The organism is Vibrio sp. V23_P3S9T160, assembly GCF_963886625.1.
GTDB lineage: Bacteria > Pseudomonadota > Gammaproteobacteria > Enterobacterales > Vibrionaceae > Vibrio > Vibrio anguillarum.
In genome coordinates, this window is the sequence record NZ_CAWPDB010000105.1 from 1 (window position 1) to 115,343 (window position 115,343).

A 115,343-nucleotide genomic window follows, 5' to 3' on the forward strand; every position below is an offset into this window, starting at 1 on the left:
TGTATTTATCTTCTATTAAAGCAAAAAATATAAGCTGACGCGTATTTTATTCTCTCTATCTCACCTAAAATAGTGAGGATGAATCGTAAATCATACCCAAAGAGATTGGTGTTACAGTCTGGCCATCCGTACATAAATCCTAATGTATATAGAAAACTCTACGCTTAGGAAAATGAACAAAGCCAATACTACTGTAGCTTCAAGTGAAAAGGGGATCACCAAACCAACGGGTTTTTGACATGGATTTAATTCTTTCCTTACTGCAACAGATGTGTGTTTACCTCGTTCTCGCTTATATGTTGAGTAAAACACCCATTTTCTTGCCGCTGCTTAACATTTCCAGTCGAATTAGCCACAAAATCAGCACCTATGTTTTGTTTTCCCTCTTTTGCATCATGGGCACCTATTTTGGTTTGCAGATCAACGATGCGATTGCCAATACGCGGGCGATAGGTGCCGTCATGGGTGGGTTATTTGGTGGCCCCATTGTGGGGTTTGCGGTTGGATTTACTGGCGGTATGCATCGCTACACTTTAGGCGGTTTTACCGATGTGGCATGCGCCATTTCAACCACTGCAGAAGGGTTGATTGGTGGATTGCTGCACACCTATTTACTGAGAAAGGGCAAAGGGCGACTCCTGTTTAGCCCCAGCATTGTCTTTGCCGTAACACTGTTTGCTGAGATAGTGCAAATGTTGGTAATTTTGTTAGTCGCTAAACCGTTTGTTGATGCATACGCCTTAGTCTCGACCATCGCCGCGCCCATGATCATCGCTAACTCAGTCGGCGCGGCGCTATTCATGAGCATTTTACAAGACAGAAAAACCATTTTTGAAGAGTATTCCGCCACCTTTTCTCGTCGCGCACTGAATATTGCTGAGCGTTCAGTTGGCATTTTGGCCAACGGTTTTAATCCACACAATGCAGGTAAAGTCGCTCGAATTGTTTACGAAATGACCAATGTTGGCGCGGTATCGATCACCGATAGAGAAAAAATACTCGCGTTTATCGGTATTGGTGACGATCACCACAAACCCAATACACCGATCTCATCACAAAGTACACTCGATGCGATCACCAAAAACCGCATTATTTACCTCGACGGAAAAGATTCCCCTTATCAATGCTCACTCTCTAAAAACTGCAAACTCGGTTCAGCGCTAATCATTCCACTTAGAGCAGGTGATCGCGTAATTGGAACCATAAAGCTGTACGAGCCGAAGCGTAAACTTTTTTCAACCATTAACATGTCAATGGCGGAAGGGATTGCACAATTACTGTCGAGCCAAATTCTGTACGGCGAATACCAACAAAAGCAGATGCTGCTTTCTCGCGCCGAGATCAAACTGCTGCATGCTCAAGTCAACCCTCACTTTCTGTTTAATGCGCTCAATACCATTAGTGCCATCACCCGCCGTGATCCCGACAAAGCGCGAGAACTTATCCAGCATCTTTCGCACTTCTTTCGTAGTAACCTCAAACAAAATATTGAGACAGTGACTCTTAAAGAAGAATTAGCACATGTCAAAGCTTACTTAACCATAGAGCAAGCGCGTTTTGCCGATCGCCTTGAAGTGGATATTGCCATCGATGATGCATTACTGCTTGAGCGCAATGTACCCAGTTTTACTCTACAGCCACTGGTAGAAAATGCGATAAAGCACGGCACCTCTAACTTGTTAGAAGGCGGACGGGTACGAATCTACAGCCAAGCGCAAACGGAAGGATACAAAATTGTAGTGGAAGATAATGCGGGCAGTTACCAAGCTCCGAATGAAGATTACGATGGTTTAGGCATGCAAATTGTCAATAAACGCTTAACTAATAAATTTGGCGAACAAGCCGCACTAAAAACGGAAGTATTGGCTAATCAATACACACGAATGAGCTTTCTCATTCCTCATCAAGGATTTAACTAAGGGAATAACATGCTATCGGCACTGGTTATTGATGACGAACTGCTCGCTCGGGAAGAACTGACTGAGCTACTAGAAGAGACGGGCGATGTTGATGTGATTGGTCACGCCAGTAATGCGATCGAAGGGTTAAAAAAAATCAATCAGCTAAAGCCAGACGTGGTGTTTCTCGACATTCAAATGCCACAAGTTACTGGCATTGAGCTGCTAGGGATGCTTGACCCAGATACGATGCCCAATGTGGTGTTTGTCACCGCTTATGATCAGTATGCACTGCAAGCGTTTGAGGAAAATGCGTTTGATTATCTACTCAAGCCAGTTGACCCTGAGCGCTTAAAGAAAACGCTGCAACGTTTAGTTCGCCAAGGGCACAAAAAGCAGGATTTTTCGATTTTATCACCAGCAGGGTTAGATCAAGTTCCCTGCATTGGATTAAATCGAATTGTGATCATTGCCACCAAAGATGTCGAGTTTGCTTTGAGCGACATCAGTGGTGTTCATGTGCAAACCCATTTACAACGAGCCACCAGCCAATTAACGCTCAAAATTTTGGAAGAAAGAACGCCACTGGTTCGTTGTCACCGCCAGTATTTAATCAATACTAGGGCCATTAAAGAGATCAAATTATTGGACAATGGGCTGGCGGAAATCATCACCCTTAGTGATCACAAAGTGCCCGTCAGCCGACGTTATCTAAAAAATTTAAAAGAAGTTCTGGGTTTTCACTAACCGCAACGAATAGAAAATAACGGCGCTGAAGCTTTCACGCACAGCGCCATTTTTTTACTCACCAAGCAGTCGTTTCATCGCTTCTGAGGCTTGTTTCCACTGTTCAGTGCTTTGCAGTTGAGGAAGATTAAAAGCACGACGTTTGAGTAGAGACTCAGCCGCTGGCACGTCCAAAATCGGCAAATTATCCAATACTTCAATTTGAGCTGCGCGTTGATTGCACACTAAAATCATGTCACATCCAGCGGCTAGCGATTGATGCGCGCGCTCGGCAGGACCGCCCATGACAGATGCCCCTTCCATTGTTAAATCATCAGAAAAGACTAATCCTTTGAACCCTAACTGCTGACGAAGTACTTGCTTCAACCAAAACCCAGAGCCGCTGGCCGGTTGATCATCATAGTGAGGATAAATTACATGCGCAGGCATCATGGCATCGAGCACTCCAGCTTCAATCTGCGCTTTGAATATCGCCATGTCTTCTTCCATCACCGTGCTGCGCTCATCATAGGGCGTCTCAAGATGCGAGTCAGCGATTACCCCGCCGTGACCGGGAAAGTGTTTACCTGTTGTTGCCATGCCAGCCTCTTTCATGCCTTGCATATAGGCTGAACTGTGGCGAATGATGCTCTGTACATCATCACCAAAAGCACGATTACCAATCGCTTTACACGCATGACCTTTATCCAGCACAGGAGCAAAACTGAGATCAATATCATGAGCAATCAACTCCGCCGCCATCAGCCAGCCGCCTTGGCGAGCTAATGCTTCACCATTATTCTGCTTGGCATACTGCTGCGCGGCGGGGATCAGCGAAAACCCATCACGAAAACGTTGTACTCGCCCACCTTCTTGATCGACACCAATTAAAATCGGACGTTTTGCTGCGTGGCGAATCGCTTTATTAAGCGCAAGCAACTGCGCGTTATCGTGATAATTACGCGCAAAAAGAATGACCCCGCCGACAGTCGGATGCTCAAGAATCTCGTTGTCTTCAGCGCTCAATTCACAGCCTGCCACATCTAGCCACAACGGTCCCATGCTCACTCCAAAAATTTACTTAAACAGTTAATTTAACGAGGTTATTCGCTTTGAATTTCTATTACAATGATTTTGTTTTCGAGTTGAAGGAGAAGCGAATGAAGAGCATTGAACGCTACATTGGTGTGATGTCTGGCACCAGCATGGATGGTGTCGATACAGCGCTGGTCGAAATGGATGGCAACCAAATTCGTTTATTGGCTCACGCTGATTTCCCAATGCCAGAAGATCTCAAACAGCGTTTGCTGAATGTCTGTATTGGGCAATCAACCAATGTGCAAGAGATTGGCGAGTTAGACCACTTGCTCGGCCATCTGTTTGCTGATGCAGTCATCGCTTTACTGGCTCAATCAGGCTATCAAGCGTGCGATATTCGCGCGATTGGCTGCCATGGCCAAACGGTTTTTCATCAACCCAACGGCAATACGCCTTTTACGATGCAACTCGGTGATGCCAATATTATCAGCAGCAAAACTGGCATCGACACGGTGGCTGATTTTCGGCGCAAAGATATGGCGCTCGGCGGCCAAGGAGCTCCATTAGTCCCTGCATTTCACGACACCATTTTCAAATCAATCGATTCGAGCGTTGTAGTACTCAATATTGGCGGCATCGCTAATATTTCGGTACTGCGGCCGCAGCAAAAAGTATTAGGCTACGATACGGGCCCGGGCAATATGTTGATGGATGCGTGGTGCTTTGAACAGACAGGCCATAAGTTTGATGATAATGGCATGTGGGCGAGATCGGGAAAGGTGCATCAGCCACTACTCGAACGTCTCAATCAAGAGCCGTACCTTGCGTTGAATGCACCGAAAAGTACGGGCCGCGAGCTGTTTAATCTCCCTTGGCTTCAGCAGATACTGGCTGAGTTTTCGTTAGCAGCAGAAGATGTTCAACGTACACTCTGTGAATACACAGCACTCACCATCGCCACGCAAGTCGCTCACTATCAATGTGGGCCTGCGCCGGAATTGCTGCTGTGTGGCGGCGGCGCCCGTAACCCGCTATTGGTTGAACGTCTGCAGGCCCATTTAGCACACTGGCGCATCATGCCCACCAGCGATAAAGGGGTGGATAGTGACTACATGGAAGCGATGGCTTTTGCTTGGCTTGCTCAACGTCGTCTGCATAATTTACCCAGCAATCTACCAGAAGTAACCGGATCAAGCGCTCTCGCTTCGTTGGGTGTGGTCTATTTTGCTCATTAATAAGTAAGGAATGGTATGACTAATGACGCGCTGCTCTCTGCGCTTTCTCACCTTATTTCCGAAGGTCGCAACCCTGACACAATGGATATTGACCTACTATCAGCACAAGAAATTGTAGAACGGCTCAATCAACAAGATAAGCACGTTCCGCTGGCCGTCGAAAAAGTCCTTCCGGAGATCGCCTTAGCCGTGGATCGAATTACCTATGCCTTCAAACATGGTGGTCGATTAATCTATATCGGTGCAGGAACCAGTGGCCGATTAGGCGTTCTTGATGCGTCTGAGTGCCCTCCAACATTTGGAGTTAGCGATCAGATGGTGATTGGTTTGATTGCTGGTGGGAAAGAGGCCATGTTCAGTGCTCAAGAAGGGGCGGAAGATTGCGCAGAACTCGGCATTCAAGATCTCAAAAGCATTCATTTTACGGATCAAGATGTGGTTGTTGGTATTGCCGCTAGTGGGCGCACACCTTATGTCATCGGTGCCTTGGAGTATGCTAATGATTTGGGCGCGACAACCATTGCCCTGTCGTGTAACCCGGACTCCCCGATTGCAGAATTGGCTCAAATAGCCATTAGCCCTGTCGTTGGGCCAGAAGCTCTGACCGGTTCAACGCGCTTAAAATCCGGTACAGCGCAGAAGCTGGTACTCAACATGCTCACCACCGCTAGCATGATCCGTCTTGGTAAGAGTTACCAAAATTTAATGGTCGATGTTAAGGCCACTAACCGAAAACTCATCGCCAGAGCGGTGCGAATTGTGATGCAAGCAACCGACTGTGAACGCGCTGAGGCTGAATACTTATTAGCCCAAAGCAACAACAATGTAAAAGTAGCGATATTGATGCACTTGACGGGATTAAGTTATGCAGAAGCTATGGATAAATTGACTGAGTCTGATGGTTTTCTTCGCCGGGCAATGGAAAGTGAACACGAGAGCCACTAGTGGCTCTCAATCAAAAAGTCAGTTAGAAAACTCATTCCAACCCCGTTGCCATTCCATGCGAAAGCGCTGTGCTTGCTCGGTTCCTTCGCACGCACCTTCATAATATAGTCCTGACAATCCAATTTGATAGGCAAAATTGGGGTTACAATACTCGCTTAGCCCTTTAACGTATCCCGCTTCGTAATCGGCTTGTTGCACCGAACCCAGCTCAGAAAGCTTTTTATAGCTGCGCTGAGTATGACCTGTGACTCCATCTTGATAACCAATTTGTTGCCAATCTCCGTTTTGTGCTAATTCAGCATCAGAGGCCGCACACCCAACCATCAATATAGCAGCGCACAATACACTTAATTTTTTCATTGTTGTCCTTAAGTTCTTATTTTCATTCAATTAGCCTAGCAGATTGCTTGTAAGATGCCACTCATTGCCTCCCAGCAACAAAGCATTATTGATCCAGATGATGAGACGAGCCCTAAACCACTTATTGTGTGAAATAGCCACTTAACTGGCTATAGTGCCGCTCACTGGAAAAGCAGATGTTTCTCGTCACAGAGCCCTTTATTATCCACAGTGAGCTTAATTCATTCATAAAGGACAATTGCTATGATGTGGTTTCTTACCTGTGTCGCAGCCCTACTGGCCGGATACTTTATCTACGGCGCTTTTGTAGAAAAAGTATTTGGTATTAACGAGAACCGTAAAACACCGGCCCACACCATGAGTGATGGCGTGGACTATGTTCCTATGTCGACCAAAAAAGTCTACTTGGTACAATTGCTTAATATTGCTGGCGTAGGCCCAATTTTCGGCCCAATCATGGGCGCACTCTATGGTCCTGCAGCAATGTTGTGGATTGTCGTCGGCTGTATTTTTGCAGGTGCGGTACATGACTACTTTTCAGGCATGTTGTCGGTACGCAATGGCGGCGCTTCAGTGCCCACCATTACCGGCCGCTACCTAGGCAATGGCGCAAAACATTTTATGAACATTTTTGCCATTGTACTATTACTGCTTGTGGGGGTTGTTTTCGTTTCTGCGCCTGCGGGGATGATCACCAATCTGATTAACGAGCAAACGAGTCTAACGGTGAGCATGACCTCAATGGTGGTGATTATTTTCGCTTACTACATTCTCGCCACCATCGTTCCTGTCGATAAAATCATCGGCCGTTTCTACCCACTGTTCGGCGCATTGTTGATCTTTATGTCGGTTGGCTTAATGACCGCGATTGCACTTTCCAGTGAACACACTGTGATGGGCGGTTTTGAAATGAGCGACATGTTCAGCAACATGAACCCGAACGACCTACCACTTTGGCCAGCGCTCTTTATCACGATTGCTTGCGGTGCTATCTCTGGTTTCCATGCAACTCAGTCGCCATTGATGGCTCGCTGTATGGAAAATGAAAAAAATGGCCGCTTCGTGTTTTACGGTGCCATGATTGGTGAAGGCATTATCGCACTTATCTGGTGTGCGATTGCACTCTCTTTCTTTGGCTCATTGGAAGGATTATCAGAAGCAGTGAAAAACGGCGGCCCAGGTAACGTTGTGTACAGCGCATCCTTTGGCTTATTAGGTGTGTTTGGCGGCATCATCGCCTTCTTGGGTGTGGTTATCCTACCAATCACCTCAGGCGACACTGCATTTCGCTCTAGCCGTTTGATCTTGGCTGAATATTTCAATATGGAACAAAAAACGCTGCGTAATCGCTTGTTCATGGCACTGCCGCTGTTTGTTTTGGGTGCCATTCTCACTCAAGTGGATTTCGGTATTATTTGGCGCTACTTCGGTTTTGCCAACCAAACCACAGCAGTAATGATGCTTTGGACCGCTTCCGCCTATTTACTACGCCACAACAAACTGCATTGGATTGCGACTATCCCCGCGATGTTTATGACCACGGTTTGTGCCACCTTCATTCTTAATAACAGTGCATTAGGCTTTGGCTTACCGATGCAAGCATCAACCATTGCCGGTATTTTGTTCTCACTGTCCGTAACCATATATGTAATTAGAATCTCCAAAGGTAAAGGCGACATCGAACTTACCGATGAAGAAAAACCGAAAGCAGTCACAGAAACTGCATAGTGTGAATGACGCTTCGCTTGCGTTATAGAAAAGGGCTTCCATTTGGAAGCCCTTCTTCTTTTATTGGTACGTCTAATTCAAATACTTTTTATTGACTAGTCGATTTGCTTGATTTGCAGCTCTTTGGGCACTTCAAAAAACATGTTCTCTTCTCGTCCAAGCACTTCTTCAACCGATTGAGCACCAAGCTCTTTAATTCGATCTAGGATCTGATTCACTAATGCTTCGGGTGCCGATGCGCCGGCCGTGACGCCAACGGTTTTCTTACCATCAAACCACGTTGGATCAATATCTTCAGGGCAATCAATCAAGTAACCCGGCGTTCCGAGCTTTTCCGCCAATTCTTTTAAACGCGTAGAGTTTGATGAGTTTTTCGAGCCCACCACCACCACCAAATCAACATCCAATGCAAGTTGACGCACCGCATCTTGGCGGTTTTGTGTCGCGTAACAGATATCATCTTTACGTGGTCCCTGAATATCAGGAAACACTTCACGCAATTTATCAATCACATCGGCTGTTTCATCCACCGACAAGGTGGTTTGGCTAACATAATGTAAATTAGTCGGATCTTTAACGATAGCTTTTAGTGATTCAACATCTTCCGGTTTTTCAACCAAGTACATGCCGCCTTTTTTACTGGCGTATTGGCCCATGGTTCCTTCCACTTCAGGATGACCTGCATGGCCAATCAGCACTACTTCCATACTGCGGCGACTGGCTCGAGCCACTTCCATATGCACTTTAGTCACCAAAGGGCAAGTGGCATCAAACACGGTTAATGCACGCGCTTTCGCTTCAAGTCTCACTGCTTGCGAAACGCCATGAGCAGAAAAGATCACAATATTGTCATCAGGTACTTCGTGTAAGTCCTCAACAAAAATGGCCCCGCGCTGCTTCAGCCCTTCCACCACAAAGCGGTTATGCACCACTTCATGTCGTACATAAATCGGAGGCTGATACAGCTCAAGTGCGCGTTCAACGATGCTGATCGCACGATCAACACCGGCGCAAAAACCACGAGGGTTGGCTAACAATATTTTCATTTCATTGCTCATTGAATAGGGTTATCGCAAGTTGCCAATTATTCTACAGACAAAATTTCAACATCAAAAATGACATCTTGTCCTGCAAGTGGGTGGTTAAAATCAACCGTCACCGAATCGCCCGCAATAGCGGTGATAATACCAGGAATTTCTAAGCCATCGCGGCCACTAAACGCCATAATCGTGCCAACTTCCACCTCAGTATTACCGGCAAATTTGGCGCGATCCATATGGTGGATGTTATCTGGGTTAGACAAACCAAACGCGTCTTCGGCTTTTAACTCAATGGTTTTGGATTCTCCGGCACTCAGACCGATTAAGCACAACTCAAAATTGTCGCTTAGACTGCCATCACCAATAACCAATTTCGCTGGTTTGCCCATATTATGAGTGCTATCCGCAATAGAGCCATCTTTTAATTTAATGGTGAAGTGTAGGGTTACCGCACTGTTTGCTTTTATTGTCGTCACGTGATTTCTCTTTATTTATTTTAGTGTAGAGACAAGTCATCCATAACGACATAAAAATGCCCGTTTTTAGTACGCCTATCGCCACCGTATTTTTAGAGATGAAGAGTAAACAAAAAGCGCCACCTGAATCAACAGACAGCGCTTAGGGTTATTCAACTATTTTAGCCATTATGAGTGCGCATCGTCTTTTTTACGAAAGCCATCAAGGATAATCATTGCTGCACCAAGGCAAATGGCACTGTCAGCCAAGTTAAACGCTGGCCAGTGATAATTGCCCCAGTAGAAATCAAGATAATCAACCACAAAACCGTGCACGATACGATCAAACACGTTGCCGATTGCGCCACCAATAATCATGGCATAAGCGATATTATGCCACTTCTCTTGCGCAGGCAGCTTACTCATCCAGTAAGTGAGGAGCCCCGTCACCGCAAAGGCAATAGCGGTAAACAACCAACGTTGCCAACCCGCTTGATCGCCTAAAAAGCTAAATGCCGCACCATAGTTATGTACATAAAGTAGGTTAAAAAAAGGCATTACTTCGATGCGATTTGCCCAACCATACCCCATGTTATCCATGACCATCAGCTTTATACCGACATCAAGGGTAAAGACCAGAAGCGCTAGCCATAGCCAGCGAACTCCTGATTGTTTCCAAGTAAGCGTCTGCTCTGCCATATTGAATCCCAATATTATTAAGCGAACTTACGAACTTCGCCTTCACCATCCACGTTCGACACACAACGGCCACAAATAGTTTCATGACCAGTGATAGTGCCAACGTCAGGAGTATGATGCCAACAGCGATCGCACTTCTCTGCTTCGGTTGCGCTCACCAACACAAACAAACCTGCAGTTTCCGTTGCTTGTGCCGCATCGCTTTTCTCAGCCAGAGGCTTCACTATCGCTTTTGATGTCAGCAGTACAAAACGCAGTTCATCTTCAAGCTTGTTTAACTGAGCCACTAAAGCGTCATCAGCAAACAGCACCACTTCAGCTTGTAATGAGCCACCAATGATTTTTTCACTGCGAGCAGTTTCAAGCAACTTGTTCACCGAGCTACGAACTTTTTGCATCTCTGCCCAAAATTCATTGTTCAACTCTTCGCCTTCAGTTAACCCAAACAGACCTTCAAACCACTCACCCGTAAAGACAAATTTTTCACGCGGCTCGCCATTAGCTTGCATCGCTGGCATTTCGTTCCAAATTTCATCAGCCGTAAATGACATGATCGGTGCCATCCAACGAACCAAAGCCTCAACGATGTAATACAGCGCCGTTTGACAGCTACGCTGTGCATGTGCACCTTGTTTAGCGGTGTATTGGCGATCTTTAATCACATCAAGGTAGAACGAACCCATTTCAATTGAGCAGAAGTGCATCAAACGTTGGATCACGCCATGCGTATTATACTCTTCATATGCTTTGACAATTTCTTGTTGCGCCGCAAAGGCACGGCCTACGGCCCAGCGATCCAGCGACACCATCTCGTCAGCTGCAACCATATCCGTTGCTGGGTTAAATCCATTGAGGTTGGCTAAGAAGAAACGTGCTGTATTACGGATACGGCGATAAGCATCCGCCGAACGTTTTAGAATTTCGTCAGAAACCGCCACTTCACCAGTGTAATCAGTCGATGCAACCCATAGACGCAGGATGTCTGCACCCAGTTTATTGGTGACATCTTTTGGCGCAACCACGTTGCCGATTGATTTTGACATCTTGCGGCCATGACCATCGACCACAAAGCCATGCGTCAATACTTGTTTGTAAGGCGCAGCACCTTTCATTGCTACCGATGAAATCAATGAAGATTGGAACCAACCACGATGCTGATCTGAACCTTCAAGGTACAGATCTGCACCGTGGCCATTGAACTCTTCACGCTTATCAACAACGGCGTAGTGAGTCACACCAGAGTCGAACCACACATCCAGTGTATCGAGTACTTTTTCGTAATGCTTGGCATCTTCCTCGCCCAAGATCTCAGCAGTGTCGACATCCCACCACGCTTGAATCCCTTTTTGTTCTACCAATTGCGCCACTGTTTCAATCAGCACAGGGCTATTAGGATGAAGTTCTGCCGTCTCTTTATGCACAAATAGCGCAATCGGTACACCCCAAGTACGCTGACGAGAAATACACCATTCAGGACGACCTTCAATCATTGCTTCGATGCGGCTTTGACCCCATTCCGGCATCCATTGTACGCCTTTGATCGATTCTAGAGCTTGGGCGCGCAGACCGGCTTGCTCCATAGAGACAAACCATTGTGGTGTTGCACGGAAAATGATTGGGGTTTTATGACGCCAGCAATGAGGATAACTATGCTCGTAGGCATGGTGGTGCAACAAAGCACCTTTTTCTTTCAGTACTTCAAGTACAGAGTCATTCGCTTTAAACACATGTTGACCAGCAAATAGCTCGGTGTCTGCTAGATATACGCCGTTTGAACCGACAGGGTTGGCTACTTCAAGGCCGTATTGCTGACCGACCACGAAGTCTTCTTGACCATGACCAGGTGCAGTATGAACGACACCAGTACCCGATTCAGTAGTTACGTGCTCACCCAAAATCGCAGGCACAGTAAATGCGTAAAATGGATGATTAAAAGGCATTAGTTCTAGGTCTGCACCTCGGCAAAAACCAAGGTTGTGGTAATGACTGATGCCAGCACGATCCATGACACTTTTTGCAAGTTCTGACGCAACGATAATGCGTTCAGCAGGGCGTTCACCGTCTGCTTCAATTTGCAACAAAACATATTCAAGATCATCACGTAAGCAGACTGCGCGGTTAGCTGGCAAGGTCCAAGGTGTGGTTGTCCAAATGACAATCGACACTTCACCGTGGCCGGCGTGATCAGCCGCGAGCGTGAACTTTTCAAGCAGCGCCGCTTCATCGGCTGCTTTGAATCGTACGTCAATCGAAGGTGACACTTTATCTTTGTATTCAACTTCCGCTTCAGCCAGTGCTGAACCACAATCAGTACACCAGTGAACAGGTTTGAAACCTTTCAGCAGGTGGCCTTTATCGGCAATTTTACCCAATGCGCGAATAATGTTCGCCTCGGTGGCGAAATCCATGGTGCGATAAGGTTTATCCCACTCACCCATGATGCCCAAACGCTTAAAGCTCTCTTTCTGGCCTTCCACTTGACCTGCTGCATATTCACGGCATTTTTCACGAAACTCAGCCGCGGTCACTTTCTGGCCCGGTTTGCCGACTTTTTTCTCTACCATCAATTCGATAGGTAGGCCGTGACAGTCCCAACCGGGGATGTAAGGCGCGTCAAAACCGGATAAGGTTTTCGATTTGATAATAATGTCTTTAAGAATCTTATTCAGTGCGTGACCAATATGAATATCACCGTTGGCATAAGGAGGGCCATCGTGCAATACGAAAGATTTTTTGCCTTTTTTGGCTTTACGGATTTCGCCGTAAAGATCTTCTTGATACCAACGCTTTAACATTTCTGGCTCACGTTTAGCCAGATCGCCACGCATTGGAAACCCTGTTTCAGGTAGGTTCAGGGTATCTTTATAATCACTCATCGATTCTTAATTCCGTTATATTGGGCGACGTTAGACATGATATTAATCGGTGGAATAATCCGACTAATTCTTTAGCTGATGCAACCACACCCTTGCCGCATCAGCATCCAATTCAATTTGTTGCTTTAACGCTCCAAAAGATTCAAATTTCTTTTCATCTCGAAGCTTATGTAAAAGTGCCACTTCTAGCTGTTTGCCATATAAATTGGCATGAAAGTCAAACAAGTGTACTTCAAGTTGTTGGCGAACCCCGTTGACTGTTGGCCTATTACCAATATTGGCAATTCCTCCGATGGGCGAATTATCAAGGCCATAGACATTGACGACGTAAACACCAGAGACCGGTGAAACACAGCGCTTAAGCGGAATGTTCGCTGTAGGGAAACCAATGGTTCGCCCTAACTTTTGACCATGCGACACTCGACCACTGATACCGTAATCACGACCGAGCATCTGCTTAGCTAACACTAAGTCATCGCTTGCTAAAGCGTTACGAATAGCAGTACTACTCACTCTTTGTTGTTGCAAGCAAAAACTGTGGGTACTTACCACCTCAAAACCGAACTGTTGCCCAGCTTGCTGCAGCATACTGAAATTACCTTGGCGATTTTTACCAAAACAAAAATCATCACCAATCACCAGAAACTTAACACCCAACTGAGCGACCAACAAGTCACGAATAAAAGCTTCTGCCGTTAAATTAGCAAAGTGCTGGTTAAAATTCACACATAACAATCTGTCAACCGACTGCTTGTTCAATTGCACAAATTTATCACGTAATCGAGTTAATCTAGCTGGTGCATTGTGCTTGGCAAATAATTCTAATGGCTGTGGTTCAAACGTCATGACCACCGAAGGTAAACCCAATAATTGCGCTTTCTTGGATACTTGCTTCAAAACTTGCTGATGTCCTAAATGAACACCATCAAAGTTTCCGATGGTTAATACACAGCCATGATGCTGTGGCTTGATATTGTGAATGCCGCGAATCAATTCCATTAGAAAATGCTTAAAACCTATAGTTCTCAATTAGCAAGGTGCGAAACCGACGGATTATATACTAATCACCATTAATCTGTCGCCGCTTTTAAGTCTTTTAAACGCACGCCAAGCACGGCTAGGCAAAGCAAATAACTGACCGCACCGATACTGATCAGCATCACCAATGATGTAGCCCTCTGTGTCAGGCTCCACTCTAGCCACGTTGACATTTCTTCCAATTGCCAAACAATGACCACAACCATCGCACTGCTGGCCACCATTAAGCGAATAATAAAACCAATAGTTTTACGGGTGATCTGATACACCCCTTGCACATGTAACCCTCTGTAAAGCAGTGCCATGTTGATAAAAGCAGATAATGACGTAGCTAACGCCAAACCAACATAACTTAAATGCCACGCTAAAAGCGCATTGAAGACCATATTAGAGATCATGGCGATAATGCCATAACGAACTGGCGTTTTGGTGTCTTGCCGAGAGTAGTACCCTGGTGCAAGCACTTTGATCAGCATAAAACTGATCAAGCCCAAACCAAATGCATAGAGTGACAACGCCGTTTGATTGACATCATTCGGGGTAAACTCACCTCGCATAAATAGCACCATAAGCATCGGTTTTGCCAACACAATCAGGCCTAACATCGCAGGAAAACCGAGCAGACAAACCATACGAATACCCCAATCCATAGTTTGCGAAAATCCTTCGCTGTGGGCATCAACATGTTTACGGGATAATGCGGGCAAAATAACGGTAGCGATCGCAATACCAAATAAGCCTAACGGAAATTCTAGCAAACGGTCTGAATAGTAAAGCCAGCTGATGGAGCCCGTTTGTAAGAAGCTGGCAATGAAGGTGTCCAGCAATAAGTTAATTTGACTGACCGATACCCCAAAAAGAGCGGGCAACATCAAAGTGCGAATTTTCACAACCCCCGGTTCATTCCAACCCCATTGAGGCCAAACCAATAAACCTGCTTTGAGCAAAAATGGAATTTGAAATAGAAACTGGACCAATCCCCCAAGAAGGACGCCAATCGCCAAGCCAATTTCCGGTTGCTGCAAGTGCGGCGACAAAAACCAAGCGCAACCGATGATCATCACATTCAAAAATACAGGGGTAAAAGAAGAGACGGCAAATTTGCCCAGGGTATTGAGAATCGCTCCTGATAAAGCAACAAAAGTGATGAACCATAAGTAAGGAAAAGTGATTTTTAATAATAAACTCGCAAGCTCAAACTTATGCGCATCAGGACCATCATTAAGCCAATCTAAAAACCAACCAGCCCCAAACAGTGCCGTGACCGCACCAGAGCATAAGATCCCCACAACAGTCACCAAAGTGACAATCACCCCCAATGTGCCAGATGCTTTAGCAATCAGCTCGCGTGTTTTATTGATATCTCCGGATGAATGGTATTCTGTCAGTACTGGAACAAATGCTTGAGAAAACGCCCCTTCGGCAAATAGCCGACGTAAAAAGTTAGGAATTTTATTAGCAAAGAAAAAAACATCGGCACTCGCACCTGCCCCCATCAAATTCGCAACAACTACGTCACGAACTAGACCCAACACACGAGAAATCAACGTCATAGCACTGACAATCAAGCCAGATTTGAGTAGGCGTTTGCTCACTATTACCTCGAAAAACAAGCCAAAACGTCATTATCCACAGCAACACATAAGGAATGTCAGTGCGAGATCAGATAAGTATTAGCATTGGAAAAAAAATACTGTTAGAATCCCCGCATCTTAACCGCGATGACCTTCCTATACCAAAATTTGTTTGGCCTAGAACGGTTTTTGCACAAATCATTTGACAATTGAGAGCAAATAAGGGATATTCCCCGCCCTTAAATTGTCACCGAACTAAGTTTTTGGGAGTTAGACCCTTGGCAAATAGTAAATCTGCTAAGAAGCGCGCTATCCAAGCTGAGAAACGTCGTCAGCATAATGCTAGCCGTCGTTCTATGATGCGCACTTACATGAAGAAAACCATCGCAGCTATCGCAGCTGGCGATAAAGAAGCTGCAACTGCTGCATTTGCTGCAGTTACACCAATCCTTGACCGTATGTCGACTAAAGGTCTTGTTCACAAGAACAAAGCTGCTCGCCATAAGTCTCGTTTCGCTGCAGCAATCAAAGCTCTATAATTTAGACTTGGTTCCACGCGAAAATAAAAACCGGCTAAGGCCGGTTTTTTTATATCTGCAGCGTCAAGTAAAGTATTTACTCTAATTTCAATATAAAAAAATCCGAACTATGTTACTGAAACATAATTTCGGATTGTGTATTTTTCAAAACACTAGCGGCAGTATAAACCGTGTAACAACTCAATCATCGCCTTGATCTCATGGCTGCTGAGTGTGTAGTAAACCGTCTGAGCTTCTTTTCTTGTATCCACTAACCCATCTCTTCTTAACCAAGCAAGATGCTGCGAAAGTGCCGATTGACTCAATTCTAATTTCCCACATAGCTCACCAACCGACAGTTCTTGATTGTGTAATAAACACAATATTTGTAGGCGTCTTTCGTTAGCCATAGCCTTTAACAACACCACTGCTTTAGCGGAATTTTTTTCCATTTCTTGTAGGTTCATGAATAAGCTCCCTTGGAACAACTTCTTACATCAAACGCATCACAAGTTTGCATCTTCCTTAACCCAACAGGTTATGAGTTTATAAGTAAGGTTAGTACCTTTTTCTACGTAGTTTAATTGTTATACCGTTTATGACGGCAACCATTCAATAGAGCGTCAATAACGGCATCAGAAGGCGTATAACCAGTTTAGATTAGTATTACTTGGCAAGCGATAATTAATAATATTGCTAGATAATGAGATAGTAATCTATTTATCGTTAGTAGTGAAAGCATCATACAAACAAATTATTAAAATCTGCATCGCAAACATTTTTCACTGCCGGATGTTGGATCATCCTCTCAGCAAAAATGACGTAGTACTCTTCTTTTAAATCATCAATCTGACCAATGAGTTGCAAAGGAAGATCATCACCAACTTCAGTCACATAGATTGAGGGCGCTAAAAAAATCACATCATGATGATAACGCGCAAAAGCTTTCATCAATGCCGCATCATCAAACTCCCCCAGAATATTCGGCTTCAGGCCTTGACGGTCAAACCATTGCAATAGATTACGCCCCATCGCGGTTCGGCTTCCCGGTATCAACAACTTTCTCTGCTCTAAAATGGCGGGAAAAGAGACATTTTCAACCTTGCCTGAACAAAAAAAACTCATGTGACTCTCACCCAATTTTTTGCTGAACAGGCCCGGGCTTTGGCTGGAATCGACGGGATAATCAGAGAGGATCATATCCAACTTGTGTTGTGAAAGTTGCTCTAACAACATTTCATGGGTCGATTCAAAACAACGCAAGTGGATACTGCTATCGGCCGGGACCGTCGTCATCAGTATTTTACTGACAAGCCGTTTAGAGAGGGCATCCGCCACTCCTACATCAAACAGCAGGTTAGAGCGCTGACTATAATTGACAATATCGAGCATCTCATAACTTAAGCCGAACATCCGGTCAGCATATTTAAAAACCAGTTGTCCAAGTTCTGTCGGTTCAATGCTACGGCCATTACGCTTAGTAAGCTTACCATCCATGCGCTCTTCAAAAGCCTTAATTTGCCCAGTGACGGTTTGCGGAGTCAAGAAGAGTGCTTCTGCAGCTTTAGTGACCGATCCCTGCTTGCATACCATCCAGAAGTAGTAAAGATGATTGTAGTTGAGGTGAAACATGATAAGGACACTCAATTTTATCTGGTCGTTGTTTATAACAAACCCAAACCAAATGAGCAATTAACTCGGAAAAACCGAACTTAAGAACGTTAGCTAATCTTAATACCGAGCAGTTAGAGTTCAAAAATGACAACTTCGTCATAAAATATCTAAAACTAGCGTCCCTCGCTCTCCTCCTCCACGTTGTTAACGTCGCATAACATCATGAAAACTCAATAAATAAAGAATTAAAAGTCACCGTGAAACTTGTTTTTATCAGAGTTATCAATGAGAAACTCACTGTCATATAAATGAAATAATTATTCTCTACTATCTCGCTCAGATTCAACAACAGACCGAACAACACTCAAAAGGTCAATGGAGAAAAGAAAATGAACCAAGCGACAACTACTGCTGCACCCATTGCGAGTACCACTCGTTGGCTGCGTTGGGCGAACTTGGCATTCATGCTCTACCTACTGCTACTTGCAGTGGCGATGGTAGGTAGTGGATTTAAATGGGCGACAGGTGATCAAGCTAAGGTACTGTTTGAGTTTGCCTCACACCCAATAGCGGGGTTGATGATAGGGTTAGTCGCCACAGCATTGATTCAATCTTCAAGCACCGTAACCTCTATCATTGTCGGTCTTGTGGCTGGCGGATTACCTGTTGAAATGGCGATCCCAATGGTCATGGGTGCCAATATTGGCACCACAGTAACCAACACGCTTGTTAGCCTTGGACACGTTCGTTGCCAAGTCGAATTTAAACGCGCTTTTGCAAGTGCAACAATTCACGACTTCTTTAATCTTTTGGCGGTACTGATTTTCCTACCGTTAGAGATGATGTTTGGTATTTTAGAGAAAATTTCTCATTGGCTTGTGTCACCTTTGCTCTCTACTGGTGATATGAGCATGAAAGGACTCGATTTTATCAAACCTATCACGAGCCCAATTATCACGGCACTAAAAGGCCAACTGATCACTTTTGGTGAAGTTGTAGGTGGCGTGATGTTGATTGTACTTGGTATTGCGACCATTTTTGTGGCTATCACTGTCATGGGTAAGCTCATGAAGAGTTTGATGGTGGGTCGTGCGAAAGAGATACTCAAAGATGCCATTGGGCGCGGACCGCTGCACGGTATCCTTTCAGGTTCAATCGTCACTGTATTGGTTCAATCTTCTTCAACCACCACCAGTTTAATGGTTCCGCTGGTCGGCACTGGTGTATTGAAAGTACGCGATGTTTACCCATTCACTTTAGGGGCTAATATTGGCACTTGCATTACCGCCCTACTCGCGGCAACGGCCGTTTCTGGTGAGTTTGCGGTATTTGCCTTGCAAATTGCTTTAGTCCACTTAACCTTTAATGTATTAGCCACTGTGTTGATCTATGGGGTTCCATTTTTACGCGAACTGCCAATTAAAGGCGCCGAAATGATTGCTGAGATGGCAACAAAGAATAAAGCGGTCGTTGCGGGTTATTTACTATCGGTCTTTATCATTATGCCTGGCGGTATACTGGCACTAACGGCTTAAGTAACGAACAAACCACACAACAGATCAAAAAAATCCCCGAGCAACGCTTCGGGGATTTTTTACAACTAGAAAACAGTACTTTTTAATAATGCGAGAGGGCAACTAAACCGAAAACGGGTACTGGATGGCATCATGGCATTGGTAGCCTTCAATCCAGAAATCATCCAAGGTAACCCAAGTTTCAAGATCTTCTAGCGTTTTAATTTTCGGGTTGATATAAAACTTCGCCATAGGGAGCGGTTCACGCTTAAGTTGTACATCTTTCATCAACGCCAGTTGGTCTTCATAGATATGTGCATTGACGATCTTATGGTAGGCCACACCCGCTTTTTTGCCGGTAATTTGCGCCATAATTGCGAGGAACACGTAGACCTGAACCATATTAAAATTCAAGCCAAGCGGGACATCACACGAGCGTTGCGTACTATTGAGATATAATGTATCGCCCAACAACGAAAAGTGATGACTGTACATGCAGGGGCGCAAGCAGCCCATATGAAACTCACCTGGGTTATAAAAGTTTAGGATTTCGCCTCTATCATCAACGCCACGTGAAAGATCATCAACAATCTTACGCAGTTGATCAATCTGCCCACCATCCGCCTTGGCCCACGCACGTCCTTGAACGCCGTACACGCGGCCCATATCATCTTCACCTTTGCGGTATGGATTGTTAAGCCAAGCTGCATTTAAATTCGCATTCGCATCCCACGTTTTGGTTCCTAAAGCGCGAAAATCGGCTGCATTATCGTAGCCACGAATATAACCAAGTAGCTCAGCAACTGCGGCTTTCCAGAAGCTTTTACGCGTTGTCACTAACGGGAATTGATTCTGACCTACATCATAGGTGAGATCAGCGTTAACCACCGTTAGGCAGCGTTTGGCGGTACGTTCATTTTCGATCCAAACGCCCTCATCAACAATTCGCTGACAAAGTTCAAGATACTGTTTCACAAACTATCCTTAACACTATTGAGTCACTTTATGGTTAACCTTGTACGCCCATACCATCATCAGCGCACCGACAATGATCATCGGTAGCGACAGGATTTGCCCCATGGAGATAAATCCAGCGAACAATCCTAATTGTGCATCAGGTTCACGAACATATTCGACAAGGAAACGGAATGTTCCGTAGCCTATCAAAAATAGCCCTGATACTGAACCAATTGGCCGATTTTTGCGGTTAAACAGGTTCAATATAATAAACAGCACAATCCCTTCTAAAAAAAACTCATAAAGCTGTGATGGATGGCGAGGCAAAGGCCCGCCGTTTGGAAAAATGATCGCCCATGGAACATCGGTTACTCGCCCCCACAATTCACTGTTCATGAAGTTGCCTAGTCGTCCCATGCCTAAACCAAATGGAACCAAAGGAGCCACAAAATCGGCGACACCAAAAAACGTTCGGTTATTTTTCCGTGCATACCAAAACATTGCACTGATCACGCCAAGTAGACCACCATGGAAAGACATCCCGCCTGTCCACACTTTAAAGAGATAGAGCGGGTCTTGGAGAAACAGATCAAAATTGTAAAACAACACATAACCGACACGACCACCAATGACCACCCCTAAAAATCCAGCAAACAGCAAATCCGAGACTTGCTCACGAGTCCAGCCACTATTTGGTTTGTCCGCTCTGCGATTGGCAAGCCACATTGCAAAAACAAAACCAACTAAATACATTAAGCCGTACCAGCGAATGGATATAGGGCCAATCGCAATCAGCACGGGATCAATATTTGGGAACTGTATAAAACCCTGAGACATAAACGTGTTCTCTTACTAAAAATGAGGTGAAGATAATAAGTGATTAAAACAGCATAGTTGCCGCTATAACCATCAGAAAAACGGAGAATATTTTTTTCAATACCACCGTCGGTAACTGAGTCGCGTAACGCGCTCCTAATCGAGTAGTGAGAATTGAGGTCGAAGCAATGGCGACTAACGCAGGTAAATAGACATAGCCAATGCTGTAAGGTGGTAAATTTTCCACTTGATAACCGTGCAAAATAAAACCAATCATGCCAGAGATTGCGATCACACACCCACAGACAGAAGAAGAACCGACGGCTTTACGCATTTCAACGCCATGACGATTCAAAAAAGGAACGGAGAGCGAACCGCCACCAATTCCCGCTAAACTAGAGACAATACCAATACCACTGCCACATAGCATGGTCACCCACGCACCGGGCATCGATCTTTGCATTTGCGCTTTTATCGATAAAAACATTTGAATCGCTAGGCAAAAAACAATCACGCCAAATACTTTCGGTAGATATTGAGTCGGGATCACGTCTGCGATCATTGAGCCAACAAACCCACCGACGATAACGCCGGGCATGAGCCACTTGACGACAAACATATCCACATTGCCCAATTTAAGGTGATTTAATGCCGAAGAAGCCGAAGTAACAATGATGGTCGCTAGCGATGTCGCTAACGCTAAATGCATACTAAGTTCGGGGGAAATACCCGCCTTGGGAAGCAAAAGAAGCAACGCCGGAACGACAATTAAACCACCACCAATGCCCAGTAAACCAGCCATAAAACCAACGACTGAGCCCAATAACACCAGCAAAACCATCAACTCAAAATTCACATTAGTTCCTATTTTTTGCCTGCGCGGATAAAGCCAGCAAAGCCTTTATCTTCAAAGTATGAGTGCATCATATTATAAATGTCGTTGCCGTAAGGTTGCATCAACGCTTTGTCAGCAAGTTGCCGTAACTGTCCTAATTGAGAGTGCCTCACCAAATATTTGACCTTGGCTACGTTGGAGGTATTCATACTTAGCATGCGATAACCCAAACCAATTAATAACAGTGAACCGATAGGGTCCCCGGCCAACTCACCACACACACAAACAGGTATACGATGAGACTGGCAAGTCTCTAAAATCTGTTTAAGCGCCATCACCACCGCTGGATGCATGGAGTCATAGACATCAGCAACATGTGCATTGTTCCGATCAACGGCCAACAAATATTGGGTTAAATCGTTGGTTCCAACCGAAACAAAGTCCACTTTGCTCGCAATCAATGGTAGAAGATAAATCATCGATGGTACTTCAATCATAATGCCAATCTTGGGCATTATGATCCGATCATCAACGCTAGAGACTTCTCGATACGCTTGCTCAATCAACCGCATTGCGTCGTCCAACTCTTTCGTTCCTGAAATCATGGGCAATAAAATGCTGAGATTTTGGTTATCGCCGCTGGCACGCATCATCGCCCGCAGTTGAATCAAAAAAATATCGGGATGATCGAGCGTAAAACGAATGCCTCGCCAGCCAAGAAAGGGATTGTCTTCTTCAATGGGTAGATAAGGCAGTGCTTTATCGCCACCAATGTCTAACGTTCTCATCACCACCCGTTTATCAGGATAAGCGTTCAAAACGCTGCGATACTGCTGCACTTGTTCTTCTTCTGATGGAAAGCGATGTTGCAGCAAAAAGGAAATTTCGGTTCGATACAGCCCGACACCATCAACCCCTTGGTTAATTGCGATGTTGGTATCCGCACTTAATCCAGCATTGAGCATCACTTCAATACGTGTGCCATCTTGCGTAAAAGGAGCTTCTGCAATGGTTTCATTAACCATTTGAGAAAGTTCGCTTTCTTCATAAGCTAAAGCACGATATTCCGCTAGAATTTGTCTATTTGGTGAGATAAAAACCTTGCCGCTATAACCATCGACAATGCCCTTTTTACCGTTGATCTCCTTGAGATTAAGTGAAATTCCCATCACTGCGGGAATGCCCAACGCCCGTGACAATATTGCTGCGTGGGAATTGGCAGCCCCTTCTAAAGAGACCACCGCCAGTAATTTATCTTTAGGAATAGCGGCGAGAATTGAAGCAGTAAGTTCGCGTACCACCAAAATAATCGGTTTATCAAGTTGCTGCTGCTCATGCTCAGTGTTGTGCAAAAAAAATAGCAGTCGCTGACCTAGCTCACGAATATCCTGTGCACGCTCACGTAAGTAAACATCTGACATCTTCGCAAAACGGTTGGAATAACTCTCCACAACCTGCCGTAATGCCCAATCTGCACGATCGCCTTTTTGGATCTGGCTTTTCAGATCGTTGCGTAGCATCGGATCATTGAGTAGATGAGTAAAGAGATCGAAGATGGCTAACGCATCTTTATTAATATCACTATCGAGTTTTTTTCTTAAACGACGAAAATCGTTCAAGGCGCTTTCTACCGCCAGCACTAGCCATTCTTGTTCTCGTTCAATATCGAGCGTTGAGGCGGGGTAAACATCAGACAGTTGAGGTTGGGTATCATCCCACCAAAACTCACCAATCGCGATGCCAGATGACGCAGCAATGCCACTGGTGGATAACTGCTTTTTCGAAAGCAGCCACTGCCCTTGTGTTTGAGCATGAGCAATAATCACGGCCACTTGCGCCGCCAGAGTGACAATAAAAGACTCTTCCATCTCACTAAATAAGCGAGGTGTTTTTTGCTGCACGACCAAGACACCCAATACTCGCTTGCGATGAATAATCGGCGTACCAAGAAAGCTTTGATACACCTCTTCGCCAAGCTGTTTGAAGTATTTAAAATTAGGATGTTTCGACGCTTCAGCAATGTTGATTGGCTCAGCTGAACGTTTCACTAAGCCCACTAAACCTTCGTCAAAACCGATGTGGATTTTGTCGCCTTTGAACTTTAAGCCTTGCGTTGCCATCAGTTCTAGACGATGTTTTTCTTCGTTAGCAAGATAGACAGTGCAACACTCGGTACTCATCGCATTGCACGTTTGCTTAACCAAAATATCCAAGGCTTGGTGTACATCTTCTACCTTGGATACTTGTTCAACTATTTCCCTTAGCTGAGAGAGCATGTCTATCCTCTTTTATTTTTGCGCTTACCTTTGTTATTACGTTCTTTAAATGGCATCGCGAATGATGCAAACTCTTTCATGGCGCGACGATAAACATCTCGCTTGAAAGAGACTACTTGCCTCACTGGATACCAATAACTGACCCAACGCCAACCATCAAATTCAGGGGTACTGCCGCGCTGCATGTTGATTCTTGATTCATCACACTCTAAGCGCAGAAGAAACCATTTCTGTTTTTGCCCAATACAGACAGGTTGAGAATCCCAACGAACGAGCCGTTTTGGTAATTTATATCTTAACCAATGACGGCTTGTTGCTATGATTTTCACATCTTTCTTTGTAAGCCCAACCTCTTCGTAAAGCTCTCTAAACATCGCTTGTTCAGGAGTTTCATCGTCGTCAATTCCACCTTGTGGAAACTGCCAAGAGTGTTGTCCGTATCGTTTCGCCCAGAATACCTGACCATGGTTGTTACAAATCACAATACCAACATTGAGTCGGTAACCATCGCCATCGATCACTGGCCAACCTCTAGTAAAATCTTAATTGCTTTGATTTTTCCACATATCCCCAATAGGAGCAAACTTACTAGTGTGATTAACACGAGATTTATGTGTTCCTAATCATTAATTGGATAACTTTTCATCAAATTTAAAGTTATCAACAAAATAATGCGACACCAGCCACATTTATTCACCTTTTCTGTGAGTAACTATGTGAAGAATCTCTAGATAGCGACTTACTTCCCCAAAAAGCAAAAGAATACGGACTAATACAAAAAAGATAATAATAAATTAAATACATTAAAAACAATGAATTAATTTGATTTTCTATTATTCACATTACGTTGCGATTAACAAAAAATTGATCCTTTCATAACATGCTCAAAGATCCACCAATTCGCTCGTTATCCACACCCCCACTCTAGTAGAAATAAGATTTACTGATTAAGAGGCCCACTCTCTCAAGCAAAACCCTGTAAATGCATACAGATAAACAAAAAATGGAATATTTTTCCGATCAACCTGTGGATAACTTGGATTGCGATGATCTTTTAAGCAAAAGAAACGACAGCACATTGTGTATAAGAATTTGCTACAATCGCGTTTTTATCATTCAAAGTATCATGAAACCTGCACCTAAAACTGAACATGAATTAATGCTTAGAGCCCAAGACATTGCAGGCTTAAGCTTTAGTCAACTGGCCGAAGAAGCCAAGATGACCGTGCCCCCTGACTTAAAAAAAGATAAAGGATGGGTCGGTCAGCTATTAGAGTGGCATTTGGGTGCAACAGCAGGCAGCAAACCTCAGCAAGATTTCGAGCAATTAGGCATCGAGCTCAAAAGTATTCCAATCAGTTACACTGGAAAACCACTCGAAACAACGTTTGTGTGTGTGGCCCCACTCACTGGTGTTCATGGTTTAACATGGGAGCAAAGCCACGTGCGAAATAAACTCTCTCGAGTACTGTGGATCCCAATAGAGGGTGAGCGAGAGATCCCCCTAGCCCAGCGCCATGTCGGCTCGCCATTGCTATGGAGCCCTTCACCAGCACAAGAACAGCAGCTAAAAAATGATTGGGAAGAACTGATGGAGTTCATCGTTCTTGGCAAAGTTGAGCAGATCACCGCTAAGCACGGTGAAGTATTACAGCTCAGGCCAAAAGCGGCAAACGGGCGAGCATTAACCGAAGCATACGGTGCTAATGGCAAACCTATCAAAACCCTGCCACGAGGCTTTTATCTTCGAACTCAATTTACCGCGAGCATTCTTGAACAACACTTTATTTAAAAGTGCTCGTTATTGCTCATGAAAAAACGTAACCGTTTGATCTTTCACTGCACAATTCGTTTCCGTTTCACTGCCATCTTCGCTTATAGTAAAAACGTCACACACTCCACCAGCGAGAGCATCAAGGAAGGAATATGCAATACACCAAACTGCCTCATTCCACACTGGAAGTGAGCAAGATCTGCTTAGGTACCATGACTTTTGGTGAACAAAATAGCCAACAACAAGCCTTTGAGCAGCTCGATTACGCCTTAGACCAAGGTGTGAATTTCATCGATACTGCGGAAATGTACCCAGTTCCCCCCAACGGTAAAACCCAAGGTCTGACCGAAAGCTATATTGGCAACTGGTTAGAAAAATCAGGTAAACGTGAAAAAGTGGTGTTAGCGACTAAAGTGGCAGGCCCGCGTAACGTGCCTCACATCCGCGAAAAGATGTCACTCGATAGACGCAACATTCATTTAGCGATTGATGATAGTTTAAGACGCTTAAAAACAGACTATGTCGATTTGTATCAATTACATTGGCCTCAACGCCAAACGAACATGTTCGGCCAACTTAACTACCCTTATCCTGATCAGCAAGAAGAAGTCACTTTAATCGAAACGCTCGAAGCGCTTAATGATCTCGTCAAGGCTGGAAAAGTGCGTTACATCGGTGTGTCAAATGATACCCCGTGGGGCGTAATGACGTTGCTAAAATTGGCAGAAAAACACGATCTAGCAAGAATTGTCTCTATCCAAAACCCTTATAATTTACTGAATCGTAGCTTTGAAATTGGCTTATCTGAGATTAGCCACTTCGAAGGTGTTCAACTGCTGGCTTACTCGCCACTGGCGTTTGGTTGCCTGAGTGGTAAATATTTAAATGGCGCAAGACCTGACGGCGCTCGGTGCAGCCTATTTGAACGCTTTTCTCGCTATTTTACGGCGCAAGGTGTACAAGCCACTCACGCTTATGTTGAGCTTGCTAACCAGTATGGCCTTGATCCAGCACAGATGGCGTTGGCGTTTGTCAATCAACGTCCGTTTGTCGCATCCAATATCATTGGCGCGACAAACCTAGAGCAGTTGAAAACAAATATCGATAGTTTAGATGTCGTACTCAGTAATGAATTGCTTCTTAAAATTCAAGAGATTGGGACGACTTACTCCAACCCTTGTCCGTAGATATCTTCGGGGCTAGCGAAGCCACTAGCCCCTCGTTTTACGTTGTTATTCGCATACTTAACACACGGCGAAGATGACGAATATGACGTTCAGCTTTAATTGAGTCAGGGACTGAAACGCCAATAGCGCGTCCATCACTTTCTAAGCCAATATCTTTAAGCAAGTGTTGGCTATTAAAAGGCAGCTCAAAAGCATGACGGCGAACATTTCGTTGCCATTGACGCTCTTCACGGCGTAAATCAGCACGGACCAGTAAAGTAGCAAGTTGTAAATAAATTGAATGACGCATGAGTATTCTCCAGTAGTAAACTAAACGTTGACTGCTGGAAAAATGGGGGCGAACAAGGTGGCTCAACACTTTGATAAGCTGCCATTTTTCCGCAGCCTATCTCAAGGTTACGGATTAACTAAAAATCGGTGCTTTTTTATCATCAAACATACGACAGGCGTCTGTAGTAAGAGACGATTTAGGCGCAGTAAGATCGATAGAAACGCGAACAGTATGAACAAAAACGAAATGATTCATGTTGCGCCTCCAAGCAAATAGTTAATCCAAAGTGAAATGAGTGTGTGAGCACGGCTCACGGTTAAATTCTATGCAACTGAGGTGATTATTCAACTCTTAATTTTCAAACAATTAAAAAACAATGCATTAACCTAAAATGAAAGCCGATGACAGCAAATAAGTGACATATTCAGCTAGAGAATAACTTATTCGCAAAAGATATGATTATAAAAAATGGCCACATGGATTAAATGTGGCCATTTTTACTTGAAGAATCATCAAGTTAATAGGTATTTTCAGTGATTAAGTTATGTTTATTAAGCAAGCGATACATAGTAGCTCTAGATACACCTAGCTCTTTGGCGGCCATTGATACTTGCCCTGAGTTCGATTCTAGAACCAGTAATAGCGCATCTCGCTCTGAACGCTCACGAATGCTTTTTAGGCTGCGCTTACCATCACTGCGTTTTGGTAAGTCGAGTTGCAATTCATCCAACATGACTGAATCGGACATCAGCACCACACGTTTGATCTGATTCATCAGCTCACGAACGTTACCCGGCCAGTGATAACGAGCCAATGAGCGCGCCGCTTCTTCAGTAAAACTGCGCGCCTGCGCGTTAAACTCTTTTGAATACTCCTGCAAGAAGTGGCGTGCCAGTAAAGCAATATCACCCGCCCGCTCTTTTAAGCTCGGGACATTAATACGCAATACGTTGATATAGTGGTACAGCTCTTCGTTAAAATTGCCATCAATCAGCGCTTTTTCAATATCGGAAGAGTTGGCGGCCAAAATACGCACATCCACCTCTTTGACACCCATTGAAGTTTCTATCGTTCCTTCTTGCAGGAAGCGCAAGAGGTTAGCTTGTTGGCTTTTAGGTAGCGTGAGAATATCTTTAAGTAGGATCGTCCCACCATCGGCCCGCTCCAATAATGAAGTTTGAGATGAGTCTTCACAACCAATACCGAACAGTTCACATTCAAAGCGGCTCTCCGATAAAGCTCGGCAATTCACTGAAATAAAAGGTTTTTGTGCACGAGATGAGGTTTTGTGTACCGCTCTCGCGACCGTCTCTTTGCCCGTTCCATTTTCCCCATAAATGAGGATACTGACATCTGTAGGGCCGATGCGTTTGATCTGATCACGCAAGCGCTTCATGGGAGTGGATTCACCAATTAAACCAATATCCCCTGTTGCTCCATAATGTGGCCATACTTTTTTCTCTAACTTAAGCATTCCAAGTTGGTGTCCAATGGTGCTCAGTAGCTGCGCATCGGGAATCGGCGCCGTAAAAAAGTCAATACAAAAGTTAACAATGAATTGGCAAATCGTATCCGAGCTCAACTGTGATTCGCGAATGAACGCCAACCAACGTACTTGTTTATGGTTGCTGACCAAATTTGCAATGCCATTGAGGCTGAATTCATCATGGCTCAAATCAACAATACCAATGCATGGGCCTGTTTCTGCAAACAAGGCATCCGCTTTACGTAAATCTGCGCATTGTGTACAACGCCAACCAACCTGTTCAAGTACAGATAACCAAGGCTCGTATGTCCCACCAACGACGACAAGCGAACCAGGGACAGAATCCATTCGGAATTGAGTGCCCATCTATTATTCCTTATCTTAAAATTTATATGCAGTGCTACTTTTGGCACATTAAACGGCTGTTACATTAACGAGACTTGGCGCTGTAGTCTGTCTCGATAATAAGACTAGACAACAAATAAGCGCTTTGCCATTTAATATAGGGAACTATTTCATAATCCTTTCGAAATTGTTGTCTGTTAGTCCACGCTAGTGAACAAAATTTTTCAAACTAATGCAAAAAAAAACCGCCTATTTAGGCGGTTTATCGGAACGAAAGTAGCAATTACTGCTGTGGGCGCATCGCAGGGAATAGGATAACGTCACGAATCGTATGAGTGTTGGTGAGTAACATCACCAAACGGTCAATACCAATGCCTTGACCCGCCGTTGGTGGGAGACCGTGCTCTAACGCAACAACATAATCAGCATCGTAGAACATGGCTTCATCGTCGCCAGCATCTTTGGCATTCACTTGCGCTAAGAAGCGCTCGTCTTGATCTTGAGCATCATTAAGCTCAGAGAAGCCATTGGCGACTTCACGACCACCGATGAAGAACTCAAAACGGTCGGTGAAGAATGGGTTGTTATCGCTACGACGCGCCAATGGTGAAATATCTGCAGGGTATCCAGTGATGAAGGTCGGTTGCATCAACTTAGGTTCAGCCGTTTCACCGAAGATCTCTTCAAGCAGTTGGCCACAAGTCCAGAAAGGTTCAACGTCTACATGAACCGATTTCGCGATAGATACCATCAGCTCACGGTTTTGCAGATCCTGTTCCGTTAACGCTTGGATTTGAGCGTGCTCTGGGTTGTAGTGTTTGATGGCTTCAAACATACTCATGCGAGCATATTGACCACCAAATTCTACCGTTTCATCACCATAAGGCATTGATGTTGAACCCAAAACTTCAAGTGCAACTGAACTCAATAGCTCCTCAGTAAAATCCATCAGATCATTGTAATCTGCGTACGCCATATAGAATTCCATCATGGTAAATTCAGGGTTATGGCGAGGAGAAAGACCTTCGTTACGGAAGTTACGGTTGATTTCAAACACGCGATCAAAGCCACCCACAACTAGACGCTTAAGGTAAAGCTCAGGTGCGATACGCAAGTACATTGGCATGTCGAGCGCATTGTGATGAGTGATGAATGGACGCGCACTAGCACCGCCAGGGATCACATGCATCATTGGCGTTTCTACTTCCATGAACTGTTTTGAGATCATGAAGTTACGAATTGCAGTCATTACTTTAGAGCGAACAATGAACGCATTACGTGAACTTTCATTAACAATCAAATCCACATAACGTTGGCGGTAGCGCATCTCTTGGTCAGTCAAACCGTGGAACTTCTCTGGTAATGGACGAAGTGCCTTTGTCAGCAATTCGTACTCTTCCATATTAACGTAGAGATCGCCTTTGCCAGATTTGTGCAACGCACCTTTCACGCCGATGATGTCACCAATGTCTAGACCTTGGTATTTTTCCTTCAGCTCAGTTTGAACCTCTTTTGAAGCATAAGCTTGAATACGACCAGAGGTTTCTTGAATAACAAGGAAAGGGCCACGTTTCGCCATGATACGACCCGCAATCGCCACAACATGGTTTAAGGCTTCTAACTCTTCTTTGCTCTTTTCACCGAATTGCTGTTGAAGATCGCTCGCAAGGCTGTCACGACGAAAGTCATTTGGGTGGCCATTCGCTTTACAGCTCTTACGGATGTGATCCAGCTTGCTGCGACGCTCTGCGATGAGTTTGTTCTCTTCTTGCGCAATTTGCTCTTGATTCATTTCGTTTTGAACAGCATCAGTCATTTTACATGTACCTTATATGTCGGTAAAAAAGCATTAAAGGCCTGATTTCAGGCTTGCTTCAATAAATTTGTCTAAATCACCATCTAATACCGCTTGGGTATTACGGTTTTCAACGCCAGTGCGTAAGTCTTTGATTCGGGAGTCATCCAATACATAAGATCGGATTTGGCTTCCCCAGCCAATGTCAGATTTCGCATCTTCATTGGCTTGCTTTTCTGCGTTCTGCTTTTGTAACTCAAGTTCAAACAGTTTTGCACGCAATTGTTTCATCGCTTGGTCTTTGTTTTTATGCTGCGAACGATCGTTTTGGCATTGAACAACGGTATTGGTTGGAATATGCGTAATACGCACCGCCGATTCGGTGGTGTTAACGTGCTGACCACCCGCTCCCGAAGCGCGATAAACATCGATACGAAGATCGGCTGGGTTGATGTCGATAGCAATATTTTCATCAATCTCAGGATAGATAAACGCAGAGGCAAAAGAGGTATGCCGGCGGCCACTCGAATCAAATGGCGATTTACGAACCAAGCGGTGTACGCCAGTTTCGGTGCGTAACCAACCATAAGCGTAATCACCGATAATGCGCACTGTTGCGCCTTTGAGACCAGCAACATCACCTTCAGACACTTCAATCACTTCAGTCTTAAAGCCTTTCGCTTCTGCCCAACGTAAATACATGCGTAGCAGGATTGATGTCCAGTCTTGAGCCTCGGTGCCGCCCGAACCAGACTGCAGATCAATATAGCAATCTGAAGAATCGTGATCACCAGAGAACATACGGCGAAACTCAAGCTGTTCAAGCTTAGTTTCCAGTTCATCCAGTTCAGGGCCAATTTCATCGAAGGTTTCTTGGTCTTCGGCTTCAATAGCCAGTTCCAGTAGCCCTTCCACATCATCCACACCTTGATCTAACTGATCAATGGTATCGACAATGGCTTCGAGCGAAGCGCGTTCTTTACCTAGCGCTTGTGCACGCTCAGGTTCGTTCCAGACATTAGGTTGCTCGAGTTCGGCATTCACTTCTTCTAAACGCTCTTTCTTAGCGTCGTAGTCAAAGATACCCCCTCAGGATATTTGTGCGCTCTGACACATCCTGAAGACGGTTTTTAATAGGATTGATTTCAAACATGTTTGCTCAACATTTATGAGTAGAATTTAACCGAAGAATTCTACTTAAAAATGTGATGAAGATACAGGAAAAATTAGTTTGAACTCTTGAAACAAAAGCTGGCACGCACTAAAAAAAGAGGCTGAACAATCATGCTCAGCCTCTTCGATACTAACGGATAAAAACTCGATTATGCCGCGTTTTTAGCCACACTTTGCTGCACGTTAGTAGCGATAAAAAACATGCAAATCATCGCCGCAAGTGTTGGGAGTAACCACCCCATACCGACTTCAAACAGTGGCAGCATATTAAACGCAGACACATCCACGCCAGCCACTTTTGCCGCATCGATCAACGCAAAAAGAAACGCAATCAACAATACCACACGGTATGCCACTGCTGGATTTGGTAGTTTCCCACGTAAAAAGGTCAACATAATCAGGGCAATCGCAACCGGATACAGTGCAAATAAAACAGGGATAGAAAGAGCGATCAATTGTGATAAACCAACGTTTGCCACGATAGCGCAAGCAACACCAATAATGATCACCCAAGATTTATAAGAAATTGGAGTCAATGTGCAAAAGTAATCTGAGCATGCTGAAATCAAACCAATTGCTGTCGTTAGGCAAGCCAGCAAAACTATAGTAGAGAGCACAACTTGACCATAAGGGCCAAACAGTGCTTGCACATATTGACTAAGCACCGCACCGCCATTTTCTGCGCCAAAAGCAACTACAGAGCTTGTCGCGCCAAGATAAAATAGTGAAATATAAACAAAAGCCAAACCAGCCGCCGCAATGCACGCCGCGCTGATTAAATACTTTGTGGTTGCCGCACGCTCAGTAATGCCTTTGCTGCGCAGTGCATCAACAATTAACATCCCAAACATCAGAGCACCAAACGTATCCATGGTGTTGTAACCTTCAAGGAAACCTTTCGTCAACGGCTGAGTCAAGTATTCACCTTGTGCAGCGACCATCTCACCTTGCGGATTAAGAAAAACAGCCACAGCGAGGACAAGCAAACCAATAAATAACGCTGGTGTTAACACTTTACCGATGACATCGATGAGTTTGCCTTGAGACCAGGCAAAAAACATCGCAATCACAAAAAAGAGAATCGAAAATAGTGTCAAATGCGATTGTTGCGCATCAATGAAAAATGGTTTCACTGCCATTTCATACGCCACAAGACCGGTACGCGGTGCTGCAAAGGCAGGACCAATGATGATAAAGATCATCACTGCCATGATAGTTGCAGCTTGTTTAGGCAGATCTTTGGTTAAATGCTCCCAAGAACCACCCGCGACAGCAATCGCAATAATCGTCATCAATGGTAAACCGACAGCGGTAATAAGGAAGCCTGTCATGGCTGGCAGTAAATGCTCTCCAGCAAGTTGGCCAGCGATTGGCGGAAAGATGATGTTACCAGCACCCAAGAAAAACGCGAAAAGCATAAAGCCGACCGCGATAATATCTGTTAGTTTTAACGTCTGCTTCACAGATAACCCTTAATTATTATTTGATAAATGTTGTGTATGCATTATTGATGAGGTTGAAACCGCATCTAAATCTAAAAATTAAGGGCGAATAATGACGAAACACTCAAGACTTCGCAAGGGCAAAGCAAAAAACGCTACATTAATTTATAATATCGGTGAAAAACCAGTTTAAAACTCTAAATGTTAAAAAATAGAAAGAATGATGTGTTGATCATTTCTTCATACACTATCATAACAGATAGAATAATAATCCGAACAAATAGATAACAATAGTGGTTATCACTTAATTAGAGCTATATTTTGAAATAATGATGAAAAGTCACACGCCCAAAAATAAGCGTTTCAAATTTAAACAATTTTCCATTGACGGTGGACAAGCGGGAATGCCTGTCAGTACCGATGGGGTTCTATTAGGCGCGTGGGCTTTCACGCAGCATCCCAAAACCATTCTCGATATTGGCACTGGTACCGGGTTATTAGCATTAATGTGCGCGCAACGTTTTAGCGATGCACAAATTACGGCCATCGATATCGATGCCTTTGCCTTTGAAGTGGCCCAATACAACGGTAATGCTTCTTCATGGGGGCAACGCATACAGGTTTTACAAGGTGATATTTTAGACACCTCTTTTACGCCGTCCTTTGATGCAATTATTTGTAACCCACCCTATTTCAACAGTGGTGAACTGTCTCATGATCCCCAGCGAGCTACTGCTAGGCACACCAATCAACTTGCTCATCACGCTTTATTAGTCAGAGCAAAAAGTCTTCTCAACGATGAGGGGCAAGCTTGTTTTATTTTGCCCGTGTATGAAGGGGAACAATTTATCGAGCAAGCACTCACGCTCGGCTGGCAGCTTAAGCGGCGCTGCACTGTACAACCCATAGCACACAAACCCGCTCATCGGCTATTGATTGAACTAAGTTTAGCCTCGGCTTCTGTGATTGATTCATCGTTGGTCATTCACTCATCAGGTGGTTATAGCGAAGCCTTTATTGCCCTAACTCAAGATTTTTATCTCAAGATGTAGAAATAACATGTGATCCTAATCACCAATCCCCCTATAATGTTCGACCTTAATTTTATAGCCAAATAAGCCTAACGGCTTGTGGAGTACTCACTGTGATCAAAACCTTTGCTGACCTCGATCTTGACCCTTGCATCATTGCGGCCATTGAAGATATGGGCTTTGAACGTCCCACCCAAGTTCAAGCTGAAGCGATCCCACAAGCCCTAGATGGTCGAGATATCCTTGCCTCTGCGCCAACGGGAACCGGTAAAACCGCTGCATTTGTTTTACCCGCTCTACAATATCTTTTAGATTTTCCGCGCAAGCGAGCCGGCCCTGCACGCGTCTTGATTCTGACCCCAACTCGTGAACTGGCGATGCAAGTGGCGGATCAAGCTCGTGAACTGGCGAAGAATACTCGCCTCAATATCGTCACCATCACTGGCGGCGTACAATATCAAGAGCACGCCGACATCTTAGCCAAAACGCAAGATATTGTGGTGGCAACGCCTGGTCGCTTGATGGAATACATTGAAGGCGAGCGTTTTGATTGTCGTGCGATTGAATGGCTTATTTTGGATGAAGCTGACCGCATGCTGGACATGGGCTTTGGCCCAATCGTCGATCGTCTCGCTGCTGAATGTCGCTGGCGTAAACAGACCTTGCTCTTCTCTGCAACGCTGGAAGGTCATGGTGTGGAAGGTTTTACTGCCGATCTCTTAAAAGAACCAGCAACAATCAATGCCGATCCTTCTCGTCGTGAACGCAAAAAAATCACTCAATGGTATCACCGCGCCGATACCATGGTGCACAAAGTTGAGCTATTGAAGAAAATCCTCACCGAGCAAGCCGAACGTTCTATCGTGTTTATCAAAACTCGTGAGCGCTTAGCTGATTTGCGTACAGAGCTAGAAAAAGCGCAAATTCCTTGCGCTTGGATTCAAGGCGAAATGCCACAAGATCGTCGCAATAACGCCATTACACGATTCCGTGAAGGCGCAGTCAACGTACTACTGGCAACCGACGTGGCCGCACGCGGTATTGACTTACCTGACGTAAGTCACGTGATCAACTTTGATATGCCACGCTCAGCGGATGTGTACTTACACCGCATAGGTCGTACGGCTCGTGCTGGTAAAAAAGGCAATGCGATCTCTTTGGTTGAAGCCCATGATCAAGTGATGATGGACCGCGTCGCGCGTTATGTCGATGAGGAGATCAAAGAGCGCTTCATTAAAGATATGCGCCCGCAGCACAAAAAGCCGGTATTCAAAAAGAAAAAGAAAACCGATGACAAAAAAGTCAAAGTGGTTTCTAAGAAGAAGAAAGCGAATAAAAAGAAAAAATAGTGTTCCAATACCACCTATAAAAAAATGCCGATACTGAAATATCGGCATTTTTTATCTTTAACATTTGAAGAGAGTGTCACTCTCTTCAAAATCACCAAGTTTTAATGTTCGCGTGTCGCACGGAACTCCACTTCAGGAAAACGCTCTTTGGCCAGATTCAAATTGACCATAGTCGGCGCGATGTAAGTCAGGTTATCCCCACCATCCAGTGCGATGTTACTTTGGTTTTTGCGCTTAAACTCTTCGAATTTTTTATCATCTGCGCACTCAATCCAACGTGCTGTTGCAACGTTAACACCTTCGTAAATCGCCTCAACGTTGTATTCAGATTTTAAACGAGACACCACCACATCAAACTGCAGCACACCCACTGCACCCACAATCAAATCGTTATTTTGTAGTGGGCGGAAGACTTGAACCGCTCCCTCTTCCGACAACTGCACTAAACCTTTAAGCAGTTGCTTCTGCTTCAGTGGATCGCGCAAGCGAATACGACGGAACAGCTCAGGAGCAAAGTTAGGAATACCTGAGAATTTCAACGATTCACCTTGAGTAAAGGTATCGCCAATCTGAATCGTTCCATGGTTATGCAAACCGATAATATCGCCAGCATAAGCATTTTCAGCACGAGAGCGATCGCCTGCCATAAAGGTAACCGCATCAGAAATACTCACTTGCTTACCAATACGCACGTGGTTCATTTTCATGCCTTGGGTATAAGTACCCGACACAATACGCATAAACGCAATACGATCGCGGTGTTTAGGATCCATGTTCGCTTGGATTTTAAACACAAAGCCTGAGAATTTCTCTTCCGTGGCTTCAACAATACGCTCATTAGCTTGACGTGGCATCGGCGCCGGAGCCCACTCAGTTAAACCATGCAGCATATGGTCAACACCAAAGTTACCTAATGCCGTTCCGAAGAAAACAGGGGTCAACTCACCTTTTAAAAACAGCTCTTGATCAAATTCATGAGAAGCGCCCAATACTAACTCAAGCTCATCACGCAGTTGAGCAGCAAGCTCATCACCCACTGCCTTATCCAGTTCAGGGTTATTGAGGCCCTTAACAATGCGCTCTTCTTGAATGGTGTGGCCTTGGCCTGTTGCGTATAGAATCGTCTCATCACGGTGAATGTGGTACACGCCCTTAAACTCTTTACCACAACCCACTGGCCATGAAATCGGGGCGCAGGCAATCTTCAGCTCATTCTCCACTTCATCAAGCAATTCCATTGGGTCTCGGATCTCACGGTCCAATTTGTTCATGAAGGTTACAATCGGTGTATCACGTAAGCGAGTCACTTCCATCAGCTTACGTGTACGATCTTCAACACCTTTTGCTGCATCAATCACCATTAAGCACGAGTCAACCGCCGTCAATGTGCGGTAAGTATCTTCCGAGAAGTCTTCGTGCCCTGGAGTATCGAGCAAGTTAACCAAACAATGATTGTAAGGAAATTGCATCACAGAGGTCGTGACCGAAATACCACGCTCTTTTTCCATTTCCATCCAATCTGATTTAGCATGCTGGTTAGAGCCGCGCCCTTTTACCGTTCCCGCTTTTTGAATGGCATTCCCGAATAGCAGAACTTTTTCAGTAATGGTGGTTTTACCCGCATCCGGGTGCGAAATAATAGCGAAGGTTCTACGTTTAGAAACTTCACTCAAAAAAGGAGTATTTGACATGAAACAGGTCTTCTCAATATGCTGATATAAGGGAGAGCCGAAGCGCTTACGCTGATCAGCAGTTCGATTCAAATTTGCGCGGTATTCTCCCCTATATTTGATCTGGGAGCAACTTTCGTCGCTACACAAATCAACAAGAGAATGACGACCTTTCTATTTGTAATTAAATTATCAATAAATATGAGCTATAACTAAAAAGGGCGAAGAGAATAAGCGAGTATTATGCTGATAACCAAACAAAGAAATTCTCTGGCATTTAAACAAGCCAAAACAGTGTTCCTAGTCTCGGTGATACTTGGGATAGGCTTTAGTTTATACCATACTTTGCTCGATCTACACCAAGAGCAAACACGCATTGAAGATCACTACCGTTTTAAGCTACTGCAAAATTATTCAAATGCCAGCCAGGCTGCTTATCACCTCAACAACTTATTAGCCAATCAAGTCGTCTCTAGCTTAATGGTTGACAATGCCATTTATCATGTTGAAATTATTGATGATTTTGGCGATACACTGGCAAAAAAAAGCAGAGAGATTCCAGCGCAGACGGCTTTTATTCGGCTCTTATCGAATTATCTGACACCTGAAATACCCATCTTTAAAACTGACTTGCATCAACCCAATTCGAGTGTGGTGGTAGGTAGCTTAAGCTTTTCCGTCAACGGCTCTTCCATTGCCAAAGAATTTATTGCAAAAACAACACGAGTATTGCTGTTTGATCTCTTTCGAAATGTGTTGCTGACTTCGATCCTTTTAGTCTTTTTTTACTACAAGCTGTCAAAACCCATCACCACGTTAATTTCGTGGGTTCGCTCATTGCAAAACAATCAACGCCCAACACAGCCGCCATTACAACAGCAAAAAAATGAGCTCAGTGAGTTAGCCGGTACTTTCTATACTTTATGGAAAGAGCGAGAGCTCGCGGATGCTAAACTTAACCAATTAGCCTACTACGACACGTTAACTGGCCTTGCTAATCGCAGCTTGCTGCTGCAACTGCTCACTGATGCGATTGATAACAGTATTCGCACCCACACTTCAGGTGTGTTGTTTTACCTTGATCTCGACCGCTTCAAAACGATCAATGATTCACTTGGACACACAACGGGGGATCATTTAATCAAAGCTATCGCCATGCGTATGGATGGCTGGCTTAAACACGATTACACCGCCGCACGCATCGGTGGCGATGAGTTTGCGGTGTTGATTCCTCATCTCTCTCGCCAACAAGCAAAGAAGGTAGCTCAGCAGCTTCTGGCTCTGATTTCCAACCCTTACTCGATTGATGACCACCAGCTTTATTGCACTGTGAGTATTGGTATCTCGATTTTTCCGTCAGTGGGCAAAACCAATATCGATGTCCTTAGACAAGCCGATACAGCGCTTTACCGCGCAAAAGCGAATGGACGCAATAAATACATGTTTTATGAGCCAGAAATGCAGGCTCAAGTCGAATCGTTTCTGGAAATTGAAAAAGGCCTCCATGAAGCCCTCAATACCCAACAGTTAGAACTCTATTACCAACCTCAAGTCGATGAGCGGCACAATATTGTCGGTGTGGAAGCCTTGATCCGCTGGAACCACCCAACCAAAGGTGTATTGCCACCGGGTGTGTTTATGACCATAGCAGAAGAAACGGGGCAAATTATTCCGATTGGAAACTGGATATTAGAGCAAGCGTGCTATCAATACGCCGCTTGGAAGCGCCAAGGAGTATTACCGCCCCATTTTCGCCGTTTAGCCATCAACATCAGTCCGTTGCAGTTTTCTCAAGATTCTTTTGTTGAACACATTAACCATGCAATGCAACAAGCAGGTATTACTGGTGAACATCTTGAATTGGAGATTACTGAAGGGCTATTACTGGAAAATGTAGAAAGTGCGATTCAAAAAATGGTGCAACTTAAAAAAAGTAAGCTGAGCATCTCGATTGATGATTTTGGCACTGGTTATTCATCACTGCGTTACCTCAAACTTTTATCGGTGGATGTGCTCAAAATCGATCGTTCTTTTGTCACTCAATTGCATCTAGATGAGAGTGACCAAGCAATTGTGGATACGATTATTATGATTGCGAAACGTTTAAATTTGGAGGTAATAGCCGAAGGTGTGGAAGAGTGCCAAGAACTCGAAACTCTCAAACAATTGGGTTGTGATCAGTTCCAAGGTTACTTATTTGATAAGCCGTTAACCGCTAAGGAAGTCGTCAAGCGTTTTGCAAACCCATGTTATCAACTCAATGAACATCAAAAAGATAAGGCGCACCAGAAATAGTTCCGAGACGCCTAACCATGAAAAAAACCAGAGTTTGCAAACGATCTGCTGATGGAAAATAAGCTACAAAAAATAGTAGCTCATGATGATCGCATCTTCTGATCCTTTCGGAGTGGGATAGTAGTTCACTCGACGATCGAGCTCATTAAAACCCAGCGATTCGTACAAGCTATAAGCGCGGATGTTACTTTCGCGAACTTCAAGCCACGCACTTTCAGCTTGCGCTTTTTCACAGTAAGTTAAGAAAAACTCCATCAACAATTTTCCGTAACCCTTACCTTGCTGCTGCGGATCCACAGCGATATTCAACAAGGTCACCTCTCCAACAATATTCTGTGCATAGAAATAACCGACAACTTTGCCATAAACCAACATAGCATGGTGGCATGCACCACGACTCGCCAAGTCGCGTACGAGTGATTCAGCCCAAGGGTAACTGTGAGCTTGCTGCTCAATGGACCAAATAGCATCAAGATAAGGAAGTGATAAAGGCACAACATCAATATTCATGGTTTTATGACTCATAAGAACAAATTTGCTGCCACAACGCCCGGCGCAGCTCGGTATTGCCATCTATCTCAACTAGCGGCGGTGACGTTAACACTTTCTGAGCCAACGGGCTTTCTTTCTTTTCACAGCCTGAAAACCACAACCATTCAATGCTGGAGCCTGTTAGTTGGCTAAGAGAGTGAGGCTCAAGATGACACGCCTGACTGATTTCGAGCCTCATACTCTTCAATACTCTTGAAAACAGCAATAGAGCACCTTGTTGCGGGTATTGGGGAGAAACGAGTAATAATCGGCACGTGCTCGGCAGCGTCACCGGATAGGGTTGATAGCCAGCCAGCCGCTGTGGATGGATAAGCTCCCAACGCTGGATGCCCATTTCTTGTAAATATTGATTTTCGTGATGTGACATCTGTTTATGACCTCATTGAACATCGCAATCCTAACAAATCAGCGCCAAGACAGAAACCGTTAATCATCCAATGATCCAAGAGCTATGCCCAAACAACTTGAAGTTGCAGATAGGTGGCAAGTGAATTCATCCCCATTAGCCTAGATAAACGATGTGATTGGGGTGAGCGAACGTAGCCAACACCAACGCAGCTTCAAGTGGTAAGGGCATAAAAGTAAACAGGGAGCACTGGGCTCCCTGTTTTGAATAGAAATACGGTGATTAAAGATCGTTGAACTCTGGGCAATATTCAATGAAACCCGCTCGTCCGCTCAATTCGCCGTCGACTAATGCAACGATCTGAAACGCGCCAACTGGAACATCCCAACGACAACGAAAATCAGATTTCGCCGCCTCTTTAAAGCCAAAGCGTTGATAATAATCCGGGTCACCCAAAACCACACAAGCTGGATAATCGAACTCAGCCAAACAGATTAACCCCTCTTTTACCAACGAGGCGGCGACACCTTGATTTCGCCACTCTTTTTTCACGGCCAACGGTGCAAGCCCTTGCCAATTTAAGTCTTCACCATTGAGTAATACTGGGCTAAACATCACATGACCAACGACTTCGCCGTCATCATCACAGGCCACTAAAGAGAGCGTCAAATGGCTGTTTTCCCTTAATGTCATGACCAAATTAGCTTCAGCATCTGTCTCAAAGGCTGATTTTAATAAGCGGTCAATCGCTAAGATATCCGCTGGCGCTTCAGTTCGAATAAGCATTCATTACCTCATTTTGTGTCACTGGCGATTGTACGCCCTTATGCACAAAATCTGCTAGCTGATTTATTAACATCTGGAACGGTTTTGGTAAAAGCTCTAGGTCAACACTGTCCATCAGATTCTTCACCTCTAACCCCAGTTCGGTATCCCCTTCAATGGAGAGTCGACGTTGAAAGAACAGCGTATCAGGATCTTCTTTTCGACCAGCAATCAACACCATATCATTTAGGTTACCGCTAAAGCTGACATCTTCCACTTCCGTCTTATCAGACACAACAAGTTGTTCCGCTTGATAGCTGATATACCAATTCAAATTCAAATCGCGAATTGAAACCTTTAACCATTTCCCATCAAGAAATTCAAAGTCACCTTCTTGCAAAGCCTCATGAAATATAGTTTTCAACCCTTCTAGCAAGGCTTTTTTTTGTACAACTTGCGGTAAGAAGTGGACTGGGGATCGCAAAATTGAAGCGGCGTTTTGAACTAGTTGAGTACGAATCTTGTGAATCACGAGCGTTATCCGTTACTTTGTAATGCAATAGTACCTAATCATAATGGATGTGGGGGTGCAAATTCCTGTGATGCATCAAAAAACGTACATTGTTTGAGAACCTTTTCTAGCTTAGTAATCAAAGTTATAGTTAATGTGTTACTTACGTTGTAACATCCTCATGAATATAAGTGCTCTGGAGAGTGGTAGTAGCTTGATGCCTTCGCAACATTTACAACATTGGTTTGCAAAAATCACGTCGAACAGTCCGTTCTTTTTTGCCATCTTGAACGACCAACATAACTATGTGATGGTCAATGAACGTTATTGTGATATTGCAGGGCTGAGCACAACCGAATTGGTTGGAATGAATGACTCACAAATTCTGGGTGAGCACTTCTACCGCCATCTCAAACCTTATTATGAACGGGCATTTCAAGGAGAAACGCTTGAGACCGAACTGACTCTTCACGAGATCGATTTAGAAACGAGTTTGCATTTCTCTTTATCACCTATCATGGGTGATAAAAAAGTCGAAAATATTGTGTTTCACGCCATCGACACCTCCGAAAAACAGATCCTCATTCGCTCATTAGAAGAGTCGGAAAATAAGTTTTCAACCTTGACTAGCTTACTGCCCGATGGATTGTTATTAGTCGATGACGACTGCATTATCTCTGCTAACCCCGCATCGGCTCGTTTACTCGGTTTTGAAAATACCTCAGAGCTTCTTGGTGAAGAGTTATCGCGCTTGTTTGTCGATGAAAAAAGTAAAACCGTATTCAGCTCTCCACTTAGTTTATTACTCGCAGGGGCACCATTGGTCTGCCTCACTGGGCCAAAGTGTGGCTTTGAACGTAAAGTTCAACTGCACGCTGGAGCCACCGTCGTGCTGGGCAACAGCTCACAACTGATTTTGATTCAAGATGCAGAAGATGCACCTAAGCAGTTGTCTTCGACTATGCATGCCGATATCCACATTGACTCGCTGACTAACTTGTATAACCGTTTTGGTTTCACTAAACGTTTAGAACAGTTCATTCAAAATGAAACACCCCTTGTGATGCTCTATTTAGACATTGATAACTTCAAAAACATCAATGACTCTTTAGGCCATCATATTGGCGATAAAGTCATTAAAGAGGTCTCAGCACGGCTGAAACGTTTACTACCGCAACAAGCGATTGTGGGCCACCTTGGCGGCGATGAATTTGGACTAATACTGCCTGATCCTGAAAATAGTCGCGCCGCTGAAATGTTGGCTGAACGCATCATTTCTTTGATTAACCAACCGTTTGATCTGCACCATTTCAGTAAACGCTTAGCCTGCTCCATAGGTAGTGTCGCCTACCCTGGTGACGGTAGCGATGCACGCGTATTGTTGCAAAACGCCGATACGGCGATGTATGAAGCCAAAGATCGTGGTAGAAACCGTCTGATTAAGTTCAACGATCAAATGAACAAAGAAGCGCGCATGCGCTTATGGCTTGAAATTGAACTGCAAAAAGCGCTGCAACAAAATGGCCTTGAAGTGTGGTATCAACCGAAAGTAAATGCTCGCGACTTCAGCATCAATGGTGCGGAAGCTTTGGTGCGCTGGAAACACCCTGTGGAAGGGTATATCAACCCCGGCGCTTTTATCCCTGTCGCGGAAAAAGCTGGGCTGATTGAACATTTAGGCCGAGTGGTGATGCGTGATGTCTTCTCGACCGTAAAACGCTGGAAGCTGCAAGGCATTTTACCAGGTCGCGTGGCGATCAATTTATCGCCCGAACAGTTTTGTAACCCGAAGTTGATTGATTATATGGAAAAACTGCTTCGCACCACGGAGCTTGATCCAAACTGCATCACATTTGAACTGACCGAAAGTGCCGTCATGAGCGACAGCGAACACACCTTGCAAATGTTGAATGCGATCAAAAAACTGGGCTTTTCGCTGTCCATTGACGACTTTGGTACGGGGTATTCCTCGCTCTCTTACCTCGCTCGCTTCCCGATTGATGAACTTAAAATTGACCGCGCTTTTATAACGGATATCGATACGCTTCCTAAACAAATCACCGTCATTGAAAACATCATCAATTTAGGAAAATCACTCAACTTAACGGTCGTTGCCGAAGGTGTGGAAACTCAACAACAAGCCACACTGCTCTCTAATCTCAACTGTAACTCAATTCAAGGCTTCCATTTTTATCGGCCACAACCGAGGCAGGAAGTAGAAGAGTTATTCGTTCAAAATCGTCGTCATCGTTCTACTCCCAAATAAGTAAATCTCGTTTATTCGCCCCAAACCTGCCTTACATCAAATTTGCTATTCATAATGCTTCATAAAATACCACTACTTTCCCTTAGATATCGTATGGATCAATGGAACTTTTATGTCCTGCAGGTAACCTGCCTGCTCTAAAAACAGCGATCGATTGTGGTGCAGATGCGGTTTATATCGGCTTTAAAGATGATACTAATGCTCGCCACTTTGCTGGCCTTAATTTCGCAGGTAAGAAGTTAGATAAAGCGGTGCAATATGTTCATGATCACCATAAAAAAATTCATGTCGCGTTAAATACCTTCGCCCACCCTAATGGCTTCGAGCGTTGGACTCACGCCGTCGATAATGCCGCCAGTTTAGGCGTGGATGCGTTGATCATCGCCGATATCGCGGTATTGGATTATGCCGCTAATCGATATCCAGATCTCGAACTGCATCTTTCTGTGCAAGCCTCCGCCACCAACGTCGCCGCTATCGAGTTTTATAAGCAGAATTTCAATATTAAGCGGGTGGTGTTACCGCGAGTGCTATCAATCCATCAAGTCAAACAGCTCTCACGTAATATGATGAGTGACGTCGAACTTGAAGTATTTGCCTTTGGCAGCTTATGCATTATGTCTGAAGGGCGCTGTTATCTCTCTTCTTATATGACGGGAGAATCACCCAATACTGTCGGAGCCTGTTCGCCCGCGAAATATGTCCGCTGGCAAGAAACGGACTCGGGTTTGGAATCTCGCTTAAACGAAATTTTGATTGATAAATACGCAGCCGGAGAAAATGCAGGCTACCCAACCTTGTGCAAAGGTCGTTTTGAAGCGCAGATCGATGGGCAACCTAAACGCTACCACGCACTGGAAGAGCCAACCAGTTTGAATACGTTATCACTATTGCCAGAACTGTTTGCAGCCAACGTTGCTTCCGTCAAAATTGAAGGTCGCCAACGTAGCCCTGCTTATGTAGAACAAGTAACTAAAACCTGGCGAGCGGCGATTGATCGCTACCAAGCAAATCCACAAGCCTACCAAGTAGAAATGGCTTGGAATACCGCCTTAGCCAACGTTTCTGAAGGCACGCAAACCACACTCGGCGCGTACCATCGCCAATGGCAATAAGAGAATGGAGAAGAGAATGAAATATGCGCTGGGTCCTTTACTCTATTTCTGGCCCAAACAAGAGGTAGAAAGTTTTTATCAACAGGCAATCAATAGCCCTGCTGATGTGATCTATTTGGGTGAATCGGTCTGCTCCAAGCGACGTGAGATAAAACCACAACACTGGTTTGAGATCGCCAAAGCGCTTTCACAAGCGGGTAAACAGGTTGTGATCTCAACCATGGCGCTACTGGAAGCGCCGAGCGAAATCAATGTGATGAAAAAGTATATTGAGAATGGCGATTTTGCGATTGAAGCCAATGACGTTTCAGCGATTCAACTCGCCAGTGAAAAACGCCTTCCTTTTGTGGTTGGGCCCGCGGTGAATGCTTACAACGCGCGCACACTGCAACTGTTCCTAAAGCAAGGGATGATCCGTTGGTGCATGCCTGTTGAACTCTCCCGTGATTGGCTAATCAATGTATTGCAACAATGTGATGAGCTTGGTATCAAAAACCAGTTTGAAGTAGAAGTTTTTAGCCACGGATACCTGCCACTGGCTTACTCCGCACGCTGCTTTACCGCACGGGCCGAAAACCGCGCGAAGGATGAATGTGAGACTTGCTGTATCAAGTATCCAACCGGAATTCAAGTTCACAGCCAAGAAGGCCAAGCGGTATTTAACCTCAACGGTATCCAAACCCAGTCGGGCTATTGCTATAACCTTGCTAATGATTTACCAAGTATGGCGGGATTGGTCGATGTCGTTCGTTTAAGCCCACTAGGCCTTGAGACATTCGAACATCTGTCGCAGTTCAAGGCTAATGAAAAAGGGGAGCATCCCTCCCCTTTAACCAATCACCAGTGCAACGGCTATTGGCACCAATTACCAGGCCTAGCGATTCAACAAAGCTGAGCGTAGCCATCCCCCTTGGAGACAAGGGGGATGGCTCTTGTTAAGCGAATACGGTTTGCTTCGCGTTATCACAAGGTAGTGCACGCAAATCTCGCCACAACATCAAACCCACCACCAAACTTAACGCAATATTGGAAATGGGGAAGGCAATCCACACACCAGTCACACCATATAACTTAGGTAACAAATACAAGAACGGTAGTTGGATCGCCATATTACCAATGGTGACAAACATCGCCTTACTGCCGCGATTGGTCGCTTGATAAAAGGCGGCGGCGACAACTAAAAATCCATCCAAAAACAGCGCGAACATATGCAGTTTTAAGCCCAGTACAGCGCTTGCCATCAATTGCGGGTCAGTTGAATTGAAGACCGCAACAACCTGAGTGGAAAACAAGTTCAGCAGCACCACAAAACCCAGCCCGCCAAGCACAGCAATGCTCATTGCAATTTTGAGCAGTTTTCTAATATGAAGATAGTTTTTGGCACCATAATTGAAGCTAACTAACGGCTGCATACCATTCGCGATGCCCTCTGCCGTTAAGTAATAAACCGTGACGATATAGCCTAATATAGCGTATGCCCCAACAAGTACCGCGCTGCCATAGTGAGCAAATAGACTGTTGTGCACCGCTACCATCATCGAACCGTAGGCATACATAAAAAAGCTTGAAGTACCAATCGCAACAATCTTAGGTAACAACGACCATTGCACCCTCATCACCGAGAGTGACAGCTGCAACTTGGCTCGCGTCGAAAAGAAATAGCCTATGCCCAATACAGTCACACTTAGTTGTGCGAGTGCCGTTGCTATGGCGGCACCAGTAAGTTCCCAATGTAAAACGGCAATAAACAGATAATCAAAGAGAATATTGATTATCGCACCACTCACCATCAGTAATGTGGCTAAATTAGGGCTGTCGTCGTTTCGTAACAAGAAAGGCATCGCAATAGAGCCAAGCGTAAAGACACAAGCGATCACTAATACCTGCAAATATTGCAAGCCAAGTTCGTAGACTCGTCCTTCAACGCCTTGCCACGCAATGAAATCGTCCGCAAGAAACCATAGAATTGTCGCCACCACGGGAGCTAGCATCACAAGCAACAATAGACCAGTAGCAAGCACTTGCTTAGCTGCCGCCATGTTCCCTTCACCTTGCTTGATCGAAGCCAGAGCACCAGTTCCAACGCCCACCAACATGCCAAGCCCTAAAATAAAGCCAATAATAGGCCACGCAACGTTAATGCCTGCCAATCCCTCAGCACCAACATAATGACCAATAAAAATACCATCCACCACTTGATACAAGCCATTGACCAACATAGCTGCCACGGTCGGAATGGTATAACGCCAAAATTGGCGGTAAATTGAACTTTTCATAAAGACACCATAGTTAGCAAAGCTAACTATATAAGTAAATTAAAGTAATACTTTGGATAACAACATATTAAAACACAGTGCTTCTTCTTCCGAGAGATGCTTAATCACTTGCTCTGCGACAACAGCGTACACTTTCGCTTCATCCGCTAAATGCTCACGCGCAGTATCGGTGAGAGAAACTCGGTAAGAACGCGCATCATCTTGGCATTGTGCCGTCTGAACTAACCCTTTATTTTTAAGCCTTTTAACCATATTTGATACCGATGGTTTACTCACTTCCATCTCATTGGCTAAATCAGTTAAGCGCAGTGGCAAAGAAGAGCTTTGAATCACTTTAAGGTAATCATATTCATTAAAGCTCAATTGTGAAATGGGATCAGCTTTGCTATACCGACGCCAGATTTTGGCACTAAAACGCTCTAATTTTTCTAAGTTAGCTTCTAGTTTCACTGTTTTTCAAATTAAAATGGTTATCAAGGCTAACTATTTTATGGATCTTTAGCTCGTTAAGCAACAAAAAAGCCGCTGAAAAAGTCAGCGGCTTTAAGGAAAAGGATATAATAAGGTACTTATTGCTGAGACTCTGGCTGCTCAGCTTTCGCCTTAGCTAAATAGTCGGCTCTTACTTGCTGGAAAATTTTCCCCAATTCAAGATAAGCGTATCGATGCTCAACATATTCGTAGACGTTAAATGACAACGCAAGCTTGTACAAGGCGATCGCGTGCGCGTAATTTCCCTCTTGTTGGTAACGCTTAGCGAGATAAAAATAGACCTCAGTTAAACGCTGTGCTTGTATCGCATTACCGCTGCCTTCTTCTAAGATCATCTTAAAAGCTTGCTCTTCCGATATCTCCTTAAGCGTTAACGCAACCAAGAGCCATCCCCATTGATCATCTCGAACTTTATAGCGATTGAAGAGATCCACACGTGCCTGCAAAGGCTCGCTTTCACTTTGAATAATATATAGCCACAATGCACGAAAGGGATCGCTAGGGTCATGTTGATGATGTGCGCGAATCTCTTCCAGCGCAAGTTCTGTACGGTCGCCGTAATAAAGTGCGATGGCTCTGTTACGCTCAGCGTAAAAATTGTCAGGTTCAAGTTCTAATGTCGAATCAAATGCCTCATAAGCGGCATCAAACTCTGCAACTTGCGTGTAATACACGCCTAATAAATTAAAGATATCAGGCTGCGCCGGGTTAAACGCGAGCGACTGCTCAAAATCTAAACGTGCTAAAGTGCGTAGCCCAACACTGTCATAGTTGTTACCACGCTCATAAAACATTTTGGCCCGCACATCATCAGGCAGATCAGTACGTTGTAGCAGTTGCGTCAAACGCGCTATCTGAACTTGTTGCTGTAATGAAGACTGCAATGGCACTGCCATCGGAGGGTATACCCATTGACTTTGATTGTCATTTTGAGTTGACGCGCAGCCCGACATTATCAGTATCAAAGCACTCAATGCGGCCGTTGGAAACCATTTCACAAATAAAACTCCTGTGTACCCCAAAGCCCAAGATAAGTGGGTGTATCGCATTAATCTAGGCATGAAAAAGGGAGCGAATAACGCTCCCTTTATATCATGCTTTATGTTGAAAAGGCGACTAAAGCGCCGTGCTTCTCAAGCTTAAAGTGGCCTTATTCAGCCGTTGGTGCTGCAACAACTTCTTCAGCTGGTTTCTCTACCGCTTCTTTCATGCTTAGACGAACACGGCCTTGGCGGTCGATTTCAAGTACTTTAACTTGAACTTCTTGGCCTTCTTTCAAGTAATCAGACACTTTCTCGATGCGTTGATCCGCGATTTGAGAAATGTGTACCAGACCATCTTTACCTGGAAGAATGTTAACGAACGCGCCAAAATCAGCCAGACGAGCGACCTTACCAGTATAGATAGCGCCGACTTCAACTTCAGCCGTGATCTCTTCAATGCGACGAATCGCTTCTTTAGCTTGAGCGCTATCGGTTGCCGCAATCTTGATTGTGCCGTCATCTTCGATTTCGATGGTTGTGCCCGTCTCTTCAGTTAGAGCACGGATCACAGCACCACCTTTACCGATCACGTCTTTGATTTTCTCAGAGCTGATCTTCATGGTGTAAATGCGTGGTGCAAATTCAGAAATCTCAGCGCGAGCACCAGAGATCGCTTGATCCATCACAGAAAGGATATGCTTACGTGCACCTTGTGCTTGGTTTAGCGCAATTTGCATGATCTCTTTGGTGATACCTTCGATCTTAATGTCCATTTGCAGTGCAGTGATACCTTGGTTAGTACCCGCTACTTTAAAGTCCATGTCACCTAGGTGATCTTCATCACCAAGAATGTCAGAAAGAACAACGAAATCATCGCCTTCTTTAACAAGACCCATTGCAATACCTGCAACTGAAGACTTGATAGGTACACCTGCATCCATCAGAGCAAGAGAAGTACCACATACCGAAGCCATTGAAGATGAACCGTTAGATTCTGTGATTTCTGATACTACACGAACTGTGTATGGGAACTCTTCCACTGAAGGCATAACGGCAGCGATACCACGCTTAGCCAGTTTACCGTGGCCGATTTCACGACGCTTAGGAGAGCCTACAAAACCAGTTTCGCCCACACAGTATGGAGGGAAGTTGTAGTGTAGTAGGAAGTTATCTTTACGCTCACCTGTTAGCTCATCGATGATTTGAGCATCACGCTGAGTACCAAGAGTAGCGGTTACGATTGCCTGAGTTTCACCACGAGTAAATAGTGCAGAACCGTGAGTACGAGGAAGAATACCAGTGCGTACGTCTAGCGCACGAACCATGTCTTTTTCACGACCGTCAATACGTGGGTTGCCAGCAATAATGCTACGACGTACAACCGTCTTCTCTAGATCGTGGAAGATAGTGTGGATTTCTTTCGCATTTGCTTCAGGATCTTCAGCAAGAATTACTTTGTTTACTTCAGCAGCAATTTCATGAATACGGTCGTAACGAGCCATTTTTTCAGTGATTTTGTAAGCTTCAACAAGCTTAGCTTCTGCTAGTTCAGCGATCTTGCTGTTAAGTACTGTGTTCTCTTGAGGAGCAACCCAATCCCAAGCTGGAGTGGCAACTTCAGCAGCAAATTCATTGATCGCTTTAATCACAGCTTGTTGTTGGTCGTGGCCGTAAACAACCGCTGCTAGCATTTCTTCTTCAGTTAGGTTATCCGCTTCTGACTCAACCATCAGTACCGCGTTGTCTGTACCTGCAACCACAAGATCAAGACGAGATACAGCAAGCTCGGTCATGCTTGGGTTAAGCACTAATTGACCATCAATGTGACCCACGCGCGCCGCGCCAATAGGACCATTGAATGGAATACCAGAGATAGCAAGTGCTGCTGAAGTACCAATCATAGTCACGATATCAGGTTGAACGTCTGGGTTTACAGACATCACTGTCGCGATGACTTGAACTTCATTTTTAAATGCATTAGGGAAAAGAGGACGAATTGGGCGGTCAATCAGACGCGCAGTCAAAGTTTCGCCTTCTGATGGACGACCTTCACGCTTGAAGAAGCCACCTGGAATTTTACCCGCTGCGTAAGTACGCTCTTGGTAGTTAACAGTAAGAGGGAAGAAGTCTTGACCTTCTACTGCTTCTTTTTTACCAACAACAGAAACGAATACCGCAGTATCGTTCATAGTGACCATAACGGCCGATGTAGCTTGGCGTGCGATAACGCCGGTTTCTAGAGTGACGGTATGATTACCGTATTGGAATGATTTCACTACTGGTTTATCAAACATTGTTTATCCTTGCTCTAGAGTTGCCTCTAGATTGAATGAAATAACACTCAAGACATTACGAATCGCGACTAGTAAAAATAGGCTCTATATCACGGGAAACAAAGCGTTGGGCTTGCCGCTCCCACTGGTATCTGAACGCTACTTTTAATAGCCGCGACCTGCTGGCCGACTTCGGTGACTGTAATGCTATGAGTATGAAGCGTTAAACTACATACAACACACTTTAACGGCGGGTAGTATAGCGACTTAGGAGAGATTGTGCCAAATTTAGATAACAAAAAAGGGGCTAAAAGCCCCTTTTCTGAACAAACTGATCTTAGCGACGTAGCTCAAGACGTTTGATTAGGTCTTGGTAACGACCTAAATCTTTACCTTTTAGGTAGTCTAGAAGCTTACGACGGCTTGAAACCATACGTAGTAGACCACGACGGCTGTGGTGATCGCCTTTGTGAGTTTTGAAGTGACCTTGTAGGTGGTTGATAGAAGCAGTTAGTAGTGCTACTTGTACTTCTGGTGAACCAGTGTCGCCTTCGCCACGTGCGTATTCAGCAACGATTGCCGCTTTAGTTTCTGCATTCAGAGACATAATGCTCTCCTAATAAGAGTAAGTTTAAAGGTGTAGCAGCCAATCTCTGATTCAGCCGCTACGCGAAGCCGGGATTATAGGGAAATCCCCAACGTTAAGCAATAGCTATTTAAAGCGACTCTTCGTCTCTAAAAACGACCAATCGCTTAGGCGCAACACGACCATCTTGGTCAATTTCACCCACACCGATAAAGAGTTTCTCTTCACCCATGGTCATGCGCACTGTGCCATCAAGTGGCACACCCAACACTTGCACTGGTTGGCCATGTTGTACCATGTCTGCCAACTCAGGAATAAGGTTAACTTCCGGCAAATCTTGCACCGCACTGTCCATTGGCATCAATAACGAGTCCAACACATTTTTCGGTGCGACATCATCACGCAGCGCCTGTTGCAGCAATGCATCAAGTTGCTCTAAAGTCACCATCTTCTCATATGGGTACTTCGCGACCGCAGTACGACGCAGCATGGTCACATGTGCGCCACAACCAAGCATTTCACCTAAGTCATCCACGATAGTGCGGATATACGTGCCTTTCGAACAGTGCACATCCATTTCAACTTTATCACCTTCGAAACGAATCAATCCAATATCATAGACAGTGATTTTTCGAGATTCGCGCGGAATATCAATGCCTTCACGAGCGTATTCATATAGAGGACGGCCTTGATACTTCAGTGCAGAAAACATTGACGGAATTTGGTCGGTTTCACCACGAAAACGCTCGATACACTCTCGCAGGGTATTTAATTGCACATTGACAGGGCGTGTTTCCACTACCTCTCCGTCTGAATCAGAGGTATTGGTTCTCTCACCCAGTTTTGCAATGACTCGATAACGCTTATCTGAATCAAGTAAAAACTGAGAGAATTTTGTCGCTTCACCAAGGCAAATAGGCAACATTCCTGTTGCCAAGGGATCGAGCGCGCCAGTGTGTCCGGCTTTTTCTGCAAAATAAATACGTTTTACTTTTTGTAAGGCATCATTCGAGGAGATACCCGTTGGCTTATCCAGTAAAATTACCCCGTTAATTGGGCGACCTTTACGACGACGAGCCATCTATTCATTCCCTTCTTCTGCAGACGCTTCATCTTCACGTCCTGCATCTTTCTGTCTGCGCTTATCATTGCTGACCACTTCAGTCACCAAGTTGGACATGCGCATACCTTCAACCAAAGTATTGTCATAAGTGAAGCGAATTTCTGGTGTCAAACGTAAGCGAATACGTTTGCCAAGCATCATGCGGATATGAACTTCATGCTCTTTTAACGCAGCTAAGCAGCTTTCTGGGGTCTGCTCACCAACGCATAGAAACGTCACAAACACTTTTGCATAAGCAAGGTCACGTGACACTTCGACTTCTGAAATAGTCACCATACCTAAGCGTGAGTCGCGGACTTCACGTTGTATGATCATAGCGAGTTCTTTTTGCAGCTGTTGGGATACGCGCTGCGTGCGGCTAAATTCTTTTGACATATCTTTTCTCACATATAGAAAGAATGGGGGGATGGTTCAACCCAGCCCCCCATGGTGTATTCAACAACCGATTACTGTCTATTTCAATACAGCAACGTCAGTCAATTAATCCAGTGTACGTTTAATTTCCACTGTTTCGAAGACTTCGATTTGGTCACCAACGCGAACATCATTGTAGTTCTTAACGCCGATACCACATTCGTAGCCATTCTTCACTTCTTGCACGTCATCTTTAAAGCGACGTAGCGACTCAAGCTCACCTTCGTAGATAACCACGTTATCACGTAGAACACGGATAGGGCTATTACGTTTGATAACGCCTTCAGTCACCATACAACCAGCAACTGCGCCTAGTTTAGGTGATTTAAATACTTCACGAACCTGAGCAAGACCAATGATCTCTTGCTTAAACTCTGGTGCTAGCATGCCGCTCATGGCCGCTTTTACTTCGTCAATCAATTGATAAATGATTGAGTAGTAACGTAGGTCTAAGTTTTCAGATTCGATAGTACGACGAGCTGATGCATCAGCACGAACGTTAAAGCCAAGTACGATAGCGTTAGAAGCTGCTGCAAGTACTGCGTCAGTTTCTGTGATACCACCCACACCAGAACCCACGATGTTCACTTTCACTTCATCAGTTGAAAGGTTACGCAGTGAATCAGCAATGGCTTCAACTGAACCTTGAACGTCTGCTTTTAGTACCACGTTCAGTTCAGCCACTTCACCCGCTGTCATGTTAGAGAACATGTTTTCGAGCTTAGATTTCTGCTGACGTGCAAGCTTCACATCACGGAATTTACCTTGACGATAATTTGCCACTTCACGTGCTTTACGCTCATCACGAACTACTGTTGCTTCATCACCAGCAGCAGGAACACCAGACAAACCTAGAATTTCAACAGGAATTGATGGGCCCGCTTCCGTAACTTCGTTACCAGTTTCGTCGCGCATCGCACGAACACGGCCATATTCTTGACCACACAGTACGATGTCGCCTTTGCGTAGTGTTCCTGATTGAACAAGAACGGTTGCCACAGGGCCACGGCCTTTATCAAGACGAGATTCAACCACCACACCAGACGCCATACCATCTTTAACAGCATGAAGCTCAAGAACTTCAGCTTGAAGTAGGATAGCTTCTAGTAGGCCATCAATATTAGTTCCCTGTTTCGCAGAGATGTGAACAAACATGTTCTCACCGCCCCACTCTTCAGGAATGATGTTGTGTTGAGCAAGCTCATTTTTCACGCCATCTGGGTTCGCGCCATCTTTATCAATTTTGTTCACTGCAACGATAAGTGGTACATTCGCCGCTTTCGCATGTTGAATCGCTTCAACCGTTTGTGGCATCACGCCATCATCTGCTGCAACAACCAATACAACGATATCTGTCGCTTGAGCACCACGAGCACGCATTGAAGTAAACGCAGCGTGTCCAGGAGTATCAAGGAAGGTGATCATACCGTTTGGTGTTTCAACGTGGTAAGCACCAATGTGCTGAGTAATACCACCGGCCTCGCCTGATGCAACGTGTGTGCGACGGATGTAATCAAGTGTTGATGTCTTACCGTGGTCAACGTGACCCATGATGGTCACAACTGGCGCACGAGGCACTGCTTCAAACTTGTTATCACGGTCAGAAAGGATCGCTTCTTCCAGTTCATTCTCTTTGCGGATGAGAACTTTATGACCCATTTCTTCAGCGACTAATTGCGCGGTTTCTTGGTCGATCACTTGGTTGATGGTTGCCATTGCGCCCATCTTCATCATCACTTTGATAACTTCAGTTGCTTTCACTGACATTTTGTTTGCCAGTTCAGAAAGAACAATCGTTTCACCGATCACAACATCTTGCTTAGCGACAACCGCTGTTTTATCAAAACCATGTTGCATCGATGCAGGTTTAGCCATACGACCTTTACGAGCTTTGCCTCGGCGCGTACCGCGCTCTTGCTTATCATCCTGAGATGAGATTTTGCTCTTATTAGCTTTCGTAGATTTACGGCTAGCACCTTCTTCACGGCGATCTGCTTCATCTTCGGCTTCACGTGCATACGTTGAAGTCGTAACATGGTAATCTGTATTTTCTTCCATACTACCCTTTTTCTCTTCTTCAGCAGACCAACGCTCTTTATTCTTCTCAGCCAATTCACGTGCTATTTCTAGCTGGCGCTGACTTTCCTCTTCAGCTTTACGTAATGCTTCGGCTTCTTGACGACGTTTAAGCTCTTCGGCTTCTTTTCGCGCTGCTTCTTGCTTCATTTTATTTTCAGCAGAAAGTTCTGGTTTCACTGCAGAACGTTTTGCTTTCTCATCCGCGTTAGCTGTTGCATTCGTTTGTGCTTCAACCTTCGCTTTCTCTTGTGCCTCACGCTTCGCTTTTTCTTCGGCTTCACGCTTTGCTTTTTCTTCGGCTTCGCGCTCTGCTTTTGCTTGTGCTTCACGCGCTGCTAATTCTTGTGCTTCACGTTGCGCGGCTTCTTCCGCTTCACGTGTTGCTTCATCGTCTACTGCACTGCGCTTAACGTAGGTACGTTTTTTACGCACTTCAACTTGAACATTCTTACTTTTGCCGCCGCCGGCATTGACGCTCAATGTGCTGCGTGTTTTTCGCTGCAACGTCAAACGAGTCGGCTCTGAGTCACCAGTGGTATCACCGTGCTCTTTTCTAAGATGTGACAGTAGCTTATGCTTTTCATCATCAGAAACGTTATCAGAACTCGTTTTGTTCATGCCTGCATCAGCAAGTTGTTCTAACAAGCGGTCAACTGGCGTACCAATTTCTTCACTCAGTGCTTTAACTGTAAGTTGTGTCATGCCGCTCTCTCCCCTTGCTGAGAATTATTCTTCTTCGCTAAACCAACAAATATTGCGCGCTGCCATGATCAATTGACCTGCGCGTTCTTCTGTTAGACCTTCAATATTTTCGAGGTCATCAATACCTTGGTCAGCAAGATCTTCTAATGTGACTATGCCTTTCGCTGCGAGTTTAAAGGCCATTTCACGCTCTAAACCTTCTAGTGCGAGCAGATCTTCTGCTGGCTCTAGCCCTTCAAAAGACTCTTCTTGTGCTAGCGCAATCGTGGTCAACGCATTCTTCGCGCGAGTACGCAATGCTTCGATGATATCTTCATCTAGGCCGTCAACTTCAAGTAGCTCAGCAACTGGCACATAAGCCACTTCTTCAAGCGTTGAGAAGCCTTCTTCAACCAATAACTCAGCGAAGTCTTGCTCGATATCGAGGTACTTCATGAAGTTTTCAATAGAAGCCATCGATTCTTCTTGATGTTTTTTCTGTAGATCAGCAACCGTCATAACATTCAATTCCCAACCAGTCAGTTGAGAAGCGAGACGTACGTTTTGACCATTACGACCGATTGCTTGCGCTAGGTTATCCGCTTCAACAGCAATATCAATTGAGTGCGTATCTTCATCCATGATGATCGATGCAACATCTGCTGGTGCCATTGCATTGATAACAAATTGAGCTGGGTTATCATCCCAAAGAACGATATCAATGCGCTCACCGCCGAGCTCACTCGATACGGCTTGAACACGTGCTCCACGCATACCGACACACGCGCCCACAGGGTCAATGCGTTTGTCATTGGTTTTGACTGCAATTTTCGCACGTGAACCCGGATCACGAGCCGCGGCTTTCAATTCAATCAGCTCTTCACCGATTTCTGGCACTTCTACACGGAATAGCTCAGCGAGCATTTCTGGTTTTGAACGAGTAATGAAGAGTTGGAATCCGCGCGCTTCAGGGCGTACAGCATATAGCAGACCACGAACTCGGTCACCTGGACGAAAGTTTTCACGCGGTAGCTGGTCATCACGTAAAATAACCGCTTCAGCGTTATTACCTAAATCCAGAATAACCGAATCACGGTTTACTTTCTTAACAACGCCAGTAACCAACTCACCTTCGTTATCAATAAACTGTTCGACGATTTGCGCACGTTCAGCTTCACGCACTTTTTGTACGATAACTTGTTTTGCTGTTTGTGTTGTAATACGGTCAAAGGTCACTGATTCAATTTGATCTTCAATATATTGACCAAGTTCAGCTGTTTCGTCATCGTATTTAGCTGCATCGTATGAAATTTCTTTTGTTGGATGTTCAACATTTTCAACGATTAACCAACGGCGAAAAGTTTCAAACTCACCCGTTTTACGGTCGATAGCAACACGTACATCGACTTCAATTTCATGTTTCTTCTTTGTTGATGTGGCAAGCGCAGTTTCAAGCGCCTCAAAAATACGCTCACGAGGTACGGCCTTCTCGTTCGAAACCGCCTCAACTACCGCTAAAATTTCTTTACTCATTTAATCTAGCCTCTTAAGCTCTTTTCTCTAGGAGAACTAAAATTTAGGGATCAGGTTAGCTTTAGAAATATTGCTTAGCGCAAATAGTTCTTCTTTCCCATCAACGCTAATTGCAACGGTTTCACCATCAATAGAATGGATAATTCCTTTCCATTTGCGACGGTTGCCGACACCCATTTTCAAAACGATGCTGACTTCGTGACCAATAAACTGTTCATAATGCGCTGCTTTAAAAAGTGGTCTCTCTAAACCTGGTGAAGAAACTTCTAGGTTGTAAGCCACAGAAATTGGATCTTCAACATCGAGCACAGCACTCACTTGATGGCTCACTTCTGCGCAATCATCAACGTTAATACCGTTTTCATGATCAATATAGATGCGTAATGTTGAGTGCTCTCCGGCACGAATAAATTCTAATCCAACTAACTCATAACCTGATGCCGCTACTGGAGCGTCAAGCATTTCAGTAAGTTGTCTTTCTAAACCAGTCATTTAAACCACTCCAGAAACAAAAAAAGGGCACAGAGCCCAATTTAAATTCCAAGCAACTATCTGAAAATCTCGTACTTGAGAAACTCAGATAACAAAAAACCCCGATTAGTCGGGGTTTTTTGTTGCTGGACCCTGATGATTGAGAATCTAAATTCTCAATTGCAGTGAGGTTGACACTGCACAAACTTGCATCCAAAACCCAAAAAGAATTGGTTGCGGGGGCCGGATTTGAACCGACGACCTTCGGGTTATGAGCCCGACGAGCTACCAAGCTGCTCCACCCCGCGTCCGACTTGCGAGCATTATACGCTCTATCAAGTGATTTACAAGTTTGTAAATAATGGTGCCGAGAGAGGGACTCGAACCCTCACACCTAAGGCGCTAGCACCTCATGCTAGTGTGTCTACCAATTTCACCATCTCGGCAATTATTTGTACTTATCTAAGATAAGTTATTGCGGGATTTCGTCACCAGATTTTACTGGAACGTCACTCGCTGTATCCGTAGTTTGCTCAATCACTTGACCTTTAGTTGGGTCAATCCATTGTGATTCAGTTTTATGCGTAGACAAATTGCCCAATGCCAAACTAAGAATGAAGAATACGGTTGCAAAAATTGCAGTCATTCGGGTTAGGAAATTTCCTGAGCCACTAGCACCAAACACAGTGTTTGACGCGCCAGCACCGAAAGAGGCTCCCATATCTGCGCCTTTACCTTGTTGAATTAACACTAGGCCAATGATACCAAGCGCTGCCAACAGGTAAATCACAAGTAGAACTGTAAACATTACTTCCACCTATGTTCCAAATAGTTGAGCCAGCGCCGTTCTTATCAACTGACTTGAACAAGGCTAGCGGCCTCCTCAACGAAGGCGGACGCAATACTAACGAATGCATCCCATGCTGACAAGGAGTATTTTATAAAAAAATGGAGTTTATGCTTCAAGCGGTTAAAAAAAGGGCAACAACACCCTATGTGTATAGCTAACCATAAGATTTCAAGCCGAATTACGGTCATGAAATCCTAGGTTAACTCATATTATTTTTCTGGTTAGCAATTATCTTTAACCGCTTGAGCTATCTTTAATGCTGAATTTTTTACTAGCTCAGCATCTTCCCCTTCCACCATCACGCGCAATAAAGGTTCAGTACCTGATTTACGCAAGAGCACTCGACCTTGGCTACCAAGTTCCGCTTCTACGGCAGCTACAGCTGCTTTTACCGCTTCGGCTTCTAATGGGTTGGAATCACCACTAAAACGTACGTTTTCTAAAACCTGCGGGTAAAGCGTCATGCCTTTAGCCAGTTCATTGAGCGACATTTCACTGCCCACAACGGAAGCAAGAACTTGCAACGCCGCAACAATCGCATCACCCGTAGTCACTTTGTCTAGCAGTATGATGTGCCCTGAATTTTCTGCGCCAATTTTCCAGCCTTTTGCCAGCAATTTTTCCATCACATAACGGTCACCAACCGCCGCTCGCACAAAAGGGATACCTAACTGCTTTAAGCCGTTTTCCATACCAAGGTTTGTCATTAGCGTTCCAACAACACCACCTTTTAATTCTCCACGTCTCAGGGCATCACGGGCGATGATATAGGCAATTTGATCTCCATCCACTTTATTGCCAAGCTCATCAACCATAATTAAGCGATCGCCATCACCATCAAATGCCAGCCCTAAATCTGCTTTTTCTGCCACAACGCGCTGTTGCAACGCACGGACATCCGTTGCTCCAACTTCGTCATTAATATTCAGACCATCTGGCTCAACCCCCATTGCTATCACTTCAGCGCCAAGTTCCTTAAAGACATTAGGAGCGATGTGATAGGTGGCACCATGAGCACAGTCAACGACGATTTTCAGCTTTGATAAATTCCATTGCGATGGAAAGGTACTTTTACAAAACTCGATATACCGCCCTGCAGCGTCGACCATACGTGAAGCCTTACCAAGTTCGGCAGACTCGACACACTCAATCGGTTTATCCAATTCAGCTTCGATCTCCAATTCAATTTCATCAGGTAATTTAGTCCCTTCGGATGAGAAGAATTTGATGCCGTTATCGTAATAAGGGTTATGCGACGCTGAGATAACGATCCCCGCTTCTGCACGAAAGGTTTGAGTCAGGTAAGCAACAGCTGGCGTCGGCATAGGTCCGGTAAAAATCGCCTTTAATCCTGCAGCGGCTAAGCCCGCTTCTAGAGCCGACTCAAGCATATAACCTGAAATGCGCGTATCTTTACCAATAATGACTTTTTTCGTGCCTTGTTTTGCCAATACACGTCCAGCCGCCCAGCCAAGTTTTAATACGAAATCGGGAGTGATAGGATACTGTCCAACTTTACCGCGGACACCATCTGTACCAAAGTAACGTCTTTTGTCAGACATGATTTTTCCTTAATTATTATTGTTAACTATTTTGAATAATGGTTTGTACTATTTTCATTGCTTCAATGGTTTCGTTCACATCATGGACACGAATAATCTGTGCACCTTTCATTGCCGCTACAGCTGCACAGGTAACGCTCGCCACCATACATTCAGCTGGTTTTTTATTGAGTAGTTTAAAAATCATTGACTTACGAGACATCCCAGCCAATATCGGCAAACCTAGCTGATGAAATGCGTCTAGATGTGCAAGCAGATAATAATTATGCTCAATGGTTTTGCCAAATCCAAAACCGGGGTCGAGGATAATATTTGCACGCGCGATCCCCGCGCGCGCGCACGCTGCGACTCGATCTTCTAGAAAGAGCTTAACATCCGCTAACACATCTTGGTAATGTGGACTGGTTTGCATCGTTCGTGGCTGGCCTTGCATATGCATGATACAGACAGGCACTTGTGCTTTAGCCGCAACCTCTAATGCCCCCGGCTCTTGCAGTGCACGAACATCATTAATCAAGTCAGCACCAGCCTCAACCGCCTGACGCATCACTTCAGCTTTACTGGTGTCAATTGAAATCCAGACGTCATATTTTGCACGAATAGCTTTAATAATAGGAATAACACGAGATAATTCGTCATCGAGAGTCACTTCTGGAGCACCCGGCCGAGTTGACTCCCCTCCAATATCAATAATGCTGACACCTGCGGCAATCATTTTATCGGCATGCTCTAGTGCCAAATCTAGCGCGTTAAATTTTCCACCATCGGAAAATGAATCCGGAGTCATGTTCAAGATACCCATGACATGAGGACGATCGAGGATAAGTGTCTTTGTTGGGGTTTGAATCTTCATTTTGCTCTAAAACACAAAAACCCCGAGAAAGCTCGGGGTTTAATTTGAATATTAACGATTACTCAGCATCTTTCTTTTCTGAGGACTCAGTGGCTACTTCGTCTTCTGCTGCTGGCTCTACTTTTGGCTCTTGAGCTTTTTCCGCTTCCGCTTTTTCTGCTTGAGCTTTGGCTTGATCAGCCCAACCTGCAGGTTCGCGAATCTCGGTTTTACGCTCCATTAAGTCATCAATTTGGCCTGCATCAATCGTTTCGTATTTCATCAACGCATCTTTCATTGCATGCATAATATCCATATTTTCTTCAAGGATTTTACGCGCACGATCATAGTTGCGGTCAATAATTTTACGAACTTCGTCATCAATCAACTTAGCAGTATCTTCAGACACATGCTTAGTTTGAGTCACGCTGCGCCCTAAGAAGACTTCACCTTCATCTTCTGCATACAACAATGGGCCAAGTTTTTCCGAAAAGCCCCATTGAGTAACCATTTTACGAGCAATGGCTGTCGCACGTTCGATATCGTTTGATGCACCAGTTGAAACGTTTTCTGGGCCGTAAATTAACTCTTCCGCTAAACGACCGCCATACAAGCTTGAAATCATAGACTCAAGATGCAGCTTCGACATGCTAACTCTGTCTTGTTCAGGCAAGTACATCGTCACACCTAAAGCTCGACCACGTGGAATAATCGATACTTTATAAACAGGATCATGTTCAGGTACCAAACGACCAACAATGGCGTGTCCTGCTTCATGATAAGCTGTTGATGCTTTAGTTTCTTCAGACATCACCATCGAACGACGTTCAGCACCCATCATGATTTTGTCTTTTGCTAACTCAAACTCAACCATTGAAACATTGCGTTTGTTACCGCGAGCAGAGAATAACGCCGCCTCGTTCACTAAGTTCGCCAAATCGGCACCAGAGAAACCCGGTGTTCCGCGAGCAATCAATGAAGGTTCAACATCACCAGCTAAAGGTACTTTGCGCATATGAACTTTCAAGATCTGTTCACGGCCGCGAACATCAGGTAAACCGACCACCACTTGACGGTCAAAACGCCCCGGACGCAGCAATGCTGGGTCTAAAACGTCTGGACGGTTAGTTGCCGCAATGACGATAACGCCTTCATTGCCTTCAAAACCATCCATTTCAACCAACATTTGGTTTAAAGTCTGCTCACGCTCATCGTGACCGCCGCCGACACCAGCACCACGTTGACGACCTACCGCATCAATCTCATCAATAAAGATGATACAAGGTGAAGCCTTTTTCGCTTGCTCGAACATGTCACGTACACGAGATGCACCGACACCGACAAACATTTCAACGAAATCAGAACCAGATATAGTGAAGAACGGTACTTTCGCCTCACCAGCAATTGCTTTTGCCAGTAATGTTTTACCTGTACCAGGAGGACCAACCATCAAAACACCCGTTGGAATTTTCCCACCCAGTTTTTGGAAGCGACTCGGATCACGCAAGTAATCCACAAGCTCTTTCACATCTTCTTTCGCTTCGTCACACCCAGCCACATCACCGAACGTGGTTTTGATTTGCTCTTCACTCATCATACGAGCTTTGCTCTTACCAAATGACATGGCACCTTTGCCACCGCCACCTTGCATTTGACGCATGAAGAATATCCAAACACCGATCAGTAGGATCATTGGGAACCAAGAGATAAAAATGGTCCCGAGCAAACTTTGCTCTTCTGGTGGTGTACCTTGTACTTTAACGTTTTGATTAATCAAATCATCAAGCAGTTTTTGATCGTACACGGGCATGTAAGTTACATAGCGAGTACCACCGCCTCTACGAGTAAAGGAAATTTCACTATTGTTAAATTGAGCTTCTTGAATCTGGCCTTGGCCAACTTCCTGTACGAACGTGGTGTAATCCACTGCTTTGCCGTTACTATCACCAGGGCCAAAGCTCTGGAATACCGACATTAAAACGACAGCTATAACTAGCCACAGAATTAAATTTTTTGCCATATCACTCAAGGTGTAAGCCTCGCGATAACTAATTGTAATTAAAGGTAGGGTACTACAGTTTGTAACCTGTAGCCATATGTTAACTTATGCCTTGTACAGCAAAAACGTTAACCTTTGTAACCAGTGGCTACAACAAAGACTTCTCTTGAGCGAGCTCGCGAAGAGTCTGGTTTTCTTATTTTCACGACTTTAAACAGGTTTCGAACTTCTTTGACATAATCATCAAAGCCTTCTCCCTGAAAAACCTTGACCACAAAACTACCATTTGGAGTAAGAACTTGTCGACACATATCTAGAGCTAGTTCAACCAAATACATTGCCCTTGGCTGATCAACCGAATTATTTCCAGCGATGTTAGGTGCCATGTCTGACATCACTACATCAACCATATCAGGCTGTATACGATCTAATAGTGCTTCCAGTACGGCCTCTTCACGAAAATCGCCTTGTAAGAAAGCAACGCCAACAATAGGATCCATCGGCAAAATATCACACGCGATCACTCGGCCTTTATCACCGACGATACCCGCTGAATATTGAGACCACCCGCCGGGAGCCGCCCCTAAATCCACAACAGTCATTCCTGGCCTAAGCAGTTTATCTTTATTTTGAATCTCTTCTATTTTGAAAATAGCACGCGAACGATAACCTCTCTTTTTGGCTTCATTCACGTATTTATCATCAAAATGTTCTTTCAACCAGCGACTAGAGCTGGCCGAATGCTTCTGTTTACTCATTCGATTCCTAACTGAAATGTTTCCATCCAAGAAAGTATGGTAGAAAATATAGTCTTCAGGGATAGATGGCGTTAAAATAGCTTTTTTCAACCCTTATATTAAATAAAATTGGCCGCATAATGAACCTAAGCACCAAACAAAAGCAGCACCTTAAAGGCCTAGCACACAGTTTGAAACCTGTTGTACTGATGGGCGCGAATGGACTCACTGAGGCTGTTCTAGCGGAAATCGAGATTGCCCTCAACCACCACGAACTGATCAAAGTGAAAGTAGCATCCGAAGATCGCGAAACTAAGCAGTTGATTATCGATGCTATCGTGCGTGAGACTGGCGCAGAAAAAGTACAAACCATTGGTAAGATTCTCGTACTATTTCGTCAAACCGAGCAACGTAAAATCGAGATCCCTCGTAAGTAATCAGTCGCGTTATCGACGCTCTGACTCTGATGGATACAGACAAAAAAAGGTCGCACACTGCGACCTTTTTGATTGTTGTTGAAATGAATTAGAGGTATTCAACTTTATCGATTTCGAAATCTTTATCACCACCGGGAGTGGCGATAATCACCTCATCACCTTCCATTTTACCGATCAAACCGCGGGCAATCGGTGAGCTGACAGAAATGCGCCCAGATTTAATCTCAGCTTCATCTTCACCCACAATCTGGTAGCGTTTCACTTCATCAGTATCACTGTCAATCAATGTCACTGTTGAACCAAAAATCACTTTGCCTGTATTTTCCATTTTAGTGATATCGATCACCTGAGCAACAGATAGCTTATATTCAATATCACGAATTTGAGCCTCACAAATACCTTGCTCTTCTCGAGCGGCGTGATATTCCGCATTTTCTTTTAGGTCGCCAAGTTCACGTGCGGTTGCAATAGCTTGGGTAATTTGTGGACGTAATTTTAGCAGCCTATCTAACTCTTCGCGCAGCAATTGTTCACCACGAACTGTCATTGGAACTTTTTCCATTTTATACCTCTAATGCCAAAATTCGTATTTGGGCAAAACAAAACTACCCAACACAACAAAGGTTAGGTAGTACATGGATTAACATAGTTGCTAATCAGTGTAATCAAACTTCGTGACTAAATCATCTTAAATCACACGTGACCCCTGTCAGGTTTCTGTGAATGAGTTTAGGGGAAAGTGATAAAAAACAGACACAAAGCTCATTTTCACGAATGTTTTCGCACAAAAAACCGACCCACCTCACTAAAAAAAAATAAAAAACAAACTATTCAGACCAGTTAATAAAAACCAATAAACCAAATAAAAAACAAAGACTTGATATTTATTTACACGAAATAAAACAGCGTTCATAAACCTGTTTTATATCATTTTACTAACTAATTTCGGAACTTAAGAGTAAAAAGTAGAACACGAAATGCTAGTAACGTTTGGTTGTACGTTAGTGAAGGTTTACAAAACCCAACTTATGCAACTCAATGTTCAAAAGCACTCGAAGGACGATATAGACGTCGCAAATAAAAATATTTATGGACAGTAAATTAGGACTAATAAGATGAACAAAACTCTGATTGCTTTAGCAGTATCAGCTGCTGCAGTAGTAACTGGTGTAAATGCTGGTGAGCTATACAACCAAGACGGTACATCTCTAGAAATGGGCGGCCGCGCAGAAGCACGTCTTTCTCTTAAAGATGGCAAAGCGGACGATGCATCACGCGTACGTCTAAACTTCCTAGGTAAAGTAGCGATCAACGACAGCCTATACGGCGTTGGTTTCTACGAAGGCGAATTTACTACTGCTGATGAAGGCACTGCTGACAACAAAGGTGATTTGGACAACCGTTACACTTATGCTGGTATCGGCGGTAACTTCGGTGAAGTGACTTACGGTAAAAACGACGGCGCTCTAGGTGTTATCACTGACTTTACCGATATCATGTCATACCACGGCAACAAAGCAGCGTATAAAATTGTTGTAGCAGACCGCGTAGACAACATGGTGGCTTATAAAGGTCAATTTGCTGATCTAGGCGTTAAAGCAAGCTACCGTTTTGCTGATCGTCAAGAAAGCACGTCTGCAATCACAGACAACAACGCAGACGGCTACTCTCTATCAGCTATCTATGCAATCGGTGACACTGGCGTTAAGCTAGGTGCGGGTTATGCAGATCAAGATAAAGCAGCGAATGCGTCTTCTGATCAATACATGCTAGCAGCGTCTTACGCTATCTCTGATTTCTACTTCGCTGGTACTTTTGTTGATGGTCAAGACAAAGCAGCAAGCAAAACAGATAAAACTGGTTATGAGCTAGCAGCAAAATACACTATGGGTCAAGCTGTATTCACTTCTACATACAACTACCTAGAGTCTAAAACTTCTGGCGCTAAAAAAGATGAAGCGGATAGCTTTGCAGTTGATGCAACTTACTTCTTCAAACCTAACTTCCGTTCGTACATCTCTTACAACTTCAACCTACTTGATTCAGACAAAGTAGGTAAAGCTGCATCTGAAGACGAACTAGCACTAGGTCTACGTTACGACTTCTAATTCTTGGCTTAATGTCATAGATTTAAAACGCCTGCTTGCTAGCAGGCGTTTTTTTATCTCGCTATACTGTATGCACACTCCGCCCTGAAATGCCGTGTTATGCTCTTATTAAACCGCAGTGCTTTTTTATTCATCCTCTCCTTCTTCTTTCCTTTATCGACTTTGGCGTATACGCCTTTGCAAACACTGCCACAAGGTACTCGGGTGGGTTTATTCGTTCACTCTTTAGCCACTGAACAGGTTTTTCAAGATACTAATAACATACAAGCGCTTTTCCCTCCTGCCAGCACTTTAAAAATGCTCACCGCGCTTGCCGCCACGCTAGAGCTTGGCGAACAATTTCGATTCACGACTCAGCTAACTCAACATGGCGATGACATTGTTATTCACTTCTCTGGCGACCCTACGTTAACCAGCCAAGATATAAAGCAGCTACTCAGCGAGCTAAAAAAACAGGGCATCTCACAAATAAAAGGCAACCTTTGGTTAGATAATTCAGCCTTTTCAGGTTATGACCGTGCGGTTGGCTCACCTTGGGATATTCTGGGGGTATGCTATAGCGCCCCATCAAGTGCAATCACTCTGGATGGTAATTGTGTGCAAGCCTCTATTTATACGCAGCCGAACGGGAAAACTCGGGTTTATGTGCCTGAGCACTATCCCATTCACGTGACCAGCTACGCAAGAAGTGTCACTAAGACTGAACAAGAGAGTGCTCGCTGTGATTTAGAACTGCGCACTTCAGAGCAGAACCATTACCAGCTCGACGGCTGTTTGGCCGAGCGAACACAACCTCTTCCACTAAAGTTTGCCGTGCAAGACCCAAACTTATACGCCACGCGTATGATTTATAAGCAACTCAAACAAGTGGGTATTGAATTGCTAGGCGAGGTTAAGCTGGGTGTAAAACAAGATGAACTGAGCATAGAAAAGGGTTCATTGATAGCGACACATCAATCTATGCCACTGTACCCGTTGTTAGAAATGATGCTTAAAGAGTCTGACAATTTGATTGCTGACAGTTTAACCAAAACACTTGGCCAGCATTTTTTTATTCAACCCGGCAGTTTTAGTAATGGCACCGAGGCGATCAAGCAGATCCTTTTTTCTCGAACAGGCATCAACTTGGCACAAGCTCAGTTGGCTGATGGTTCGGGTTTATCACGTAACAACCGCCTGTCAGTAAAAAATATGGTGGATGTGCTGAATTACATTTGGATTAATAATCAAACCCTTAAGCTTATTGACATCATGCCTAAAGCAGGTGAATCCGGTACCTTACAGTACCGACGTAGTATGCGTGGCCAAGCTATACAAGGGCAGCTGATTGCCAAAAGTGGTTCGCTTTATGGAACGCATAACATGGCGGGCTTCGGTTTAGATAAACAAGGAAAACCGAGTACATTATTTGTTCAATTCATCACTGATTATTATCCGCAAGATCAAGGCGATAACACTAGTGTTACCGCCCCAATTGCTCAATTTGAGACGCTCTTCTTTGAAGATGTCGTTAAGTTCAGTCAGCTCAGTCCTAATGAATAGTTCACCACGTTAAAGTAGATCCACATACCCGAAATATCGACGATAGAAGCCAGTACTGGGCTAACTAATACCGCAGGATCTAAGTTAAAAACGCGCGCAGCAATGGGTAATAAGCCGCCAATCGTCGTAGAAATAGTGACTTGGATAAAGAGCGCAACCGCAATTGCAAACGCAATGTTTTCTAGTGGAAAGCCTCCGGTTGAGTTGGCATCACTAAACAACATAATGCGAGCCACCATCACCGCAGAGATAGCCAACGCAAGGCAAACCGCAACACGGCACTCCTTCCACAATACGCGCAACCATTGACGTTTGCGTAATTCACCAACCGCCAACGCGCGCACGACTAACGTCGCAGCTTGCGAGCCAGTATTCCCACCTGCAGCGGCAATAACAGGCATATACACAGCCAAGAGCACAAGCTGGCTCAATGTATCTTCGTACTGGGTAATAATCAGCCCGGATACGATACCAAGTAGTGCCAATACAATAATCCAGCCAATACGCTGCTTCACATGTTCAATCACGCTAGTGGTTAAATAGCTTTGTGCCGTTTCAACTTCTGAGTAAATAAACCCCAATTGGTTAGCGTAATGGCGAGCGCGAATGTCATAGCCCCCTTTATCTAATTCACTGAGTAGTTGCTGAACATAACCAATAGTACAGTGACGTAAAATCGCCACTGCCTCTTCGATAGGCATCACTGCCAATAAATGTACCTGTTTTTGCTGTTCGTACTGCAAAAATGCATTACGAGCCGCACCAATCTCTTCCAAAGAAAAGTTAGGTGAATTTTCAATATAAATGTTGCTCATTACCGTCATGGCGAATCTCCCGATTGGCAAAGGTAACGACCATCGAAATGATACCCAAATGCAATATATTGGTGAGCAATGACGTCATTGTTCATCAATGTAATTCACAGATAAGTTTTCATCTAAAACTAGAGAGCAGGAGAAAAATCGAGAGGTGTAAATCAGAAAAGATAAGCCCTACCACTGAGGGTAGGAGCGAAGATCGCCAATACCGAAAGCGGTTATTTTTCTCCCTTCATACTAGGGGGATGGTCGGTATTGTTCATAAAAATCTCCGAAAGTACTGCTCAATTAGCAGTGCGCAAATTGTACCAAAGCCTTTGGCGAAATACACTCTGATCTTTGCATCTAATGCGTTTCAATTTCAACCATACTCAATCACAAAAAACCACCATTCAGATTGGAGATTTAATGGCTAATTAATATGCCAAGATCAGACCCAGCAAAAAAGCGCCCTTAGACGCTTTGATGAATAGACGGTTCACTTTACTGTGATTTTTACTTTACAGTAACTCGTGCGAACTTACGCTTGCCGACTTGGTAAACATAAGTCCCCGCGGCTGGTACATTTTTGCTGTCGTCGATTTTTTCGCCATCTTGTTTGGCACCGCCTTGCTTGATCATTCGCATCGCATCAGACGTTGAAGCCACTAAACCCGCCTCTTTGAGCAGGTTAGTGATAGCAATACCCGCTGCAAATTCAAATTCTGGCATCTCTTCTGGCATCGCACCTTTTTGGAAGCGGTTGATGAACTCTTGCTCAGCCGCATCCGCCTCTTCTTTAGAGTGAAAACGTGCAATGATCTCTTTCGCCAGTAAGATTTTGAGATCGCGTGGGTTTGTGCCATTTTCAACATCAGCTTTGAACTGTGCGACTTCTTCCAATGGACGGAAAGAAAGCAACTCGTAGTAGCTCCACATTAATGTGTCAGAGATCGACATGATTTTGCCAAACATTTCACTTGGCGATTCACTGACACCAATGTAGTTGTGCGCTGATTTGGACATTTTTTTCTCGCCATCCAAACCAACAAGCAGTGGCATCATCAAGACAACTTGTGGTTTTTGACCATGTGCTTTTTGCAGTTCACGGCCCATCAATAGGTTGAATTTTTGGTCAGTACCACCAAGCTCAACATCTGTCTCCATTGCGACTGAATCATAACCCTGTAGGAGTGGATACATGAATTCATGGATGGCAATAGGCTGACCATTAGCGTAGCGCTTTTTGAAATCATCGCGCTCTAGCATGCGAGCCACCGTTTGGTTCGATGCAAGACGGATCATGCCTTCCGCGCCCAATAGAGACAACCATTCAGAGTTAAACTGAATTTTCGTTTTAGCCGGATCAAGAATCTTAAACACTTGTGTCTTATAGGTTTCAGCATTACGCAAAACATCGTCACGAGTGAGCGGTGGACGCGTGGTATTTTTACCGCTTGGGTCACCAACCATACCCGTGAAATCACCAATCAAAAAGGTGACTTCATGGCCCAAATCTTGAAATGCACGTAATTTATTGAGGATCACCGTATGTCCAAGATGGATATCTGGAGCCGTTGGATCAGCACCTAATTTAATGCGCAGTGGACGGTTTTCTTTCAGTTTCGCGATCAATTCATCTTCTGGGATTAGCTCTTCAACGCCGCGTTTAATTTCAGCTAAAGCCGCTTCAATACTCGCCATTCTTGTTCACTCCTACAGATTTGGCAAAATTTAATAGTTGAACATCTTACTTGAATAGCGATGCTTTTTGAAACCAGTTAGACTAACGAACCGGCTAATTTCTTTATAATTTACTAAACGAACCTAAATATGCTTTCAATTTTCGCTCGTCTCCCTTGGGTGCATCGAATCCTCATCGCCTTTTTAAGCGCACTCATGGTTTTCGCGCTGCTATTTCTACCAAACCCTGAAGATCTCGCTCAGGATCCGAATCGTCTAGAAATTGGTCGTCATTATCCATTAACCATTAACGCCGAAGCACTCTCTCCGGGAATATCTATCTCGCCTTCCACCATGCTGCGTTGGGAAACTTATCAAGTTAAATCGGGGGAAAGTGCCGCCGTATTATTTCAGCGAATTGGGCTTTCGGCTCGCTTACTCTATCAACTCACGGCAACAAATCGTGATATTGACAGCCAGCTTTCACGACTTAAGCCAGGAGATGAGCTGCAATTTGGCTTTGATGAAAATAATGAACTTGTTCAACTCAATCGCATTATTAGCGCCTTTGAAACCTTTCGTATCACTAAATCGGGCGATGGCTTTACTTCTGAGTTTGATAAAAAAGAGCTGATGTTCCAGTACAACTATGCCGAAGCGATCATTACTTCAAATTTTTGGAATGCGGGGATAAGCGCGGGTTTAACGGCAAACCAAATCATGGAGTTAGCGGGTATATTTGGTTGGGATGTGGATTTTGCGTTAGATATTCGTGAAGGTGACCAATTTAAGCTGCTATTCCAAGAAAAGGTGGTGGAAGGTGAGGTAATTGGCCGCGGAAATATCATTGCCGCCGCCTTTACCAACCAAGGTACGACGTTCACAGCAATATTGGACGATACAACAGGCAATTACTATGACGAAAATGGCCGGGCCATGAAAAAGGCCTTTTTACGCTCGCCGATCGATTTTCGTCGCGTGACATCGAATTTCAATCCTGTCCGTCGCCACCCCGTCACAGGAAAAGTCACCGCACACAGAGGAACCGATTACGCCGCGCCAGTTGGTACCCCAATTTGGGCAGCCGGCGATGGTGTGGTTGAGAAATCAAGTTACAACCAATTTAATGGTAATTATGTGTTTATTCGTCACAGCAACACCTACATTACCAAATACCTACACTTACAACGACGTATGGTCAAAACTGGTCAACGAGTCAAACAAGGACAAACGATTGGTACTTTAGGAGGGACAGGAAGAGTTACCGGCCCTCATCTCCACTATGAATTTTTGGTCAACGGTGTACACAAAAACCCAAGAACGGTCTCTTTACCGCAATCTAAATCCTTAACGGGCCAAGCAAAAACCACCTTTATCGCCAATGCTCAAATTAGGCTTGGGAAGCTAGAACGCTATAGCCAATTACTCTATGCCAATAAATAATAAAAAAAGGCCCACCAATAATGTGGGCCTCATTGTGTAAGATTGAGCAGATTACTCTTCGAGAATAGGTGGTGGTTCCTTACGCCCCAACATCAACAAGCAAGGCGTCAGCACTAACGTTAAGACAGTGGCAAAAGCAAGGCCTCCCGCAACGGCCGTGGCGAGTTGTGACCACCATTGCGTGCTGGGAGCACCAAACTCAATTTTCTGGTTAATCAAGTCGATGTTCATCTCCAGTACCATTGGCAATAACCCTAAAATAGTCGTCACTGTGGTCAATAAAACGGGCCTTAAACGCTGAACACCAGTGCGTAAAATGGCCTCTTGTTTTGACAAGCCTCTGCGTATCAGTTGGTTATAAGTATCTATCAATACGATATTGTTATTCACCACGATGCCGGCCAAGGCGATGACCCCAATACCTGACATAATAATGCCGAAAGGTTTTTGGAAAATCAGCAGACCTGCAAATACTCCGACCGTTGAAAACAGTACTGCACTTAAAATGAGGAATGCTTGGTAAAAACTATTAAATTGCGTAACCAGAATTAACCCCATAACCACCAGCGCAATCAAAAAGGCATTTTTTAGAAATTCTGAGGAATGTTCCTGCTCTTCATTTTGCCCTCGTAATTTAAACTCCACCCCACTAGGTAAATTCAGTTCCGACAATGCTTGAGTAACTTTCGGCAATTCAAGGGCCAGATTATACCCTTCCTTTAGATCCGCCATAATATCGATAACCCGTAGGCCATCAATCCGTTTGATCGTATCTTGTTTGTGATCCGGTTTTATCTGCGCAAAATTGGTTATCGGCACCAGACCTGCGGGTGTGTTGACCCGCAACTGATCAAATCGACCAATATCTCGTTTATCCTCTGGGTACCGAACCAGAATATCGACCTCTTCGTTTGCATCATCAGGCAAGTAGTCACCAATTTTTAGTCCATTAGTCACAAATTGCACTGTGTTACCTACCAATGTCGCATCGGCTGAAAATCGAGAGGCATCATCACGTCGAATATCAATTCGCCAGTCAATTCCTTCTTTATTTGAGGTGTCACTGATATTAGTCAACGCGGGATTGTTATCAGCCCACTTTCTGACCATTTTAGCGGCCTCATTAAGATTTTCAGGAGTACGCGCCGACATTTCAATCACCAGATCATGCTCAACAGGTGGCCCTGCATCTGGAAATTTATACTCGATTTCCACCCCTGAAAACTGATCCGTGGTGCTTTTAAGCTCTTCAATAATCGCTTTGACGGTGCGGCGATATTGCCAATCAACAGGGGTAATTTGAATCTGGCCAATTTCATCCTCTCCCCCCGTTCGAGTATAGACGCTCTCAAATTCCTCATGGCCAAGCATCACCTGCTCAATTTCTCGCATTAAGGTGTCTTTTTCTTGGATGGAAAGATCGCCATAAGAACGAACTTTAACGGTGAAATAAGGCGGATCCACCTCTGGGAAGAATTCGGCACCGAGCCCTGCTTTGGCATAAGCAAAGCCAATCACAATCGCGAGCACTATCGCACTGAACAGTATTTTAAGTGGGTGACGAATCGCAATGGCCAACGTGTGATAATAGAGCTTGGTGATGCCCGTCGCTTGGGAAAAATCACCTTCATGTAAAGCAATCATCCGTGCTTGACTGGCAGCCGAAGCATGTTGCGGTCGGCCAATTAAACCTCCCAACACTGGTACAAAAAGCAATGCCATGATCAGCGATGCGGCAAGAGTAGCGATAAGCGTGAGGGGCAAGTACTTCATAAACTCACCCGTGATGTCCGGCCAAAAAAGCAGAGGGGCAAAAGCAGCTAAAGTAGTAGCAGTTGATGCGGTAATCGGCCATGCCATCCGTTTTGCTGCATCTCGATACGCTTCTTTACGCGGCACACCTTCTTGCATGCGCCGATCAGCAAACTCAGTTACCACTATGGCTCCATCAACCAGCATGCCAACCGCCATAATCAGAGCAAATAACACGATAATATTGACGGTCAAACCAAATACAGACAACACTAACAGCCCAGTTAGAAATGAACCCGGAATCGAAATTCCAACCAGCAAGGCGGTCCTCATTCCCAAAATAGCAATAATCACAATTACAACTAAGATGATTGCCGATAGGATATTGTTCTGCAGATCGTTGAGCATGATCTCAACGTCTTTCGACTCATCCCACGTGTATTTGACCAATAGATTACTTGGCCAATCTTCCCGTTTTTGCGCCTCTGTCATCACCGTTTTTACCAGCTCAACGGTTTCGATAATGTTTTCACCTGCACGCTTTTTAACATCTAACACCACCGCCGATTTACCATCTAAACGAGCAAAGCTTTCAGGGTCTCGAAATGCCCGTCTGACGGTCGCGATATCACCAAAAGTGATTACTTGCTTACCATCAACCTTCACCGGAAGCTCTAATACATCTTTCAAGGATTCAAAGACAGAAGGAACCTTTACGGAAAAACGTCCGTAGCCCGTATCGACAAAACCCGCCGCAACGACTTTATTATTCAGCGCGATTAAATTATAGATATCGCCTTGATCGAGCCCGTAACTTTCCATCAATAAGGGATCGACGATGATCTCAACAATATCTTCGCGATCGCCAGCAATATCAACTTCTAATACTTGTCGGTAGCTTTCTAATTTGTCTCTCAACTGCCTTGCAATTTGTACAATAGCTCGTTCTGGTAAAGTGCCATAAAGCACCACTGATAATATCGGTTGCTCTGATGCGAATGTCACTTCGTTCACAGTCGGCTCATCGCTGTCTGCTGGTAATTTTGGTTCAGCCAAATCAACCGCATCTCGGACATCTGCCATCGCTTTATCAAGATTGACGCCAACATTAAATTCCAAGACAACAGAAGCATGACCTTCAGAGGCATTTGACGTCATCTCTTTTACCCCTTCAATAGAGCGCATTTCTTGCTCTAGCGGGCGTACGATAAGGCGTTCAGCGTCACTCGGTGATATACCTTGATGGCTGACAGAGACATAAATGATAGGAATGGTAATGTCGGGGCTCGATTCTTTAGGGATCGACAAGTAAGTCGCCACACCAGCAAACAAGATAAAAATCAGCAGCGATAACATGGTGCGCGAACGAGATAGCGCCGCATCAATAATGGAAAACATAAAGCCCCCTACTGCGCTGAGTGGTTAGGTTTCTTGACCGCAATCACCTGATCACCATCTCGAACAAAACCTTGCCCAACGGTGATAATATCCACCGTCTCCCCTAGCCCAGTTAGCCACACGCCATCCTGTTCGGCTTTTACCAATGTTATCGGTATAAAACGAACACGATCTTGCTGCAGAGTTTTAACGCCTAAATTTCCTTGATCATCAAGCGCGAGCATGGCGGGCGTGATTTTCACCGCCAGTTGCGTTTCCAAACTCATCTCAACTTCAGCGCTCACACCCGCAGGGATAGACTGATTGGGATTGTCAAACTCGACTTCAATCGCAAACGTATTGGTGGCAGGCGATGAAACACGAGAGATATAGCGGACTTTACCATCGATGATAGTGCCATCAATAAAACGTATGCGAGCGGTTTGGTTTTGTTTGATTTTTTGGATGTGCCGTTCGCTGACATCCGCTTCTATCACTAATTTACTGAGATCAATAAAGGTGACCATCGGGTCACCCACTCCGACAAAATCGCCTTTTTCTATCAATATGTCTTGAACAATGCCATCGAAAGGAGCCACAACTGACGTATTACGCAAAGCCAATTGAGCGCGGCTCTGTACAGCGCTGGCTTCCGCCAAAGCGGCTTGCGCCGAAGCAAAGGCCACTTCGCCTTGCAAACCTCGATTTTTTAACGACTCAGCGGCACTGAATTCTTTTTGTTTGAGTTTAAACAAAGCTTGCGCACTCTCTAATTGAGCCGCTAGATCAGCTTGATCAATTAAGACGATCTGTTGTCCTTTATTGACAGGCTGCCCTTTTGCTATCGATATCTGAGTAATTTTCCCTGCGATTTCAGCACCAATTTTAGCTTGACGATTAGGTGCGGTCCGACCGTAAAGATCGATATGCTTATCGGTCAATTCAGCCTCAAAAGATTGGTAAATCACTTTCGCAAAAGGAATGGTGTCATTGGTAGTTTGCCGGGGCTCTTCCGCTTTCAATGCCCCAAAACCTAACCAAAAACAGAGAAGTAGAATAAAAATCGTCGAGAGTAGCCAAGGTCGTTGCGAAAAAAAGCGGCCAATAGATGAACGGCTGATTTTGGTATCAGGCATAAATAATCCTTTATTATGTTCTTGCCTTCTTAAGGTTAAGGCAAAGCCCTACATAACATCCAAATACGTAGGGCTATTAAGCTTAATTAGCTACAGTAGATTAATTGTGCATCGAACCTTTTTTAGTTAAACACTAAATGATGCACCACAACCGCATGTTGTTGTTGCATTAGGATTATTGACAAAAAAACGAGAGCCTTCTAGGCCTTCTGTGTAATCGACAATGCCACCTATCAAATATTGTAAGCTCATCGGGTCAACCACTAACGTCACGCCACTATTAACTATTGTGGTATCGCCATCGTTTACATTTTCATCAAAGGTAAACCCATATTGAAAACCGCTACAACCACCACCAGTAATATAAACGCGCAGTTTTAGCGCTGGATTCTCTTCTTCAGCAATCAACATTTTTACGCGTTGTGCTGCAGTATCAGAAAATGACAATGGTACATTTACTTCACTCACGATAGCCTCTCTCACTCGTGTTAATACCTGTCAGACTTATTATGCTTAACTTATGCCTGTAAAGGTGATTCTTTTTTAATAATGCAATGATTATCTAATACCTGACCTATTCGTTCAAGTATTCACCGTCACTTAAGCTAAAACTCCAACTATCGAGGCATTATGCACTGAAAAAACACTCACTGTCGCGTGAGTTGTACACTATACAGCGCTTATTTGGCTGTGAATGAGCTCAGAAAATGAGTGAAAAAAAGTGTCTTTGGTGTGTTTGGGTATACAATGCGACACCAACTGGTCCGAACAAGCAGAAGAGGATAAATCCATGACCAAATCAGCAGAGCTTTATCAAAAGGCACAACGTGCAATCCCCGGTGGAGTTAACTCTCCTGTACGTGCTTTTAACGGAGTTGGTGGCTCGCCGATTTTTATCGACCGCGCAGACGGCCCGTTGATTTTTGATGCTGATGGCAAAGCTTATATTGATTATGTCGGCTCTTGGGGGCCAATGATACTAGGCCACAACCATGCGGTCATTCGTGAAGCCGTGATAGGCGCAGCGCAGCGCGGTCTCAGTTTTGGTGCGCCGACCGAGATGGAAATCGATATGGCGGAATTAGTTTCTGAGCTGGTTCCATCGATGGAACAGTTGCGTATGGTCAGTTCCGGTACCGAAGCGACGATGAGCGCCATTCGTTTAGCTCGTGGATTCACTGGGCGCGATAAAATTTTAAAATTTGAAGGCTGCTATCACGGTCATGCGGACAGTTTGCTAGTAAAAGCAGGCTCTGGCGCCTTAACATTAGGCCAACCAAGCTCTCCTGGTGTGCCTGCTGATTTTGCTAAACATACACTGACCGCCACTTTTAATGATTTAGAATCTGTACGTGAATTGTTCGCGGCCAATAAAGACCAAATAGCCTGCATTATCGTCGAACCTGTCGCGGGCAACATGAACTGCATTCCACCAGTAGAAGGGTTCCATGAAGGCTTACGTGAGATTTGTGACCAAGAAGGCGCTCTGCTGATCTTTGATGAAGTAATGACAGGTTTTCGTGTTGCACTAGGTGGTGCACAGGCTTACTACAACATCAAACCAGACTTAACAACGCTAGGGAAAGTGATTGGCGGTGGTATGCCTGTTGGCGCTTTTGGTGGACGCCGTGATGTGATGCAATACATCGCTCCAACGGGTCCAGTGTACCAAGCTGGCACGCTATCAGGTAACCCTGTGGCTATGGCTGCGGGTTATGCCTGCTTGACGCTTCTAAAAGAAGAAGGCAATGAAAAACGTCTCGCGGCCAAAACAAAGCAATTGGCTGATGGATTCAAAGAACTCGCAGACAAACACGGTATTCCTTTGCAGGTCAACCAAGTTGGTGGCATGTTCGGCTTCTTTTTTACCGATCAAGAACGCGTCACCTGTTATGAAGAAGTCGCAAAATGTGATGTTGAACGTTTCAAGCGCTTCTTCCATTTGATGCTCGATCATGGTGTCTATTTAGCGCCTTCAGCTTTTGAAGCAAGTTTTACTTCTTTGGCGCACGGCTCTAAAGAAATTGAAGCGACATTAGAAGCGGCCGATCGCTGTTTTGCGATGATGGCAGCTCAAGCGGAATAAGCACCATTAGACTGACTCATCATAATTATAAAGGGCTGTAAATCAGCCCTTTATTCATTTCAGACTCAATAAGCAAGCTATCATTGCCAGTAATAAATCACTAAAACGACCAACGCCATCATGCTGATGGCAAACCACGGTAGCTTCAACTTTTTTTTATGCTGGTTTTGACACCCTTTATCATTATCACAACATCCCATCTCATCAGTTCCTCATTGATAACACGCTGATTTGCAGTCATTATAACCCCATTACTTTACAAGGTTGGATTAACAACGTGTCAGAAAAAGTGAAAATCACCTCTAGCCATTGGGTGCTCATTGCGGCACTTATCGCTGCGGCTATTGCTTGTTATCTGTTGATTGCACCTTATATCAACTCGATTGTGATGGCTTTCATCATCTCGTTATTGATGTTTCCCATTCATGAGTGGCTCGAACGAAAAATCCCCAAATACAAAAATACCGCCTCGTTTCTCTCGTGTATTATTTTGACGTTTATTATTGTGATTCCACTGCTGTTTGTCTTTGCTGCTATTGTGCAGCAAGGGTCGGTATTTTCTCAGAACATGTACCAATGGGTCACCCATGGTGGCATTCAAACCGCCTTTGCTCATCCTTGGATTGTCAAAGGACTCGCCATTGCGAATCAATATTTGCCCTTTGATGAAATTCAGCCACAACAAATCGCACAAAAAGTGGGGCAATTTGCCAGTTCATTTGGCACCAACTTGGTCAGTATTAGCGCAAAAGTGCTGGGTGATGCGACCAGTTTTTTGATGGATTTCTTCTTAATGCTGTTCGTGTTGTTTTTCCTACTCCGTGATCACGATAAGCTCATCAGCGCTCTTAGGCACATCTTGCCATTGTCGCGTAGTCAAGAAGACAGGTTGCTCTGCGAAATTGAGCAAGTCTCCAAATCGGCTGTCATGGGGTCATTTTTAACCGCAATAGCGCAAGGCTTTGCGGGTGGGTTTGGTATGTGGCTCGCCGGTTTCCCTGGGTTATTTTGGGGCACCATGATGGGGTTTGCTTCGTTTATTCCGGTTGTCGGTACTGCTCTGATATGGATTCCAGCCACTATTTATCTCTTTCTAACCGGAGATAGCACATGGGGCATATTCTTGGCCCTCTGGAGCGTTATCATTGTTGGCTCAATTGATAATTTATTGCGGCCCTTTTTAATGCAAGGGAGCGCGGGCATGAACACATTAATGATCTTCTTTTCTCTGCTCGGTGGTATTCAGCTGTTTGGCCTGATTGGGTTAATTTACGGCCCACTCATTTTTGCCATCACTATGGTGCTGTTTAATATTTATGAGGAAGAGTTTAAAGGTTTTCTCAATCAACAAGATAATAGCTAACTTTTGACTTACTGACGATCAAGCTAGAAGCAAGGGGCAGACTGTGCGAGAATCTGCCCCTCTTTTTTAGCGCAGAGCCTACTATGTCCAGTTACACCGCACCAAGTCAAATTGCCCAGCGTCAGCTTGCTTATTTCGAAGGAAAACATCTTTTAGTGGCTGGAGAAGCGGAGGATTTATTTCCTGTAGAGTTAGCTAATCATTGTCGCTCTGTTTCGGTGTTCACCACTCATTATGGTTACTACCGCCAACTTGAATCCTATTCGCAAATTACATGTCATTTTGGCGCTCAATTTGAGCAAGAAACCGATGCTGACATGATTCTGCTTTACTGGCCCAAAGCGAAGCAGGAAGCTGAATATCTGCTTGCGATGCTGTTGGCCAAACTGGGCAAAGAGACTGAGATTGTGGTCGTGGGTGAAAACCGCTCGGGCATAAAAAGCATTGAAAAAATGTTTGCAGCTTATGGGGTGGTTAAAAAGTATGATTCAGCTCGACGCTGTTCGTTCTATTGGGGGCAATGCACTCAGCAGCCACCAAGCTTCCAAATTGCAGACTGGTTCAAAACTTATCAGGTGCAGTATCAGCAACACTCACTGATTGTAAAAAGTTTACCTGGCGTATTTAGTCATGGCGAGTTTGACCTCGGCAGCCAGCTGTTACTCGATACACTGCCTAAACTAAGAGGTAAAGTTCTCGACTTTGGTTGTGGTGCTGGTGTGTTGGGTACAGTAATGGCCACATTAAACCCAGATATCGAGATTGAACTGTGCGATATCAGCGCGCTTGCGATTGAATCAACCAAAGCAACCTTGATAGCGAATAACATATCAGGGAATGTATTTGCCTCTGATGTCTACTCAGATACCGCTAAAGATTATCAATTTATCGTCTCAAACCCCCCTTTCCACTCCGGATTAGAGACCAGCTATAGTGCGACAGAAGCTTTGCTGGCTAACGCACCAAGCCATCAAACCGCGAAAGGCGAACTTTTTATTGTGGCCAACAGTTTTCTTAAATATACCCCGCTGATTGAACAGGCTTATGGTCATTGCGAGGTGTTAAATAAGACTAACAAATTCATCATTTACCACGCAAAAAAAACATTACAAAAGTCGCAACAATAAGTGTAATCCACTCTCAATTGGTCACTAAACTGGATGATTTTTACGAATTTTGCGTTAGTGACCACGCTTTCCACAGGACTTACTTGTCAAAGTAAAAAAACTCGTTAATTTCGTCACTTTAGGTTTTCTTTGTTTTTTTCATTCACTTTAACGACTACCTCATGCCGTTAAAGCCTCACGGAAAGTAATGCCTTTTTCTATGTTTAGGTTCTCTCGTAAGCAAAAATTTAAGCGCCTGCAAAATACCCTTATGCTGGCTTTTCTCGTTTTGAGCATCACGCCTTTAACTGTGACTGCCATTTTTTTTCTGCAATCACACACTAAAGATCTTCAAGAACAAAGCACGTCTCACTTATTGTCAGTCAGAGACACTAAGCAACAGCAAGTTCTCGATTACCTCACGGCCAAAGAATCAGAAGTGATGGGGTTTGTCCGTTCAGAGTTAGCTTATGCTAGTGGGGGGCGCTTTTACGGCTTAGTCAATGCGTTCCAAAGACTTGGTCTGGATATTGATCAAGCTCGTGAGCATGCCCAGCAGCGTTATATTCCTGGTTCTGGTGATCAGATAAAAACGTCAATATTGCCACAATCGAGCAGCTATGTAGGCAGTGAACGGTATCGCTTACTGCACAAACGCTATCATTGGGCGTATTTAGAACTGCTTAAACGTTCTGATTTTGACGATATTTTACTGGTGGATCTCGATGGTGATGTCGTTTATTCCGTTTATAAGCACGACAACTATGGGACGAATTTACTGACCGGAAAATACAAAGATAGCAATCTGGGTAAAACATTCCGCCAGTTAGAGCAGCAAGTTGGCGAACAACGAAAAATCAATGAAGAATATACACCAGTCATTATTTCTGATTTTTCACAACAAGAAGGGCAATCAGTTGCTTGGCTTGGCGCGCCCATTATTCAACAGGGCTACCTGCACAGCTACGCCATGTTCCGCCTACCAAACAATGGCATCACAAAGCTCGTTGCTGACACCAATGCGACATCGCAAATAAGGACTTTACTCGTCGGGCAAGATCATCATTCTCGAATACTCTCTTATACGCAGCAAGAAATCGAGACTAGTCAAAAAGTGATCAATCTTGCGCTTTCTGGGTTGAGTGCCGTTGGTACTTACACCAATACATTGAATGAGAAAACCATTGCCGCCTATGCACCTGTTGCAAACAAAAATATCAATTGGGCTTTGGTTGTAGAGATACCAGAAAAAGAGGCTTATGCGCGAGTTCATCAGCTTGAGAAATTATTTATTTTCGCCATGCTAACCGCGATTATTTTAGTCGTCATCGCTTCACATTATCTCTCTAATTTTATTACCTCTCCCCTACTGAAGCTCACTTGGGCGGCAGAAAAAGTCTCAGCTGGGGATTTAGATGAAAATGTTATCAATACCGATCGTAAAGATGAGATTGGTCGACTCGCAGTGAGTTTTGAACGTATGCAGCGTTCAATCCGAGAAAAAATGCAGCTGATTAAAGCGCAAAATAAAGAGCTCGAAAGCAACATTCAATTAATCCGCAAACAGAACGATGAGTTGCATCTCGCTAACAAACTAAAAGATGAATTCCTAGCCACAACGTCACATGAATTAAGAACACCGCTGCACGGTATGGTCGGTATTGCAGAAGCACTGATCTCTGGGTCAAGTGGCACTATCACCGCCGATCACCGTTATCAATTGGGCATAATCATCAGCAGTGGACAACGGCTGACAAACTTGGTCGATGACTTACTCGATTACCATAAGATGCGCTATGGCAGCTTGGATATCAAACAGTGTGCCGTTGATCTATCCGGCGCAACACGCTTAGTGTTAGAGCTGTCGAATCATCTACTCAACAAAAAGCCCATTCGCGTAATAAACCAAATCCCTGATGAATGCATTTGGGTCTCTGCCGATCCACAACGATTAGAGCAAGTGCTTTATAACCTTGTAGGAAACGCCATTAAATATACGACTGAAGGGAAAATTGTCATTTCAGCCAATGTGGTTGATGACAAGATTCGTGTCCAAGTTGTCGATACGGGGCAAGGCATTCCTGCTGAACAACTTGAACACATCTTCGAACCACTGATTCAAGCAGGACAAGATGCTAGTCGTTATCGACAAGGCGCAGGCTTGGGCCTTTCGATCAGCCGTCAATTGATCGAATTAATGCAAGGAACGCTTTATGTCAGTAGCCAACCTATGGTCGGTACGACATTCAGCTTTACCTTACCATTAGCATCAAAAGCGGAAATTGAGTCGACAAGCTATATGGAAGCTGGCCATTTCCAATCTCCGACCATTTCAGACATTGAACTGCCTGAAATGCATTCACTACCTGAAAATAAAGAAGGCCCAGTGCTACTGATAGCAGATGATGAACCCGTCAATCTGCGTGTCCTAGACAGCTTCCTACGTTTAGAAGGCTATCAAGTCCGCACCGCTAAAGATGGCAATGAAGTCATTAGCGCGGTCGAAAAAGAAAAACCGGAACTTCTACTGCTCGACATTATGATGCCAGGATTAAGCGGCTACCAAGTCTGTGAAAAGTTAAGAGAAACATACGATCATGCCGAGCTACCTATCATTATGTTGACGGCATTAAATCAAACTGACGATAGAGTTCGTGGTTTTGCAGCGGGAGCGAACGATTACTTATCGAAACCTTTTAATAAGCAAGAGCTCGCTGCACGTATTACGGCGCATTTAACGGCCAGCAAAGCTGAACAAAGACGTATTGAGAACAACCAACTGCAACAAGAGCTGAAGCATAGAGCAATGGTAGAGGCCAGTTTATTGGAAACCCAAGGCCGTCTACTAGAGCAGCTTGAATCCGCTCCTGAGGCCATTATTTGCATTCGAGACGATCATAAAATCCGCTTTGCTAACGAAGCGGCTGCTCGATTATTTAAGCGCAGCCAAGAACAACTAAAGCGCTCAAATGCGGAAGAACTCATCGCTCCCAAATACTTAGTCGTCGAGCAAGAGCATTACTGCGGTAATATCGATATCTATGTCGAAGATACACGTCAGCATATGTCTGCTGATGTGTTACGACTACCGGATGGCTCTGGGTTGCAGGCTATGTACATCTTTAACGTGGGTGGAAACATCAATGCAGCGCGCATCAATAACCTTGAAACCGCTATTGAAGCGCTATCCAGTTACGCATTTGAAGGCGATAAAGAAAAACTGCAGCAGCTCAAAGAACTCGGTGGCGAGTTCACACGTATCGCCGACAAAGTATCGGGAGAGAGTCAATCTAAGCAAGATTTAATGCGCGAAGTACTGGTTGAAGCAATGACCAGTGCTTTAGATTACTGGGAACGGGTCAGTAACCAAAGCAAGTTTACCTTTGCAGAGCAGAGTGGGCTATGGCGAGTGTATCTCGATAGAAGCACATTACAGACTCGGACACTAGACAAGTACTTACGTATCGAGACACTGCCTAAAACACCTCGCTGGCGTACCGTTCTTAATTCGTTAGATTACATTCTTGATCATTGTCAGGAGCACGGCCCTGAACGCTCTCACATCGAAGCGCAGCGCGATAAATTGCAAAAGCTACTGACCTCATCACTCTAAGTACATCAACACCATTAAGCCTGCACTCTGCAGGCTTTTTTATCACTATATTTCCATGACCATCAACGGGACAACCACCCCATTGATGCATCCAGAGTTATGACTAGCTAAATTTAATCAATGTTAACCTCAAGCATCCATTACTCTGGTACGCCTTATTCACTGCGTATTACAAACCTTACTTCTCAATAGAAAAAAAGGGGCAAAATGATGATAAAAATTGGAAGTAAAAACTGATTTCTAGGCAATTTCACCAGCAGATTTTCAATTGAAGATGAATAAAGATCCAGATTGCGAACCGAATCACAACAATTCGGCAGAATTAATTTAAGTAAAAAAATTAACGATAAAACTATAAGTGAGCAAGATCTCATGATACAAAAAAAACAAAAAAACATTAAAAATAAAGGGATAAAAAGATAGCGAGCGCTTACAACTATAAGTTAATCGAATTGAGTATGAGAGGCAGATCACTGACCTAAATGAGAGTAAAAATCAAACCAAAGATGGTAAATTGACGTTTATAACGATCACTTTCTACAAATTGACGTTTTTAACGGGAATTCAAATTGATAATTTTCTCTCCAAGGTGTCTTCTTACTCCTGCCAAAGGTCTACAGGCCACTCATGTTGACCAACTCCTCCGGTTTGTTAACACGCAATGAGGTAGGCCTTGGAGAGTGTTTATCAATTGATGACATTCATATCCATTAGTGAAATGAAAGCAAATAGTAAGGAACAGCTATGCTTGCCAATATTAAAAAAACAGCGCTAGCCGCTGCAGTAATCGCCGCCGCAGCGAGCCTTTCAGCTCCAGCAGCCGCACGCAGTGAGCTAACGATCGTACCTGATTTCTACCCTACAATGGTACGTAACTTTAACCCGTATCTAGCAACAAACCTACGTACGACCACTGATTTCATCTATGAACCACTGGTCATCTTCAACGAAATGCATGGTAATACACCCGTTATGCGTTTGGCTGAAGGCTTTAAAATGTCTGATGACCTAATGAGTGTTACTTTTGATATCCGTAAAGGTGTTAAATGGTCAGATGGTCAAGCATTTACAGCGGATGATGTCGTGTTCTCTTATGGCTTATTGAAAAATAAACCTGAACTCGACCAACGCGGTATCAACAAGTGGGTAACGAGCGTAGAAAAACTGAACGACTACCAAATCCGTTTCCGTTTAAGTGAAGCTAACTCAAACGTACCTTATGAAATCTCGTTAGTTCCTATCGTTGCTGAGCATGTATGGAAAGATGTGAAAGATCCAGCGACTTTCACCAACGAAAACCCTGTAGGTACTGGTCCGTTTACTGAAATCGACACCTTCACTCCACAGCTATACATCCAATGTCGTAACCCGAATTACTGGGATGCTGCAAACCTTGAGGTTGACTGTTTGCGTGTACCTCAAATTGCAAACAATGACCAATTGCTAGGTAAAATTGTTAACTCTGAACTCGATTGGACCTCTTCATTCGTTCCGGATATTGACCGTACTTATGCCGCTGCAAGCCCTAGCCACCACTACTGGTATCCGCCATCAGGCACACAAGCATTTATGGTTAACTTCAAAAACCCAGATGCAGTAAAAAATGAAGCGCTAAGCAACGTTGATTTCCGTCGCGCATTCTCTATGGCTCTTGACCGTCAAACTATTATCGATATCGCTTTCTATGGCGGCGGTACCGTTAATGACTTCGCTTCAGGCTTAGGTTATGCATTCCAAGCTTGGTCTGATGAAAACATCCACAATAAGTACAAAGGCTACAACACGTACAACGTTGAAGGCGCGAAAAAACTGCTTGCTAAAGCGGGCTTCAAAGACGTGAACAAAGACGGTTTTGTTGATACTCCATCAGGTAAATCTTTTGAGCTACTTGTTCAATCACCAAATGGCTGGACTGACTTCAACAACACGGTACAACTTGCCGTTGAACAGCTTGCCGAAGTAGGCATCAAAGCACGTGCTCGTACTCCAGAGTTTGCGGTTTATAACCAAGCAATGCTTGAAGGTACTTATGACGTCGCTTACACCAACTACTTCCACGGTGCGGATCCACATCTATACTGGAACAGTGCATACAACTCTGCACTACAGAAAGGTGAAGGTATGCCTCGTTTTGCTATGCACTTCTACAAAAACGATAAGCTAGATACTTTGCTAGACAGCTTCTACAAAACAGCGGATAAAAATGAGCAGCTAGAAATCGCTCACGGAATTCAGAAAATCATTGCTGAAAACCAAGTGACTATCCCTGTAATGTCAGGTGCTTACATGTACCAATACAACACAGCACGCTTTAGCGGCTGGTGGAACGAAGAAAATCCTAAGGGTCGTCCAAACATTTGGGCTGGTATCCCTGAGCGTCTATTACACGTACTGGACCTAAAACCAGTTAAGTAAGTAGAAGTTCATTCCTTGCGGCGTACTTCGTGCGCCGCTAAATAAAATCCCCTAAATACCTAGCAAATGTATAACGCTCGTCGTTAGGGGATTTTTCGCTCTAAATTTCGCTAGGAGCGACCTGAAACCAGGTACAGGATAAAACTGGGTGAGTAAGGTGTGAGTTATGGGTTATTTTTTAAGACGTTTGTCATTTTATTTTATCGCGTTGCTGGTTGCAGCAACATTGAACTTCATTATTCCGCGAGCCATGCCTGGAGACCCAGTGACCATGATGTTCGCAAACGCAACAACGCAAGTAACGCCAGAACGAATCGAAGCGATGAAACAGCTTCTCGGTTTCGTTGATGGTCCGTTACCCGTACAGTATTTGACCTATTTAAAAAGCATTCTAAGTTGGGAATTAGGCACGTCGATTAAGTTCTATCCGTTAAGTGTCAATGAATTACTGGGTAGTGCATTTGGTTGGTCGTTATTTCTAGCGGGTACTGCGGTTGTGATCTCGTTCTCAATCGGTTCTCTACTGGGCATTTTTGCCGCATGGAAACGAGGCAGTCGTTACGATACGTTTATTACCCCAGGGATGTTGGTTATACAAGCCGTTCCGCAAGTGGTTATTGCGATGATCGCTATGTTTACTTTTGCTATCGGCTTGCAATGGTTCCCTACGGGTTATGCCTACACTGCTGGTACGATGCCAGATTGGACAAGTTGGACATTCATTAAAGATGTGGCCTACCACGCTTTCTTGCCTCTTGTCTGTGCATCTCTAGTACAAATCGGTGGGTTTCTCGTCAACATGCGTAACAACATGATTAACCTGCTCGCTGAAGACTACATCACGATGGCGAAAGGGAAAGGGCTCAGCGAAAACCGTGTGGTTTTCCAGTACGCCGCTCGTAATGCTTTATTGCCAAGTGTCACCGCTCTATCGATGTCTTTGGGTATGGCTATCGGTGGCCAGCTCATCATTGAAATTATCTTTAACTATCCTGGCCTTGGTACCGTTTTATTTAATGCGATCAACGCTCGTGATTACCAAGTTCTGCAAGGGCAGCTACTGATTATGACGCTCTTTATGCTGTTCTTTAACCTATTGGCGGACATGCTTTATGTCGTACTAGACCCTCGCCTACGCAAGGGAGGTAAATAATCATGAAAGATCTCATTAAACTCATTCGCGGCAATACCGTTGCCATGGTCGGTGTCATTATTTTGGGCCTATTTTTATTCATCGCCCTTGCTGCGCCACTGATCACCAAACATGCGCCAGATAAACGTACCGGAAATCCACACGAGTACCCATCGTTCGTCGTCAAAGCCGCTAAAGCAGATCCGAATGGCTGGATTGCTGAAAACTTGGCGACTGACCGCCGCACCTTACTACTCTCAAAAGGTGAAGACCATGTGCTAGGCACCTCTCGTATGGGACGCGATGTTTGGTCACAAGTGGTGTATGGCGCACGAGTCTCACTCGCCGTGGGTTTTGGCGCAGGAATGACCGTCTGTTTTCTTGCGACTGTGATTGGTGTTTCTGCCGGTTACTTTGGCGGTAAGGTCGATGACATTCTAACCGCCGCTATGAATATCATGCTGGTGATACCGCAATATCCTCTTTTATTCGTGGTCGCGGCATTTATTGGAGAGGCCGGCCCATTAACCATTGCACTCATCATTGGCTGCACCTCCTGGGCTTGGGGCGCTAGGGTCGTACGCTCACAAACCCTCGCACTGCGTGAAAAAGAATTTGTCAGAGCGGCGGAAGTCTTGGGTGAATCATCATGGCGCATCATTTTCGTTGAGATTCTACCTAACCTCATCTCCATCGTTGGCGCTAGCTTCATCGGTTCAGTGATGTACGCCATCATGATGGAAGCCACCATCTCCTTCCTTGGTCTTGGCGATCCAAACACCATCAGTTGGGGCATTATGTTGTACAACGTTCAAACGTCCTCTTCTATGCTGATTGGCGCTTGGTGGGAACTGCTTGCTCCTTGTATTGCTTTGACTCTGCTCGTTACTGGTTTGGCTTTACTGAACTTTGCGGTCGATGAAATTGCCAACCCACAACTGCGTTCACACAAAGGAATGAAGCGTTGGAAAAAACTCGCAGAGCAAGACAAGAAAGAGCGTCAGCCTGACCTGCCACCACAAAATGCACTTTGGAGCGGAGATAAATAATCATGACAAACCCACTTATTTCAATCCGTAACCTATGCGTTGACTACATTACCGACGCCGGTGATGTTCGAGCATGCAGCAACGTCAGTTTTGACATTGCACCTGGCGAAGTATTTGGCCTTGCTGGTGAATCTGGCTGTGGTAAATCAACTATCGCGTTTTCACTGATGCGTCTGCATAAGCCGCCCGCGTTTATTACTGGTGGAGAAGTGATTTTTAATGGTGAAAATATCATTAAATACAGCGATGAACGCATGCAATCCTTTCGCTGGAGCCAAATGTCGATGGTGTTTCAAAGTGCGATGAACGCTTTGAACCCAGTATTGACGATGGAAGAGCAATTTTGTGACGTGATCATGCGCCATACCAACATGACTCGTGAACAAGCTAAACGCCGCGCTGAAGGTTTGTTAGAAATTGTCGATATTCACCCAAGTCGCTTAAACGATTACCCACACCAATTCTCAGGGGGGATGCGTCAGCGCTTGGTGATTGCAATTGCTCTCGCGCTCAATCCTAAAATGATCATTATGGATGAGCCGACTACGGCACTTGATGTGGTTGTCCAGCGTGAAATATTGCAAAAAATCTATGCGCTGAAAGAAGAGTTTGGCTTCTCTATCTTGTTCATCACCCATGATTTGTCCTTGATGGTCGAGTTCTCCGATCGGATTGGCATCATGTATTCCGGTGAATTAATTGAAGTGGCTCCTTCTAAACAGATTCTGGAAAGCCCTTTCCACCCTTATACCAAAGGGCTGGGTAGTTCTTTCCCTCCACTGACAGGCCCTAAAACGAAGTTAACTGGAATACCAGGTAACCCGTTGAACTTATTGGATATACCTCAAGGTTGTCGCTTCCAAGCTCGTTGCGATCGCGTACATGAAGCTTGCACCAAAATTCCAACGAGTTTGCGCCAAATAGAGCTTGGACGCTTCTCCAGTTGCCACCTTTACGGTGACCCAATTGCTCAAGTGAAACTGTAGAGCACAAGCTGTATTACAAAAATTTCTGGAGACAATTATGAGCAAAAATTTCGGTGAATTACTGGTTGAGGGGAAAAATCTAGTTAAAGATTTTCCAATCAACAGTAACACCCTAAAACAACCTATGATGCGAGCGATCAACGACGTATCGTTCAAAATGTTCAAAAGCCGCGGCTTGGCTGTCGTGGGTGAATCAGGCTCTGGCAAATCAACAACCGCTAAAATGATTGCCAAAATGTACGCACCAACATCCGGTGTAATTGAATACAAAGGACGCGATATTTTAGACATCACTTCACGCAGTGACCTGATGCACTATCGCGAAGGCGTCCAGATGGTATGGCAAGATCCGTTTGGCTCACTCAACCCAACTCATACCATTTTTCATCATATTGCTCGTCCACTGCTTATCCATAAAAAAGTGACGTCAGGTAATAAGAGAGAGTTAGAAGAACGCGTTCACGATTTACTGGAACAAGTCGGCCTTATTCCACCAAAAGAAACAGCCGCGAAATATCCGCACCAGTTGTCTGGTGGACAGCGCCAACGTGTCAACTTAGCGCGTAATATCGCGGTTGGTGCCGAAGTGGTACTGGCTGATGAACCAACCTCCATGTTGGATGTGTCGATTCGTGCGGGTGTTCTCAACCTGATGGAAGAGATGAAGTTTGAAAAGCAGATGTCGCTGCTTTATATCACACACGACATCGCCACCGCACGCTACATCGCCGAAGACTTAGCCGTCATGTACGTCGGACATATGGTGGAATGGGGCGATACCGAAGAGATCATTCACGATCCTCAGCACCCATATACCCAACTATTGGTTTCCGCGGTGCCCGATCCTAGTAAATCGATACACGAGAAGCTCAAAGGGAACAAAGGCGAAATTCCACTTTGGACCCCGGTATCAACAGGCTGCCCTTTTGCTGGTCGATGCATGCAGGCGAGTGACAAATGTCGTGAACAACTTCCAGCGGTGACTCAGTTGTCTGATAACCACTTTGTTCGTTGTTACTTATTTGAATAATCACTAACGCACACCTTAAGCGATTGAAGCCGCTGACATAACCTCATCGGCTTCAATATCTTAGGTAAAAATATAAAACAAAGTCAGCACACGCCCCCGACGGGTTGAGTGCTGGCGGGAAATCAAAGATCTGGCTTGGAGATGTTTAATGCTGCTACTGATTAACCATATTGGTTATGAGCCACAAGGGCCCAAACAGGCGATACTAATGAGTAACACGCTCCGTGTTTCTTCCGATATCGCCCTGCTTGTTTGTGCAAACAGCCATCAAACGGTGTCGACTTTCGTTGTTGAACCACAAGCTAAAGTCGCACATTGGCATTTAGGTAGCTTTTATACGATCGACTTTTCTCAATACACCACTTCAGGACAGTATTACCTGCGTTTTGAAAATACCCACTCCCCTATTTTTGAAATTGGTGAAGGGATACTGATGAAAAAAACGTTTTCTGATGTATTGCACTACTTCAAATCACAACGTTGTGGTGGCATTTTCGACCAGCAAGATAAGCTCGTACCACTGCTTGGTACATCAACCACTGCCGATGTACACGGTGGCTGGTACGACGCTTCCGGTGACGTCAGTAAGTATCTGAGTCACCTTTCTTACGCCAACTATTTAAACCCTCAACAAACCCCAATGGTGGTTTGGAATATGCTAAAGGGATTGGCACAACTAGAACACCACTCGAGTTTTGCTGCATTTTCTCGCACTCGCCTTAAGGAAGAGGCGTTATTTGGTGCTGATTTTCTGATCCGCATGCAAAACTCCGAGGGGTTCTTTTATACAACGGTCTTTGACAAATGGAGCAAGGACATTAAGCAGCGAGAGATCTGCGCCTATGCTACTCAATCCGGCCACAAGTCTGACGATTATCAAGCAGGATTTCGTCAAGGGGGCGGTATTGCGATTGCCGCTCTTGCGGTGGCAGCACGTTTAGATGTTCACGGTGATTTCACCTCAGAACACTATTTAACAGCGGCGGAGCATGGTTACTGGCATTTAAAAGAAAATAACACGCGCTATCTCGACGATGGCCAAGAAAACATCATTGATGCCTATTGCGCTCTGCTTGCATCGGTCGAACTCTACCGCTCAACTCATCAAGCAAATTATCTACTTGAGTGTCGTCTTTGGGCACAAAGGTTATGCGCTTATCAACACAGCGACGCTAACATCGCTCATTATTGGGCAGCCAATAGTGATGCCTCTCGTCCTTATTATCACGCCGCCGAAGCTGGACTACCAGTGATTGCACTGTGCGAATATCTCGAGATTGAAACAGAAGAACACCGCAAACAATCAGTCGTTCAAGTGATTGAGAATGCTTGCCGCTTTGAGCTCACCATCACTCATCAAGTCAGTAACCCATTTGGCTACCCACGCCAATATGTAAAACCAGTGAATGGCGACAAACGCTGCGCATTTTTTGTCGCTCACGACAATGAATCCGGCTACTGGTGGCAAGGCGAAAATGCGCGTTTAGGATCGCTCGCGTGTATGGCTTATCGCGCCCAAGCGTTCGTCAACGCGGATCTGCATGCCCCTTTAACCACCTTTGCACAAAACGCATTGAACTGGATTGTCGGATTAAATCCATACGATATGTGCATGCTCGATGGGCACGGTCGCAACAATCCAGACTACCTCCCCCACCTAGGCTTTTTTAATGCCAAAGGGGGAGTGTGTAATGGCATTACAGGCGGTTTTGAAGATGAAGAAGATATCGCTTTCAACCCAGCGAAACAGAAGGATGACATGATGCAAAACTGGCGTTGGGCTGAGCAATGGATTCCTCATGGTGCTTGGTATCTGCTGGCCATCACAACCCAGTTTTGCCACTTCTCAACACCAGACTTAGAGAGGCAATCATGACTTTTTATTATGTCGGTATTGATGGAGGTGGCACATCATGTCGCGCACGCATCCGCAACGAGCAAGGCGCGCTGTTAGGTGAAGCGAAAAGCGGTAGCGCCAATATTTTATTGGGTGTGGAACTTGCCATGCAGGCGATCATTGATGCAATTACTCAAGCGGCGCACCAAAGCGGGCTGACGAAAGAGAATTTTGCTCAGATGCACGTGGGTCTTGCTCTGGCTGGCGCTGAACAAAAATCCGCATGGCATGCGTTTATGTCTCAGACACATCCTTTTGCTTCACTAACGCTCAACACAGATGCTTATGGTGCCTGTATTGGTGCTCATAATGGCGACGATGGCGCAATTATGATCGCGGGAACGGGCTCTTGTGGCCTATTTTTACACGCAGGGCAGCAGCATGTGGTGGGGGGACGAGAGTTTCCTATATCCGATCAAGGCAGTGGTGCCATCATGGGTTTACGCCTAATCCAGCGCGTGCTGCTCATTGAGGATGGCATCGGCGAGCCTTCATTATTAAGCGCTCATGTGATGCAACATTTTAACCACGATGTTGATCAGATTGTCGAATGGTCAAAAACTGCACTCCCACGCGACTATGGCCAGTTCTCTCCCGTTATTTTTTCTCTAGCGCAACAAGGTGATGCGCTGGCGATCGAGCTTCTCAAACAAACCGCGGCAGACATCGAAATGTTTCTTGTCGCTCTTCATAACAAAGGAGCCAAGCGGATCTGCCTCATGGGTAGCATTGCAGAGCGTATCTTGTATTGGCTTTCTCCACCGGTACAACAGTGGATTGTTCAACCTCAATTCGACGCTATCGAAGGCGCGATTATGTTTGCCGGCAAAGCCGAGCATAATTTGTATTAAGGAATCACTATGAGCTATCGAATTGACTTTGCGGTACTCTCAGAACAGAAGCAATTTTGCCGTTTTGGTTTAACGTTCCATAACTTAAGCGATCAAGACCTAAAAGACTGGTCGTTACATTTTGTGATTGATCGCTTCATTCAGCCAGACAGCATCACCCATGGCAACGTAGTGCAAATAGGCAGTTTCTGCTCATTAGCGCCAGATATGACCGTGCTTGCTGCAAACTCGCATTTTTACTGTGAATTTAGCATCAAAACCGCTCCTTTCCATTTTTACACTGATGGCGTAAAGCACGCCTTTGTTCAATGCAATGGCGAGCAACCGATCGAACGTCATGATGTGATCGTAACCCCGATTGCTCTCGCCTCGCCTTATCGTGAGCGCAGTGAAATACCTGTAGCAGAAGCTTCGAGCCTCAGCCTCATTCCATTACCAAACAAGATTGAATCCGGCACAGGGCATTACACCTTAACGACTTCGAGCCAGATTACCTTGCAATCCACGTGCGCTGAGCAAGCTGCGACTTGGTTACAACAGGAACTCAACCGTATATTTGATTTTCAGCCCAAACCCATTGGCAGCGCTGATATTATCTACCGCACTAACCCGACCTTTGACGAGGGCGCGTATCAACTCAACGTCGATCGTACCGGCATTCGCTTAGAGGCGAGTGGCCATCAAGGCTTTATGTATGCTAGCGCGACCCTGTTGCAGTTGATTCAAGTTCAAGATCAATCCTGGTTAGTCCCCTGCGTCAAAATCAGTGATGCGCCACGCTTTAAGTACCGAGGCATGATGCTCGATTGTGCGCGCCATTTTCATAGAATCGAGACAGTTAAGCGACTTATTAACCAATTAGCGCATTACAAATTCAATACGTTCCATTGGCATTTGACCGATGATGAAGGATGGCGTATCGAAATTAAAGCACTGCCACAACTCACCGACATCGGTGCATGGCGAGGGGTTGATGAAGTGCTCGAACCTCAATACAGCTTGTTAACGCAGCGCCACGGTGGTTTCTATACACAACAAGAGATCAAAGAGGTTATCGCATACGCTCAAGAGCGTGGTATCACAGTGATCCCAGAAATTGATGTTCCCGGACATTGCCGCGCCGCGATCAAATCTCTGCCTAATCTGCTGGCCGATGAAGAGGATCAATCACACTATCGCAGCATTCAATATTACAACGATAACGTCCTCTCCCCCGCCCTTGAAGGTACGTATGAGTTCTTAGATATCGTCTTGCAAGAAGTCTCTGAGCTATTTCCATCCCCCTTTATCCATATTGGTGCCGACGAAGTGCCCGATGGGGTCTGGATTAACAGCCCTAAATGTCAACAACTGATGGCTGATAATGGCTATACCGAGGCCAAAGAATTACAAGGACACTTATTGCGTTATGCCGAACAAAAACTGCGTACGCTTGGCAAACGCATGGTCGGCTGGGAAGAAGCACATCATGGCAATAAGGTCAGTAAAGATACCGTTATCTACTCTTGGCTTTCTGAAGCGGCGGCATTGAACTGCGCGAAACAAGGGTTTGATGTGATTTTACAACCCGGTCAGTACACCTATCTGGATATTGCTCAAGATTATGCGCCAGAAGAACCGGGCGTTGACTGGGCAGGTGTTACCCCATTAGAAAAAGCCTATCGCTATGAACCTTTAGCCGAAGTGCCCGAAAACGATCCACTCCGTAAGCGAATTCTCGGTATTCAGTGCGCTTTATGGTGTGAATTAATCAATAACCCACAGCGTATGGAATACATGCTTTATCCACGCTTAACTGCACTCGCCGAAGCAGGATGGACTCATAAAGTGCATCGTGATTGGCAAGATTATCTGTCACGGCTCAAAGGACATCTGCCTATGTTGGACAAGCAAGGCATCCGTTACCGAGCACCATGGAAATAAACACAACACTTGGAGTCGGCATTGCCTCTCCTTGGTTTTCACTAGCATAATTTTTGGCTGCAAAAGACGCAGTTTGTTTAAAAGGAAATGACAATGAAATACGGCTATTTCGATAACGACAATCGTGAATATGTCATCACACGCCCTGACGTTCCAGCGCCTTGGACCAACTACTTAGGGACAGAAAAATTCTGCACCGTGATCTCTCATAACGCGGGCGGTTACTCTTTTTACAATTCACCAGAATATAACCGTGTTACCAAATTTCGCCCGAACGCTTCTTTTGATCGCCCGGGGCACTATGTTTACTTACGTGACGATGCAACTGGCGACTATTGGTCTATTTCTTGGCAACCCGTAGCAAAAAGCTTAGAAGAAGCGAAGTATGAAGTCCGCCACGGCCTCTCTTACTCCAAATTCAAATGTGAATACAGCGGCATTACTGCCACTAAAACTCTGTTTGTACCGAAAGGCGAAGATGCTGAAATTTGGGATGTCGTCATTAAAAACGATTCCACTGAGACTCGCACTATCAGCGCTTTTTCGTTTGTTGAATTCTCTTTTAGTCACATTCAATCCGATAACCAAAACCATCAAATGTCGCTTTACTCTGCAGGTACCGCTTATCACGCGGGTGTGATTGAGTACGATCTTTACTACAACACCAATGATTTCGAAGGCTTTTACTACTTAGCCTCGACGTTTGATCCAGACTCTTATGATGGCCAACGCGATACTTTCCTTGGTTTATATCGTGACGAATCCAATCCCATTGCAGTAGAACGTGGTCACTGCTCGAACAGCGCGCAAACCTGCTACAACCATTGCGGTTCGCTGCACAAACAGTTTGTGATCCAACCGGGTGAGGAAGTTCGCTTTGCTTATATTTTGGGAGTTGGTAAAGGCAATGGCGCGCGTTTGCGAGCTAAGTACCAAGACTTGGTTAATGTCGATGCCGCTTTTGCTGGGATCAAAGCGCATTGGGATGAACGTTGCGCGAAATTCCAAGTAAAATCACCGAATGAAGGCCTTGATACCATGATCAACACTTGGACGCTTTATCAAGCGGAAACGTGTGTAGTGTGGTCTCGCTTTGCCTCTTTCATTGAAGTGGGCGGTCGTACTGGCCTTGGTTACCGTGATACGGCGCAAGATGCCATTTCAGTACCGCACGCAAACCCGAAGATGACCCGTAAACGCTTGGTTGATCTACTTCGTGGTCAAGTCAAGGCGGGCTATGGCCTGCACCTATTTGATCCGGACTGGTTTGATCCAGAAAAAGCGGATGTCAAACCATCAAAATCGCCAACCGTTGTACCAACACCAAGTGATGAAGATAAGATCCACGGCATTGAAGATACGTGTTCTGACGATCATCTCTGGCTCGTTCCAACCATCTGTAAATACGTGATGGAAACGGGTGAAACATCCTTCTTTGATGAAGTGATCCCTTACGCCGATGGTGGCAATGCAACGGTTTACGAACACATGAAGGCGGCGCTTAACTTCTCGGCAGAATACGTGGGGCAAACAGGTATCTGCAAAGGCTTACGTGCTGACTGGAACGACTGCTTGAACTTAGGTGGTGGCGAATCATCTATGGTTTCTTTCCTCCACTTTTGGGCGCTGCAAGAGTTTATCGACCTTGCAAAATACCGTGACAATGCAGAGGATGTTGCGAAATATAGCGAAATGGCGGCGAACGTACGTGAAGCTTGTGAAACTCACCTTTGGGATGAAGAAGGTGGCTGGTATATCCGTGGCCTGACGAAAAATGGCGACAAGATAGGAACTGCTCAGCAAACCGAAGGTCGAGTTCACCTTGAATCAAACACACTTGCCGTCTTATCGGGCGCAGTGTCGCAAGAGCGTGGTGAAAAAGCGATGGATGCCGTTGATGAGAATCTATTCTCCGAATACGGCTTACATCTGAATGCACCGTCCTTCTCAACCCCTAATGATGACATCGGTTTCGTTACTCGTGTTTATCAAGGTGTTAAAGAAAATGGCGCTATTTTCTCACATCCAAACCCTTGGGCATGGGTTGCAGAAACGAAGCTCGGCCGTGGCGATCGAGCCATGAAGTTCTACGACGCATTAAACCCTTATAACCAAAATGACATCATTGAAAAACGCATTGCAGAACCTTACTCATACGTGCAGTTCATTATGGGACGTGATCACCAAGATCACGGCCGTGCGAACCATCCATGGTTAACAGGCACGTCTGGTTGGGCCTACTTTGCCGTCACCAACTTCATTTTGGGTGTTCGTGTCGGTTTTGATGGCCTCTTCGTCGACCCATGCATTCCTACCAATTGGCCTGGTTTTGAAGTCACTCGCCAATGGCGCGGCGCGACTTACAACATCACAGTGCAAAACCCGAACTCCGTCAGTAAAGGGGTGAAAACAATCACAGTGAATGGCGAAGCAGTAGAAGGCGTGATTCCTGTCATGGCACAAGGCAGTGTCAACGATGTAGTGGTTATTCTCGGTTAACGCGATTTGAGCCTCAGCGCGAAGGAGCTGAGGCTCAACATTCGTCCCACAAGGATTTTATTATGATCAAATTTGGTACAGGTGGCTGGCGCGCCTTTATTGGTGAAGAGTTTACCAAAGACAACGTCTGTCTAGTGGCTCAATCACTTGCCAACATCATTAACCACGAAAATGTGGCTAACAACGGGTTCGTTATCGGCTACGACCGCCGCTTTCTTTCTGACAAAGCCGCACGTTGGTTTGCGCAAGTCTTAGCAGCAAATGGCGTGGTGGTAAGTTTTATCGATAAGTTTGTTCCTACCCCAATTGTGATGTTCAAGGCCAAAGAGATGAATTGCGCCTATTCGGCGTGTATTACGGCATCTCACAACCCTGCGGACTACAACGGCATCAAAGTGTTCATTGAAGGTGGACGAGACGCTGATGAAGTGATCACACAAAAGATTGAACAACAAATCGCGTCACTGACGCTTGCCGATGTAAAACACGTCGAATTTGAACAAGCGCTGCAAGATAAATCGATTGTCATCATCAACCCAATGAATGAATTTGTCGATTCAATCATCAACTTTATCGATATTGAAGCGATCAAAAAAGCCAACCTACGTGTGTTGATTGACCCTATGTTTGGCGTCGCGAAAAATGCATTGCAGACGGTTCTGATCAATGGCCGCTGCGATGTGGATGTGATCAATGATGGCAAAAACCCCGATTTTGGCGGTTTAATGCCTTCCCCTAATGCAGCGACTCTTTATCGTCTCAAACATTTAGTGGCCGCAGAAGGTTACGATATTGGGATAGGTACCGACGGTGATGCAGACCGACTTGGTATTATTGATGAGAAAGGCAACTTCATCCATCCTAATGAAGTACTGATCCTGCTTTACTACTACCTGCTTGAATATAAGGGCTGGAAAGGATCCGTGGTGCGTAACATCGCCACCACCCACCTACTGGATAAAATTGCCGCTGACCACGATGAGAAAAGTTTTGAAGTCCCCGTTGGCTTTAAACACATCAGCTCACAAATGGAAGCGGATGATTCACTGATTGGTGGTGAAAGCTCCGGCGGTTTAACCATTCGTGGACACATCAAAGGTAAAGATGGGGTTTTTGCATCGAGTTTGTTGGTTGAAATGATCAGCGTGACAGGTAAAAAACTCTCCGAATTACTGGGGGAAATTTACGCGAAATACGGTTACGCCTACACCGCAGAAGGTGACTGCAAATTTAAAGCCGCACAAAAAGAGTCGTTGTATAACAAAATTTACGTTGAGAAACAGTTGCCTCAATTTGAGTATGAGATTGAGAAAGTCAGTTACGAAGACGGAGCCAAAGTCTACTTCAAAAACGGCGGCTGGGTTATTGCTCGTTTCTCTGGTACTGAACCATTGCTACGCATTTTTGCCGAAATGGCGGATAAAGACACTGCAGAACGTGTTCTTCAACAGGTGAAAGATTTTCTATCGTTATAGCTTTTACCCACTTCGACTCAAATTTGAGTCGCTATACCCGCACAGTATGAAGAGGTTGTAGGTATATCGATGCAGAACACTTGCCCGGCGTCACGCCGGGCTTTTTTTAAAAAGCCAACACACCTTGCGTATCAATGCTGACTGCAACATTTTGCCCAACACTCAACGGCTGTGAAGAACTCGCCAGCAACTTACTGCCATACGCATCAATCACATAACGGCAGTGATCGCCCATAAATTGCTGCTCTAACACGCGGACTTTGCTCTCTTGCTGCGCACTAATTTGAATGTGTTGTGGCCGCAGTAGTAATTCGCATTTAGCTTCAAGCTCTATGGGTTGCTGAGCTTTGGCGTCAACCACGCCTAAATCGGTCTCAAATTGCCATTCTGAAATTCGTTTGGCGCTTAAATAACTTCCACCACCCAAGAAATCGGCCACAAATTTACTCGACGGTTGGTAGTACAGCTCTGATGCGGTGCCATATTGCTCAATCACACCGTGGTTCATTACCGCCATTTTATCAGCAAAAGCAAAAGCTTCTTCGCGGCTATGGGTCACAAAAATAGCCGTCACACCCTGCTTTTTAAAAATGTTGCGAATTTCACCGATCAACTCATGGCGAACTTGGGTATCGATGTTGGAAAACGGCTCATCAAGCAGGAGTAGATCCGGTTTATACGCTAAGGAGCGAGCAATCGCCACTCGCTGCTGCTGCCCACCCGATAGTTGATGAGGATAACGATTTCCCAGCCCCACCAAATGCACTAATGACAACATCTCTTCGACTTTCGCTTTACGCTGGGTTTGAGAGAGTTGACGCAATCCAAACGCGATATTTTCCGCAACAGTTAAGTGAGGAAATAGCGCATAATCTTGGAAAATCATCCCTATGTTTCGCGCTTCCGGTGGCAACCAATGTTGACCATCATCAATCGTTACACAATTAAGGCTCATCACCCCAGAGCTAAGCGGCAGCAAACCCGCAATAGCTTTCAATAAGGTCGTTTTCCCACAACCACTTGCTCCTAATAAACAGACGATTTCTCCCTGTTTGACTTCCAGCGACAGCGATTGTAAAACCGTTTGGTTTTCATATTTGCAAGTCAAATCATGAATAGACAGCGCACAACTCATCAGTGATTTTGCTCCAGTGAACGGTTAACGACGATAAGCGGAATTAAACCAACCGCGACCAAGAGTATCGCAGGCAAAGCAGCCACTTCTAATTGTTCATCCGATGCGTAGTTATAAACATAGGTCGCCAAGGTTTCGAAATTGAACGGACGCAATAACAAAGCGGCATTCAGCTCTTTCATTGACTCAATAAACACCAACAACCCAGCGATAAGCGTACCACGGCGGATCAATGGCAGATGAACTCGCCACAGCATAGCGTTCGATCGATAACCCATAGTTCGAGCCGCCATATCCAAAGAAGGTGAGACTTTATTGAGGCTACTTTCTATGCTACCAATCGCCACGGCCGAAAAACGCACCACTAAAGCAAAAATAATAGCAAACATCGAACCAGAAAAGATAAGACCCGGTCGCCCCCATTGCATCGCTTTAGCAACATCATTGACCCAATGATCCATAAACAGCACCGGAACCATCACACCAATCGCTAACACGGTTCCGGGAACCGCATAACCCATAGAAGACAAGCGCATAAAGGCTAAAGTCACTCCATTGGAGTTCAACCGATGGCAAAAATTCACGACCAAAGCAATCAACACCGCCACCAGCGCTGTCGTCAACGAAACCGTTAAGCTATTGATCGCAAAGTCTTGGAACTCCGAAGTCCAACTTTTCGCAAAATAGTGATAAGCGAATGAGACCAACTGCAATAAAGGCAGAAGAAACGCGAGCGCAACTAGCCCCCAACACCAACACAAAGCGGCCCATTTTTTCCACCCTTGCAACTGATAGCGAAAATCTTCATGGCTGTTAAATTGGCTTTGAAATAATTTCTGTTTACGACGGCTATAGCGCTCTGCGCTCAGCAGTAATAATACAATCACCAACATGATGGCGGATATTTTCGCTGCCGCATTCAAATTAGAATAACCGAGCCAAGTGTCATACACCGCAGTCGTTAGGGTATTAACGGCAAAGTAACTCACCGTACCAAAATCACCCACCGTTTCCATCGCCACTAAGGAGAGGCCAACCGCCATCGCGGGCCGTGCAAGCGGTAGTGAAATCAGACGAAAACTCTGCCACGGAGAGCATTTTAATAGACGAGCGGATTGCAATAAGGAGACGTTTTGTTCCATGAATGCTGCACGGCACAGTAGGTAAACATATGGATAAAGCACCAGCGCAAGCACAATGCTTGCCCCGCCCAAACTGCGAATGTCGGGAAACCAGTAATCACCTGCGCCCCAACCCGTAATATCTCTAAGTAACACTTGCACTGGGCCTGCGTAGTCAAACCAACCGGTAAAGATGTAACCGATAATATAGCCGGGCATCGCAAGTGGTAACACCAAAGCCCATTGTAAAATGCGTTCGGTAGGCAGCTTACACATCGCCATTAACCAAGCACTGGGAATGCCAAATAGTAAAGAAAGCCCCATCACACTGAACGTTAATACGACGGTATTAAAGGTATAGGTGGGCATCACGGTTGACATGAGATGAGAAAAAACCTCATCACTTTGTCCCGCAGCGGTAATAAAGATGGCTAAGATCGGCAAAACCAGTAGCACTGTGACACTGGCACTACTGGTTTTCCATAATGTATTTTTTTCTTTCATTGCCTAATTACAATAAGGCTCACTGACACATAAATGCGTTTGCAAATACATCTCATGCCCCTTCAATAGAACAGGGGCAGTGTTATACCCCTAGAACCGATTAAAGGTCAAATTTCACTTCATCAAGCAGCTTAATTGCCGCGGCATGATTGTCGGCAATTTTTTCGAGCGGCAGTGGATCCGCTTTAAAATCACCCCATGAAGCGACTAGTGCAGAACGCTCAACACCTGCTTTTACTGGGTATTCAAAGTTGACGTCAGCGTACATGTGCTGTGCTTTATCGCTGGTCAAAAACTCCATTAGCTTAACTGCGTTTTCTTTGTTAGGCGCATACTTCGCCATCGCCATACCACTCACGTTAACGTGCGTGCCTTGCGCATTCTGACCTGGGAAGTTGATGTAGACGGCTTCAGCCCATGATTTTTGCTTCTCATCAGCTAACATTTTCCCTAAATAATAGCTATTACCCAATGAGACATCACACAAACCTTCTTTAATCGCTTTAACTTGGTCACGATCATTACCTTGAGGCTTACGTGCTAAATTTGCTTTGACACCTTCAAGCCAAACTTTAGTGCTCGCTTCGCCTTGCTCTGCAATCATGGATGCAACCAGCGCCACGTTGTAAGGGTGCTTACCACTACGAGTACAGATTTTGCCTTTAAATTCAGGCTTCGCGAGGTCAGCGTAGTTGAAGTCATCACCCAGCTTGCCTACGCGATCGCGTGATGAGTAGACGCTACGGGTACGTATTGTTAGTGCAAACCACTCATCTGCGCTATCGCGATATTGGGCAGGAATGTTAGTTTCAATGGTTTTGTTATCCACCGCTTGGACTAAACCTTTTTCAGATAACTCAAAAAGACGGCTAAATTCTGAGGTTAAAATCACGTCAGCAGGGCTGTACTCACCCTCTTGTACCAATTTCTCAGCAATCCCTTCTTTCGCAAACTTCACATTCACTTTAATGCCCGTTTGTTGAGTGAACTCTTTAAACATCGGCTCAATCAAAAATGGTTGGCGGTATGAGTAAACGTTGACCTCCTCTGCCGCCATCGCGCTCGGAGCCATCACACTACATGCCATCGCAGACAGAGTAAGCAGTTTCTTCATTTCTAGTTCCCTTTAAAATTGGTAATGATAATGTTTATCAGTTTCGTTATTATATTGATGATCGATTGAAAAACAATTCAATCAATAAAAAAACCTGCCTTAATCGGCAGGTTTTTAGGTAGGTTATCTGTAAGGAAATATTACTTTATTGTCACGAATTCTGGGTAGGCCCCCACCCCACAGTCGTGCATATCCATCCCTTCTAATTCTTCTTCTTCCGAAACTCGAATGCCTATCGTTGCCTTCAGGATGCCCCAAACCACAAGGCTTGCACCAAATACCCAAGCGAAAATCACTGCGGCTCCAAGTAGTTGAGCGCCAAAAGTCGCATCAGTATTGCTGATTGGCACAACCATTAAACCGAACAAACCACATACGCCATGTACTGAAATTGCGCCCACAGGATCGTCAATTTTCACTTTATCAAGGGCAATAATGCTAAACACAACCAACACACCCGCTACAGCACCAATCGCTACCGCATACAGTGGTGATGGAGAGAGAGGATCAGCGGTAATAGCCACTAACCCGGCCAACGCACCGTTGAGTACCATGGTTAAATCCGCTTTACCCCAAGTGGTTTTACACACTAATAGAGCCGCGATAGAACCGGCTGCTGCAGCGGCATTGGTGTTGAGGAAAATCTGACCAACCGCTGTCGCGTTTTCAAAATCAGACAGCATTAGTTGTGAACCACCGTTAAAACCAAACCAGCCAAACCACAGGATAAATGTACCCAAAGTCGCAAGTGGCATGTTGGAGCCCGGAATAGGGTAAATTTCACCATTTTTACCGTATTTACCTTTACGAGCTCCCAACAAGATGACCCCAGCTAGCGCCGCCGATGCACCCGCTAAGTGAACAATACCAGAGCCGGCAAAATCACTGAAACCGGCAGCAGAAAGAAAGCCACCGCCCCAAGTCCAATAGCCTTCCATTGGGTAAATGAATGCGGTCAAAATGACGGAAAAAATAAGGAACGACCACAATTTCATTCGCTCAGCGACAGCGCCAGAAACCACCGACATCGCGGTTGCAACAAACACCACTTGGAAGAAAAAGTCTGATTCAAGGGAGTGATCCGCGCCTTCTGCTTGGCTACCTATCAAGGAGCCGAATGAAGGCAGCCAGCCTGCTTCTGCGTTATCAACATACATAATGTTGTAACCAACCACTAAATACGTGGTACAGGCAATCGCGTACAAACAAAAGTTTTTGGTTAAAATTTCAGTGGTGTTTTTAGAACGAACTAAACCTGCCTCTAGCATGGCAAAGCCAGCCGCCATCCACATCACCAACGCACCCGAAATCAAGAAAAAAAACGTATCGAGTGCGTAACGTAGCTCTGTTACCGTTGCTGCTAATTCCATAATGGTTATCTCCAATCCTTTGAATCTTTACAGTGCTTCACTGTCCATTTCGCCAGTACGAATACGCACAGCTTGGCTGAGGTCATACACAAAAATTTTTCCGTCACCAATTTTTCCGGTGTGCGCCGCTTTGATGATCGCCTCTATCACGCGATCGACATTTTCAGCTTGTGTCGCTATTTCTAATTTCACTTTAGGCAGAAAATCGACTTGATATTCCGCGCCTCGGTAGAGCTCGGTGTGCCCTTTTTGGCGACCAAAGCCTTTCACTTCGGAAACCGTCATCCCTTCGATGCCGACATCGGCCAAAGCTTCACGCACATCGTCTAACTTAAATGGTTTAATTATCGCGTTGATCAGTTTCATTGCATCCTCTCACAAGCAGTAGTCTGTTTACGATCAATACAATCCAAGCTGCGTGCCAACTTTTTAACTTAATGATTTTAAAAGATTTGCAACCATTTCTTATGCCAAAAAGAAAAGGGTTGCACAAATGAGGTGCAACCCTTTCCCACAAATAAAGCGAAGTGTTTAATCTTCACCAGTTTTGTGCAGCGCTAAGTGAAGTCCGCAGGTGAGTAACGTACAAATTCGCACCACTGCTTGATCATCAAAGCAAAATCATCGATGCCGCAGCTTGCGGTGCTTTCACAATCGTAAAAATCAAACTCACTGTCACTATCAAGCGCTTCACCATGCGTCAAAACATTGGCCTGAACCGTGACCTCATCGGCAAGAATCATCACGCTGATCTCCTGCCCCTCAAGCGTCTGCTCTTGATTAAATGCACGTTTCGATGCTGCCATTAGCGCAATAACTTGATCTATTTTGGGAAGATCGTTGCTGATCTCCTCTTGTAGCCAACGGCCAATAATTTCGTGCCCCATCGAAAAAGAGCAGTAATAGCTCCCATCTAGGGTGTTTTTTTTAAATTCGTAGTCCATCGGGTTCTCGATATTGGTGCTTGGGGATACGGATAACTTTGTTATTATCGGTGATTATGGCTAACGAAACCACTTGAGATTATGCAGATCACAGAAACCACCGCACGCCAGATTGTAGAAAGAGCGATGAAGATCATCACTTATTCAGTCAACGTAATGGATGAAAAGGGACGCATTATTGGCTCAGGTGATCCCACTCGTTTACACCAGAAACACGAAGGGGCGATTTTAGCCATCAATGAAAATCGAGTGGTTGAAATTGATCATGCCACCGCCAGTTACCTAAAAGGCGTTAAACCCGGCATCAATTTCCCCATCATTTACCAACAACGGGTGATCGGCGTGGTTGGAATTTCCGGTAACCCAACGGAGGTTCATCGTTATGGCGAACTGGTCAAAATGACGGCGGAGCTTATCGTTGAACAAGCTGCACTGATGGCACAAGTACAGTGGAATAAGCGCCACCGTGAAGAGCTGCTATTACAACTAATTCAAGGTGCCACTCTCAACGAAACACAGCTCAATTCAATCGCCGAACGATTAGGGCTCGACCTTTCCCAGCCGCGTATCGCTGCCGTGGTCAAATTGATCCCAGATAACGATACCGCCTTATCGCTAGAACACTTACAGCAGTTAGTGCATCTGCTGGAATACCCTGAACGGGACAATTTGGTGGGGATCATTTCAGTTTCTCACAACGAAGTGGTGGTTTTAAAACCCATCTCACTCACCGAAAAAGGTTGGTCACAAGAGGCCGAAACGAAACGAGTCAATCAACTGTTGAAGCGAGTGAAAAAAGAGGGCAAATTCACCATCAAAATTGCACTAGGTGATTATTTTCCAACGCTCTCTGGGCTTGCTCAATCTTATCAAACCGCCAAGTTGACGATGCAAGCCTCCCACCATAAACAGGGAGACGTCTTCTTTTATCAAGATGATAAGTTACCTGTACTGCTCAATAGCGTACAGCATGAGCCATGGAGCCGCGAGCAGTTACGCCAACCCTATACCCTGCTGGAACGGTATGACACTAAGGGAATATTAATTAAAACCCTCCGCCATTATTTTGAGCAAAACTGCGATGTCCATCAAACTTGCCAAGCACTGCATATTCACCGTAATACCTTGCGCTATAGGCTTGAAAAAATTGAGCAAGTAACCGCTTTAAAATTCAATCAGTTAAATGACATTACTCACCTTTATTTGGCTTTATCTTGCTTCAAATAAAAACATAAAATTGTGCATTTGCACAATTAATCAGTCGCGTCAAAGCCAGTAATCTGTGCAATAGACTGAAGACTCTTTTATTTTTGCTCCCTATATTGCAGCCAATCACTGATAAAAAATATGGATATAGAAGATGATTGAAGTTTCAACTCTCGGAGCTCTGGCCGCATTAGTCGTGGCTATCACGCTCATTCTAAAAAAAGTACCACCCGCCTATGGCATGATCATCGGCGCGTTGGTCGGTGGCGTGATCGGCGGTGTATCGCTGACCGACACCGTTGCTCTGATGATTGGTGGCGCACAAGGCATTGTGACCGCGGTGCTACGCATTCTTGCAGCAGGTATTTTAGCTGGTGTATTGATTGAATCAGGCGCTGCCACTTCCATTGCAGAAACCATAGTGAAAAAGGTTGGAGAAACTCGCGCTTTATTTGCCTTGGCCTTAGCAACCTTAATTTTGACTGCGGTCGGCGTGTTTGTCGACGTGGCAGTAATCACCGTATCTCCTATCGCTCTGGCGATCGCTCGCCGTGCCGATCTCTCCAAGGCGGCCATTCTGCTAGCGATGATTGGCGGCGGTAAAGCGGGTAACGTAATGTCACCTAACCCTAATGCGATTGCCGCAGCCGACGCGTTTAACGTGCCACTTACTTCTGTAATGGCGGCGGGTATTATTCCTGGGATCTGCGGGCTTATTGTGGCTTACTTGATTGCCAAACGTTTAGTCAATAAAGGAAGTAAAGTCTCCGCCAGTGAAGTCGTTGCGGTGGATCATTCTAGGCTCCCCCGCTTTAGCTCAGCGATCATCGCACCATTAGTGGCGATTGTGTTACTCGCACTACGCCCTATCGCTGGCATCAATGTGGATCCTTTAATTGCACTCCCATTAGGCGGATTAGTCGGTGCGGTCGTGATGGGACGATTTGCAGACACTAACCACTTCGCGGTTTCAGGTTTAACACGCATGGCTCCGGTTGCGGTTATGCTGCTTGGTACTGGTACTTTAGCCGGCATCATCGCCAATTCAGGTCTTAAAGGCGGTTTAATCGAAGTACTGACCGCTTCTGGGTTACCTTCTTACCTGCTTGCACCGATCTCAGGTGCAATGATGTCACTGGCAACCGCTTCAACCACCGCAGGTACAGCCGTTGCCTCCAGCGTCTTTAGCTCCACTATACTCGAACTAGGCGTACCTGCGCTGGCAGGAGCTGCCATGATCCATTCAGGTGCGACCGTACTTGATCATATGCCACACGGTAGTTTCTTCCACGCCACGGGCGGAGCGGTACATATGGACATTCGTGAGCGTCTCACCTTAATTCCTTATGAATCGGCAGTAGGTTTAGTGATTGCCTTCATTTCTGTGATGATTTTTGGCGTATTTGGTCTGTTTGTTTAACGCAGTTAAGGTGTTAAAAAATGAAAATTGTTATTGCTCCAGATTCTTATAAAGAGAGCCTAACGGCAATGGAAGTCGCCACCGCGATAGAGAATGGATTCAAACAAGTGTTGCCCGATGCGCACTACATTAAGTTACCGATGGCTGATGGCGGCGAAGGGACGGTCCAATCACTGGTTGATGCCACTAATGGATCGATTGTTACCACAACCGTAACGGCGCCGCTAGGTGAACAAGTCGAGGCTTTTTATGGCTTAATGGGTGATGGTAAAACAGCGATCATTGAGATGGCGGCCGCATCGGGCTTACACCTGGTGCCGCCAGAGCAACGCAACCCAATGAACACCACCAGCTACGGTACTGGTGAGCTGATTAAAACCGTGCTTGATCAAGGTGTTGAACACATCATCATCGGCATTGGTGGTAGCGCAACCAACGATGGTGGCCTCGGCATGGCGCAAGCCCTCGGCATCCAACTGCTTGATTCAGATGGCAATCCATTAGGCTTTGGTGGCGGTGAATTATCAAAACTGGCCTCGATTGATCTCACACTACTGGACCCACGTTTAGCCCACATCAAACTGGAGGTCGCCTGCGATGTCGATAATCCACTGTGCGGCGTACAAGGCGCTTCGCACGTCTTTGGCCCACAAAAAGGAGCAACACCCGAGATGGTCGCGCAACTTGATGCCAACCTTGCGCATTATGCAAACATCATCAAAACGCAATTAGGTCGTGATGTTAAAGAGATGCCGGGTGCTGGCGCGGCAGGCGGTTTAGGTGCGGCGCTGGTTGGTCTACTAGGAGCGAGCCTTCGTCCGGGCATTGAAATTGTGATGGATGCTGTGAACCTTAGCGATGTAGTCAAGGATGCCGATTTAGTCATCACTGGGGAAGGACGCATTGATAGCCAAACCATTCACGGTAAAACGCCAATCGGTGTTGCGCGCACTGCCAAACTTTTTTCCGTGCCAGTGATCGGCATTGCAGGCTGCTTGTCAGCAGACTGCGCCGTTGTTCACCCACATGGCATTGATGCGGTATTCAGTGTCGTTCCACGCTCGGTCGACTTGCCTACAGCCCTTGCCGAAGCGGCGCAAAATGTAGAAATGACCGCGCGTAATGTCGCGTATGTTTTTAGCTTGTCTTACAGGCAATAACTATTTCGCTGAATACCATATGACGTTCACACTCATTTTAACTCCATTGACAGAACAACGTTATAAATTATGGGTCAAGTCATTGTTGGCGGATGCAGCCACAGATCGAACTTAATCTAATGCTATTTCAGCATTGAGTGAGAAGCTAGAATGGTAAAAAGCCACCGAATCGGTGGCTTTTTTATTAGGAGGTTAGCTTGGATAGCTCTTACACCGCTTGCTGGACAATCACACTGTCCGCTTTTTTAGTGTATTGCGCCATACGATGGAAGTTGAGGTAGCGATAGGTGTCAGCTGCAGTTGCGTTGATCTGCTTCGCGTACTCTAGATACTCTTCCAGTGTCGGAATGCGGCCTAAAATGGCACCCACGGCCGACAGCTCTGCCGAAGCAAGGTAAACATTCGCGCCGGTCCCTAAACGGTTCGGGAAGTTACGAGTCGAAGTCGACATAACGGTCGCTTTATCGGCAACACGCGCTTGGTTACCCATGCATAACGAACATCCTGGAGTTTCAATACGTACCCCAGCGCGACCAAAGATGCCGTAATAGCCCTCTTCGATAAGCTGATCTTTGTCCATCTTAGTCGGTGGCGCAACCCACAAACGTGTGTCTAACTGACCATTGAACTTCTCAAGCAATTTACCTGCCGCACGGAAGTGACCAATGTTGGTCATACAAGAACCGATGAAGACTTCATCAATAGGCGTACCTTGTACATCAGAAAGTAAGCGCGCATCGTCTGGGTCATTTGGCGCACATAAAATCGGCTCTTTAATCTCAGCAAGATCAATCTCAATCACATGTGCGTATTCTGCATCACTATCCGCTTGCATCAACTCAGGATTGGCTAGCCACGCTTCCATCGCCGTAATGCGACGCTCAATAGTACGGCGGTCACCATAACCTTCGGCGATCATCCACTTCAACATAGTGATGTTAGAGTTGAGGTACTCTTCAATTGAGGCTTGTGACAATTTAACCGTACAACCTGCCGCACTACGTTCTGCCGAGGCATCAGAAAGTTCAAACGCTTGCTCAACCGTTAAGTGCTCAACCCCTTCGATTTCTAGCACACGGCCAGAGAATTCGTTAATTTTCCCCGCTTTCGCCACCGTGAGCAGACCTTGCTTAATCCCGTAATAAGGAATCGCGTGCACTAGATCGCGCAGCGTGATGCCCGGCTGCATTTCACCTTTGAAACGCACCAAGACAGATTCTGGCATATCCAGTGGCATCACACCCGTTGCGGCCGCAAAAGCAACCAAGCCAGAACCAGCTGGGAATGAAATGCCAAGCGGGAAGCGTGTATGCGAGTCACCACCAGTACCGACGGTATCAGGTAACAACATACGGTTTAGCCATGAGTGAATAACGCCATCACCCGGACGCAGTGAAACACCGCCACGGTTCATGATGAAATCAGGCAAGGTATGGTGGGTATTCACATCGACAGGCTTTGGATAAGCCGAGGTATGACAGAAAGATTGCATGACTAAGTCAGCGGAGAACCCAAGACACGCCAAATCTTTCAATTCATCACGTGTCATCGGGCCAGTGGTATCTTGCGATCCAACCGTGGTCATTTTAGGTTCGCAGTAAGTCCCAGGACGAACACCCGTCACGCCGCATGCTTTACCGACCATTTTCTGAGCCAGTGTATAACCTTTGCCTGTATCAGCCACTGCAACTGGGCGACGAAATACTGTTGACGCTTCTAAGCCTAGTGCTTCGCGTGCTTTATCCGTTAAACCACGACCAACGATCAGTGGAATACGGCCGCCAGCGCGCACTTCATCAATCAATACATCGGTTTTAAGCTTGAACGTAGCAAGTACTTCGCCAGTGTCGTGGTTGCACACTTTGCCTTCAAATGGGTAAACATCAATCACATCACCCATGTTGAGTTTGGTAACGTCAACTTCAATCGGCAACGCGCCAGCATCTTCCATGGTGTTGAAGAAGATAGGTGCAATTTTACCGCCGAGCACGTAGCCACCCGCGCGTTTATTAGGCACAAATGGGATGTCGTCACCCATAAACCACAAAACAGAGTTAGTCGCGGATTTACGAGACGAGCCTGTACCGACCACATCACCCACATAGACTAGCTGATGGCCTTTCTCTTTTAGAGCTTCGATTTGAGTGATAGGGCCAATGCTGCCTGCTTTATCGGGTTGGATGCCTTCACGTTCATTTTTCAACATAGCCAGTGCATGCACTGGAATATCTGGGCGTGACCATGCATCTGGCGCTGGTGACAAATCATCAGTGTTGGTTTCGCCAGTAACTTTAAATACGGTCAGCGTGATCTTCTCTTGAAGCGCCGGTTTTGAAAGGAACCATTCCGCGTCTGCCCATGATTGCAGCACTTTTTGTGCATGTGCATTACCCGCTTTTGCTTTCTCTTCAACGTCATAGAACGCATCAAACATCAGTAGAGTACGCGATAGTGCATCAGCCGCAATCGGTGCCAGCTCAGCATCATCAAGCAATGAGACTAGCGGCTCGATGTTATAACCGCCTTGCATAGTTCCGAGTAGTTGCGCAGCTTTTGCGCGGCTCACTAACGGTGAAGAGACCTCACCTTTAGTGATGGCGGTTAAAAAGCCCGCTTTAACATAAGCGGCCTCATCCACACCGGGAGGAATTCGATTTTCAAGGAGATCAAGCATGAACGCTTCTTCACCTTGAGGGGGATTTTTCAACAGTTCAACAAGTCCTGCGACTTGTTCAGCATTTAGGGGTCTAGGAACAACTCCTTCGGCAGCACGCTCTACGACGTGTTTACGGTAGGCTTCAAGCACGACTTTTTCCTCTCATTGCGGTTTACCCCATTATTATTGACATGATGGGCAAACATCCTTGGAAACTTGGCTCTCCATTGCCAGATATTTTTATGTAATCAGCGGCAGAGAGGCCAAACTGTGGGACGAAGAATAGCAAATTTAACTTTAAATTAAAATCTTATCATTTTGACCAACATAGCAACTTAAGACTAAAGTTCTATGATTTTTGAGTCACTTACCGCCCACTTTTCAGCTCAATTCTCGCTAAAAGGTAGTGCCAATACTCAAGTATATCGAATCAAAATTATCTTCGGTTCGACCATAAGCAAACATAATCGGTCCAATCGGCGAATCAACACCAGCAAACACCGATCCCGCGCCGTATAATGGGGCGGTATCAAAGCTTAGATCAGGATCAGACCATACACCGCCGTATTCTATTGATGCACCGACATAAAATGGGGAACTGAACAGGCCAAAGTCATTATCAAACCAGCGATAACGATACACTAAACTGGTGAACGCTTTGTTCTGGCCAATTAAGCTGTTACGAGGGATACCCGATAAATTTAAGAAACCACCAATCGATTTAGGGTTTATCGGTTCACTGGAATTTTTACTTTGTACCACACCGTAATCAAGATTACCGACCAAAGTATGGCGACCAAAGCTGTAAGCGGCGATCAGTTCACCGGAAAATTCATACACGGTATCGTTTGATTCAAGATCGGAAGAGACACCAGAAACTTTATCGTGCGATGCAAGATACTCAAGATCAAGATAAACACCGCGGGTAGGCAAGCTGAAGTCATCTAAGGTATCAATGCGGTAGTTAGCAAACACACCAGCACGGGTGTAATCCATATTTCCCATGGATGGCCAATTTGACACTTCAGCCTCCCCATCGGTATAGCGGATCCCTAACTTAAACTCTCGCCATAATTTATCTTGATAACCAAGCGACAATTCTCCAATCCATTCTAAATAGCTGATCGGCAAATAATCTTTACTGGCTTCTAGACTGGTGTCATCAAACCCTTGCATTGGCTTATTACGTTTATCATTGCTAAACGAAATCAAAGCTGAGGTAAACGCTTTTTGTCCAGAAAAAAGAGGAGAAAAAAGCTCCGCTTCGATGATCTTATCGGTACCCATTTCTAGATTGAAACGTAATTCAGAACCAAACGAATTTAAGTTAGTGAAATTGGAAGAGATACCCAGCGCATATTGACTATCCGTATGAAAATCATCTTCTAAGAAAAAGCGAAAATTGAGGTAATTTGGCCCCCAAGATTTCTCTTTTACATCGATGACCAGTTGGTTCTTTCCTTCAAATTCTCGGTATTCATAGGTCACTAACTCAAAGCGATCCAATGCATAGAGATTTTCGACCGTCGCTTCAATCTGCTCGGTTGATAGCGGTTGTCCTGTCTTTAAATGTAAACGGTTTTTTAACAATTGATCGCTGTAATGACTGCGGTTGTTGAGTACGATTTCATCAACCTTTACATCATCGCCATAAATTAAAGCCCTGCGGCGAGCTTGTTTTGCTTCCACATAACGTTGATAACTAGCACTCGATAATGACAACGAAGCCAATACCGATTGGTTCGCCATTGCGATATCGTACCCTTTCCTATAAGCCGTAGGCATTTTATCAAATTCAGTGGTTTCCATACTGCCGACATCAGGGCGTAAAAATACATCTTGCTCATTCAATAAACGTGCTTGTTTTTGAGTGCTTCTTTGTACGAGATAGTTGGAAAGCTGATCGGCTACCGTCAAAAAGGTGGTAAAAGCTTCTTGGTTTTTGTAATCGGTACTGATATCTATCGCGATAACAATATCAGCCCCTAAGGCACGTGCAACATCAACAGGCATGTTATTGGTCACACCGCCATCGACTAACCAACGACCATTAACTTCGTAAGGTGGTAGTGCTCCGGGTACTGACATACTAGCCATCATCGCATCCACTAAATAGCCACGATCCAGCACTACTTCCTCAAGAGCAATGATATCAGTGGCTACCGCGCGATAAGGAATGGGCAGTTGATCAAAGGACTGAAATTCAGAGAGATTGCCCGACGTTTCTCGCAAAATACGCAACATATTCTGCCCTTGCACCACACCGCGTGGTGCGCGGATCTCCCCCCAACGCAGTCCAAGGTCGGTGGTCAGTTGATAGCGGTCTTCGTACTCTTTATCCCGAACACGACGTTGGCTACGGTTGACCCGGTCACGATAACCTTCATTCCAATCTACGCTGTAAATTAAACTTTCAATTTCATCAGCGCTCATACCACTGGCATAGAGGCCGCCCACATAAGCGCCCATGCTGGTACCAGTAATGAAATCAACGGGGATGCGCATCTCTTCCAGCGCTTTGAGAACGCCAATGTGCGCTGCACCTTTTGCTCCTCCTCCCGCAAGAACGACGGCAACTTTGGGGCGCGCAGCACGGTCGAGCATAGG

General features: G+C 45.0%; 91 protein-coding genes and 2 tRNA genes (1 of these 93 running past the window's edge). 36 read left to right on the forward strand and 57 right to left on the reverse strand.

Translation table 11 applies throughout. The features are described 5' to 3' along the window. Positions 1-239: 239 nt before the first annotated feature. Both AACU59_RS05470 and btsR read left to right on the forward strand, forming a co-directional pair. A complete protein-coding gene (locus AACU59_RS05470; protein ID WP_026027451.1) occupies positions 240-1,919 on the forward strand; it encodes a sensor histidine kinase in 1,680 nt (559 codons plus the stop codon). A gap of 9 nt (positions 1,920-1,928) precedes the next feature. Further along, positions 1,929-2,645 carry a two-component system response regulator BtsR gene (btsR, locus tag AACU59_RS05475; RefSeq protein WP_017046291.1) on the forward strand — a complete coding sequence of 239 codons (717 nt, stop codon included), beginning with the start codon at positions 1,929-1,931 and terminating at the stop codon, positions 2,643-2,645. Between the two features lie 54 nt (positions 2,646-2,699). Here btsR and nagZ read toward each other — a convergent pair whose 3' ends face one another. Next, a complete protein-coding gene (gene nagZ / locus AACU59_RS05480; RefSeq protein WP_094144577.1) occupies positions 2,700-3,686 on the reverse strand; it encodes a beta-N-acetylhexosaminidase in 987 nt (328 codons plus the stop codon). A gap of 98 nt (positions 3,687-3,784) precedes the next feature. On the opposite strand from nagZ, the gene AACU59_RS05485 reads away from it, so the two are divergent. Then, positions 3,785-4,897, forward strand: a complete 1,113-nt coding sequence (locus tag AACU59_RS05485; protein ID WP_176428502.1) for an anhydro-N-acetylmuramic acid kinase — start codon at positions 3,785-3,787, stop codon at positions 4,895-4,897. Positions 4,898-4,912: 15 nt separating this feature from the next. After that, positions 4,913-5,842 carry an N-acetylmuramic acid 6-phosphate etherase gene (gene murQ, locus AACU59_RS05490; protein WP_094144579.1) on the forward strand — a complete coding sequence of 310 codons (930 nt, stop codon included), beginning with the start codon at positions 4,913-4,915 and terminating at the stop codon, positions 5,840-5,842. 18 nt (positions 5,843-5,860) lie between these two features. Here the strand turns inward: murQ and AACU59_RS05495 are convergent, their stop codons facing one another. Further along, a complete protein-coding gene (locus tag AACU59_RS05495) occupies positions 5,861-6,202 on the reverse strand; it encodes a DUF2799 domain-containing protein (protein WP_026027448.1) in 342 nt (113 codons plus the stop codon). Positions 6,203-6,445: 243 nt separating this feature from the next. Here AACU59_RS05495 and AACU59_RS05500 point away from each other — a divergent pair, with 243 nt between their 5' ends. Continuing rightward, positions 6,446-7,930, forward strand: a complete 1,485-nt coding sequence (locus tag AACU59_RS05500) for a carbon starvation CstA family protein (protein ID WP_017043277.1) — start codon at positions 6,446-6,448, stop codon at positions 7,928-7,930. A 95-nt stretch (positions 7,931-8,025) separates the two neighbouring features. On the opposite strand, the gene ispH is transcribed toward AACU59_RS05500, so the two are convergent. The 6 genes from ispH to murJ form a co-directional block, all read right to left on the reverse strand. Beyond that, a complete protein-coding gene (gene ispH, locus AACU59_RS05505) occupies positions 8,026-8,988 on the reverse strand; it encodes a 4-hydroxy-3-methylbut-2-enyl diphosphate reductase (RefSeq protein WP_013857553.1) in 963 nt (320 codons plus the stop codon). Positions 8,989-9,014: 26 nt separating this feature from the next. Then, positions 9,015-9,446: an FKBP-type peptidyl-prolyl cis-trans isomerase gene (fkpB, locus tag AACU59_RS05510; protein WP_013857554.1), complete on the reverse strand. Its 432-nt coding sequence runs from the start codon at positions 9,444-9,446 to the stop codon at positions 9,015-9,017. A 168-nt stretch (positions 9,447-9,614) separates the two neighbouring features. Beyond that, positions 9,615-10,124, reverse strand: coding sequence for a signal peptidase II (gene lspA, locus AACU59_RS05515; protein ID WP_026028078.1), 510 nt, complete (start codon positions 10,122-10,124; stop codon positions 9,615-9,617). A gap of 17 nt (positions 10,125-10,141) precedes the next feature. Then, positions 10,142-13,000: an isoleucine--tRNA ligase gene (gene ileS, locus AACU59_RS05520; protein WP_161437694.1), complete on the reverse strand. Its 2,859-nt coding sequence runs from the start codon at positions 12,998-13,000 to the stop codon at positions 10,142-10,144. A gap of 63 nt (positions 13,001-13,063) precedes the next feature. After that, complete coding sequence (gene ribF, locus AACU59_RS05525) at positions 13,064-13,999, reverse strand: bifunctional riboflavin kinase/FAD synthetase (RefSeq protein ID WP_026028079.1); 936 nt, start codon at positions 13,997-13,999, stop codon at positions 13,064-13,066. A 71-nt stretch (positions 14,000-14,070) separates the two neighbouring features. Next, positions 14,071-15,633 (reverse strand): murein biosynthesis integral membrane protein MurJ, encoded by a 1,563-nt coding sequence (gene murJ, locus AACU59_RS05530; protein ID WP_026028080.1) that lies wholly within the window; start codon positions 15,631-15,633, stop codon positions 14,071-14,073. 257 nt (positions 15,634-15,890) lie between these two features. Between murJ and rpsT the strand changes: the two genes are divergently transcribed. Further along, positions 15,891-16,151 (forward strand): 30S ribosomal protein S20, encoded by a 261-nt coding sequence (rpsT, locus tag AACU59_RS05535; RefSeq protein ID WP_026027444.1) that lies wholly within the window; start codon positions 15,891-15,893, stop codon positions 16,149-16,151. 152 nt (positions 16,152-16,303) lie between these two features. Here rpsT and AACU59_RS05540 read toward each other — a convergent pair whose 3' ends face one another. Together AACU59_RS05540 and nhaR are read right to left on the reverse strand one after the other, a co-directional pair. Next, positions 16,304-16,597 carry an ArsR/SmtB family transcription factor gene (locus AACU59_RS05540; RefSeq protein ID WP_026028082.1) on the reverse strand — a complete coding sequence of 98 codons (294 nt, stop codon included), beginning with the start codon at positions 16,595-16,597 and terminating at the stop codon, positions 16,304-16,306. A gap of 274 nt (positions 16,598-16,871) precedes the next feature. Further along, positions 16,872-17,762, reverse strand: coding sequence for a transcriptional activator NhaR (nhaR, locus tag AACU59_RS05545; protein WP_094145765.1), 891 nt, complete (start codon positions 17,760-17,762; stop codon positions 16,872-16,874). Positions 17,763-18,133: 371 nt separating this feature from the next. Here nhaR and AACU59_RS05550 point away from each other — a divergent pair, with 371 nt between their 5' ends. Continuing rightward, entirely contained in the window at positions 18,134-19,279 is a 1,146-nt protein-coding gene (locus AACU59_RS05550; RefSeq protein WP_017047902.1) for a Na/Pi symporter, read from the forward strand. A gap of 102 nt (positions 19,280-19,381) precedes the next feature. Here AACU59_RS05550 and AACU59_RS05555 read toward each other — a convergent pair whose 3' ends face one another. From AACU59_RS05555 to rppH, 5 genes are read right to left on the reverse strand one after another with little or no spacing between them, the layout of a single operon-like run. Next, complete coding sequence (locus AACU59_RS05555) at positions 19,382-20,233, reverse strand: thymidylate synthase (RefSeq protein ID WP_094145766.1); 852 nt, start codon at positions 20,231-20,233, stop codon at positions 19,382-19,384. A gap of 15 nt (positions 20,234-20,248) precedes the next feature. Beyond that, positions 20,249-21,052 (reverse strand): prolipoprotein diacylglyceryl transferase, encoded by an 804-nt coding sequence (lgt, locus tag AACU59_RS05560; protein WP_094145767.1) that lies wholly within the window; start codon positions 21,050-21,052, stop codon positions 20,249-20,251. Between the two features lie 43 nt (positions 21,053-21,095). Beyond that, entirely contained in the window at positions 21,096-21,887 is a 792-nt protein-coding gene (locus AACU59_RS05565) for a sulfite exporter TauE/SafE family protein (protein ID WP_088728632.1), read from the reverse strand. A gap of 8 nt (positions 21,888-21,895) precedes the next feature. Beyond that, positions 21,896-24,142, reverse strand: coding sequence for a phosphoenolpyruvate--protein phosphotransferase (gene ptsP, locus AACU59_RS05570; RefSeq protein ID WP_081245088.1), 2,247 nt, complete (start codon positions 24,140-24,142; stop codon positions 21,896-21,898). A gap of 2 nt (positions 24,143-24,144) precedes the next feature. Continuing rightward, positions 24,145-24,663, reverse strand: coding sequence for an RNA pyrophosphohydrolase (gene rppH, locus AACU59_RS05575; RefSeq protein WP_010319133.1), 519 nt, complete (start codon positions 24,661-24,663; stop codon positions 24,145-24,147). Between the two features lie 605 nt (positions 24,664-25,268). Here rppH and mutH point away from each other — a divergent pair. Further along, entirely contained in the window at positions 25,269-25,934 is a 666-nt protein-coding gene (gene mutH, locus AACU59_RS05580) for a DNA mismatch repair endonuclease MutH (RefSeq protein ID WP_026028083.1), read from the forward strand. A gap of 134 nt (positions 25,935-26,068) precedes the next feature. Next, on the forward strand, positions 26,069-27,103 hold the full coding sequence (locus AACU59_RS05585) for an NADP(H)-dependent aldo-keto reductase (protein ID WP_013857595.1): 1,035 nt from the start codon (positions 26,069-26,071) through the stop codon (positions 27,101-27,103). A gap of 37 nt (positions 27,104-27,140) precedes the next feature. On the opposite strand, the gene AACU59_RS05590 is transcribed toward AACU59_RS05585, so the two are convergent. From AACU59_RS05590 to brnQ, 6 genes are all read right to left on the reverse strand, one after another. Beyond that, the gene (locus AACU59_RS05590) at positions 27,141-27,392 is read right to left on the reverse strand and encodes a hypothetical protein (RefSeq protein ID WP_010319130.1); all 252 of its coding nucleotides are present in this window, start codon (positions 27,390-27,392) and stop codon (positions 27,141-27,143) included. A gap of 114 nt (positions 27,393-27,506) precedes the next feature. After that, positions 27,507-27,629, reverse strand: a complete 123-nt coding sequence (locus tag AACU59_RS05595; RefSeq protein ID WP_254917736.1) for a hypothetical protein — start codon at positions 27,627-27,629, stop codon at positions 27,507-27,509. Between the two features lie 262 nt (positions 27,630-27,891). Next, positions 27,892-29,226, reverse strand: a complete 1,335-nt coding sequence (gene vpsR, locus AACU59_RS05600; protein ID WP_017043264.1) for a cyclic-di-GMP-binding transcriptional regulator VpsR — start codon at positions 29,224-29,226, stop codon at positions 27,892-27,894. A gap of 262 nt (positions 29,227-29,488) precedes the next feature. Continuing rightward, entirely contained in the window at positions 29,489-31,021 is a 1,533-nt protein-coding gene (gene lysS / locus AACU59_RS05605; RefSeq protein ID WP_094144774.1) for a lysine--tRNA ligase, read from the reverse strand. 33 nt (positions 31,022-31,054) lie between these two features. Further along, positions 31,055-32,153 (reverse strand): peptide chain release factor 2 gene (prfB, locus tag AACU59_RS05610; RefSeq protein WP_096000859.1). Its coding sequence is split into 2 segments (ribosomal slippage): positions 31,055-32,077 and positions 32,079-32,153, totalling 1,098 coding nucleotides; the frame shifts between segments, so codons are not numbered across the junction. 169 nt (positions 32,154-32,322) lie between these two features. Then, the gene (brnQ, locus tag AACU59_RS05615; RefSeq protein WP_094144776.1) at positions 32,323-33,636 is read right to left on the reverse strand and encodes a branched-chain amino acid transport system II carrier protein; all 1,314 of its coding nucleotides are present in this window, start codon (positions 33,634-33,636) and stop codon (positions 32,323-32,325) included. Between the two features lie 308 nt (positions 33,637-33,944). On the opposite strand from brnQ, the gene AACU59_RS05620 reads away from it, so the two are divergent. Next, positions 33,945-34,667: a tRNA1(Val) (adenine(37)-N6)-methyltransferase gene (locus tag AACU59_RS05620; protein ID WP_161437695.1), complete on the forward strand. Its 723-nt coding sequence runs from the start codon at positions 33,945-33,947 to the stop codon at positions 34,665-34,667. A gap of 92 nt (positions 34,668-34,759) precedes the next feature. Further along, the gene (gene srmB, locus AACU59_RS05625; protein WP_013857603.1) at positions 34,760-35,995 is read left to right on the forward strand and encodes an ATP-dependent RNA helicase SrmB; all 1,236 of its coding nucleotides are present in this window, start codon (positions 34,760-34,762) and stop codon (positions 35,993-35,995) included. A 101-nt stretch (positions 35,996-36,096) separates the two neighbouring features. On the opposite strand, the gene prfC is transcribed toward srmB, so the two are convergent. Next, positions 36,097-37,686 (reverse strand): peptide chain release factor 3, encoded by a 1,590-nt coding sequence (prfC, locus tag AACU59_RS05630; protein WP_094145560.1) that lies wholly within the window; start codon positions 37,684-37,686, stop codon positions 36,097-36,099. 222 nt (positions 37,687-37,908) lie between these two features. Here prfC and AACU59_RS05635 point away from each other — a divergent pair, with 222 nt between their 5' ends. After that, positions 37,909-39,960: a putative bifunctional diguanylate cyclase/phosphodiesterase gene (locus AACU59_RS05635; RefSeq protein ID WP_161437696.1), complete on the forward strand. Its 2,052-nt coding sequence runs from the start codon at positions 37,909-37,911 to the stop codon at positions 39,958-39,960. 63 nt (positions 39,961-40,023) lie between these two features. On the opposite strand, the gene rimI is transcribed toward AACU59_RS05635, so the two are convergent. The 4 genes from rimI to ubiT form a co-directional block, all read right to left on the reverse strand. After that, complete coding sequence (gene rimI, locus AACU59_RS05640) at positions 40,024-40,470, reverse strand: ribosomal protein S18-alanine N-acetyltransferase (protein ID WP_094144397.1); 447 nt, start codon at positions 40,468-40,470, stop codon at positions 40,024-40,026. A gap of 4 nt (positions 40,471-40,474) precedes the next feature. After that, entirely contained in the window at positions 40,475-40,879 is a 405-nt protein-coding gene (locus tag AACU59_RS05645; protein ID WP_094144398.1) for a DNA polymerase III subunit psi, read from the reverse strand. A 261-nt stretch (positions 40,880-41,140) separates the two neighbouring features. Further along, a complete protein-coding gene (locus AACU59_RS05650; protein WP_094144399.1) occupies positions 41,141-41,644 on the reverse strand; it encodes a GNAT family N-acetyltransferase in 504 nt (167 codons plus the stop codon). Continuing rightward, positions 41,628-42,155: a ubiquinone anaerobic biosynthesis accessory factor UbiT gene (gene ubiT, locus AACU59_RS05655; RefSeq protein WP_010318913.1), complete on the reverse strand. Its 528-nt coding sequence runs from the start codon at positions 42,153-42,155 to the stop codon at positions 41,628-41,630. The genes AACU59_RS05650 and ubiT overlap by 17 nt, the downstream gene beginning before the upstream one ends. A gap of 196 nt (positions 42,156-42,351) precedes the next feature. Between ubiT and AACU59_RS05660 the strand changes: the two genes are divergently transcribed. The 3 genes from AACU59_RS05660 (at position 42,352) to AACU59_RS05670 (ending at position 46,410) form a co-directional block, all read left to right on the forward strand. Beyond that, a complete protein-coding gene (locus AACU59_RS05660; protein WP_026027438.1) occupies positions 42,352-44,400 on the forward strand; it encodes a bifunctional diguanylate cyclase/phosphodiesterase in 2,049 nt (682 codons plus the stop codon). A 101-nt stretch (positions 44,401-44,501) separates the two neighbouring features. Beyond that, positions 44,502-45,515, forward strand: coding sequence for a ubiquinone anaerobic biosynthesis protein UbiU (gene ubiU, locus AACU59_RS05665; protein WP_094144400.1), 1,014 nt, complete (start codon positions 44,502-44,504; stop codon positions 45,513-45,515). Between the two features lie 16 nt (positions 45,516-45,531). Beyond that, complete coding sequence (locus tag AACU59_RS05670) at positions 45,532-46,410, forward strand: U32 family peptidase (protein ID WP_026028086.1); 879 nt, start codon at positions 45,532-45,534, stop codon at positions 46,408-46,410. Between the two features lie 40 nt (positions 46,411-46,450). On the opposite strand, the gene AACU59_RS05675 is transcribed toward AACU59_RS05670, so the two are convergent. From AACU59_RS05675 to rlmE, 17 genes are all read right to left on the reverse strand, one after another. After that, positions 46,451-47,791 carry an MATE family efflux transporter gene (locus AACU59_RS05675; protein WP_094144401.1) on the reverse strand — a complete coding sequence of 447 codons (1,341 nt, stop codon included), beginning with the start codon at positions 47,789-47,791 and terminating at the stop codon, positions 46,451-46,453. A 39-nt stretch (positions 47,792-47,830) separates the two neighbouring features. Beyond that, positions 47,831-48,241, reverse strand: coding sequence for a MarR family winged helix-turn-helix transcriptional regulator (locus tag AACU59_RS05680; protein WP_013857613.1), 411 nt, complete (start codon positions 48,239-48,241; stop codon positions 47,831-47,833). A 119-nt stretch (positions 48,242-48,360) separates the two neighbouring features. Then, on the reverse strand, positions 48,361-49,281 hold the full coding sequence (gene nlpI / locus AACU59_RS05685; RefSeq protein ID WP_176428489.1) for a lipoprotein NlpI: 921 nt from the start codon (positions 49,279-49,281) through the stop codon (positions 48,361-48,363). A 152-nt stretch (positions 49,282-49,433) separates the two neighbouring features. Then, the gene (gene pnp, locus AACU59_RS05690) at positions 49,434-51,560 is read right to left on the reverse strand and encodes a polyribonucleotide nucleotidyltransferase (protein ID WP_010318920.1); all 2,127 of its coding nucleotides are present in this window, start codon (positions 51,558-51,560) and stop codon (positions 49,434-49,436) included. Positions 51,561-51,876: 316 nt separating this feature from the next. After that, the gene (gene rpsO, locus AACU59_RS05695; RefSeq protein WP_010318921.1) at positions 51,877-52,146 is read right to left on the reverse strand and encodes a 30S ribosomal protein S15; all 270 of its coding nucleotides are present in this window, start codon (positions 52,144-52,146) and stop codon (positions 51,877-51,879) included. 109 nt (positions 52,147-52,255) lie between these two features. After that, positions 52,256-53,206 (reverse strand): tRNA pseudouridine(55) synthase TruB, encoded by a 951-nt coding sequence (truB, locus tag AACU59_RS05700; RefSeq protein ID WP_094144403.1) that lies wholly within the window; start codon positions 53,204-53,206, stop codon positions 52,256-52,258. Then, positions 53,207-53,623: a 30S ribosome-binding factor RbfA gene (rbfA, locus tag AACU59_RS05705; protein ID WP_026028089.1), complete on the reverse strand. Its 417-nt coding sequence runs from the start codon at positions 53,621-53,623 to the stop codon at positions 53,207-53,209. Between the two features lie 105 nt (positions 53,624-53,728). Then, complete coding sequence (gene infB / locus AACU59_RS05710; RefSeq protein WP_017043248.1) at positions 53,729-56,443, reverse strand: translation initiation factor IF-2; 2,715 nt, start codon at positions 56,441-56,443, stop codon at positions 53,729-53,731. Positions 56,444-56,467: 24 nt separating this feature from the next. Beyond that, entirely contained in the window at positions 56,468-57,955 is a 1,488-nt protein-coding gene (gene nusA / locus AACU59_RS05715; RefSeq protein WP_013857618.1) for a transcription termination factor NusA, read from the reverse strand. Positions 57,956-57,991: 36 nt separating this feature from the next. Beyond that, positions 57,992-58,447 carry a ribosome maturation factor RimP gene (rimP, locus tag AACU59_RS05720; RefSeq protein ID WP_013857619.1) on the reverse strand — a complete coding sequence of 152 codons (456 nt, stop codon included), beginning with the start codon at positions 58,445-58,447 and terminating at the stop codon, positions 57,992-57,994. A gap of 210 nt (positions 58,448-58,657) precedes the next feature. Further along, a tRNA-Met gene (locus AACU59_RS05725) sits at positions 58,658-58,734 on the reverse strand. A 54-nt stretch (positions 58,735-58,788) separates the two neighbouring features. Next, a tRNA-Leu gene (locus AACU59_RS05730) sits at positions 58,789-58,872 on the reverse strand. 26 nt (positions 58,873-58,898) lie between these two features. Continuing rightward, positions 58,899-59,234, reverse strand: coding sequence for a preprotein translocase subunit SecG (gene secG, locus AACU59_RS05735; RefSeq protein ID WP_010318534.1), 336 nt, complete (start codon positions 59,232-59,234; stop codon positions 58,899-58,901). 263 nt (positions 59,235-59,497) lie between these two features. Further along, a complete protein-coding gene (glmM, locus tag AACU59_RS05740) occupies positions 59,498-60,838 on the reverse strand; it encodes a phosphoglucosamine mutase (protein WP_017045391.1) in 1,341 nt (446 codons plus the stop codon). A 22-nt stretch (positions 60,839-60,860) separates the two neighbouring features. Continuing rightward, a complete protein-coding gene (folP, locus tag AACU59_RS05745) occupies positions 60,861-61,691 on the reverse strand; it encodes a dihydropteroate synthase (RefSeq protein WP_094144404.1) in 831 nt (276 codons plus the stop codon). A gap of 58 nt (positions 61,692-61,749) precedes the next feature. Further along, complete coding sequence (gene ftsH / locus AACU59_RS05750; protein WP_017049783.1) at positions 61,750-63,699, reverse strand: ATP-dependent zinc metalloprotease FtsH; 1,950 nt, start codon at positions 63,697-63,699, stop codon at positions 61,750-61,752. Between the two features lie 98 nt (positions 63,700-63,797). Then, entirely contained in the window at positions 63,798-64,427 is a 630-nt protein-coding gene (gene rlmE / locus AACU59_RS05755; RefSeq protein ID WP_010318530.1) for a 23S rRNA (uridine(2552)-2'-O)-methyltransferase RlmE, read from the reverse strand. Positions 64,428-64,546: 119 nt separating this feature from the next. On the opposite strand from rlmE, the gene yhbY reads away from it, so the two are divergent. Next, complete coding sequence (gene yhbY / locus AACU59_RS05760; protein WP_010318529.1) at positions 64,547-64,843, forward strand: ribosome assembly RNA-binding protein YhbY; 297 nt, start codon at positions 64,547-64,549, stop codon at positions 64,841-64,843. Between the two features lie 88 nt (positions 64,844-64,931). On the opposite strand, the gene greA is transcribed toward yhbY, so the two are convergent. Beyond that, positions 64,932-65,405: a transcription elongation factor GreA gene (gene greA / locus AACU59_RS05765; protein ID WP_013857625.1), complete on the reverse strand. Its 474-nt coding sequence runs from the start codon at positions 65,403-65,405 to the stop codon at positions 64,932-64,934. 553 nt (positions 65,406-65,958) lie between these two features. On the opposite strand from greA, the gene ompU reads away from it, so the two are divergent. Further along, positions 65,959-66,951: a porin OmpU gene (gene ompU / locus AACU59_RS05770; RefSeq protein WP_088720911.1), complete on the forward strand. Its 993-nt coding sequence runs from the start codon at positions 65,959-65,961 to the stop codon at positions 66,949-66,951. A gap of 99 nt (positions 66,952-67,050) precedes the next feature. Beyond that, positions 67,051-68,493 (forward strand): serine-type D-Ala-D-Ala carboxypeptidase, encoded by a 1,443-nt coding sequence (dacB, locus tag AACU59_RS05775; RefSeq protein ID WP_094144405.1) that lies wholly within the window; start codon positions 67,051-67,053, stop codon positions 68,491-68,493. On the opposite strand, the gene AACU59_RS05780 is transcribed toward dacB, so the two are convergent. Then, a complete protein-coding gene (locus AACU59_RS05780) occupies positions 68,472-69,317 on the reverse strand; it encodes a magnesium transporter (protein ID WP_026027515.1) in 846 nt (281 codons plus the stop codon). The genes dacB and AACU59_RS05780 overlap by 22 nt on opposite strands. Before the next feature lie 489 nt (positions 69,318-69,806). Continuing rightward, positions 69,807-70,994, reverse strand: a complete 1,188-nt coding sequence (tyrS, locus tag AACU59_RS05785; protein WP_013857629.1) for a tyrosine--tRNA ligase — start codon at positions 70,992-70,994, stop codon at positions 69,807-69,809. A gap of 129 nt (positions 70,995-71,123) precedes the next feature. On the opposite strand from tyrS, the gene AACU59_RS05790 reads away from it, so the two are divergent. Next, the gene (locus AACU59_RS05790; RefSeq protein WP_094144407.1) at positions 71,124-72,416 is read left to right on the forward strand and encodes a peptidoglycan DD-metalloendopeptidase family protein; all 1,293 of its coding nucleotides are present in this window, start codon (positions 71,124-71,126) and stop codon (positions 72,414-72,416) included. A 51-nt stretch (positions 72,417-72,467) separates the two neighbouring features. Here the strand turns inward: AACU59_RS05790 and AACU59_RS05795 are convergent, their stop codons facing one another. The 3 genes from AACU59_RS05795 to erpA all read right to left on the reverse strand — a co-directional run bounded on the left by AACU59_RS05795 (position 72,468) and on the right by erpA (position 77,149). After that, complete coding sequence (locus AACU59_RS05795; RefSeq protein ID WP_094145335.1) at positions 72,468-75,566, reverse strand: efflux RND transporter permease subunit; 3,099 nt, start codon at positions 75,564-75,566, stop codon at positions 72,468-72,470. 8 nt (positions 75,567-75,574) lie between these two features. Further along, entirely contained in the window at positions 75,575-76,681 is a 1,107-nt protein-coding gene (locus AACU59_RS05800) for an efflux RND transporter periplasmic adaptor subunit (protein WP_094145337.1), read from the reverse strand. A 126-nt stretch (positions 76,682-76,807) separates the two neighbouring features. Then, entirely contained in the window at positions 76,808-77,149 is a 342-nt protein-coding gene (gene erpA / locus AACU59_RS05805) for an iron-sulfur cluster insertion protein ErpA (RefSeq protein ID WP_026027518.1), read from the reverse strand. A gap of 322 nt (positions 77,150-77,471) precedes the next feature. On the opposite strand from erpA, the gene hemL reads away from it, so the two are divergent. The 14 genes from hemL to AACU59_RS05875 all read left to right on the forward strand — a co-directional run bounded on the left by hemL (position 77,472) and on the right by AACU59_RS05875 (position 100,106). Further along, complete coding sequence (hemL, locus tag AACU59_RS05810) at positions 77,472-78,767, forward strand: glutamate-1-semialdehyde 2,1-aminomutase (protein WP_094145338.1); 1,296 nt, start codon at positions 77,472-77,474, stop codon at positions 78,765-78,767. A gap of 277 nt (positions 78,768-79,044) precedes the next feature. Then, a complete protein-coding gene (locus tag AACU59_RS05815; RefSeq protein ID WP_094145339.1) occupies positions 79,045-80,130 on the forward strand; it encodes an AI-2E family transporter in 1,086 nt (361 codons plus the stop codon). Between the two features lie 83 nt (positions 80,131-80,213). After that, the gene (gene rsmC, locus AACU59_RS05820; RefSeq protein WP_094145341.1) at positions 80,214-81,257 is read left to right on the forward strand and encodes a 16S rRNA (guanine(1207)-N(2))-methyltransferase RsmC; all 1,044 of its coding nucleotides are present in this window, start codon (positions 80,214-80,216) and stop codon (positions 81,255-81,257) included. A gap of 199 nt (positions 81,258-81,456) precedes the next feature. Continuing rightward, positions 81,457-84,849, forward strand: coding sequence for a response regulator (locus AACU59_RS05825; RefSeq protein ID WP_026028236.1), 3,393 nt, complete (start codon positions 81,457-81,459; stop codon positions 84,847-84,849). 744 nt (positions 84,850-85,593) lie between these two features. Further along, positions 85,594-87,264, forward strand: a complete 1,671-nt coding sequence (locus tag AACU59_RS05830; protein ID WP_013857639.1) for an ABC transporter substrate-binding protein — start codon at positions 85,594-85,596, stop codon at positions 87,262-87,264. 166 nt (positions 87,265-87,430) lie between these two features. Beyond that, positions 87,431-88,417, forward strand: a complete 987-nt coding sequence (locus AACU59_RS05835; RefSeq protein ID WP_013857640.1) for an ABC transporter permease — start codon at positions 87,431-87,433, stop codon at positions 88,415-88,417. A 2-nt stretch (positions 88,418-88,419) separates the two neighbouring features. Continuing rightward, on the forward strand, positions 88,420-89,445 hold the full coding sequence (locus AACU59_RS05840; RefSeq protein ID WP_013857641.1) for an ABC transporter permease: 1,026 nt from the start codon (positions 88,420-88,422) through the stop codon (positions 89,443-89,445). 2 nt (positions 89,446-89,447) lie between these two features. After that, the gene (locus AACU59_RS05845) at positions 89,448-90,431 is read left to right on the forward strand and encodes an ABC transporter ATP-binding protein (protein WP_013857642.1); all 984 of its coding nucleotides are present in this window, start codon (positions 89,448-89,450) and stop codon (positions 90,429-90,431) included. Between the two features lie 37 nt (positions 90,432-90,468). Continuing rightward, on the forward strand, positions 90,469-91,461 hold the full coding sequence (locus AACU59_RS05850) for an ABC transporter ATP-binding protein (RefSeq protein WP_013857643.1): 993 nt from the start codon (positions 90,469-90,471) through the stop codon (positions 91,459-91,461). Between the two features lie 148 nt (positions 91,462-91,609). Then, complete coding sequence (locus AACU59_RS05855) at positions 91,610-93,337, forward strand: glycoside hydrolase family 9 protein (RefSeq protein ID WP_094145342.1); 1,728 nt, start codon at positions 91,610-91,612, stop codon at positions 93,335-93,337. Next, positions 93,334-94,209: an N-acetylglucosamine kinase gene (locus AACU59_RS05860; protein WP_017045861.1), complete on the forward strand. Its 876-nt coding sequence runs from the start codon at positions 93,334-93,336 to the stop codon at positions 94,207-94,209. The genes AACU59_RS05855 and AACU59_RS05860 overlap by 4 nt, the downstream gene beginning before the upstream one ends. A 9-nt stretch (positions 94,210-94,218) precedes the next feature. Beyond that, positions 94,219-96,132, forward strand: coding sequence for a beta-N-acetylhexosaminidase (locus AACU59_RS05865; RefSeq protein WP_094145343.1), 1,914 nt, complete (start codon positions 94,219-94,221; stop codon positions 96,130-96,132). 93 nt (positions 96,133-96,225) lie between these two features. Beyond that, positions 96,226-98,631, forward strand: a complete 2,406-nt coding sequence (locus AACU59_RS05870) for a GH36-type glycosyl hydrolase domain-containing protein (protein ID WP_094145345.1) — start codon at positions 96,226-96,228, stop codon at positions 98,629-98,631. 62 nt (positions 98,632-98,693) lie between these two features. Beyond that, positions 98,694-100,106, forward strand: a complete 1,413-nt coding sequence (locus AACU59_RS05875) for a phosphoglucomutase/phosphomannomutase family protein (RefSeq protein ID WP_013857648.1) — start codon at positions 98,694-98,696, stop codon at positions 100,104-100,106. 106 nt (positions 100,107-100,212) lie between these two features. Here the strand turns inward: AACU59_RS05875 and AACU59_RS05880 are convergent, their stop codons facing one another. From AACU59_RS05880 to AACU59_RS05905, 6 genes are all read right to left on the reverse strand, one after another. Further along, positions 100,213-101,241, reverse strand: coding sequence for an ABC transporter ATP-binding protein (locus tag AACU59_RS05880; protein WP_094145346.1), 1,029 nt, complete (start codon positions 101,239-101,241; stop codon positions 100,213-100,215). Further along, a complete protein-coding gene (locus AACU59_RS05885) occupies positions 101,241-102,866 on the reverse strand; it encodes an ABC transporter permease (protein WP_094145348.1) in 1,626 nt (541 codons plus the stop codon). The genes AACU59_RS05880 and AACU59_RS05885 overlap by 1 nt, the downstream gene beginning before the upstream one ends. A gap of 100 nt (positions 102,867-102,966) precedes the next feature. After that, positions 102,967-103,980 (reverse strand): Fe(3+) ABC transporter substrate-binding protein, encoded by a 1,014-nt coding sequence (locus tag AACU59_RS05890; protein WP_013857651.1) that lies wholly within the window; start codon positions 103,978-103,980, stop codon positions 102,967-102,969. A gap of 140 nt (positions 103,981-104,120) precedes the next feature. Then, positions 104,121-105,350, reverse strand: a complete 1,230-nt coding sequence (locus AACU59_RS05895; protein ID WP_026028234.1) for an ammonium transporter — start codon at positions 105,348-105,350, stop codon at positions 104,121-104,123. A gap of 27 nt (positions 105,351-105,377) precedes the next feature. Continuing rightward, positions 105,378-105,716, reverse strand: coding sequence for a P-II family nitrogen regulator (locus AACU59_RS05900; RefSeq protein ID WP_010317537.1), 339 nt, complete (start codon positions 105,714-105,716; stop codon positions 105,378-105,380). Positions 105,717-105,907: 191 nt separating this feature from the next. Next, positions 105,908-106,294: a YacL family protein gene (locus AACU59_RS05905; RefSeq protein ID WP_010317535.1), complete on the reverse strand. Its 387-nt coding sequence runs from the start codon at positions 106,292-106,294 to the stop codon at positions 105,908-105,910. A gap of 81 nt (positions 106,295-106,375) precedes the next feature. On the opposite strand from AACU59_RS05905, the gene AACU59_RS05910 reads away from it, so the two are divergent. The 3 genes from AACU59_RS05910 (at position 106,376) to AACU59_RS05920 (ending at position 110,080) form a co-directional block, all read left to right on the forward strand. Further along, positions 106,376-107,521 carry a sugar diacid recognition domain-containing protein gene (locus AACU59_RS05910; protein WP_017048371.1) on the forward strand — a complete coding sequence of 382 codons (1,146 nt, stop codon included), beginning with the start codon at positions 106,376-106,378 and terminating at the stop codon, positions 107,519-107,521. Positions 107,522-107,654: 133 nt separating this feature from the next. Continuing rightward, a complete protein-coding gene (locus AACU59_RS05915; protein ID WP_013857655.1) occupies positions 107,655-108,920 on the forward strand; it encodes a GntP family permease in 1,266 nt (421 codons plus the stop codon). Positions 108,921-108,940: 20 nt separating this feature from the next. Then, complete coding sequence (locus AACU59_RS05920; RefSeq protein WP_094145289.1) at positions 108,941-110,080, forward strand: glycerate kinase; 1,140 nt, start codon at positions 108,941-108,943, stop codon at positions 110,078-110,080. 208 nt (positions 110,081-110,288) lie between these two features. Here AACU59_RS05920 and acnB read toward each other — a convergent pair whose 3' ends face one another. Continuing rightward, a complete protein-coding gene (acnB, locus tag AACU59_RS05925) occupies positions 110,289-112,886 on the reverse strand; it encodes a bifunctional aconitate hydratase 2/2-methylisocitrate dehydratase (protein WP_094145290.1) in 2,598 nt (865 codons plus the stop codon). 246 nt (positions 112,887-113,132) lie between these two features. After that, positions 113,133-115,343 carry the 3' portion of a patatin-like phospholipase family protein gene (locus AACU59_RS05930; RefSeq protein WP_176428503.1) on the reverse strand. Its footprint extends 48 nt past the window's final position, so the window shows 2,211 of its 2,259 coding nt (coding positions 49-2,259); its start codon lies beyond the right edge, outside the window — the gene reads right to left on this strand; it ends in the stop codon at positions 113,133-113,135.

What these genes read in the sequence shown, in the direction of transcription:
- AACU59_RS05470 (WP_026027451.1), top strand. Translation starts at nt 240, where the DNA reads ATGGATTTAATTCTTTCCTTACTGCAACAGATGTGTGTTTACCTCGTT.
- btsR (WP_017046291.1), top strand. Translation starts at nt 1,929, where the DNA reads ATGCTATCGGCACTGGTTATTGATGACGAACTGCTCGCTCGGGAAGAA.
- nagZ (WP_094144577.1), bottom strand. Translation starts at nt 3,686, where the DNA reads ATGGGACCGTTGTGGCTAGATGTGGCAGGCTGTGAATTGAGCGCTGAA.
- AACU59_RS05485 (WP_176428502.1), top strand. Translation starts at nt 3,785, where the DNA reads ATGAAGAGCATTGAACGCTACATTGGTGTGATGTCTGGCACCAGCATG.
- murQ (WP_094144579.1), top strand. Translation starts at nt 4,913, where the DNA reads ATGACTAATGACGCGCTGCTCTCTGCGCTTTCTCACCTTATTTCCGAA.
- AACU59_RS05495 (WP_026027448.1), bottom strand. Translation starts at nt 6,202, where the DNA reads ATGAAAAAATTAAGTGTATTGTGCGCTGCTATATTGATGGTTGGGTGT.
- AACU59_RS05500 (WP_017043277.1), top strand. Translation starts at nt 6,446, where the DNA reads ATGATGTGGTTTCTTACCTGTGTCGCAGCCCTACTGGCCGGATACTTT.
- ispH (WP_013857553.1), bottom strand. Translation starts at nt 8,988, where the DNA reads ATGAGCAATGAAATGAAAATATTGTTAGCCAACCCTCGTGGTTTTTGC.
- lspA (WP_026028078.1), bottom strand. Translation starts at nt 10,124, where the DNA reads ATGGCAGAGCAGACGCTTACTTGGAAACAATCAGGAGTTCGCTGGCTA.
- ileS (WP_161437694.1), bottom strand. Translation starts at nt 13,000, where the DNA reads ATGAGTGATTATAAAGATACCCTGAACCTACCTGAAACAGGGTTTCCA.
- ribF (WP_026028079.1), bottom strand. Translation starts at nt 13,999, where the DNA reads ATGGAATTGATTCGCGGCATTCACAATATCAAGCCACAGCATCATGGC.
- AACU59_RS05540 (WP_026028082.1), bottom strand. Translation starts at nt 16,597, where the DNA reads ATGAACCTACAAGAAATGGAAAAAAATTCCGCTAAAGCAGTGGTGTTG.
- nhaR (WP_094145765.1), bottom strand. Translation starts at nt 17,762, where the DNA reads ATGTTTCACCTCAACTACAATCATCTTTACTACTTCTGGATGGTATGC.
- AACU59_RS05550 (WP_017047902.1), top strand. Translation starts at nt 18,134, where the DNA reads ATGAACCAAGCGACAACTACTGCTGCACCCATTGCGAGTACCACTCGT.
- lgt (WP_094145767.1), bottom strand. Translation starts at nt 21,052, where the DNA reads ATGTCTCAGGGTTTTATACAGTTCCCAAATATTGATCCCGTGCTGATT.
- ptsP (WP_081245088.1), bottom strand. Translation starts at nt 24,142, where the DNA reads ATGCTCTCTCAGCTAAGGGAAATAGTTGAACAAGTATCCAAGGTAGAA.
- mutH (WP_026028083.1), top strand. Translation starts at nt 25,269, where the DNA reads ATGAAACCTGCACCTAAAACTGAACATGAATTAATGCTTAGAGCCCAA.
- AACU59_RS05585 (WP_013857595.1), top strand. Translation starts at nt 26,069, where the DNA reads ATGCAATACACCAAACTGCCTCATTCCACACTGGAAGTGAGCAAGATC.
- AACU59_RS05590 (WP_010319130.1), bottom strand. Translation starts at nt 27,392, where the DNA reads ATGCGTCATTCAATTTATTTACAACTTGCTACTTTACTGGTCCGTGCT.
- AACU59_RS05595 (WP_254917736.1), bottom strand. Translation starts at nt 27,629, where the DNA reads ATGAATCATTTCGTTTTTGTTCATACTGTTCGCGTTTCTATCGATCTT.
- vpsR (WP_017043264.1), bottom strand. Translation starts at nt 29,226, where the DNA reads ATGGGCACTCAATTCCGAATGGATTCTGTCCCTGGTTCGCTTGTCGTC.
- lysS (WP_094144774.1), bottom strand. Translation starts at nt 31,021, where the DNA reads ATGACTGATGCTGTTCAAAACGAAATGAATCAAGAGCAAATTGCGCAA.
- AACU59_RS05620 (WP_161437695.1), top strand. Translation starts at nt 33,945, where the DNA reads ATGATGAAAAGTCACACGCCCAAAAATAAGCGTTTCAAATTTAAACAA.
- prfC (WP_094145560.1), bottom strand. Translation starts at nt 37,686, where the DNA reads ATGTCAAATACTCCTTTTTTGAGTGAAGTTTCTAAACGTAGAACCTTC.
- AACU59_RS05635 (WP_161437696.1), top strand. Translation starts at nt 37,909, where the DNA reads ATGCTGATAACCAAACAAAGAAATTCTCTGGCATTTAAACAAGCCAAA.
- rimI (WP_094144397.1), bottom strand. Translation starts at nt 40,470, where the DNA reads ATGAATATTGATGTTGTGCCTTTATCACTTCCTTATCTTGATGCTATT.
- AACU59_RS05645 (WP_094144398.1), bottom strand. Translation starts at nt 40,879, where the DNA reads ATGTCACATCACGAAAATCAATATTTACAAGAAATGGGCATCCAGCGT.
- AACU59_RS05650 (WP_094144399.1), bottom strand. Translation starts at nt 41,644, where the DNA reads ATGCTTATTCGAACTGAAGCGCCAGCGGATATCTTAGCGATTGACCGC.
- AACU59_RS05660 (WP_026027438.1), top strand. Translation starts at nt 42,352, where the DNA reads ATGCCTTCGCAACATTTACAACATTGGTTTGCAAAAATCACGTCGAAC.
- ubiU (WP_094144400.1), top strand. Translation starts at nt 44,502, where the DNA reads ATGGAACTTTTATGTCCTGCAGGTAACCTGCCTGCTCTAAAAACAGCG.
- AACU59_RS05670 (WP_026028086.1), top strand. Translation starts at nt 45,532, where the DNA reads ATGAAATATGCGCTGGGTCCTTTACTCTATTTCTGGCCCAAACAAGAG.
- AACU59_RS05675 (WP_094144401.1), bottom strand. Translation starts at nt 47,791, where the DNA reads ATGAAAAGTTCAATTTACCGCCAATTTTGGCGTTATACCATTCCGACC.
- pnp (WP_010318920.1), bottom strand. Translation starts at nt 51,560, where the DNA reads ATGTTTGATAAACCAGTAGTGAAATCATTCCAATACGGTAATCATACC.
- rpsO (WP_010318921.1), bottom strand. Translation starts at nt 52,146, where the DNA reads ATGTCTCTGAATGCAGAAACTAAAGCGGCAATCGTTGCTGAATACGCA.
- truB (WP_094144403.1), bottom strand. Translation starts at nt 53,206, where the DNA reads ATGGCTCGTCGTCGTAAAGGTCGCCCAATTAACGGGGTAATTTTACTG.
- rbfA (WP_026028089.1), bottom strand. Translation starts at nt 53,623, where the DNA reads ATGTCAAAAGAATTTAGCCGCACGCAGCGCGTATCCCAACAGCTGCAA.
- infB (WP_017043248.1), bottom strand. Translation starts at nt 56,443, where the DNA reads ATGACACAACTTACAGTTAAAGCACTGAGTGAAGAAATTGGTACGCCA.
- nusA (WP_013857618.1), bottom strand. Translation starts at nt 57,955, where the DNA reads ATGAGTAAAGAAATTTTAGCGGTAGTTGAGGCGGTTTCGAACGAGAAG.
- rimP (WP_013857619.1), bottom strand. Translation starts at nt 58,447, where the DNA reads ATGACTGGTTTAGAAAGACAACTTACTGAAATGCTTGACGCTCCAGTA.
- secG (WP_010318534.1), bottom strand. Translation starts at nt 59,234, where the DNA reads ATGTTTACAGTTCTACTTGTGATTTACCTGTTGGCAGCGCTTGGTATC.
- glmM (WP_017045391.1), bottom strand. Translation starts at nt 60,838, where the DNA reads ATGTCTGACAAAAGACGTTACTTTGGTACAGATGGTGTCCGCGGTAAA.
- folP (WP_094144404.1), bottom strand. Translation starts at nt 61,691, where the DNA reads ATGAAGATTCAAACCCCAACAAAGACACTTATCCTCGATCGTCCTCAT.
- rlmE (WP_010318530.1), bottom strand. Translation starts at nt 64,427, where the DNA reads ATGAGTAAACAGAAGCATTCGGCCAGCTCTAGTCGCTGGTTGAAAGAA.
- yhbY (WP_010318529.1), top strand. Translation starts at nt 64,547, where the DNA reads ATGAACCTAAGCACCAAACAAAAGCAGCACCTTAAAGGCCTAGCACAC.
- greA (WP_013857625.1), bottom strand. Translation starts at nt 65,405, where the DNA reads ATGGAAAAAGTTCCAATGACAGTTCGTGGTGAACAATTGCTGCGCGAA.
- ompU (WP_088720911.1), top strand. Translation starts at nt 65,959, where the DNA reads ATGAACAAAACTCTGATTGCTTTAGCAGTATCAGCTGCTGCAGTAGTA.
- dacB (WP_094144405.1), top strand. Translation starts at nt 67,051, where the DNA reads ATGCTCTTATTAAACCGCAGTGCTTTTTTATTCATCCTCTCCTTCTTC.
- AACU59_RS05780 (WP_026027515.1), bottom strand. Translation starts at nt 69,317, where the DNA reads ATGACGGTAATGAGCAACATTTATATTGAAAATTCACCTAACTTTTCT.
- tyrS (WP_013857629.1), bottom strand. Translation starts at nt 70,994, where the DNA reads ATGGCGAGTATTGAAGCGGCTTTAGCTGAAATTAAACGCGGCGTTGAA.
- AACU59_RS05790 (WP_094144407.1), top strand. Translation starts at nt 71,124, where the DNA reads ATGCTTTCAATTTTCGCTCGTCTCCCTTGGGTGCATCGAATCCTCATC.
- AACU59_RS05795 (WP_094145335.1), bottom strand. Translation starts at nt 75,566, where the DNA reads ATGTTTTCCATTATTGATGCGGCGCTATCTCGTTCGCGCACCATGTTA.
- AACU59_RS05800 (WP_094145337.1), bottom strand. Translation starts at nt 76,681, where the DNA reads ATGCCTGATACCAAAATCAGCCGTTCATCTATTGGCCGCTTTTTTTCG.
- hemL (WP_094145338.1), top strand. Translation starts at nt 77,472, where the DNA reads ATGACCAAATCAGCAGAGCTTTATCAAAAGGCACAACGTGCAATCCCC.
- rsmC (WP_094145341.1), top strand. Translation starts at nt 80,214, where the DNA reads ATGTCCAGTTACACCGCACCAAGTCAAATTGCCCAGCGTCAGCTTGCT.
- AACU59_RS05825 (WP_026028236.1), top strand. Translation starts at nt 81,457, where the DNA reads ATGTTTAGGTTCTCTCGTAAGCAAAAATTTAAGCGCCTGCAAAATACC.
- AACU59_RS05830 (WP_013857639.1), top strand. Translation starts at nt 85,594, where the DNA reads ATGCTTGCCAATATTAAAAAAACAGCGCTAGCCGCTGCAGTAATCGCC.
- AACU59_RS05835 (WP_013857640.1), top strand. Translation starts at nt 87,431, where the DNA reads ATGGGTTATTTTTTAAGACGTTTGTCATTTTATTTTATCGCGTTGCTG.
- AACU59_RS05840 (WP_013857641.1), top strand. Translation starts at nt 88,420, where the DNA reads ATGAAAGATCTCATTAAACTCATTCGCGGCAATACCGTTGCCATGGTC.
- AACU59_RS05845 (WP_013857642.1), top strand. Translation starts at nt 89,448, where the DNA reads ATGACAAACCCACTTATTTCAATCCGTAACCTATGCGTTGACTACATT.
- AACU59_RS05850 (WP_013857643.1), top strand. Translation starts at nt 90,469, where the DNA reads ATGAGCAAAAATTTCGGTGAATTACTGGTTGAGGGGAAAAATCTAGTT.
- AACU59_RS05855 (WP_094145342.1), top strand. Translation starts at nt 91,610, where the DNA reads ATGCTGCTACTGATTAACCATATTGGTTATGAGCCACAAGGGCCCAAA.
- AACU59_RS05860 (WP_017045861.1), top strand. Translation starts at nt 93,334, where the DNA reads ATGACTTTTTATTATGTCGGTATTGATGGAGGTGGCACATCATGTCGC.
- AACU59_RS05865 (WP_094145343.1), top strand. Translation starts at nt 94,219, where the DNA reads ATGAGCTATCGAATTGACTTTGCGGTACTCTCAGAACAGAAGCAATTT.
- AACU59_RS05870 (WP_094145345.1), top strand. Translation starts at nt 96,226, where the DNA reads ATGAAATACGGCTATTTCGATAACGACAATCGTGAATATGTCATCACA.
- AACU59_RS05875 (WP_013857648.1), top strand. Translation starts at nt 98,694, where the DNA reads ATGATCAAATTTGGTACAGGTGGCTGGCGCGCCTTTATTGGTGAAGAG.
- AACU59_RS05880 (WP_094145346.1), bottom strand. Translation starts at nt 101,241, where the DNA reads ATGAGTTGTGCGCTGTCTATTCATGATTTGACTTGCAAATATGAAAAC.
- AACU59_RS05885 (WP_094145348.1), bottom strand. Translation starts at nt 102,866, where the DNA reads ATGAAAGAAAAAAATACATTATGGAAAACCAGTAGTGCCAGTGTCACA.
- AACU59_RS05890 (WP_013857651.1), bottom strand. Translation starts at nt 103,980, where the DNA reads ATGAAGAAACTGCTTACTCTGTCTGCGATGGCATGTAGTGTGATGGCT.
- AACU59_RS05895 (WP_026028234.1), bottom strand. Translation starts at nt 105,350, where the DNA reads ATGGAATTAGCAGCAACGGTAACAGAGCTACGTTACGCACTCGATACG.
- AACU59_RS05900 (WP_010317537.1), bottom strand. Translation starts at nt 105,716, where the DNA reads ATGAAACTGATCAACGCGATAATTAAACCATTTAAGTTAGACGATGTG.
- AACU59_RS05905 (WP_010317535.1), bottom strand. Translation starts at nt 106,294, where the DNA reads ATGGACTACGAATTTAAAAAAAACACCCTAGATGGGAGCTATTACTGC.
- AACU59_RS05910 (WP_017048371.1), top strand. Translation starts at nt 106,376, where the DNA reads ATGCAGATCACAGAAACCACCGCACGCCAGATTGTAGAAAGAGCGATG.
- AACU59_RS05915 (WP_013857655.1), top strand. Translation starts at nt 107,655, where the DNA reads ATGATTGAAGTTTCAACTCTCGGAGCTCTGGCCGCATTAGTCGTGGCT.
- AACU59_RS05920 (WP_094145289.1), top strand. Translation starts at nt 108,941, where the DNA reads ATGAAAATTGTTATTGCTCCAGATTCTTATAAAGAGAGCCTAACGGCA.